This window comes from Leisingera sp. F5, assembly GCF_001593695.1.
On the sequence record NZ_LUKH01000002.1, the window covers coordinates 56,722 to 167,458 of the forward strand.

Below are 110,737 nucleotides of genomic sequence, written 5' to 3' on the forward strand. Positions count from 1 at the left end.
AAGGAAGATCGGGAAGTTCAAAAGCCATTTGGGCCCCCTGTGAAAAAAGATTGCGTTCCTGCGCAGATACATGCTGTGCGCGCGCTATCAGGTCAAGTGCCAAGGCCCCATTTCCGCGCAAGGCCTATGTGCAAAAAGATTACGCCTGCCCGGCCGGCGCTGTGCCGGCCTCAGCCTTTCTTGACTATGCATTTACCTTTGCCGCGCGGCGCGTTGTCAAAACCGGTGATAACGCCCCGGATCGACAGGGTGTTCTGCTTCATGTTGAGCACGGCAGAGTACAGTCCATCAACTTTGGTTCTGGCATTGCTGACTGGAATATCGCTCACGCGCCAGTCCAGATTATACGATGTTTCACTGCGCTTTTCGACAGTCGCCGGGATAGGTTCACCGACCAGATCGTGGATGTAACCGTCGTAAATCTTTGCCGTTTCAGACTGCTCATCCCACATGACGAGCACCCGCGGAGCTATCCAGCCGTTGCTTGTGAATACCTTTATCTCGCAGTCATATGTGATGGTGGCTTTTGCTCCCGCCGCTGCAGAGGACGCGGCTGCCAGCACAATGGATGCAGCCAGTAGATATCGTTTCATTCAGATGGGTCCTTTTTTTGCAGCGCAGTGATGCAAGGATGCCAGCTCCGATGCAACGGCAATCTGCAGTTGCGCGGCAATCAATAGATTGCCCGCCAAGCCAGTACAGGCGCCTAGTTCAAGCCGATGCGGTTCTGGGCCAGCAGTGACAAAGACGGCTCCCGGCGGCAGGTCCCCGAACCGCGCGGCGGTTGCACTGCGCTGCCTGTACGGATTGATTGAATGGTCATCTTCAGGTTTGCGGTGTTCAGCGCAGCCCTGAAGCGCGGCTTCGCCTGCCCGCTGTCCGTCAGCACCGCAAGCCCAGGCAACGACCAGCTAAGTGCATAAGTTGACTTGCTGCGTTGCGAAACCTTGGCGGCAACAGACACCCCAAACGCCGCATCGGTGACCAGTGCAGTGGTGAAATCATCAGAAAACCGTACGGTGATACGGCCAGGAATCCAGGATGCTCCAGAAATCGGTTTCAGGTTGCAGCGAAAGCTGGTTTCCGCCAGGGCCCCCGCCCCGGATAACGTTAAAACCAATGCTAGAATTCCGCATGCCGGCAGGCGCATCAGCCGCTCCCTGAAACATTTTACACAGCCCCTCCTTCCGCCACGGAAAGGCATTAAATTCAATCAGTTGCAGTCAATGCAAAAGGTTCTTCCAGGGGATCTAAATGTAAAAAACGGTGCCCCGGAAGGTCTCCAGGGCACCGTAAATGACGCGTGATGGCGTCACAAGCAAAAAGCGAGTGAAAATTTTAGTAAACACCCACTTTACTTTGCGGATGCGCCGCTGTGCTGAGCAGTTTGAACACATATTCGCCGACAGAGCGGAAGCAGACGATGTAAAAGCTGCCATCCTCGTTCAACCAGTAGGCGCCAGCCACCTGCGCCAGGCGCGAACGGCGGAACTGGCCGGGTTTGAATGCCGCTGCGTCAAAGTCCACAGGGCTTACCTTGCCCAGCACCTCGCGCGCGCCTTCGCCCGACACGCGGAAGAAGGCACGGGCGTCAGAGACATTCGCCGCCAACGCATGTTCGCCTTTCAGCGCCTCTGCCAATTCAGCAGTTTTGGAAACCGCATCCTCATAAGGCACCAGCAGCAGCAGCTCATCCGGCGACATCCAGGCAACGGCGCCGTTTTCGGCGACCGTTATACTGCCCTGGCCTGGAACCTCGGCGCCGGTTGCGGCTTTGACAGCCGCCTTCAGCACCGACGATGCCAGATCGCCGCGCAGGGTGATCATGCCCTGCAGGCCCGCGTCTTCAACCTTGGCCAGGCCGGAGAAGTGCGCGCCGTTCAGTACGGAAACAGCCTTAGACATTCTGCTTTTCCCCTTCCTTATCGTAGAAGACCGGATCAACGATCTTGGCCTTGTAGGTCTTGCCGTCAGTGCCCGGGAACTCGACCACTTCGCCCATCCGCTTGGGACCGTGTTTGATCAGGCCCATGGCGATACCGCGGCCCAGGGTCGCGGAATGATAGGTCGAGGTCACCCGGCCGATCATGTTGCGCTGGCCGTTGGCGTTGACGCCTTCACCCAATGCATAGGCACCATCCGGCAGCACTGAACCGTCCACCGTTTCCAGGCCAACCAGCTGCCAGCGGTCAGGATCCGCCATGTGGTTGCGCAGCTGGGCGCGCTTGCCCAGGTAGTCTTCCTTTTTCTTCGACAACGCCCAATGCAGACCCAGATCCTGCGGGATCACGGTGCCATCGGTTTCGTCGCCGATCATGATGAAGCCCTTCTCGGCCCGCAGGATGTGCAGGGTCTCGGTGCCGTAAGGCATGACGCCGAATTCCTTGCCTGCGTCCATCAGTGCATCCCAGAACGCCTGGCCTTCCGATGCCGCAACCGCGATCTCATAGGACAGCTCACCCGAGAAGGAGATCCGGTAAGCCCGTGCGTCAAAGCCGCCGATCTGCCCGTCGCGCCATTCCATGAACGGCAGTGCCTCTTTCGACAGATCCATGCCGCCGCCTGCCTGCGCGTTCAGCTTTTCCAGCACCTTGCGGGCGTTGGGGCCGACCACGGCAACCTGGGCGTACTGCTCGGTCACATTGGCGACATAGACTTTCCAGTCCCACCATTCGGTCTGCAGCCATTCTTCCATGTGGCCATGGATGCTTTCGGCACCGCCCGTGGTGGTGTGGCACAAGAAGGTGTCCTCGTCGATGCGGGCAACAACGCCGTCATCGATCAGGAAACCGTTTTCCGAGCACATCAGGCCATAGCGGCATTTGCCGACCTTCAGCGTGGACATCATGTTGGTATAGAGCATGTCCAGGAACTTGCCTGCATCCGGCCCTTTGACAATCAGCTTGCCGAGGGTCGAGGCGTCCAGCAGGCCAAGGTTCTCGCGGGTGTTTTTCACCTCGCGGTTCACCGCGGCATGACGGTCCTCGCCCGGCTGGGTGATGGCAAACGGGCGGCGCCACTGGCCAACCGGTTCCCAATCCGCACCGTTCTTGTCCATCCAGTCATAGATCGGCGTTTTGCGCACCGGCTGGAAGATTTCGGCCCGCGCCTCGCCCGCGATCGCACCGATGGAGATCGGGTGGTACGGCGGACGGAAGGTTGTGGTGCCAACCGACGGGATTTCCGAATTCAGGCTGTCGGCCAAAATGGCCAAGCCGTTGATGTTGGACAATTTGCCCTGGTCAGTCGCCATACCCAGCGTGGTGTAACGCTTGGTGTGCTCAACGCTCTCGTAACCTTCGCGGGCAGCCAGCTGCACGTCCGAAACTTTCACGTCGTTCTGATAGTCCAGCCAGGACTTCATCCGCAGCTTGATGTCCGCCTTAGCCGGCATCAGCCAGACCGCTTCCATCTGCGCTTCATCCTCAGAGACACCCTTGGCAGCCGCCACGGATTTCGCCGGGAAGCCAGCAGCCTCAGCCGCTTTCGAACCAGCCGCAGCCGCGTCTTCCAGCAGCGCGCCCAGGCCGAACTCGCCGTTTGCGGCACCAGCCGGAACCACAAAGCCGTTGCCGTCGTGGCCCAGCGGCGGACGCGAGGCATCGGGGCGGAAATTGGCGTTTTTCTCATCCCAGGTCAGCTTGCCGCCGCAGTGGGACCACAGGTGGACCACCGGCGACCAGCCGCCGGACATGGCAACTGCATCTGCTTCGACGTCTTCGCGGGCGCCGCCTTCACCGTTCTGAGCGCAGATGGAGACCTGGGTCACGCATTTGCCGTCCTTCACCTTGGCGATGGCACGGCCCAGCTCAACCCGGATGCCCTTTTCACGCACGGCTTCCATCAGTTCGCCGCCGCCGGTTTCGCGGGTATCAACCACGCGGACCACTTCGACGCCGGCGTCATGCAGCACCAGCGCGGTGCGATAGGCGTCGTCGTTGTTGGTGGCAACCACAACTTTCTGGCCCGGGTTCACGCCCCAGTTCACCACATAGTCGCGCATCGACCCTGCCAGCATCACGCCCGGCACGTCGTTGCCCGCAAAGGACAGCGGACGTTCGATGGCACCGGTTGCGGTGACGATCTGGCTGGCGCGGACCCGCCACAGACGGTGGCGCGGACCGCCCTGGCCCGGCGCGTGGTCAGTCAGGCGCTCATAACCCAGGGCATAGCCGTGGTCATAGACGCCCGAGCCCATGCAGCGGTCGCGCAGGGTGACGTTGTCCATCGCGCCCAGCTCGGCCAGGGTCTTGGCGATCCAGGCGTCGGGGGCTTCACCGTCGATGGTGCCGCCGTCAACCGGCGCGCGGCCGCCCCAATGGTTGTTCTGCTCCATCACCAGCACCTTGGCGCCGGTGGCCGCAGCCGCCTTGGCCGCCTGCAGGCCGGCTACGCCGCCGCCGATCACCAGCACATCCGCAAAGAAGTAGAAATGCTCGTAGGTGTCAGCGTCTTTCAGCTCTGCGTCGGGCGCCTTGCCCAGACCGGCAGACTTCCGGATGATCGGCTCATAGACGTGTTTCCACAGCGGACGCGGGTGGATGAACATCTTGTAATAGAAGCCGGCCGTCAGGAACCGCGACAGCTTGTTGTTGATCGACAGAACGTCGAACTCCAGGCTCGGCCAGTGGTTCTGCGAATTCGCCGACAGCCCCGAGAACAGCTCGGTGGTGGTGGCGCGCTGGTTCGGCTCGTAACGGTCGCCCACGCCCAGCTGCATCAGCGCATTGGGCTCTTCCGAACCGGATGCGACAACGCCGCGGGGGCGGTGGTATTTGAACGAGCGGCCCATCATCACCTGGCCGTTGGCCAGAAGGGCGGACGCCAGTGTATCGCCGGCAAAGCCCTTCATGGTTTTGCCGTTGAAGGTGAAGGCGATCTGTTTGGAGCGGTCGATCAGCCGGCCGTGCTTGGCAAGACGCGTGCTCATGTGCGCAGACCTTTCAAAAGAAAAGCGGATGTTTCAGTCAGGCGGCGGATCATTTCTGACCGTCCGAGAATTCGCGCCAGGACCAGCCGGGGCGTTTGGCAGTGATCTTGTCCATGATCTCCTGCGTCGGCACGGCAGTCTGGGCGGTGTAGGTGCCAAAGACCTCCAGCGTCATGGTGCAGCGGGCGGCATGGAACCACTTGCCGCAGCCGTTGGCATGGCGCCAGCGTTCAAAGTGAACGCCTTTGGGGTTTTCGCGCATGAACAGGTAGTCATGGAACTCATCATCCGAGGAGCCGGGACCAAAGCGCTTCAGATGCGCTTCGCCGCCCGCGGCCAGTTCGGTTTCTTCGGCTTTGACGCCGCAATAAGGGCATTCAAGGATCAGCATTGTGCGGACCTCTCCAACTGGGGGCCAAGGATTTTCAAAAATCCTTGGCAAAATTCTTCGAAGAATTTTGCGGCGGCGCGCGGCATCAGTGTGCCACACCCGCAGCGACACTCTCGTCGATGAACTTGCCTTCCTTGAAGCGCATCATCGAGAACTCCTCGGTCAGCGGCGAATGGCCGGTGGCCATCAGTTCTGCCATCGCCCAGCCGGATCCCGGGATCGACTTGAAGCCGCCGGTGCCCCAACCGCAGTTGACAAAGCAGTTCTGCACAGGCGTTTTCGAGATGATGGGCGAGCGGTCACCGGTCACATCCACAATGCCGCCCCACTGGCGCAGCATCTTCAGGCGCGACACCATCGGGAAGGTTTCGACCAGGGCCCGCACGGTTTCCTCGATATGGTGGAACGATCCGCGCTGGGTGTAGTTGTTGAACCCGTCAGTGCCGCCGCCGATCACCATCTCGCCCTTGTCGGACTGGGACATGTAGCCATGCACAGTGTTGGCCATCACAACCACGTCCATGCAGGGTTTGATCGGCTCGGAGACCATCGCCTGCAAGGCAACGGATTCCATCGGCAGACGGAAGCCCGCCCGCTCGGCCAGAACCGAAGCATTCCCCGCCACGATCATGCCGATCTTATCGCAGTCAATCGCGCCTTTGGTGGTGTCGACACCCACAGTGCGGCCGTTCTCGGTGCGCACGCCGGTGACTTCGCATTGCTGGATGATGTCCATGCCCATGTCGGAACAGGCACGCGCATAGCCCCAGGCCACCGCATCGTGACGGGCAGTGCCGCCGCGTTCCTGCCACAGACCGCCCAGAACCGGGTAGCGGGGGCCGTGCAGGTTGATGATCGGCACCAGTTCCTTGACCCGCTCAGGGCTGATCCATTCGGTCGGGACACCCTGCTGCAGGTTGGCATGCGCGGTGCGCTTGTAGCCGCGGATCTCATGCTCGGTCTGGGCCAGCATGATCACGCCGCGCGGGGAGAACATCACGTTGTAGTTCAGATCCTGCGACATTGTCTCATACAGGCTGCGCGCCTTTTCATAGATCGCAGCCGACGGATCCTGCAGGTAATTCGAGCGGATGATGGTGGTGTTCCGGCCCGTATTGCCGCCCCCCAGCCAGCCCTTCTCGATAATTGCGACATTGGTAATGCCGAAATTCTTGCCCAGATAGTAGGCAGTGGCAAGGCCATGACCGCCAGCGCCGACGATGACAACATCGTAGTGGCGCTTGGGGGCCGGCGAGCGCCAGGCGCGCTCCCATCCGGTGTGATAGCGCAGGGCTTCCCGCGCGACGGCAAAAGCTGAATAGCGTTTCATGAGCGAATCCGATGGTTCGTGTCTGTTAGCGGGTATGCCTGAAACGCATGGCTGACCAGTGCCGTTTATCGTCCTCTTTCTGCGTTATTGCGACATATGTAACGAACACATTACGACAGGCCGAGCCCGGCCGCGGCAGTTTGGCCCTTTTGTTCGCCGGTCCCCGGATATAGATGAAAACCAAACCACGGAGACGGCATGATTTTCTGGACAGTCACCGCCCTTATCGCGTTCTCGGCAGCTTTTCTGCTGGCAATGATCCTCATTCGCGCCCGCACTGCGGGTGAACCCGCCGCGGCCTACGATCTGCGCGTCTACCGCCAGCAACTGCGCGAGGTGGACAAGGATCTGGCCCGCGGCGTCATCAACGCCGGCGACGCCGACCGGATCCGCACCGAAATCTCCCGCCGCATCCTGGCCGCTGACACCCAGCTGCAACAGGCGCAGTCGGGCCGCTCGCAGCCCCGGACCCTGTCGCTTGCCTTTGGCATAGCCACAGCGCTGCTGATCACCGGCGGCACGCTGGGGATCTACTGGCAGCTGGGCGCGCCCGGGTATGGCGACCTGGGCCTGAAGGACCGTATCCAGCTGGCCGGTGAACGCGCCGAAAACCGCCCCTCGCAGGCGGAGGCCGAGGCCGAAGTGCCCGTCCTGCCAAAACCGCAGGTCGAGGAAGGCTATGCCGAACTGGTGGAGCAGCTGCGCAAGACGGCTGGTGAACGTGCGGACGACGCTCAGGGCCAGGCCCTGCTGGCCCAGCACGAGGCGAACCTCGGTAATTTCCAAGCCGCCTATGCGGCCAAAACCAGCTACATCCGGCTGGCAGAAGGTCAGGTCAACGCCCGCGACTTCACCGAACTGGCCGAGCTGAAGATCATGGCGGCCGGCGGCTATGTCTCGCCCGAGGCGCAGACCGACCTGCAAAAAGCCCGCGCAATTGACCCCAGCCACGGGCCAGCCCGCTATTACTGGGGCCTGATGCTGGGCCAGATCGGCCGCCCGGACCTCGCCTACCGCGAATGGGCCGCAACCCTGCGGGACGGCCCGGCGGATGCGCCTTGGGTCAAGGGCATCCAGGGCCAGATCGAAGAAATGGCCTTTCGCGCCGGTGTCGAATACCGGCCCATCTCGCCCGGCGGCGGCACCGCCCCCGCCCTGCCCGGCCCCAGCGCCGAAGACATGGCCGGCGCCAGCGAGCTTTCCGCTGAAGAGCAGCAGGAGATGATCCGCGGCATGGTTTCGCGCCTGTCGGACCGGCTGGCGACCGAAGGCGGCAGCGCCGAGGAATGGGCCCGCCTGATCGGCGCCCTGTCGGTTCTGGGCGAAACCGGCCGCGCCCGCACCATCTATGGCGAGGCGCGCGACGCTTTTGCTGCCGACCAGGAGGCCTTGGCCCTGCTGGAAACCATCGCCGCGCAGGCAGGGATAGCCCAATGATCCACGACGTCTTCGAAGATTTCGCCGCCGCCCTGCCGCCGATGAACGCGCTGATGGGGCTGGACCTCGGCACCAAGACCATCGGTGTCGCCGTCTCCGACCGCATCGGCGCCGTGGCCACACCGCTGGAAACTGTGAAGCGCAAGAAGTTCACGCTGGACGCCGCCCGCCTCTTGGAGATTATCCAGGCACGCGAGATCAACGGCATCCTCCTGGGCCTCCCCCGCAACATGGACGGAAGCGAAGGCCCGCGCTGCCAGTCCACCCGCGCTTTTGCCCGCAACCTGATGCAGCTCACCGATCTGCCGATCGGCTTCTGGGACGAGCGCCTCAGCACCGTAGCGGCAGAAAAAGCGCTTCTTGAAGCAGATACGACACGCAAACGCCGCGCAGAGGTTATCGACCACGTCGCGGCCTCCTATATCTTGCAAGGCGCATTGGACCGGATGCGGCATTTGAAGAACGGATGAATGATGACTGACGACGTATGGAAACGGGACGAGATTCAAAGCCCCTGCATCAAGATCTGCGTCGTCCATCCGGAATCACGGATCTGCACCGGCTGCTACCGCACAATTGACGAGATCCGCGACTGGTCGAAAATGACCAACGAGGACCGCGCGGGCATTATGAACGACCTGCCCGAGCGCGCCAGCAAATTGGTCAAGCGCCGCGGCGGACGTGGCGCAAGGTTAAAACGCAACTAACGCGGCGCGCGGAGAGGTAAGGCTCTGTAAATCATGCGGAATAAGCACTGACCCAATGTTTCGCGCGCGAAACATTGGGGTAGAAGAGCTGACCTATCCACAAAGGGCGAGCGCCTGCCCGTGGGGTGGCGCCTCAACGGTTTGGAACAAGCAGTTTATCTCTGCCAATCACATCCTAGGCCGCGATGTTTCGCAGACGTCACCAAAGCGCCAGCCCGCCGGGACGGGCAGGCGCTCGCCCGGCGCCTCCGGCTTGTTCCGGGAGGGGTTACGAAGCGCGGAAACGTTCAATAGGCTAACCCACGTGAGAAAAATCACCTTCTTCGAAGTCCCAAACTTCTTCTTGCTCGCCTGCTTTTAGCAACGCATACACCTTATGCACGTCGACATCTTCAGGAATGTCCAGAGCATAAAGATCAAACCCGAAATCGCCGTGTTCGTAACAACAACCAGCTGCGTTGAATGCGCTTAAGCACTGGCTCAGTGTTTCTTGAGAACAATCCTTCTCCGGTATTATCCGGTAAGTTGAGTGATTTGCGCGCACGATACGCTCATCAAAGAATAGTTGTCCGTCTATGTCCTTTACGGAAATAACATCATGAAAACTCAGCCCCTTCGCCAAGAAGGGAATATTTTCAATTCTGTACATCCCCTCAGAAACCGGGGAAACCCAAATGCTTTCTGCTGAATACTCGTGCCATTCGTCTTGCTCGAGCTCAATGATCACCTTTTTCAACGTTTACTCCCATGAGGTCTGAAATCCGGACGGTGCAAGGCAGGTTTTAGTTACCCCTCCGCCAGCCAGCCTTTGGTCCAATCCGCCAGCTCCGGGCGGAAATAGGCGATCATGCGGCCTTCTTCCGGTGCGGAGGCCCCCTCGCTCCAGGGCGCGACCCCGTGCAGGCACAGCCGGTGCATCAGATAGGACTCGCCGGGCTTGGCGTGCACCGTGATCCGCGGGCAGGTCTCGAACACTTCGGCACGCGCAGCCGTATAGGCGTCGGTCACATCCACATCCGCCCAGTCCGCGGGCGATACGCCCTCGAAGGCGGCGGCAAAGGCACGGCGCATGATCCTGTGGCTGCCCTCCCAGATCACCAAGGGCGAGGCGTCGGGACTGCTGTCATTCAGCGGGATCCCCAGCACCCAGGCATGGGGCTCCTCCACCTTGCGGCGGCGGTGCTCGCCATACATTTTCACCCCGTCCACATGCGCCGCATCGCGTTTAACGCGGTAGCGGAAGGCGGCCTCGCCCTCGCCCGGCCGGGGCCGCGGATAGCCGGGAAAGACCGAGGACACCTGTGCCCGGTGCAAATCCGGAGTGGGGCCTAGGTTCTGCGTGATGAATTCCACCGGCAGACCAGCCAGCGCCGGCCCATCGGGCAAGCGCCCATCCGCATCATTCGGCAGTGCATCAACGCCGATGAACCAGGTCCGCTCGCATTGAAACCACTCGGCGCAAGCCGGATCGTCCAACGCCCTGATACCGTGCTGCAAGGCATCTGCAGCCCATTCGGCCACCTGCGGGTCATGGCCAAAGCGCACCCAGCCTTTATCCTGAAACTGCTCGAATTGCACCTGCATGGTGTCCCTCTTAAAACCCGAAAGCCTTACGCAGCATATTCAATGCCACAAGCACCAAGAACGCTCCGAACACCCGTTTCAACGGTTTGGGGTCCATCGCATGGGCCAGTTTCACCCCCCATGGCGCAGTGATCAACGTCATTGCAATCACAATGAAGAATGCCACCAGGTTAACCGCCCCGATCGTGAACGGAGGCCGCGTGGCCGGGTCCAAATCCAACAGCAGGAACCCCGCCACCGACGGCACCGCGATGATCACGCCAAAGCCCGCAGCGGTCGCCACCGCCCGGTGAACAGCCACCCCGTGCAAAGTCATCAAAGGCACTCCGAAGCTGCCGCCGCCGATGCCCATCAGCACTGACAGAACCCCCACCGCAGGCGACAGCACCAGCCGCCGGACGCCCTTGGGCATGGCTTCGCCCAGCCGCCAGTCCGCACGCCCCAGCCCCAGGTAGCAGCCGATCACCAGCGCCAGTCCGCCAAACACGCCCTGCAGCACGGTGGAGCGCAGCGCCGAGGCTGCCAGCACGCCAACCACTGCCCCCAAAGCAATGCCAATCCCCCAGCCGCGCAGGATCTCCCAATCCACCGCACCCTTCTTGTTGTGGCTCAGGACGGAGCGCAAAGAGGTCACGATGATGGTCGCCAGTGAGGTCGCGAGGCACATCTGCATCAGCTGATCGCCGCCATATCCAAGCGTTTGAAAAGCATAGAAGAAGGCCGGTACCAGCACGATACCGCCGCCAACCCCCAGAAGCCCCGCCAACACCCCGGCAAATGCGCCGATCACCAGCAGCAGCCCCGCCATCTGCATCAGCAGCGCAGGCTCCGGCCACAATGCGGCGGTCACGGCAGGATCAGTCATGCAGGGCACCTCAGGCTGGGCTTCACCGGCAAAGGGTTAGCCGCAGCAAACCGCTTGCACAAGGCAATAGCCCGCGCGCCGCCGCGTCACGCCGCCGCGCGGTCCGCCATCTGCGCCAGCGCCTGCTCCACCAGTTCCGGCCCGGCCCCGGCACGGCAGGCACCCTCGGACAGCATCCGCCGCCACTGCCGCGCGCCTGGGCGGCCGGCAAACAGACCCAGCATATGCCGGGTGATCTGATTCAACTTGGCGCCATCGGAAAGCCGAGCCTCGATGTAGGGCAGCATCTGCCGCACCGCCTCAGCAGGATCGCTCACGGAACCCGTTCCGTAAATCTCCGGGTCAGCGCCGCAGAGAACCTCGGCCGGCTGGTGATAGGCCGCACGGCCCACCATCACCCCGTCCAGACCGCAATCCAGATGCAGTTTGGCTTCGGTCAGCGTGGCGATACCGCCGTTGATCGAGACATGCAGATCCGGAAAGGCAGCCTTCATCTGGTGCACTAACTCGTAATCGAGCGGAGGAATGTCCCGGTTCTCTTTCGGACTAAGCCCCTGCAGCCAGGCCTTCCGGGCATGGATTGTCACCCGCCGGCAGCCCGCCGCGCGGATCTTGTCCAGAAAGTCCGGCAGCACCTGTTGCGGCTCCTGCTCATCAACGCCGATACGGCATTTGACGGTGACCTCGGCCTTCACGGCTTCACGCATGGCTGCGACGCAGTCCGCTACCAGCTCCGGCGTCTGCATCAGAACTGCGCCAAAGGCGCCGGATTGCACGCGGTCACTGGGGCAGCCGCAGTTGAGGTTGATCTCGTCATAGCCTGCATCAGCTCCCAGCTTTGCAGCCTCTGCCAGCTCAACCGGGTCAGAACCGCCCAGTTGCAGCGCCACGGGGTGTTCCTCGGCATTGAAGTCCAGTAAATGCAGTGCCCCGCCCCGCACCAGTGCAGGCGCGGTCACCATTTCGGTGTACAGCAACGTCTCCCGGCTCAAGAGCCGGTGCAGATACCGGCAATCGGACGTCGTCCAGTCCATCATGGGTGCAACGGAGAGGCGTGCAGCACGCCGAACGTCGGAAAATCCTGATATTTCTCGGTTTTCTGGATTCGCCATTTTGCGCGTTTTCCCCGTTTCGGCCCGATTTAGCCCCGTTTTAGAGTGCAGTGCTACAGAATGCAGCACCGACGGCGCCGTGTAGCACTTTTCCCTGCCCGAGTTCCAGCACCCCAAATCACGTACTGCACCGATCGGTCACTACCCTACCCCGTCGGTTTCCCCCCATTCAGCCCGATCACCCCCGGTTTGGGATCTAAACCCAATCAAACCCGCTTCCATGAAGTCCTTCGACCATTTGTAGTAGATACCCTGCGATATACCTTCACGACGGCAAAGCTCTGCAATGCTGTCCTCGCCTCCTAGCCCATCCAGCACGATCCTGACCTTCTCTTCGGATGAATACTGTTTGCGCGTGGCGCGCTTAATGTCTTTGACGATCTTCTCGCCAGGGTTCTTCGTTGTCTTCCTCATCGTCCACTCCTTAGTGGTTACGATGAGCCAGAAACACTCTCTTATCAAATTGCCCTAAATGGTCGCATAAGCGCTGACGTCAAACACCATTCAGGAAGAAGCCCGGGCAATCATCGAGTCCATGCCTCGCACTGACGACCGGATCTTCCCCTACAACAGTGATGTTGTCAGCCGTCGGTTCACCGATGCCTGTAAACTGCTCGGGATCGAAGATCTGCATTTCCACGATCTTCGCCATGAGGGAATTTCCCGCTTGTTCGAAATGGGGCTGACCATCCCTCAGGTCGCTCAAATTTCAGGCCATCAATCGTGGCAATGCTTGAAGCACTACACGCAGATAAAGCAGCGTGGTGATAAGTATGAAGGCTGTAAATGGTGGGATGTCGTAACAGCCACCCCATGAATCGCAAAATGGAGCGTGTCACCCGCCGTCTGCAACAAGGCCTGGTGCGCTTGCACGAGTTGCTCTCCCTCGAGCATGTGCACGACTTCAGCCGACCAGAGTCGGCCCATTTTGCAGACCTCGATCCAGCGGCACCTTATGTCGGAGACCTCTGCCTGCTCGCCGAGGCCTTCCAGGATGTTCTGCTGCGGACGGCAGATCGTCCGGACCTCCCCCGCGCTGCCTGAGCGCACTCGCTGGCAGCGACCATGTGAAAGACATGGTCACCTCTCTTGCCGGTGACTTGACCCGCGCAGAGTGGGACAAGCCCGAACACATTCGCAGCATCAGCTTCGCGGTCAATGGGCTGACGGATGATGTCTGGCGCCCCCGGATCGGCGGAACACTCGGCATCATTTCTCCCTTCGTGACTGACGAGGCGCTTGTGACGCTCTCGCGTGGGATCGCCCCCGCCAAAGCCTGCCTTCTGAGCCGGGCTGAGGGACTGGCCTTCCTGCAACCCGAAACCCTCGCGCGGTTCGATCAGGTCGCTGTGCTCGACGAGATGGCCGAGACAGAGGACGGCGATGAAGGCGAGGAGGACGGCCCGATTACCGCTCGTGGCCTCCATGCCAAGGCCTTCATCACCGAGCGATATTCAAGCACCAAGATCACCATTGGATCGGGCAATGCGACGGCTCCTGCGCTGGTCAGTGGCAACAATGTCGAGGTCTTTGCCATACTGTCGGGCTAAGGGCCTCGTGGGCATCGACCAAGATCTGATCGAGCTCATGGGAGAGCAAATTCGCAAGATGTGGATTGGGAGCAGGATCAAAAAGTCATCGAGTATGTGAACTTGGCTTACCGCTGGAAACAATTCAAAGCCGCCAAGATCGCACTGGATGACAAACCGGCCGCCATCCGCGACGCAAATGTCCTCCTGGCCAAGATCGTGTGAGATATCAGCAGAATGGCCAGGATATGTCGCGCGGTCCCGGCACATTCATTTGGAGAGCAAACAGAAATGTTGCATCCTCGAACAAATGAGGCCCGGCTTCGCGATCAGGTGGGGACAGTTGCTACGTATGTGCTACACGCAAAATTCTGAACTGAAAAATAACGCAAATTCAATACACTACGCTCATTCGCACAAATCCATCATGGCCCCCGCAGAAAGGCGTGCGGCCTGGTGCAAGGGGGCGAAATCAGTCATGCCGCGCCATATAGGCCCTGCGCCGCCGTCTGCCAGGCCGATCCGCTTTGGTGAGGCCTGAGTGCCCTTCTCTACCCCGCCAAGGACGGGAGGTAGAGCACAATCCCCGGGAAGGCGACCAGCAGTGCAATCGTCACGGCGTCGGCAATGAAAAACGGCGTCACGCCCTTAAATACATCCTGCACGCTCAGGTCATCACGCACGCCCGCAACTACAAAGCAGTTCAAACCGATAGGAGGAGTAATGAGGCAGAACTCGGCCATTTTCACCACCAGAATGCCGAACCAGATCGCGCACATGGTGCCGCTCATGCCGAATGCACTGTCGGCGGCCGCCACGCTCTCGCCGCCGTTCAGCGCCATCACCGCCGGGTAGACCACCGGCAGGGTCAGCAGCAGCATCCCGATCGCATCCATGAACATGCCCAGCACCGCATAGGCCAGCAGGATGCAGATCAGGATCACCATCGGGCTCATTTCCAGCGCGGTGATCCAGTCGGAAAACGCTCCCGGCAAGTCTGCAAACCCCAGAAAACGCACATAGATCAGCACGCCCCAGATGATGGTGAAGATCATCACTGTCAGCTTGGCCGTTTCCAGAAGTGCTGATTTAAGCTCAGCCCATTTCATGCCTTTGAACACGGCCATGCAGAACACCACAAAGGCCCCCAGCGCGCCGCCTTCGGTGGGCGTGCCCCAGGCGTCGCCGCCAAAGGGGTTGTAAACAAAGCAGATGATGATCACGACCACAAAGATGATCGGCAAGGCACCGGGAAGCGCTGCAAAGCGCTGGCCCCATGTGAAGCCTCTGACAGGCGGGCCGACGGATTTGAAGATCACAGCGATGCCGACAATCAGCAGGCCATAAATCACGGCAGAAAAGGCGCCGGGGATGAAGCCTGCCAGCAACAGCTTGCCCACGTCTTGTTCGACGATGATGGCATAGATCACCAGGATTGCCGAGGGCGGGATCAGCGAAGCCAGTGTGCCGCCGGCGGCCACAACACCTGCGGCGAACTGCTTGTTGTAGCCGATCTTCAGCATCTCCGGAATGGCGATGCGGGCAAACACGGCAGAGGTCGCCACGCTCGCCCCCGACACCGCAGCAAACCCCGCGGTGGCAAAGACAGTGGAGACCGCCAGCCCGCCCGGCAGCCAGGCGATCCAGCGCTTGGCGGCCTCGAACAAGGCGCGCGTCAGCCCTGCGTAATAGGCCAGATAGCCGATCAGGATGAAGGTCGGGATCAGGCTCAGTGCTTGTGACGACACTTTGGAGTGCGGCACCTGGCCTGCGATTTTGACCGAGACGGTCAGCGCCTTGCCGAACCGCGCCGGGTCATAGCCGAACTTGGCCCAGAAGATCCAAACCAGGCCGATGAGGCCCGCCAGGCCGGCGGCGAAGGCCACCCGCATTCCAACGATGACCATCGCCAGCAGGCCACCCGTAACCCACAGGCCGATTTCAATCGGTTCCATTTGCCTTACCCCTGCCCGCTGCCATTTGCGTCATGGCCGGCCAGCTGATCGGCCTCTGCCGCTGCCTGTTCTGCCGCGCTTAGCACCAGCGGCACCGCCACTGGTGTCTCCAGCCCCAGCACAAGTGCGCGGCCATATCCCCAGATCTGCAGTATCAGCCGCAGCCCCAGAACCGCAAAGGCCACCGGCGCCAGCAGTTTCGCAGGCCAGATTGGAATGCCTATGTCGATGGAGCTGTCCCGGCTCCACCAAGGGGCGGCGAAATCGAACGAGCGCAGGAAATGCGACCAGCTGCCCCAGACCAAGGCCAGGATCAGCAGCAGGATCAGCAGCACCGAGATCAGCTCAAACAGCCACATGGCACGGCCCCTGAGGGCGCCAACAACGATGTCCATGCGGATGTGGCCGCCGTCACGCTGCACATAAGCGATGCCCATGAAGGCAATCAGCGGCATGATCTGCTCGATCCAGTCGACATAACCGGGCAGCGGCGCATTCATCGCATTGCGCCCCCCGACCGAGACCACCGCCAGGATCATCAATGAGAACACCGCGATGCCGCTCAAAAGCGCCAGCAGGCGCTCCGCTTTCAATAACCGCTGGTCCAGCCTGCTGATCAGGCTGCCATCCTCCAGAACTGCTGCGCTGCCTGCCATGCCCGCCCCCGTCTTTTCGTGTCATCAAAGGCAAAAGGGGCCGGACGTGATCTGCCCGGCCCCTTTTGTGTTGCGTCAGGCTCAGCTGCCTGAGCGGTGATCGCTGAGGGTCTTCTGCACCAGATCATACAGCTCTTGTGCGGGCAGGCCCTGGGCGGTCATGTCTTCGATCCATTGGGCGCGGATCGGGTCAGCAGCCACTTTGCGGAACTCGGCCAGCTGGTCGTCAGAGATAGTGACCTTCTCGACACCTTTCTCGGCCAGCACCCCGTCCCATTTCTCCAACAGCGCGCCGTAGTTGGCCAAATAGTGGCCGATCGCCTCTTCGATCGAGCCGTCGAGTGCGTCGCGCTCGGCATCGCTGAGAGCATCATAGGCGTCGGTGTTCACCACCACCGGGCAGTTCACGGTGCCCGGGTTCAGGTTCGCGGTCCACCAGTCGGCTCGGTTGATGGTGCCGAATGCCAGATGCGCATGCTGCGCAAAGGCGACGGTGTCGACAACGCCGGATTCCATTGCGTTATAGGCTTCGGTTGCGGTGACCGAGGTCGGCACCGCGCCAACGGCCGAAAACGCCTTGCCGATGCCGCCGGTGGCGCGCACCCGCATGTCCTTGAACTCTGCCAGCTCATCGCGCGGCTCACCGGTGCCGACAATGTTGTACTGCGGCATCGGCGAGGTCATCAGCAGCTTGGCATTCCAGCGTGCCAGATCCGCCTGCACCGCCGGGTGGGCATAAACCGCATTGGCCACGGCCACTTCTTCGTCCAGCGTGTTCACCCCCAGGAACGGCAGCTCCAGCACGGTGATCGAGGGGTTTTTGTCACGGTGGTAGCCGGCACAGAACTGCGCCATCTCAAACGCACCGATAGAGATCCCGTCAAGGTTCTCCTTGTTCTTCGAAAGCCCGCCATAGCTGATATTCAGGGTGAACTCGCCGCCGGTCTTTTCAGATACCAGTTCGGCCAGTTTTTCCACATGTTCGGTAAAGGCGCGGCGCTTGCCCCACAGGGACACGTTCCACTCGGTGGCCGCAGCCTCGCCTGCCAATGCAAAACCAGCAGTTGCCGCCACAGCGGCCGTCAGAAATCTGTTCATGATGTAACTCTCCCGAATTGCGCTCCTTTTTAACCCGGCACCGGGCCGGCGCGGTGCGCTTGCCCGTCAGGCTAGCGGCACACAGCTCCCCTGCCAAGCCCCCGGCGGGAAAGATGACGTGGCGACTCGCAGCGGGGTGAAACGGCAGTTTCCAGTATTGCCGGCACAATATGCCGCAGGTGCAAAGCCGCCGGCAGCTGCGGCAGTAAGCCGCTCCCAAGCCCATAACGGCGATTGAAGCAGCAAACGGCCGCTGGCGGAATTTACAGAAAAGCCTATTAAAACATGAGGTGGTATGCGCTGGCATGCGAATTGATTTACACCGAGGCCAGAAATTCTGAAATTCGTTTACAGATAAACTCTTTGATATCTGCGTTTTATTCACAAATTTTCAATCCGCGGTATTATCGATGCCCAGGAGGAAACGGTTTGACAGCCACGGCACAGCGTTGTCGTTTGTCTTGCCAATAAAATTTCTGGGAGGAAACCGAATGAACGCGCTGCACGCAGACGCTGTCTATCCGCCGTCCGACGAAACCGTTGCCCGCGCGCATGTGACTGCCGCGAAGTATCAGGAAATGTATGACGCCTCGCTGACCGACCCTGAAGGGTTCTGGGGCGAACAAGGCAAGCGCATCGACTGGATCAAGCCCTTCACCGAAGTGAAGGACGTGAACTACAGCTTCGGCAATGTCTCGATCAACTGGTACGGCGACGGCACCCTGAACGTCTCCGCCAACTGCATCGACCGCCATCTGAACACCCGCGGCGATCAGACCGCAATCATCTGGGAGCCGGACAGCCCGGAAGAAGACGCCCAGCACATCACCTACAAGGAGCTGCACCGCCGCACCTGCCGGATGGCGAACATCCTGGAATCGATGGGTGTGCGCAAGGGCGACCGGGTGGTGATCTACCTGCCGATGATCCCCGAAGCAGCCTATGCGATGCTGGCCTGCGCCCGCATCGGCGCCATTCATTCGATCGTATTTGCCGGCTTCTCCCCCGACGCGCTTGCGGCCCGGATCAACGGCTGCGACGCCAAGGTTGTGATCACCGCCGACGAGGCCCCGCGCGGCGGCCGCAAGACAGCGCTGAAATCCAACGCCGACGCCGCCCTCCTGCACACCAAGGACACGGTGAAATGCCTGGTGGTCAAACGCACCGGCGGCCAGACCACCTGGGTCGACGGGCGCGACTTTGACTACAACGAGATGGCGCTGGAAGCGGATGACAATTGCGCGCCCGCAGAGATGAACGCCGAGGATCCGCTGTTCATCCTCTACACCTCCGGCTCCACCGGCCAGCCCAAGGGTGTTGTGCATACCTCCGGCGGCTATCTGGCCTATGCCGCGATGACCCATGAAATCACATTCGATTACCACGATGGCGACATCTACTGGTGCACCGCGGATGTGGGCTGGGTCACTGGCCACAGCTATATCGTCTATGGCCCGCTGGCCAATGGCGCCACCACCCTGATGTTCGAAGGCGTGCCGACCTACCCCGATGCCAGCCGCTTCTGGCAGGTCTGCGAAAAGCACAAGGTGAACCAGTTCTACACCGCCCCCACCGCGCTGCGCGCGCTGATGGGCCAAGGCAACGAATGGGTTGAAAAATGCGATCTGAGCGATCTCAAGGTGCTGGGCACCGTGGGCGAGCCGATCAACCCCGAGGCCTGGAACTGGTACAACGAGGTTGTCGGCGGCGGCAAATGCCCGATCGTCGACACCTGGTGGCAGACTGAGACCGGCGGCCATTTGATGACCCCGCTGCCGGGCGCCCACGCGATGAAGCCGGGCGCGGCGATGAAACCCTTCTTCGGCATCCAGCCGGTGGTTCTGGACCCGGCAAGCGGAGTTGAGATCGACGGCAACGGCGTCGAAGGCGTGCTCTGCATCAAGGACAGCTGGCCGGGCCAGATGCGCACCGTCTGGGGCGACCATGAACGCTTCGAGAAAACCTATTTCTCCGACTACAAGGGCTACTACTTCACCGGCGACGGCTGCCGCCGTGACGAGGACGGCGATTACTGGATCACCGGCCGCGTCGATGACGTGATCAACGTCTCCGGCCACCGCATGGGCACGGCTGAGGTCGAAAGCGCCCTGGTGGCCCACGCCGCCGTGGCCGAGGCCGCTGTGGTGGGCTACCCGCATGAGATCAAGGGCCAAGGCATCTATTGCTATGTGACCCTGATGAACGACCGCGAGCCCTCGGACGAGCTGCTGAAGGAGCTGCGCACCTGGGTCCGCACCGAGATCGGCCCGATTGCCTCCCCGGACGTCATTCAATGGGCGCCGGGCCTGCCGAAAACCCGCTCCGGCAAGATCATGCGCCGAATCCTGCGCAAGATCGCCGAGAACGACTTTGGCAGCTTGGGCGACACTTCGACCCTGGCCGACCCGTCGGTGGTCGAGGACCTGATCGCAAACCGTGCAAACAAAGGGTGATTGACCGATGAATATGGCAGTATTGACCCGTCCCGCCGTTCTGATCCTGCTGGGCCCTCCGGGGGCCGGCAAGGGCACTCAAGCGCGGATGCTGGAAGAAAAATTCGGCTATGTGCAGCTCTCGACCGGCGACCTGCTGCGCGAGGCGGTTGCCGCGGGCACGCCCGCCGGCCTTGCGGCCAAGGCCGTGATGGAAGCAGGCCAGCTGGTCAGCGACGACATTGTGATCAACATCCTGCGCGACCGTCTGACCGAGCCCGATTGCACCAAAGGCGTGATCCTCGACGGCTTCCCCCGCACCACCGTGCAGGCCGCCGCATTGGACGAGCTGCTGGCGGAAACCCAGCAGAAGATCAACGCCGCGATCAGCCTTGAAGTGGACGACGCCGCGATGGTGACACGAATCTCGGGCCGCTACACCTGCGGCGGCTGCGGCGAGGGCTACCACGACAGCTTCAAGCAGCCTGCGCAAGCCGGCAAATGCGACAAATGCGGCAGCACAGAAATGAAACGCCGCGCCGACGACAACGCCGAGACCGTTGCCAGCCGACTGGAAGCCTATCACGCACAGACCGCGCCGCTGATCGGCTATTACGGCGGCAAGAACGTGCTGCAGACAACAAATGCCATGGGCGATATCGACGGCATCGCCCAGGATATGGCGGCCATCGTGACCACGGCCACCAGCCAATAACCAAGAAACGGGGCCTGCCCTGATCCGGCAGGACCCCGTCCCCTGACATTGGAATACCCGAAGGCACCGCCTTGGCGGACCAGAGGAGTCATGCCTGCACGCCGTGAACACGGCCGCAGGCAAACGGAGAGAGTCTGCCCGGCGCCGCGTGCGCACAGCAGCTCAGGAGGAAGAAGGAGGAGCCGCCATGGCGGACCAAACCACAAATGCGGCAAGAACCGCCGAGGCCGATAAAGGCTATTGGGCGGCGAACGTGCGCATCATTCTTGTCAGCCTGGTGATCTGGGCTGTTGTTTCATTCGGCTTCGGCATCCTGCTGCGCCCTGCCCTGTCGGGCATCAGCGTCGGCGGTGCCGATCTTGGCTTCTGGTTCGCCCAGCAAGGCTCGATCCTGGTGTTCCTGGGGCTGATCTTTTTCTACGCGTTCCGGATGAACAAACTGGACCGCGAATACGGCGTGGAGGAAGAATAAGATGGACCAGTTTACCATCAACCTGCTGTTTGTGGGCGCGTCCTTCGCGCTTTACATCGGCATCGCGATCTGGGCCCGCGCGGGCTCCACATCTGAATTCTATGCCGCCGGCCGGGGTGTTCACCCCGTCACCAACGGCATGGCCACCGCGGCTGACTGGATGTCGGCGGCCTCCTTCATCTCGATGGCGGGCCTCATTGCTTTCACCGGCTATGACAACTCCACCTTCCTGATGGGCTGGACCGGCGGCTATGTGCTGCTGGCGCTGCTCTTGGCGCCCTACCTGCGCAAGTTCGGCAAGTTCACCGTGTCCGAGTTCATCGGCGACCGGTTCTATTCGCCGACCGCGCGTATCGTGGCTGTGATCTGCCTGATCGTCGCCTCGACTACCTACGTGATCGGCCAGATGACCGGCGTGGGCGTGGCCTTTGGCCGCTTCCTGGAGGTCTCCAACACCACCGGCTTGCTGATCGGTGCCTGTGTTGTGTTCGCCTATGCGGTGTTCGGCGGCATGAAAGGTGTGACCTACACCCAGGTGGCGCAATACTGCGTGCTGATCATGGCCTATACCATCCCGGCGATCTTCATCTCGCTGCAGCTGACCGGCAACCCGGTCCCGGCGCTGGGCCTGTTCGGCGACCATGCTGCAAGCGGAGAGCCGCTGCTGGCCAAGCTGGACGCCATCGTCCGCGAACTGGGCTTTAATGAATACACCGCCCATCATTCCGACACCTTCAACATGGTGCTGTTTACCCTGTCGCTGATGATCGGTACCGCGGGCCTGCCCCACGTGATCATGCGCTTCTTCACCGTGCCCAAAGTGGCTGATGCCCGCTGGTCGGCCGGCTGGGCGCTGGTGTTCATCGCGCTGCTGTACCTGACTGCCCCGGCTGTTGGCGCCATGGCCCGCCTCAACATCACCGAAATGATGTGGCCCAATGGCGGCATCGAAGGCGGTGCCGTGACCGTGCAGCAGATCGAGAACGATCCGCAGTACGACTGGATGGCCACTTGGCAGAAAACCGGCCTCTTGGCTTGGGAAGACAAGAACGGCGACGGCGCGATCCAGTACTACAACGACAAGTCCGAAGCGCTGCAGGAAACCGCGGCTGCCAATGGCTGGGCCGGCAATGAGCTGACCAAGTTCAACCGTGACATCCTGGTTCTGGCCAACCCGGAAATCGCCAACCTGCCCAGCTGGGTGATCGGTCTGGTTGCTGCCGGCGGTCTTGCGGCTGCGCTGTCCACCGCCGCAGGCCTGCTGCTGGCGATCTCCTCGGCTGTGTCGCACGACCTGATCAAAGGCTCGATCAACCCGCAGATCTCGGAAAAGGGCGAGCTGCTGTCGGCCCGTATCGCCATGGGTGTGGCCATCGCGGTGGCAACCTACCTGGGTCTGAACCCGCCGGGCTTTGCCGCGCAGACCGTGGCGCTGGCCTTTGGCCTCGCAGCCGCCTCGATCTTCCCGGCGCTGATGATGGGCATCTTCACCAAGGTGAACAACAAGGGCGCCGTGGCCGGCATGCTGGCAGGTCTGGGTGTGACCCTGGTCTACATCTTCCTGCACAAGGGCTGGCTGTTCATCCCGGACACCAACTCCTTTACTGACGCAGACCCGCTGCTGGGCACCATCAAATCCACCTCCTTCGGTGCGGTTGGCGCGATGGTGAACTTCGCAGTCGCCTTCATCGTCTCAAAATCGACCGCGGCCATCCCCGCCGAGATCGAAGAGCTGGTGGAAAGCGTCCGCATCCCCCGCGGTGCCGGAGTTGCGCAGGACCACTGAACCTCCCCTGGGCGGGCTGCCCTCCTGTTGCGGCCCGCCTTTTTCCTCATGGTCCCGTCCGGTTTTTACTGGCGGGGCCATTTTTTCCCTGATTTCATGCAGGTATGCCCATGCCCTTATCAGACGCCGCCTTGCTCCGCTTTCTGACGTCGGTCCACCCCTATGACAGCCTGGAACCCACGCTGCTGCAGGATCTGGCCGCCAGGTTCCAGCAGATCGAGGCCGCCGCCGGTGATCCCGTCTATGCGCTGGACGAGGATCTGCAGGGGCTTTACCTGGTCCATACCGGTGAAGTTGAAGTGACGGATGAGAACGGCATCCCTGTCTCGATCCTTGGTCCCCGCAATTCATTCGGCGAGCGCGGCCTGACCCGCAGCGGCCGGGCGGTGACATCAGCCCAAGCCACCGCAGACACGCTGCTGCTGCTGCTGCCCAAGGCGGCGTTCCACGCCCTGATGGCCAGCCAGCCGCAAGTCGCAAAATTCTTCGACCGCCGCCGCCCCGGCAGCCGCGAGACCAGCAGCCTCGCCACGACGCGGGTCGAAACCATCATGGCCCGTGATCCCGTCACCTGCTCCAGCGGCCTCACCTGCCAAAGCGCGGCGCAGCTGATGCGTGACCGCCGTATTTCCTCCGTCTGCGTAACCGACGGGGATACGCTGCAAGGCATTCTCACGACCCGCGACCTGACCGGAAAAATTCTCGCTGCCGGCAAGCCCATCTCCACTCCGGTCAGCACCGTAATGACACCGGACCCGCTGACGCTCGCCCCTTCCGCTATCGGCTCCGACGTGCTGCACATGATGATGGAACACGGCATCGGCCACATCCCGGTGGTGGAGGCCGGAAAACTCGCGGGCATCGTCACCCAAACCGACCTCACCCGTTTTCAGGCCGTGAATTCCGGCGAGATGGTCTCTGCCATCGCCCGCGCCGGGTCGGCTGATGAGATGGCCAAGGTCACCGCCGAAATCCCCCGCCTGCTGGTGCAACTGGTGGCCGGCGGCAACCGGCATGAGGTGGTGACCCGGCTGATCACCGACATTGCCGACACTGTAACCCGCCGCCTGCTGGCCCTGGCCGAGGAAACGCTGGGTGCCCCGCCGGTGCCCTACCTGTGGCTGGCCTGCGGCTCGCAAGGCCGGCGCGAGCAGACCGGCGTGTCGGATCAGGACAATTGCCTGATCCTGTCTGGCGATCTGACGCCCGGCGATGAGGCCTATTTCGAAGCACTGGCCCGGTTTGTCTGCGACGGTCTCAACACCTGCGGCTATGTCTATTGCCCCGGTGACATGATGGCATCGAATGCGCGCTGGCGGCAGCCGCTGCACGTCTGGCGCAACTACTTCCGCAGCTGGATTGCCAAGCCCAGCCCCGAGGCGCAGATGCTGGCCTCGGTGATGTTCGATCTGCGCCCCATCGGCGGCGATGCCGCCCTGTTTGCGGATCTGCAGCAGGAGACCCTGAAGGCGGCCAGCGCCAATTCGATCTTCACCGCGCATATGATCGCCAATTCCCTGAAGCACACGCCGCCCCTGGGCCTGCTGCGCGGGCTGGCCGCCATCCGCTCGGGCGAGCACCGCAACACGCTGGACATGAAGCACAACGGCGTGGTGCCGGTGGTGGATCTGGGCCGGGTTTACGCGCTGCAAGGAGAGCTGGCGGCAGTCAATTCCCGCGCCCGGCTGGAGGCGGCTGAGGCGGCAGGCGTCCTCAGCCATACCGGCGCGCGGGACCTGCTGGACGCCTATGACCTGATTGCGCAAACCCGGCTGGAGCATCAAGCCGCACAGATCCGCGGCAGCCAGCCGCCGGACAACTATCTGGCGCCCTCGGATCTGTCGGATTTTGAGCGAAGTCATCTGCGTGACGCCTTTGTTGTGGTAAAGACGATGCAATCGGCGGTTGGGCACGGCAAGGGAATGCTGAGCTGACACCTGCGCGTGCTGCCGCCGGGGAAGCCTCCGGCGGGAGTATTTTGGAAAAGATGAAAACGGCCGGGCATATGCCGGAGGAGTTAGGATGTTTCTGGAACTGATTGCGGTGATTTTTGCGGGTATTGCCGCCGCGGGTGTGGTGATGCTGCTGGGAAAGTTCCTGGGCGGGCGGCTGCCGCGCTGGCTGGCGCCGGTGGCAGCGGGACTGGCGATGATCGCGGCCACCATCACCTCGGAATACGGCTGGTACCCGCGCACGGCCGCGGCCCTGCCTGACGGGCTGGTCGTGGCGGAAACGGTTGAGAACCAAAGCTTTTACCGGCCCTGGACCTATGCCGTGCCCTACGTCGACCGCTTTGCCGCGCTGGATACCGCAACGATGAAAACCCATGCGGATCATCCGCAGATCTATCTTGGCGAGTTGTATTTCTTTGGCCGCTGGGCGCCGGTCAGCAAGCTGCCGGTTTGGCTGGACTGCGGCGGCGGGCGGCGGGCGCTGGCGGCAGGCGACGCGGAGTTTTCCGGCGGTCTTCCTGAAAACCTGGACTGGGTTGGCGGCGGCAGCAGCGATCCGGTCCTGACAACCGCCTGCGGAGGGTAGAGATGCTGTCACGCCTCAGTCTGCGGTTTCGGATTTTCCTGTTCTTCTGCCTGCTGGCGCTTGGCGGCATTTTTGTCACCAGCGGCGCGTTGTGGCTTGGCTACAACCGGGCAGATCAGTCTCAGCTGACGGACGCCTTTGTCTTTTCCGGCCTGCTTAGCAGCTTTGCCATCCTCGGTCTCTGCGCTGCGGTCTGGCTGCTGTTTGACGAAAACGTCGCCAAACCGATTGAGCGGCTGGCCGCCGGCATGCGCGCCCGTGCCCATGCCGGCGTGTCAAAAGAACTGGATACCCACGGCGCCCGCTATCTGGGCGATCTGGCCGCCGCAGCCGAGGGGCTGGCCGGGCAGCTGGGCGCCTCGGCCCTGTCCGCAGCTGAGGCCATTGCCCGCGAGACCGAGCATCTGGAAGCCGAGAAAACCCGCCTCGCCGCCCTGCTGACCGACATTCCCATTGCCACCGTGATGGCCAGCCCCGCCCATCAGATCGTGCTTTATGACGGTCAGGCCGCGGCGGTGCTGGCGCAGGAGGCGCCGCCGCGGCTGAATGCGCCCTTGTCGGACTACCTGGACCTGACCGGGCTGGAGGCCGCTTATGGCCGGCTGATGCGCAGCGGCCTGGAGCTTCAGGCCGAAGTCAAAAGCGCCAGCGGCAGCCAGGTATTTGATTTGCGGCTGAAACCCTTGGGCGGCGCGCCGGGCTATATCATCCTGTTCGAGGGCAGCCATGCGGGCCTTGCCCCGGAGGATTCCCGGCCCTTGGTCTATGACTTTGCCTTGCTGGACACGGATCACGCGGAACTGGACAGCCGCAAGCTGGCCAATCTCAGCTATGCGGTGTTCGACACCGAGACCACCGGCCTGCTGCCGCATAAAGACGAGATCGTGCAGATCGGCGCGCTGCGGGTGGTACGGGGCCGCATCATCGACAGCGAGGCCTTTGAGACCCTGGTCGATCCGGGCCGGCCGATCCCGGCGGCCTCGACCAGGGTGCATGGCATCAGCGACGCCATGGTGCAGGGCGCGCCGGACATTGCCGAATCTGCCCGCGCCTTTCACAGCTTTGCCTCGGATGCTGTGATCGTGGCGCATAATGCGCCATTCGACATGGCCTTTCTGCACCGCCACGCCAAACGCACTGGCGTCAGTTGGGATCAGCCGGTTCTGGACACCGTGCTGCTGAGCGCGGTGCTGTTCGGCGCCTCGCAGAACCACACGCTGGACGCGCTGTGCGAACGGCTGGACGTCACCATCCCCGCCGCCTTGCGCCACAGCGCGATGGGCGACGCCCGCGCCACGGCCGAGGTGTTCTGCAAGATGCTGCCGATGCTGGAGGCGCGCGGGCTCGGAACCTTTGGCGCGGTGCTGGAAGAGACCCGCAAACACGGGCGCCTCATTGACGACATGAACTAGGTAGACAATCACGCCCATGCGTGGCAGGTCACTGCCCGGAACGGATAAAAGGCGCGCGACATGGCCGAAACCAGCTTTATCCCCGGGCCGGAGACCGCCCGGGACTACCGCGATGCGCTCGGCTGCTTTGGCACCGGGGTGACAGTTGTCACCACCATGACAGCGCGCGGCCCCTTGGCCATTACCGTCAACAGTTTTACTTCCGTGTCGCTGGATCCGCCGCTCTTGCTGTGGTGCCCCGCCAAGGCCTCGCTGCGCCATGATGCCTTTGTCATGGCGGAGACTTTTGCTATTCACGTTATGGCGGAGGATCAACTGGGCCTGGCCAAGCATTTCGCGGCCCGTGGCGAGGACTTCAGCACTGCGGCATGGCAGCCCAACGATCAGGGGGCGCCGGCACTGGACGGGGTGATTGCCCGGTTTGACTGCCGCCGTTTTGCCGCCCATCTGGCGGGGGATCACACCATCATCATTGGCGAAGTAGCCAGCGTCACCACCCGCCCCGGCAAGGGGCTGATCTTCAAGCGCGGCCAGTATGGCGGCTTTCTGGAGCAAAGCTGAACGGCCCAGTCTTTGGCCAGGCCGCCTAACCCCGGGCTTGACCCAAGGCCTGCACTGCAGCACTGGCGCTGCCCAGAACGGCAATCTCCTCTACCAAACCAGGGGAGCCTGCATCTTTCGCATCTTGCCCCGCCAGCAGGTGCGGCAGCACGGCTGATGCGGACAAATCCATCCCCGGTTCCATGCTGAGCGCCCGCTGCGGACAGATCGAAATGCACAAGCCGCATTGAAAACACAAGGATTCCACAAAGCTCAGCGCGCCGCCGTCTTCCGTCAGGCTCAAGGCATCCGACGGGCAGACCCAGACACAGCTGCTGCACTGATTGCACAGGTCTTCATCCAAGCTGACAGAACCGTATGGCGCCTGCTCCGGCAAGGCGACATGGTCCGCACTGGCCGGCAGAAGCGCCGCGGCGCTGGCCCGTGCGGTGTCCCTGCGGCTGCCGACCGCCAATATGTCCGGCGCGACAGAAGGAAACGGGAATACGCCTGTCTCCAGCCGCCGCGCCAAGGCCTCAGCCCCGTCAAACAGCAATATCCGGCCCAGCCCGCCCAGCACCTGCATCAATTCCACCTCCTGCTGCTGATGCAGCCTGCCGGCAGAGCTGGCGCAGGCCTGCACGTGAATGACATCAAAACCGCAGGCCAATGCGTGCAGCAGATCGGTGTGGGTGATCTGCTGGAGACAGCAGACCGAAACCGGGATCACGTCGCCCTGCCGGGGCGCCGCCACCTCCAGCCCCATCGGTTCTACCTCGTAAAGCAGCAGCATCTGCGCCCGCCCGGTCTCCTGCTTGCGCTGGTGCGCTGCCTGACAGACGTCCATCAGCGGCAGTTCGCAACTTCTGCTGGCGACATCCAGCAACGCAGGCCGTCCGTGCGCTGCGTACCGTGCATGGCACGCAGTGTCGTCTGGCTGAGGGCAAAGGCACAAGTATTGCGGCGGATATCCGGATTGCCTTTGCCGATCAGGGATATGAGCACGCATCTCTCCCATAAGGAAATGCTAACACAAAATTACACACCTCAAGGGTGTATTTTTTAATTGCCGCCGAATTGTTGAATTTTTAACAATATTTCGCGGAAATCACGCAGAAGATCCGCCGGTGTCCAGAACCGGCGGATCTCCGAGGACTAAGCCCTGCTTAGTTCAGCGCTGCATCGGTGATGGCATGGGTCCAAGCGCCTTCCGGGGCCTTGGTGATAACCGGATCCGAGCCGCCGCCCATCAGCGTTGACACTGTCCGCTCATAATCCGCCGGATCCAGCGCGCCGTTGCTGCCTGCAGTCAGTTTGGCAATTTCACCCATCATCCGCTTCTGGTGGGTCTCGGTCTGCGCGCCGGAGGCATCATTGTCGAGCACGATCTCTGCCGCCTCATCCGGGTGCTCCTCAGCGTATTTCCAGCCCTTCATCGAGGCGCGCACAAAGCGCTCCATCTTGCCGGTGAAGGCCTCATCGCTCAGGTTTTCTTCCAGCACATACAGACCGTCTTCCAGCGTCGCCACACCCTGGTCTTCGTATTTAAACGTGATCAGCTCGTCGGCACCAACACCGGCATCAATGACCTGCCAGTATTCATTATAGGTCATTGTCGAGATGCAGTCGGCCTGACGCTGCAGCAGCGGATCAACGTTGAAGCCCTGCTTCAGAACTTCCACACCGCTCTCGCTCTTGCCTTCGGTCGAGATACCCAGCTGGCTCATCCAGCTCATGAAGGGGAACTCATTGCCAAAGAACCACACGCCCAGGGTGCGGTTGGCCAGATCGGCAGGCTCTGCGATTCCAGTGTCCTTCCAGCAGGTCAGCATCATGCCGGAAGACTTGAACGGCTGGGCGATATTGACCAGCGGCAGGCCTTTTTCCCGTGCTGCCAGCGCCGCGGGCATCCATTCCACCGTCACATCTGCACCGCCGCCGGCAATCACCTGGGTCGGGGCAATATCCGGCCCGCCGGGCAGGATGGTGACATTCAGGTCTTCTTCCTCATAGAACCCCTTGTCAGCGGCGACGTAATAACCCGCGAACTGTGCCTGGGTCACCCATTTCAGCTGCAGCGTCACATCATCCGCCGCCTGCGCCGCCCCCGCAGCGCCCAGTGCCAGCGCTGCCGCCGTCATCAGATGTTTCATGTCTCGTTCTCCCTGTTGATTATGATGTGAAGCTTGCCCGGGTTTGACCATTCGTTCAAAGTTTTTTCTTTATAAGGCCGGCCGTTGACGGCACCCCGCGCAAGATTTCCGCAAAAACCGCCCCGCATCTGGCGGGACGGCCCAATCTTCAGCCCCGCTGCGACGGGTGCCAGAAGGTGAAGCTTTTTTCGATCAGCGCCACCAGCCCGTAAAAGGCCGATCCCGCCAGCGCCGCCACCACGATCTCCGCCCAGACCATATCCAGCGCCAGCTGGCCGACACTGGTGGAGATGCGGAAGCCCATGCCGACGGTGGGCGAGCCAAAGAACTCCGCCACAATCGCACCGATAAGCGCCAGGGTGGTGGAGATCTTGAGGCCGTTGAACACAAACGGCAGCGCCGCCGGCAGCCGCAGCTTGAAGAAGGCCTGCCAATAGGTTGCCGCATAGGTCTGCATCAAATCGCGCTGCATGGCGGAGGTCTCGCGCAGGCCCGCCACCGTATTCACCAGCATCGGAAAGAACACCATGACTACCACAACAGCAGCCTTGGAATGCCAGTCGAACCCGAACCACATCACCAGGATCGGTGCGGTGCCGACAATCGGCAGTGCTGCGATGAAATTCCCCACCGGCAGCAGACCCCGCCGCAGAAAATCGCTGCGGTCCACCAGGGTTGCGGTCAGAAACGCTGCGCCGCAGCCAATCAGGTAACCGCCAAGCGCGCCCTTCAGGATGGTCTGGGCAAAATCCGCCCACAGAATTGGGATGCTGGAAGCAAAGCGCACCGCGATTACGGAGGGAGCCGGCAGGATCACCAAAGACACCGCCAGCCCGCGCACCAGCAGCTCCCAGACCACCAGAACGGTGATGCCGAAGATTGCGGGCACCAACAGCTGCACTGCACGGGTTTTCGCGGCCGGACTGTTTGCCAGACGGCTGTTCAGCCACCACCCCAAACACCAGACCAGCACGGCTAGAACAACCATCACCATGACAGCCTCCCCTCGTTCTTCTGGCCTGAAATATCCCCGGTGAGCCGCGCAGCGGCGAGGGCAGAGCCCTCTGTCCATCGCTTGATCATGCGCTTACCCCCATGCGTTTCAGAACCAGCCGCTCGATCAGCCCGAGCAATGCCACCAGTAAAGCCGCCAGGATCGCCGCCGCAAACAGCGCCGACCAGATCTGCACGGTCTGCCCGTAATAGCTGCCGGCCAGCAGCCGCGCGCCAAGCCCCGCAACCGCGCCGGTCGGCAGCTCACCCACGATGGCCCCCACCAGCGAGGCGGCTATGCCGATCTTCAGCGAGGCAAACAGATACGGCATCGAGGACGGCAGCCGCAGCTTCCAAAACCCCTGGTTCGTATTGGCATTGTAAGTCTTCAGCAGATCCAGCTGCATCGCATCCGGCGCGCGCAGGCCCTTCACCATGCCGACAACAACCGGGAAAAAGCTGAGGTAGGCTGAGATAACCGCCTTCGGGATAATCCCCTGCACCCCGATGGAATACAGCACCACGATGATCATCGGTGCGAGCGCGATAATCGGAATGGTCTGGCTGACAATCGCCCAGGGCATTACTGACATATCCATGACACGGCTGTGCACGATGCCGACCGCCAGCAGGATGCCAAGGCCAGTGCCGATGGCAAAGCCCAGAAGCGTGGCGCTCAGCGTCACCTGCGCATGATAGATAAGGCTGCGTTTCGAGGTGATCTTCTTCTCCACCGTGGTCTGCCACAGCTCCACCGCCACCTGATGCGGGGCCGGCAAGCGCGGGCGCTCCTGCACCCAGGTTTCGCCAATAGCAAATGTGTTCTTCGCCACCAGCCCGATTTCACTCATGTACCGGCGCTCCTTGGCGGTAGCCGGTGCGACCACGGCCCCTGCCCGCTCTGCCTGATCAAGCACACCTTTGATATTCATCGGGACGCAAGCGGCGTACCAGAAGGTGATGATGGCAGCGAGCACGGTGAGGACAGCAAGAAGGCTTTTCATGACCCGCCCCCGCGCCGCGCCAATTTTCTGCACAGAAAATTGACCGGAAAATTCGAATTTTCCGATGCCGCGAATGATACGCCCGCCAATGTACAAGCGGTGTTCAGGGACTGCATGTCCGGTGTCGTCGTATTTTGCTGGTTGATATCAGTCATCGCCATGACCCGCCCGCAGCCCTTCGCGCACCCGATGCGCAATTTCGATGAACTCCGGACTGTCACGGATATCCAGAGGCCGTTCTTTCGGCAGGGTGCTATCAATCACATCATGGATACGGCCCGGCCGCGGCGACATCACCACGATCTTGGTCGACAGATACACCGCTTCAGGGATTGAGTGAGTGACAAAGCCAATGGTCTTGTTGGTCCGGGCCCACAGCTTCAGCAGCTGCTCGTTCAGATGGTCGCGCACGATCTCATCCAGCGCGCCGAAAGGTTCGTCCATCAGCAGGATATCGGCATCAAACGCCAGCGCCCGCGCGATGCTGGCCCGCTGCTGCATCCCGCCCGACAGCTGCCAGGGGAACTTGCCGCCAAACCCTGTCAATTCAACAAGTTCCAGGACCTGGCTGACGCGCTTTTCCTGCTCCGCCCTGGAGTATCCCATGATCTCCAGCGGCAGCTTGATGTTCTTGGCAATGCTTCGCCACGGGTACAGCCCCGCGGCCTGGAACACATAGCCGTAGGCGCGGTTGCGGCGCGCCTCATCCGGGGTCATGCCATTGACGGACAGGCTGCCGCCGGTGGGTGTTTCCAGAGCCGCGATACAGCGCAAAAACGTGGTCTTGCCGCAGCCGGAGGGACCGATGAAGGAGACAAAATCGCCCCTGTTGATCTCCAGACTGATGTCCTTCAGCGCGTGCACCGGGCCATCGTTGGTCTGAAACGTCAGATCCAGGTTCCGGGCCTCAATCACGGTTTCAGCAGAGCCTGGATCGGAAGCGGCGGCCTCGGGTCGGATTGCCTGGGTGGTCGTTTCCATATTCATATCTTCGCCTTGATTTCACACAGGAAAACGGGCCGCCGATACCGGCAGCCCGCTCCTGATTTTAAACACCTGTTGCCGGGATGCCGGTCCGCTCGACCGGGCGCGGCGCGGTCAGCTCTTTCCAGGTCGACAGCGCCTTGTTCACCGTTGTATTGGCCTCCCGTGAGACGAACTTGCCGTGACCCTCCTGGCACTTGATCTCGCCGTCATGCACCGCCACATGGCCCCGGGTCAGGGTAAAGCGCGGCAGCCCCTTCACCTCATGCCCCTCGAACACGTTGTAGTCGATCGAGGACTGCTGGCTGGCGGCAGAGATTGTCTTGGTCTTCTTCGGATCCCAGACCACCAGGTCGGCATCTGCACCAACCAGCACCGCACCCTTTTTCGGGTAGCAATTCAATATCTTAGCAATGTTTGTTGACGTTACCGCAACAAATTCATTCGGGGTGATCCGGCCCGTTTCAACGCCATGGGTCCACAGCATCGGCATCCGGTCCTCCAGGCCGCCGGTGCCGTTCGGGATCTTGGTGAAATCCCCCACGCCAGTGCGTTTCTGCTCAGTGGTAAAGGCGCAGTGGTCGGTCGCGACCACCGACAACGAACCAGACTGCAGACCGGCCCACAGGCTGTCCTGATGCTGTTTGTTGCGGAACGGCGGCGACATCACCCGGCGGGCGGCGTGATCCCAATCGGTGTTGAAGTACTCACTCTCATCCAGGGTCAGATGCTGGATCAGCGGCTCGCCCCAAACCCGCTTGCCCTGCATCCGGGCGCGGCGGATGGCCTCGTGGCTGTCCTCGCAGGAGGTATGCACAATATAAAGCGGCACGCCTGCCATATCGGCGATCATGATGGCGCGGTTGGTGGCCTCGCCCTCGACCTGCGGCGGGCGGGAGTAGGCGTGTGCTTCGGGGCCGGTATTGCCCTCAGCCAGCAGTTTGGCCGACAGCTCCGCCACCACATCGCCGTTTTCCGCGTGCACCATGGCGATGCCGCCCAGCTCCGCCAGCCGCTGGAACGAGGAATACAGCTCGTCATCATTCACCATCAGCGCGCCCTTATAGGCCATGAAGTGCTTGAAGGTGTTGATGCCGCGCTCCTGGATCACGGTCTTGATGTCGTCAAAGACCTGCTCACCCCACCATGTCACAGCCATGTGGAAGGAATAGTCGCAATTGGCGCGGGTCGACTTGTTGTCCCAGCGTTTCAGCGCGTCCAGCAGGCTCTCGCCCGGATTGGGCAGTGCAAAATCCACCACCATGGTGGTGCCGCCCGCGAGCCCGGCACGGGTGCCGCTCTCAAAATCATCCGAAGAATAGGTGCCCATAAAGGGCATCTCCAGATGGGTATGCGGATCGATCCCGCCCGGCATTACAAAACAGCCGGTGGCGTCCAGTTCCTCATCGCCTTTGAGGCTCTGGCCGATCTGGGTTATCATCCCGTTTTCGATCAGCACATCGGCCTTGTAGGTCAGATCGGCGGTCACGATGGTGCCGTTTCTGATGACTTTACTCATGACTATAACTCCCTGAATCGGGGCGTATTTTTACGCCTCCATATATTCTCGAAGAACAAGTTCCCTTGCTCATCTGGCCGGAAATATCCCGGGGGTCTGGGGGCTGGCCCCCAGCTACGAAACGATTTCCGCTGTCTCGACCACCGCATGGAACAGCACATTGCCGCCGGCTTCCGCCCATTCCTTGCTGATCTCCTCGGCCTCGTTGTGGCTCAGACCATCAACGCAGGGGCACATCACCATCGCGGTCGGCGCAACCCCGTTGATCCAGCAGGCATCGTGGCCCGCGCCGGAGATGATATCGAGATGCGAATACCCCAGCCGCTCTGCCGCACTGCGCACAGCAGTGACACAGCCCGCGTCAAAGGTAACGGGATCAAAGCCGCCCACCTTCTCGAACGCGATTTCAACGCCCATCGCCTCGGCAATCCGGGTGCCCTTTTCGCGCAGCTGATTTTCCATGTCGGTGATCACGTCCAGCTCGGGGCTGCGGAAATCAACGGTGAAAACCACCCTGCCCGGGATCACATTGCGCGAGTTTGGATAGACGTCGATATGGCCCGCTGCCCCGACAGCATGCGGCGCGTGGCCCCAGGCGATTTCATCCACGGTTTCCAGAATCCGCGCCATCGCCAGCCCGGCATTGCGGCGCATCGGCATCGGGGTGGAGCCGGTATGCGCGTCCTTGCCAGTCACCGTCACCTGGGTCCAGCTGAGGCCTTGGCCGTGGGTCACCACGCCGATGTCCTTGCCTTCGGCTTCCAGGATCGGTCCCTGTTCGATGTGCAGTTCAAAGAAGGCGTGCATTTTACGGGCGCCGGTTTCCTCTTCGCCGCGCCAGCCGATGCGTTTCAGCTCATCCCCGAATGTCTTGCCCTCGGCATCTTCGCGGCCGTATGCCCAGTCCTGCGTGTGAATGCCCGCAAACACGCCGGAGGACAGCATCGCCGGCGCATAGCGGGTGCCTTCCTCATTGGTGAAATTGGTGGCCACGATCGGATGCTTGGTCTTGATGTTCATGTCATTCAGTGAGCGGATCAGCTCCAGCCCGGCCAGCACCCCCAGCACCCCGTCATATTTGCCGCCCGTCGGCTGGGTGTCCAGATGCGAGCCCACATAGACCGGCAGGGCATCCGGATCGGTGCCCTCCCTGCGGGCAAACATATTGCCCATCTGATCCAGCCCCATGGTGCAGCCGGCATCCTCGCACCACTTCTGGAACAGAGCGCGGCCCTCGCCATCTTCGTCTGTCAGCGTCTGGCGGTTGTTGCCGCCTGCGACACCGGGACCGATCTGGGCCATTTCCATCAGGCTGTCCCACAAACGGTCGCCATTGATCTTCAGATTCTGTCCAAGCGACGTCATCTCAGCTTCCTTCCCTGTGCGCCCGTCTTTGCAGGCTTCAATCGGCTTTGCGCCGTTTAGGTGGCTTTGAGTGCTGGCCGGTTCAGAGCGCCGGTTCTCTCGATTCCGGGCAATGATTTGACCAACTGGTCAAACTCACGCTATCACGGGTTCACTATCAGTCAAGAAATTGCCGCACAGCCCTTGAAAAAATCAGCTCTTTTGCCGGAAACAGGTGAAATTCCGCGCTTCAGCTGGCAGAAGGCGGCAGAAACAGACAGGGACGGACATGCCTGCAGACCGCGCGCCAACCCGAATTCAAAAAAAGAATCGCGCCGCCATTCTGGAGGCCGCGCTGGATGTGTTTTCCAGCCACGGTTTCCGAGGCTCCACCGTGGACCAGATCGCCAAAGCGGCAGGACTCAGCAAGCCGAACCTGCTGTATTACTTCCCATCCAAGGAAGCGATTTTCAACGAACTGATGGCCGGGCTGCTGGACACCTGGCTGGACCCTCTGCGGGCATTGGACCCCGACGGCGAGCCGCTGGAGGAGATCCTCGCCTATGTGCAGCGCAAGCTGCAGATGAGCCGGGATTTTCCGCGTGAAAGCCGGCTTTACGCCAATGAGATCGTACAGGGGGCGCCGCGGCTGCATGATGTGATCGCCAGCGACCTGAACGGGCTGGTGGAGGAAAAGGCACAGCTTTTGCAAGGCTGGATGGATGCCGGCCGGATCAACCGCGCGCATCCCAAACATCTGTTGTTTTCGATCTGGTCGCTGACCCAGCATTACGCGGATTTCGATGCCCAAGTACGCACTTTGATGGGGGACGAAGATCCTTTCGATGCAGCGCCTCTATACCTGGAAACCTTGTACCGGCGGATGCTTACACCGCGAAGCTAACCCCAAGCTTGCCAAAGGCAGCAAAGCGCTCCCGCCCCCTGCAGTAACCATCAGCCTTGCTGATGCATACTGAACGGTGTTGGGCCCGGCACCGCGCCTTGCGCGGTGCCGGGCCCAACGGGAGGAGCGCCTCCGGCAGGAGGCCGACGACGGGCGGGAGGACACCCGGGGCCGGCCCAGACGGTGGATTATTCCGCAGCCGTGGCTGCCGGGTTGTTCGGATGTGTTGTCCAGTTGGCGTACTCGTCCGAGACCACCTCCCCGGTGCGCTCGTCAATCTGCCCCGCGGCCACTTCTTCCATGGTGATGCAGCCTTCAACCGGGCAGACATTCACACAAAGATTGCAGGCGACGCATTCGTCGTCCTTCACCGTGAACACCCGGTCCTCGCTCATCGCAATCGCTTGATGCGAGGTGTCCTCGCAGGCTGCAAAACAGCGGCCGCATTTGATGCAATCGTCCTGATTGATCTTGGCCTTGGCCACAAAGTTCAGGTCGAGATACTGCCAGTCGGTCACATTCGGAACCGCCATGCCGATGAAGTCCTGGGTCGAGGTGTAACCCTTCTCGTCCATCCAGGCGGACAGGCCCGAGATCATCTCCTTGACCACATTGAAGCCATAGGTCATCGCCGCAGTGCAAACCTGCACGTTGCCGGCCCCCATCGCCATGAACTCAGCTGCATCGCGCCAAGTGGTAACGCCGCCAATCGCCGAAATCGGCAGGTCGCGGGTTTGCGCATCACGGGCAATCTCTGCCACCATGTTCAGCGCAATCGGTTTCACCGCCGGGCCGCAATAGCCGCCATGGGTGCCCTTACCGCCAATGGTCGGCTCCGGCGCCATGCTGTCGAGATCGACCGAAGTGATCGAATTGATGGTGTTGATCAGGCTGACCGCATCGGCATTGCCCGCATTTGCCGCCCGCGCCGGCTGGCGGATGTCTGCGATATTCGGGGTCAGCTTTACGATGACAGGTTTAGAGTAGTATTTCTTGCACCACTCGGTGACCATCTGGATGTATTCCGGCACTTGCCCCACGGCAGAGCCCATGCCGCGTTCCGCCATGCCGTGCGGACAGCCGAAGTTCAGCTCGATCCCGTCGGCCCCTGTGGCCTCGACCAGCGGCAGGATGTCTTTCCAGGCCTGCTCCTCGCAGGGCACCATGATCGAGACGATGATGGCGCGGTCCGGATAGTCCTTCTTAACCCTGGTGATTTCCTCAAGGTTGGTCTGCAGGGGCCGGTCAGTGATCAGCTCGATGTTGTTGAGTCCCAGCAGGCGGCGGTCGGCGCCCCAGATGGCGCCATATCGCGGGCCGTTCACATTGACCACCGGCGGGCCTTCTGACCCAAGGGTCTTCCAGACCACGCCGCCCCAGCCGGCCTCGAATGCGCGGCGGACGTTGTATTCCTTGTCGGTCGGCGGCGCAGAGGCCAGCCAGAACGGGTTGGGGGATTTGATCCCCAGAAATTCTGTTGTCAGATCAGCCATTTGATCTCTCCTCTTCAGGCTAGCTCGGAACGGTCTCCCGGTCCTGACTGGCTCAGCCCATCAGGCTGGAGTGAATGTCCATTGCAGCGTCGCGGCCTTCGGCCACGGCAGTCACGGTGAGGTCCTCGCCGCCAGAAGCACAGTCGCCGCCGGCCCAGACCCCGGCCATCGAAGTGCGGCCCGTGTCACTAACCTTGATCTTGCGGCCCTCAAGCTCCAGCGCATCGGGCTGGCCCTCCAGCGTCTGGCCGATGGCCTTGAACACCTGATCCGCGGCCAGCCGCACGGTCTCGCCAGTGCCGGCGACCTTGCCGTCCGTGACTTGAGTATACTCCAATTCGATCTCAGCCGCTGCGCCATTGCCATGCACCGCCTTGGGCATCACATTGAACATCAGCTTGACGCCTTTTGAAGCCGCCAGATCCTGCTCGAACCGGCTGGCACCCATATCCTCGCGCCCGCGGCGATAGGCTATGGTGACGTTTTCGGCGCCCAGCAGTTTCGATTGCACAGCGGCGTCCACCGCAGTCATGCCGCCGCCGATCACCACCACATTGCGGCCCACGGGCAGCGCGGTCAGATCCTCCTCTTGGCGCAGCTCGGCAATGAATTCCACCGCGTCGCGGACGCCGTCCTTGTCCTCACCCGGTGCGCGCAGGGCGTTGACCCCGGCCAGGCCAATCGACAGGAACACCGCATCATAGCCGGACGTCAGCCCGTCCAGTGACAATTCCGCGCCCAGCTTCTTGCCGTAATCCATTGTAATGCCGCCGATTTGCAGCAGCCAATCAACCTCGCGCGCAGCAAAATCGTTGGTGGACTTATAGGCCGCGATGCCGAATTCGTTCAGGCCGCCCGCCTTGGACTTGGCATCGTAAAGAACAACGTCATGGCCCAGCATGGCCAGCCGGTGTGCCGCCGAGAGACCCGCAGGCCCTGCACCGACAACGGCAACCGTCTTGCCGGTCGCCTCGGCGCGGGTGAAGGGATGCCCCCCCATCTCCATCAGCGTGTCGGTGGCATAACGCTGCAGGCGGCCGATCTCGACCGGCTTGCCCTCAGCAGTTTCGCGCACACAGACCTCTTCACACAATGTCTCTGTCGGACAGACCCGGGCGCACATGCCGCCGAGGATGTTCTGCTCCAGAATGGTGCGGGCGGCACTTTCAGGGTGGCCTGCCTGGATCTCCCGGATGAACTGGGGAATGTCGATGGATGTAGGACATGCGGTCATGCAGGGCGCGTCATAGCAGAAATAGCAGCGATCTGCCGCTACGGCTGCCTCATGCGCGTCATAGGCTGGGTGCAGGTCCGAGAAATTCTCGGCGATCCCGGCGGCGTCCAATCGCGCAGCCTGAATGCCGGATGCCTGATGGCTGGTCGCCATTGGGTGTCTCCCTGATTATTACATTCTTCTTGCCTATTAGACTGCCACAGTCTGATTTTTTATCAACTGGTAAAATTTTTACTTGGCGAAAAAAAATGCCGCTCCTGCAGGAACGGCATTCAAAGATTTGATTTCAGGGCAAAAACGCGATGCCGGTCTAGGCAGTCATTTGCGCAAGATGGCCGGTTTTCACCCAGACATGTGCACCTTCAGCGCCAGCCGTGGCCTCGAAACGGCAGCCCGGCGGCAGCCGAAGCCAGTCCCAGCGCGTGAACGCTTCATCGTTTTCGTTAAAGCTGCCATGCACCACAAATACCTCCACGCCGCCAGGGGCTTCCAGGCTGATCGCCTGCCCCGGCGCCCAGATTTGCAAGGCCACCGTTTCAACACTGTCCTGGAACAGCTCTTGATGCGCTGCATTGCCGGAGATGCGGGTTTTCACTTCGGTTCGATCAGCTGGATCGAACTGGTGCAGCTTCACCAGGATGATCGCCCCCTCTGCCGCAGCAGGCGTGTGGCTGGTGGTGGGCGGGTTCCGGATGTAGGAGCCTTCGGGGAAGTCCCCGTGTTCGTCCTGGAACACGCCGTCCAGCACCAAAAACTCCTCGCCGCCATCATGCACATGCGGTGCAAAGGCAGACTCCGGTGCAAACCTGACGATGGTGGTGGCGCGGGCCACCTCCTCGCCAATGCGGTCCAGCATCTTGCGCTCCACCCCAGGCGCCGGGCTTGCCACCCAAGGTGTTTCATCAAAATGCACCGCTGCGCGTTTGGTGAAATCGGCGTTGATCCGCATGTCGCTCTCCCTTGGCTCCGCGCCTTGGAATGTGGCGTCCGGCACGGTCCATGGGAAGAGCGCTCACGAAACCGTGCGGCACCTCACGTCAAACGGGCAGTACCGCCGTGGCTTCGATTTCCACCTTGGCCTTATCCTCGACCAGAGCGGAAACAACCACCATGGTCATCGCCGGAAAGTGATAGCCCATCACCGCACGGTAGGCTTTTCCGACTTCTGCTTGATGGGCGAGATATTCGGCCTTGTCGGTCACAAACCAAGTGAGCCGGGCAATATCCTGCGCGGATCCGCCAGCGGCTTCGACCACCTCCAGAATATTTTGCAGCGCTTGGCTCATCTGACCAATAAAATCCTGCGCCTCAAACACCTGATCCGCGGTCCAGCCGATCTGGCCGCCGACAAACAGCAGCTTGCCTTCGGCCACCATGCCGTTGGCATAACCTTTGGCGGGCTTCCACCCTTCGGGATGCACGCTGATGGCTGGCATGACGGGGCTCCTTTGCTGATGCGGCCTGTCAGCGACCATACCGTTGCCGCAGCATTTATTTCAAGCTTAAAACTTATCACGCTGAGGTTCATCATCTGGAGGTCACTGGCCGCACGGGCGCACGCCCGCACAGCCAAGGTCCCATTTAGAGCAGCACGCCGTAATCTTCCTGTGCAAGCTGAGGGGCCGCCGCTGCATCCGCCTCATCAAGGCCGCCGACCAGGATGGTCACCGTCGTCTCGGAAGTGCCGCCCTGCCCATCGGAGATCGTAAGGTAAAGCTGTCTTCCAGCACCTCGCCCTCAGAGAGCGATTGGATACCGCCGGCAGCGGCCGGAACGTAAAACAGGGTATCAGTTTCCACATCATAGGACACCACAGCACCGTTTTCACTGGAACTGGAAGCAAGGACAAACGTCAGAGCATCTGCATCCGGATCGCTGTCATTGGCCAGCAGATCAAGCACTGCAATTTCAGCAACTTCATCTTTAAAACTATAAGGCAGTTCGACGAGGGAGCCATCGCCTTCGAACACACGGTATTTTACCGTGTCACCACTATGGTTATCCCCCCAGGTGATGATGAACCGTCCACCCTCAAGTGCCTCGATTTCGTAGTAGCTTTGTGTATCCTTGGTTTGCTGGTTGACCACGAATTCATCACCTTGCGGTTCGCCTTCTGAACTGAATACCCGCGTGTTACGATGTAGGTGAAGCTGTCCTCTAGGACCTCCCCCTCTTTCAGGCCTTGCAGCAGGTCATCGGCGTTGTAGGTGATGAGGCCGCCGTCGAATGCCACCCGAAGACCGCCGGCGCTCACGCCATCAACGCGAACGCGGGAGGCATCGGCAAGCAGTCTCCGTCGTTCTCCAGCAGTGTTTCCAGCGATACTGCAAGCGGACCTTCACCTTCTGCCGTGATCTGATCATCCTGAAGCTGCAATCCGGCTGGCGCATTCAAATCGAGGACAAGCCCGTCTTCTTCAAACAAAAGCGCCTCGACCCCAAGGAGCGTGTCAGTTCCCTGTTCCCCCTCGACGCCCGTGCGCGATGTGATGTAAGCTTTGCCGCGGCCGCCGTTGTAGCGGCTCAGATCAAGGTCATAATCCTGAAAGCTTCCACTCAGCACCACGGTGTCATAGCCGCGCCCGGCGTTGACGTAGTCATCGCCCGCGCCGCTGCTGATCCGGTCATCCCCGTCGCCGGTCTAGATGCGGTCATTGCCACCGCCGGTAGAAATCTCATTGCCGCCGTTCCCGGTTTTGGTGCTGTCGGCGCCGTCCTCGGTTTCAATTGCATTTTGCCCGTGTCCAGCCTTGATCTTGTTGTGCCGCCAAGTGACGTGATCGTGTTGTTGCCGTCTCCAAGCTGGATTGCATCCTTGCCGGCGCCAGTCTGAACCGTGTTGTTGCCGTGACCCGCTTTGACCGCATTGTCACCGCCGCCAGCGTCTATTTTGTTGTTGCCGGCCCCGGCATCAATTCTGTTATTCCATCCCCGGCAAGGATCTTGTTATGGTCTGCGCCCGCCAGAATAACATAATGCTCGTCGTCCGCCAGAATCCGGTCACCCCTGCTGGTGCCGGTAATGCTCTTTGTGCTGTTCATAATCCCACTCTGAAGCCACCCGGCTGTGACGCTATCCGGCCAGCCCTTTCGAGAGTGTTAAGGATAAATGATCAATTCTATACAACCAAGGACTGCAAGCCGGTAATTGAAATGGAAAATCGATCCAAAGAAGGGTCGCCCGTGCTCAGATACTTGTCTTCTTAAAGATCGCTTCGGGAATGTTACAGATAATCAGCATGATCAGCTGCCAAACAGGCCGCACGTACACAACATTCCGGCCTTTGGATGCGGCGGCGGTAATGGCATTTGCCACCTCTTCAGGCTGAGCGGTCAGTTTGGCCGGCAAGTCCATGCCTTCGGTCATTTGCGTGGCGACAAACCCGGGCAGCACGGTGACAACATGAACGCCCTTGCGGGCCAGCCTGTTTCGAAGCCCGGACAAAAAAGCGGTAAAGCCGGCCTTGGCCGCCCCATAGACATAATTGGATGCTCTGCCGCGCTCGCCTGCGACTGAACTGATCCCCACCAGCGTACCGGTGCCGCGCTGCTCAAAACGGTTGGCGAGAACCGCCAGAATGCTTGCCGGCCCCTCGAAATTGCTGCGCAGCACCTGGGCTGCTTGCAGGGGCGTCTGTTCGCTTTCCGCCTGATCGCCCATGTAACCGACAGCGCAAACGGCTATGCCCGGCAGCTCAGGCAGTGCATCAGCAAAACCCTCGTGATCTTCCAGCGCCAGCGCATCGAAATCATGCAGGCTCACCGGCACGCCATGGCGCAGCTCAAGATCCGTTTTTTCAGCCCCGAGCGTGTCTGCCCGGCGGGCGGCCAACTGCACAGGATGCCCTTGTGCGGCAAAAGCATGGGCCACGGCCAGGCCGATGTCCGAACGGGCGCCAAGGATCAGAACAGGGGGTTTGGTCATAGCGAAAGCCTTTGCGATTGTGCGGACTGAAAAGACGGGTGCAGCCCGGAAGATTGCCGCATTCCGGTGAAGCCCGCAGCCCTGGGGTCCGCCGTTCGCAAGGTATCCGCGTGCATCCGGCTGTCCTTGGCCAGGTAAAACCGGCCGCCATGGGCGATGGTGATCCGGTCCAGGTCCTCCATCAGCGCCAGGCTGCGGGGGTTGACAGGGAAATCCAGCGCCAGTGTGTAGCCTTCCATTGGAAAGGAGAACGGGCTGTCCTGCGGTCCCAGCCGCTTGAGCACCGCCAGGAAAGAGCCCTGCCCGGCGGCCGAGATCGCCTGCAGCAACCCGCGCAGGCCGCGCCGGGCGCTGTCGAGCGGAAGCACGCATTGAAACTGGGCAAAACCCTTGCGCCCGTAAATCCGGTTCCAGCCAAGCAATGCATCGAGCGGGAAAAAGTAGCGGTTCCAGTCGGCAATCAACATCCCGGCCTTACGGGCGCCTGCCCAGTAGTAGGCGGAATTGAAGGCACGGACACTGAAGCGGTTCAGAAAAAATGAAGGGAACACCGGCGGCACCTGCCGGGTCTTTGCACTGGCGATGGCATAGGGGGTGGCCGCCTGTTGCGCGCTCAGGTCCTGTAACTCCGCATGTTCGCCCAGCATAACCAGCGAGCGGCCCAGCGTGCTGCCTTCCGACAGGCAATCGATCCATGCCACCGAATAGGTTGCGCTGGCCGACCGCTCGAAGAGTTCGATCGCGGCATCCAGATTTGCAGCCGGCTGTGTCTGCTGCCGGATCCAGGCCGACGGCACCGCCCGCAGCCTGATCGCGGCCCTGACAATGATCCCGGTGAGCCCCATGCCGCCAGCAGTCCAGCCGAACAATTCGCTGTTCTCCTGCGCCGAACAACGGCGCAGCGTGCCGTCTGGCCCCATGACATCCACCCAGTCCAGGCAATTGCGGAAACTGCCCTCCTTATGGTGGTTCTTACCATGCACATCCGCCGCGATCGCTCCGCCAAGGGTCACAAACTTGGTGCCCGGCACCACTGCCGGAAACCAGCCGCACGGCAGGAAGGCCGAGATGATATCGCCCAGCAACACCCCGCTTTCAGCAACCAATTGCCCGGTTTCTGCGTCAAACGAGATCATCCGGTTGAAATGCCGCATGTGCAATGTCGCCGGCAGGCCGATAGCGCTGTCGCCATAAGCGCGGCCATTGCCGCGGGCGATGACCGAGGAGTTACCGGAGATCAGGGTTTGCAGCTCTGCCTCGTTGCGGGGGGCCAGAAGCTGTGCCCGGGCCACCGGGTAATTGCCCCAGCCTGACAGCATTATCATTCCGCCTCCCTCTCGCTTCTGGTGAACACAAAATGCCGGTCCAGCTGGTATTTCACCGTATAGCCGACCACCAGCCCGAGAATAGCCCCGGCCTCGCGCGCGGCATCCGTGCCCCAAGTAATCCAGAACAGCGTTTCCGTGATCCAGAACACTGCTGTGGTTGCGACCCCCATCAAGGCATACAGCGAAAATGTCCGCCCCTGATGCTTGAGGCCGCTATGCTGATCAAAAAAGATCCAACGCTTATCCAGCAGGTATTTCACAACCAGCCCAGCAAGGGTGCCCGCCACCATGGCGGCGGTGAAATGTGCAGCACCTTCCCCCAATTGCAGGACCGCACGCTGGGTGGCGAGGTTGACCGCCGTGGCAACAACCGCAAAGACGGTGTAGCGGACCAGAAGCTGCTGCAAGGTCATGGCATACTGCTCCAGACTGCAACCACCAGCAGCGTCACAGCGCCCGGCAGAAGCGCGGCCCGCCCCTGAAAGCGCGCACTTGCCGAGGTGAACGGGCTCTTCCAATCCCGCCCGAAGGAGGACCAGAAGCTTTCATACAGGATGTTGCTGCGCCGCAGCGTGCCATCCAAATCGGCGGCAAGCATACCGGGCTGGCCGGCCATAAGCGATGAATCTGTCGTCAAATGAAATCAACCGAAGGATGCTTTTACTTCCGGTTCGATTTGTATCAGCACCATCACTTTTTGGCTAGGAGTCAAACTGCCCGCTGCCTGGCCCGCCTTGCCCGCCGGAACGCGCAGGGAATTTCAAACTGCGCCGGAATAACCTATAAGAGCATAAAAAAACATTGAGGACGGGCATGACATTTCATTCGAATCCTTCCGCCAAGCCGACCGCACGTGCATCAGACAGCGCTGCGCTGCTGCGTGAGACAGCGCTGTTTGCGCTGGCGGCAGCTGTCATCATCCTGGCCTCCAGGCTGCTGGCAGCCGGCCTGCTCGACATTCGTCCCGATCCCATTCACTTGGACGGTTCCTACCAGCACCTCCCGGCGCAGCAGTTGCACGACGGGTTGCTGGATGCCCTGCTCACCCTGCACTCCCAGCCTCCGTTCTGGAATTTTCTGCTGGGGATCACCGCCAAGGCCTGCGGCGCGCAAAGCGAATGCATGATCCAGCTGATCTGGAACAGCCACCTGGTGCTGAGCGTGCTGACCGCCGCCTGCATGTTTGCGGCTCTGCGCCTGATGGCGCAATCGCGACGCCTGGCCTGGCTGCTGCCCCTGGCCTATATCCTGTCGCCCGCCGTGTTCTATTATGAGAACTTCATTCTCTATGCGCATTTCACCTCAGCGCTATTTGCCCTGTCCTGCCTGTGCGCCCTGCTGTTTCTGAGGACGCAAAGGACGCTCTATTTCCTGCAATTCTGCGCCTGCCTTGCGGTGCTGTCGCTGACCTGGACGCTGTTCCACCCGATCTACATCCTGCTGGTGGCCGGGCTGCTGCTGTTCAAGACCGCAGCGAACCCTGCCCGTTTGATCATCCTGGCCCTGGCGCTGGTTGTTACGCTGCTGCCGTCGGTGAAGAACAAGGCGGTGTTCGGCATCTTCAGCTCCGGCAGCTGGCTTGGCCTCAATGCGTCGCAAACCGCGCCTGAGCCGGTCGAAGGCTGCTCATTCAAAACATTTGCCGAAGTCCACGGGCTGATCGGCCAGCATACCGGCACAGCGCTGAATGATCCGCGGATGATCCCCTATTCCAAGACCTGCCTGAAGAAATCGATCGAGGTCATCGCGGCCAGCCCGGTGCAATATGCGGCCGGCGTCGCGGTGCGGGCTTCCACCAGCCTGTCGCTGTGGCCGAACGAATATTTTTACCCGCCACTGAACTGGGACCGTTTCCCAAAGCTCCCCGACACCAAGCGGGTGCTGACGGCGGACAATAAGATCATAATCGATCCCAGCCTGTCCCGCTTCCTGACCCTGGCGCTGAACCTGTTCGCGCTGATCGCGCTGGCGGAACTTGCCCGCCGGGATCACGACCGCGCGCGCCGGGCCTTCTTTCAGGTAATGCTGCTGTCGGCGGTGCTGTTCTTGGGCGTGGCCCATGCGGTGAACGGGCCGGAACAGGAGCGTATGAGATACACGCTGCACCCGTTGTTCTGGGGGCTTTATGCGGTGGTGTTCCAAGAGGCTGGCCGGCGTGTGCGACGGCTGGCCCGGCGCTCCCGGATGAACCCCTTGCCAGAGACTGGCAGCTCGCAATAGGCCCGAAGGCTCAGCATCAGCAGGCTGGTGCCGCAAGCGGGCAAACCCCTCCGGCACCAGCGGAAACTCACGCGGGACCGCGGCCCCGCAGGGCTTACATGCCCAGGGCTTCCTTATACATTTCCAGCACCGCTTCTTCTTCGTCGATGTCGTTCTGATCGCGCTTTCGCAGGGCTATGATCTTACGCATGACCTTGGTGTCATAGCCGCGTGCTTTGGCTTCAGCCATCACTTCTTTCTGCTGTTCGGCGATGGTCTTCTTTTCTTCGTCCAAACGCTCGAACCGTTCGATGAACTGGCGCAGTTCGCCAGCGGTCACACGGTAGTTTTCGCTTTTTTCGTCTTCGGTGATATCCATCTGCGGCTCCGTCGGCACATGCTGTCAATTGCTGTCGGAGCAAGGGGATAGCGCCCCGCCCGCTGCGCCGCAAGCAAGGAAAACCGCAGAGGCCCGCCAAGCGGCAAAAACCGGCGCCCGCCCCCTCGCAGCTTGCGCACAAAGCCGGGATCGGCTAGGCGCGGCGCAGCGCGAAAACCGCAGGAGCACGCAAATGTTCGAACTCATCGTCTGGGCCGGAGCCGCCTTGTCCATCGCCGGTCTGCTGGGCCTGGTCTGGTGCATTGTCCGCGTCGCGCGCGCGCGACGCCAAAAACTGGACGACGAAGCCCTGCGTGCAGTAGTGCAATCGGTGCTGCCCTACAATCTGGGCGCCCTGTTGCTGTCAGTTCTGGGGCTGATGCTGGTTATGACGGGCATTTTCCTGGGCTGAAGCCTGGGACGCCCTGCCTGACAGACCGGCTAGACCGGCATATTGTCAAACATCTCCTCCACCGCCTCTTCGCACAGTGCGGCCTCCAACCGGCGGAACCGGCCTGGCACCGCAGCACCCGTCTTGCGCATGTGATCCAGCAACCGGATGAACTCAGGCCGCATGGCAAGCCGGGCGGTTCCGGTCTCTCCAAGAATCCGGGTTTCCAGATTCTCGACGGTGTGCAGCAGATCTTCTTGTGTCATTGGCAGTCCTCCCTGGATCATGATGAGGTTATGCTGGTATTTCACAACAGCCGCGTGAAGGCCCGCAGAATTTAGGCACACGACCGCCTATTTGTGCAAATTTACCGGCCGGTTGATGATTTTGCAGGTGTCACCCGCGCCTGCCAAGCATACTGCAGCGCAACATTGCCCTGCCTTGACACGGGTCAACTGGCTGCGATGATTTCAACGGAGCCATCGGTCTGCGCACCGGCGTCCTTGAAACACATTCTCTAATCAATATATGATTATCCAATATCAAGGGAGAGCAACAGATGACCCCCGCCGTCAAGGCCTTCTTCGACGAAGCCACTAACACCGTTTCTTATGTGGTGCGTGAACCTGAGGGCTCCGCCTGTGCCATTATCGACTCTGTGCTGGACTACGACCAGGCGGCCGGGCGCACCGGCACGGCATCAGCGGATGCCATCATTGCCTGGATCAAGAAGGAAGGCCTGCGGACAGAGTGGATCCTGGAAAGCCATGTGCATGCCGACCATCTGTCTGCCGCGCCTTATCTGCAAGACCGGCTGGGCGGCAAAATCGGCATTGGTGCCCAGATTACCGTGATTCAGGACACCTTCGGCAGAATCTTTAATGAAGGCACCGAATTTCAGCGCGACGGCAGCCAGTTCGACCGCCTGTACCGTGAAGGCGATGTATTCATGATCGGCCAGATGCGCGGCGAAGTGCTGCACACGCCGGGCCACACGCCCGCCTGCCTGACCTATGTGATCGGGGACGCGGCCTTTGTCGGCGATACGCTGTTCATGCCTGATTTCGGCACCGCCCGCTGTGACTTTCCCGGCGGGTCTTCAACCGATTTATATAATTCGATCCAAAAAATCCTGGCGCTGCCTGACAACACCCGCATCTTTGTCGGCCATGATTACAAGGCACCGGGCCGCGATGATTACGCCTGGGAAACCACCGTAGGCGAACAGAAGGCGCTGAACGTGCATATAGGCGAAGGGCGCAGCATCGAGGAATTCACCCGAATGCGCGACGCCCGTGATGCGACCTTGGGCATGCCGCGTCTGATCCTGCCGTCGCTGCAGGTGAATATGCGCGCGGGCCAGATGCCGGAACCGGATGATCAGGGCGATGTCTTTCTGAAAATCCCGGTCAACAAGATCTGACCGGAACAGGCGGAAGATGATCATGGAAACGGATTGGATTTGGGGCCTGGGCGGCGGCCTGCTGATAGGGCTTGGCGGTGCGGTTTACCTGTTGGGCAACGGCCGGATCATGGGTGCCAGCGGTATCCTGGGCGGGCTGCTGGATGGCAGCGGCCGAAACACTGCGGTTGAGCGGACCGCTTTCATTGCCGGGGTGATTGCGATGCCGCTGCTGATTGGCCTGCTGGCGGGGGCTGCCCCGGAGACCCATGTCACCTCCAATGCCGCACTGCTGATCCTTGCCGGGCTGCTGGTGGGGCTGGGCACCCGCGTGGCCAACGGCTGCACCTCGGGTCATGGGGTCTGCGGCATCTCCCGGCTGTCCTTGCGGGGCATCACGGCAACTGGGATCTACATGCTGGCCGGTATTCTGACACTGGCGATCCTGCGCCAAATCCCGGGGATGATTTGATGCTGCGGATTTTTCTGGCGCTGGTTGCAGGCAGCCTGTTTGGCACAGGTCTGATGCTGTCAGGCATGACAGACACCGCCAAAGTACTGGGCTGGCTGGATATCTTTGGCAGTTGGGACCCAACCCTTGCCTTTGTGATGGGCGGCGCGCTGCTGCCAATGGCCTTGGCTTGGCGGCTGATAGAGGGGCGCAAGCCCGCGGCCGGCGGCAGCTTCCCTGCACCGCCGCAAACAGAGCTGGACCGGCGGCTGATCATGGGCTCTGTTCTGTTTGGCGCGGGCTGGGGCCTGGCGGGGCTTTGCCCTGGCCCCGCAATGGCCTCGCTCAGCTATAACGGCTGGCAGGGCGCGCTGTTCCTGGCGGCGATGGCCTGCGGCATGATGGCCGCGCCCTGGCTCAGCCGGCATCTGGACCGGCGCGCTGCAAACGCGTAAAGACTCAGGATATGGATGCACGCGTAATCACCCCCCGCTATTCGGTCTCGCCGCAGATCTCGGCTGAGGACCTGCCCGCCATTGCCGGCGCCGGCTTCAAGACAGTGATCTGCAACCGGCCCGACGCGGAAGTGCCGCCCAGCCATCAGGCAGAGGCGATCCGCGCAGCCGCCGAAGCCGCCGGGCTGCGGTTCGAGGTTCTGCCGCTCACCCATCAGACCATGACACCCGAGAACGCAGCCCGCCAGCGGGCGCTGTATGAAAGCTGCGAAGGCCCGGTATTGGCCTATTGCGCGTCCGGCACCCGCTGTTCGGTGGTCTGGGCGCTCAGCCAGGCCTGCGATATGTGCGCCGACGACATTCTGCAAAAAACCGCGGCTGCCGGCTATCAGCTGGACGGGTTGCGGCCAGCACTGGATTCGCTTGCTGACAATTAATCCTGTGAAAATACTGCCTGCGTGAAACAGTGCAGGCAGCAGCCAAGCCGTTGGCCAGCGCAGGAAACCCGTATCCCGCCAATTCTGATCATCCCTGGGCGCAGCACCGTACTTCAACGGCACTAGGAACCTGCCCTGGATAGTTGTGCAGGCTGCCTACGGTCTGAAACGGCTAAGAGGGTATGGCTGCTCGCGGCGCTTCGCGGCAAAGGTCCTAGGTTCCAGGGCGGATTGGTGGCCGCGCACAGCGCTGAGAACATAATAGATCAGTTGTTTCCTGGCAGTGCGCCGTCCAGCCCGGCCAATTGCGAGATTTCTGCCGCCGCATCCCCTGGTTCAAAATCCCCCAAGTCGACCGCAGGAAGATCAGGCAAGTCAGGCAACCCGCCGTCCAGCCCATCCATGCCCAATGCGCCATCGTCGCCGAGACCTGGCAAGTCCATTGCGCCCATTCCACCCATAGCGTCATCCAAGCCGCCCATGCCGCCGTCAAAACCGCCGTCACCCAGTGCGGGAAGCCCATCGCCGTCCATACCAAAACCGCCGCCGCCCAGTCCCGGTGCCGCTTCCAATGCAGGCAAGCCCGCGTCCTCCATCGGGTCCTGCAGGCCCTGCGCGGCAATTCCCATATCGAGTGCGGGAGGTCCGCCGCCCATCAGATCGGTGCCTGCCCCGTCGGAGAACCCCATTCCGTCTGCCCCGGTATCGCCTGCCAGCCTGGCCCCGGACTGATTCAGCCGGACCGCACGCGCCCCGTTCATTTGGCCCAGGCGTCCCTGCGCAATCGACTGACCGCCAATGGTCAGCAGGTCGGTTTCATACAGATAGGCGGAATCCAGCGGCAGCGAATCGCCGACCTTGAGGCCGGCAAAATCCCTCAAAGGCACCCGCATCTTGCACAAAACAGCCGACAGCTCCGCCCGGATTGCCCCCAGGTTGCGGCCCAGAGATGGACCTTGCGCACCGTTTCCCTGGCCGTCCTGCAGCTCTTCGGCAGTGGGTTCCGGAAGAATCAGCTTCATCACGCCCTGCATGGCGCCGCAGGCCAGGTCCAGGTTCAGCTCGATCACCCGGTAATCCTCAGCCTCCATGCCCAGCACCAGGCTGCGCACATTTTCAACCTGCGCGCCAAAGCGGTAACCGGTGAAGATTGTCTGGTCCGCGTGCCCGTCCAGCATCGCGAACACTTTGGCAAAGGTGCGCTCCAGAAACTCTGCCGTCATGGCTGCATCTGTCGGGGTATAGTGACGCTCGTCCGGTGCTTTGCCCATCACCGTGCCGATGGTCTGCTGCTGGATCAGCGCAGTCACCGTGGCCGCATCCATGCTGGCCGCACCCATTCTGCCATGCGGGCAGTCCAGCACCACCAGAAGATCCTTATCGGACAGCTGGTCAGCCAAATCTTCGGGAATGCGGTTGGATTGCCGGGCAGCCAGAACTGCCACCGGCAGACCGCACAGGTCCGCAGCCGCCCGCGCAACCGACCGGCGCAAAGCCTTCAGCGTCAGGGAGCTGGCAAGCGCCCCAACGCCTTCCTTTGTCGCTGCCAGCTTGCGTGCAAGCACACCCTGCTTGCCGCTGCCTGCCTCTGCTGCTTCTATTTCAGACATAGGCTGTTTAACCTGCCCCTTGCACGTCCCGTTTCCACGGTTTTACCCGAAAGGAGGTTAACAACTCCTGTACTTCAGGCCAGGTTACGCAGCCTTTTCGCCTGCCGCGGGTAAGGAAACCCGGAATGCGCCGCCGCCGTGCCCCGGCAGATAGGAAACATTGCCGCCCAGCCGTTGCATGACTTCCCGGCAGATTGCCAGGCCAAGCCCGGCCCCGCCTGCCCGCTCAGGGCTAACACGCGAGAATTTCTCGAAAATCATCTGTTGAAATTCTGCCGGCACGCCGCTGCCGTTGTCGGTGAAATCGATCTGCAGCCACCCGCTGGTTGCAGAGGCGGAAATAGACAGTTCCGGCTCCGCGGCATCGCAATACTTCTGGGCATTGGCGATCAGGTTGATAAAGACCTGCGCCAGCCGGTCGAGGTCGGAGGATATCCGGACCCCTTCCGTTGCGGGATTGCGGCGGACCTTGAGCGGACGGTCCGATCCCGCCAGTGCAGCGGCAACCGCGTGGTCCAGCACGTCCGGCAGGGCGCCCGCCGACATGTTAAGGCTCACTTGGCCGTTCTCCAGCACGCTGAGATCCAGAAGATCGTTGAGCAGCCGGGTCAGCCGCAGCGTTTCGTCATGGATGATCCCGGCGTAGTGGCGCTGATCCTGCGCACTCAGCTGCCCGTCATCGCGCAGAATTTCCGAAAACGCCCGGATCGAGGTCATCGGCGTGCGCAGCTCATGGCTGACCTGGCTAAGGAAGGCGTCCTTTTGCTCGGAGATTTGCGTAAGCTTCTCGTTTGTTTCCCGCAGCTTGCGGGCAGTCGCTGTCAGCTCTGCCGATTGCGTCTCCAAGCGGCTGGAATACTCCAGCATCTGGGCGGTTTCATCCGCAACTGCCAGCAGATCCGAAACCGAAACCGAGGAGCCGCCGGCGATCTGGCCAATCATCGCATGTGCTGCCGCCGCGCCGATGGAGGCGCTCAGCTCGCGCTCTAACCGTTCCAGAAAGGCCGGTGTCGGCTCCGGCAGCGGGCCGCGGCCGCCCTGCCGCAGCCGCTCGCGCTGAAAGAACGCTTGCGCTTCCCCAGCACCCAGAATCCGCTGCGACATGATCATCAGGTCTTCGCATTGCGCCACCGATCCGGTCCAGCCGCGCGGGCCGGCGGAATGATCAAAGACATTGACGAATTGCGCGCCCTGCAGCCGCTCCAGCGGGCTGGGGAAGCTCATCAGCGACACCAGGCAGAACACCAGGGCATTCAGACTCATAGACCACATCACCGCATGGACCGTCGGATCCATCCCTTCGATCCCGAACAGCGCCTCCGGGCGCAGCCAGCTGAGGCCAAACAGACCATCGCGCAGGATATGCTCGGGTAAGAGCCCGCCGCCCAATGCCGGCAGCAGCATGGTATAAAGCCAGATGGCAAACCCCACCGACAGCCCGGCAAGGGCGCCGCTGCGGGTGGCGCCGCGCCAGAACAGCCCGCCGACCAGCGCGGGCAGGATCTGTGCCACCCCGGCAAAGGAGATGAGGCCGATTGCGGCCAGCGCCGCGGCACCGCCGGACAGGTGGTAATAAAAATACCCTAGCGCCATGATCACTGCGATCGATACCCGGCGCGACAGCAGCACCACATCGCGCACATCGCCCGAAACCGACGCCCGGCGGTTCTGCAGCCGCAGCCAGACCGGCATCACGATGTGGTTCGACACCATCGTCGAAAGTGCCATGGCCGCCACAATCACCATTGACGTGGCCGAGGAAAACCCGCCTAGAAAAGACAGGACTGCCAATCCCTGCTGCCCCTGCTGCAGCGGCACTGTCAGCACAAACATGTCCGGGTTGGCGCCTGCGGGCAGCAGCTCCAGACCCACCGCAGCGATGGGCACCACAAACATCGAAATCAGCAGCAAATAGAGCGGAAACGCCCAGGAAGCGATCCGCAAATGCCGCTCATCCTCGTTCTCCACCACCATCACCTGGAACATCCGCGGCAGGCAGACAAAGGCCGCCGCGGCCAGAAAGGTGACGGTGGCCCAGCGGCTGCCATCGACGTTCCATTGACCGATCTGCGAGGCGTCTATCCTCTGCAGCGTCTCACCCACACCGCCGGCAACGCCCCAAACCACAAAAACCCCAACCGCCAGCAGTGCCGCCAGTTTGACGATGGCCTCCAGCGCCACCGCGGTCACAACCCCGTGGTGGCGTTCATTGGCGTTCAGATTGCGGGTGCCGAACAGAATGGCAAAAACCGCCAGTCCCGCCGCCACCCAGAACACCGTGTAGGTCTCATTATGGCTGCGCAGCGGGTCGGCCTCGGCGAATATGGCAAAGGACAGCGTGACGGATTGCAACTGCAGCGAAATATAGGGCGTGACGCCAATCACCGCGAGGATCGTCACGCCGGCCGCCAGCAGGTTCGACTTGCCGTAACGCGACGACAACAGGTCGGCGATAGACGTGATCCGCTGGCTGCGCCCGATCCGCACCAGTTTGCGCAGGCCCCACCACCATCCGATCATCACCAGCGAGGGGCCAAGGTAGATCGTCACGAACTCCAGACCTGACCGCGCCGCATAGCCAACTGCACCGTAAAAAGTCCAGGCGGTGCAATAGATTGACAGCGACAGCGTGTAGATCAGCGGCGAGCGCATCCAGGCGGCGCTTTTGCCGCGGGTTGCCATCCGGTCGGCCCAGAAGGCAATGAAGAACAGAAACGCCACATAGGCGAGACAGACAACCGCAAGCACATTCAGCGAGGCCATCAGCGGTCCTCCGCTCCGTCCGGAGACCCTGCCCCGTCCGGCCCGCCGCCGGTCCAATGATCGGCCCAACGCTGCACTGCGAGGCTGAAGGCAAAACAGGCGCCGATCAGCCCTGCCCAAACCGCAAACACATAGATGATGGCGGTCGACATGCTCACCCCGTCCCGCGCGGCGGGGTGGGTGGAGGCTTCGGGCCACAACAGCGGCAGCGCCAGCAGCAATGCGCCCAGAACCGGCAGCAGGCGGGCAATGTCCATCAGCCTGCGGCGGCGGTAGGTCTGGCGTTCCGCGCGGGTGCCCGTCTGCTCTTCTGCGCCGCCGTCCCGGATCATCCCAGCATTATCCCTGGCCGGCCTGGGCGTGCAGGTCGCGCACCGCCGTCAGCACTTCGGCATTGGAGAAGGGTTTGGTCATAAACCGTGTCACCCCGGCCTTTTCCGCCATTTCCCGGTCGCGCATCTGGCCCCGGGCCGTCAGCATCAGCACCGGCAGTGCGCCCATGCCACCCTCGGTGCGCAGCTCGCGCACGATCTCCAATCCGCTTTTGCCCGGCAGCATAAGGTCCAGAATCACCAGATCGGGATTGGCATCGCGGATCACCTCCACCGCAGTGGCGCCATCGGTATGCGCATCCACGCTCCAGCCGTCCCGCATCAGCAGAAACCGGATGGCCTCGGTGATATTCGGCTCGTCTTCGATCAGAACAACATGCCTGCCCATCAGCAGAATTTCCTCCCGGCGCTGCCCGCCGGCCGGGCCGGTCCGCAGACGCATTCATTTTTGTGCAGATTAGCCCCGCGGCTGTGCGGCTGTCAAAACTCTTCCTTCAGGATCGAGGGCTCGCGCCGTGCCGGACAGCCTTGGCGCGGACAGATCCGGCAACTGGCGCCCACCAGCTGCGGATCTTCGGCATCCTTGGCACCGGGCAGGATCAGCATAACCGCCCGGTACATGGGATCGGCGCCAAAATCCGGCATCTCCTGCGGCCAGGCCACCGCCATGCAGTCAAAGGCCGCCGCAGTGCGCCCCTGCTGCAGCACATTGCGCCGCACCGGGACATTCGGATGCACCAGCGCGGTGTACAGCGGCCATAGCGGACAGGACGCCCCGAACCGCGGCATCGCGAATCCGGTCACAGGCTTGCGGAACACTAGCGTGCCAGAGGCATCGCAGACCACCAGCCCGGCCTCTTGCCCCAGCACCTCCTCCGGAAGTGCTGCCAAACGGCGCAGCACGGCAGAAAGCCCGCATGCAAAGCGGCGTGCGATCGCCACCGGGGCAACCCCGTTTGCCTGGATTTCCTGCGCCAGCGCCTGCAGCGGCATGGCCCGGGCATCTGCCTGGTATTGCGTCAAGGCGGCCTGCGCCAGACTGCGGGCCGCCGGGCTTGTCAATGCAGGGGCAGTCCGGATCAGCTGCTCGGCACCAGCAGAGCCATCTTCAAGTGCAGGAAAGTGAAACCCGTTTTCCTGAAAGAAGACTTCGGCCTCTTCTTGCGGCATTCCGCGGCGGTCGTCGCTGGTGTCGCCCTCATCCAGAAAATTCACCAGTGCCCGGCTGCTCTCCGACAGGCGCAGGGAATCTTCGTTAAGGTTCTTGTGGAACCGGTCGCGCCACTCCGGCTCCAGCTCGCCGGTTTCCGCCAGGATCGACGCGGTGGAGCGGATCGCCGCCGCGGTCGACAGCACCTCATGCACCGAGGCCGCCAGATTGGGGTCATGGGTCAGCCGGTCCGACAGGGTTTCCACCGTGCGCTCCAGCGTGGCAATACGGCGATGACCGGTTGCCAGAACCTCGGCCCAGCCGGGAAACCGGCCCGCAAATTCATCAACCCGGTCCAGTTCAGCCACCGGCACGCCGCTGTCCGCCGCCGCCTCCCGCAGGGTAGAGATCAGCGCCGCCTCCGCACCCTCGCTCAGCATCGAAGGCTCCACCCCCAGAACTCCAGCGATATCAACCAGCAGCTTGCCGCCGATTCTGCGCCGGTTGTGTTCGATCAGGTTGAGGTAGGAAGCCGAAATCCCTGCCTCACGCGCCAGTTCTGCCTGGCGCATTCCAAGGATCAGCCGGCGTTCGCGGATCCGGCTGCCGGTCAGGGTATCGCGTGCCATTGTGCGAGGCCTCCCAAAACACTGTCATTTCAACAGCTTTCTGCGTTGCAATATAAGATAATTTACAGAACGCCAATGAATACTGTTCAGTTATTTACAGAATTTTCAAGCAATAAAAGGGATTTATTGCCTGACTTTACATAGCGCGCCCATACTGATTTTGCACGCAACGTGCTGGTGTCTCGCAGAAGTGAGGAGCTGCAAGGCACCATTCATATTAGGGAGGAATACATGTCTGAATTTGACGCATCGCGCCGCAGAGTCTTAAAGACCGGCGCAATCGCAGGCGCCGGTGTGGCGCTGCCAACAATCTTTACCGCCTCTTCCGCCGCGGCCTTTACCAATGAGCCGACCGGCGGCACCGTCACCCTGGGCTTCAATGTGCCCCAGACCGGCCCCTACGCTGATGAGGGCGCCGACGAACTGCGCGCCTATGAGCTGGCGGTCGAGCATCTGAACGGCGGCGGCGACGGCGGCATGATGAACACCTTCAGCTCCAAGGCGCTGCAAGGGAACGGCATCCTGGGCAAGAAGGTGGAATATGTCACCGGCGACACCCAAACCAAATCTGACGCCGCCCGCGCCTCTGCCAAATCGATGATTGAAAAAGACGGCGCAGTGATGATCACCGGCGGATCGTCCTCGGGCGTTGCCATCGCGGTGCAGGGCCTCTGCCAGGAGGCAGGTGTTATCTTCATGGCTGGCCTCACGCATTCGAACGACACCACCGGCAAAGACAAGAAGGCCAATGGTTTCCGCCACTTCTTCAATGGCTACATGTCGGGTGCGGCGCTGGCCCCAGTGCTGAAGAACCTCTATGGCACCGACCGCACCGCCTATCACCTGACCGCTGATTACACATGGGGCTGGACCCAGGAAGAATCGATTGCCGCCGCCACCGAGGCGCTGGGCTGGAACACGGTGAACAAGGTCCGCACGCCGCTGGCCGCGACCGACTTCTCCTCCTATATCGCGCCAGTTCTGAACTCTGGCGCCGACGTGCTGGTACTGAACCACTATGGCGGCAACATGGTGAACTCGCTGACCAACGCGGTGCAGTTCGGCCTGCGCGACAAAGTGGTGAACGGCAAGAACTTCGAGATCGTGGTGCCGCTCTATTCCCGCCTGATGGCCAAGGGCGCGGGCGCCAACGTGAAAGGCATCCATGGCTCGACCAACTGGCACTGGACGCTGCAGGATGAAGGCTCCAAGGCCTTTGTGAAATCCTTCGGCACCAAATACGGCTTCCCGCCGAGCCAGGCGGCGCATACCACTTACTGCCAGACACTGCTGTATGCGGATGCGGTGGAGCGTGCGGGCACCTTCAATCCCTGCGGCGTTGCGGAAGCGCTGGAAGGGTTTGAATTCGACGGGCTGGGCAACGGCAAGACCCTGTACCGCGCCGAAGATCACCAGTGTTTCAAGGACGTTTTGGTGGTGCGCGGCAAGGAGAACCCGACATCGGAGTTCGACCTTCTGGAAGTGGTCGAGGTCACTCCGCGTGCGCAGGTGGAATACGCACCGGACCACCCGATGTTTGCCGGCGGCCAGCTGGGCTCCTGCAACCCGGGCGCCTAAGCCTCGCGGTTCCGGCCGGGCGCATCGCGTGCCCGGCCCTTCGTTTTTCCGGCAGCATGACGCGCGGCGTTTGCACAGGCGTTTACACAGAGGCCAGTGGCCGCTGAACAGCCGGAAACCCTCTCTTCCACCCAGACTAACCCGGGGGCGGGACCCATGGACGCAATCCTATTGCAAATCTTGAACGGGCTCGACAAAGGCTCGGCCTATGCGCTGATCGCGCTGGGTTTGACACTCATTTTCGGCACGCTGGGCGTGGTGAACTTTGCCCATGGGGCGCTGTTCATGATCGGCGCCTTCTGCGCCGTCACCCTGCAGCGCATCCTGAACCTCAGCTTTGAAGTGGTCGATGAAACCCAGACAGATTTCCTGGGCAACCCGCTGAAAGTAAAGACGCCTTATGTGGAGGCCTGGTTCGGCCCCGAGTTCGGCGGCTCCATCATCGACTGGGCCGTGCCGCTGGCGATCCTCTTTGCGATCCCGATCATGATCGGCGTCGGCTACGTGATGGAGCGCGGCCTGATCAAGCATTTCTACAAGCGCCCCCATGCGGATCAGATCCTGGTGACCTTCGGCCTGGCCATCGTGCTGCAGGAAGTCATCAAGTATTTCTACGGCGCCAACCCGATCCAGACCCCGGCCCCGGACGCGCTGAACGGCGTGATGAACCTGGGCGCCGTTATCGGCATGGACATCATCTATCCGGTCTGGCGCGTGGTCTATTTCTTCTTTGCGGTGCTGATCATCGGCGGCATCTTCTCCTTCCTGCAGTTCACCACCTTCGGCATGGTGGTCCGCGCCGGTATGGCCGACCGCGAGACCGTGGGCCTTTTGGGCATCAACATCGACCGCCGCTTTACCATTATGTTCGGCATCGCTGCCGCCGTCGCGGGCCTGGCTGGCGTCATGTACACGCCGATCAACTCGCCCAACTACCACATGGGTATGGATTTCCTGGTCCTCAGCTTCGTGGTGGTGGTTGTCGGCGGTATGGGCTCATTGCCCGGCGCGGTGCTGGCCGGTTTCCTGCTGGGCGTGCTGGAAAGCTTTGCCTCGATGAACGAGATCAAGTCCCTGATCCCCGGCATCGACCAGATCATCATCTATGTGGTCGCAATCATCATTCTGCTGACCCGTCCGCGGGGCCTGATGGGCCGCAAAGGCGTGATGGAGGACTAAGACATGTTCGGACTGGATAAAAAAGACACCTCAATGCTGATCATCGTCGCCTGCCTGACGCTGTTCGCCCCCTTCATCCTCAACCCCTTTCCCACCGGCAGCGCCATGGCGCAGTTCAACGCAGGCTACCCGGACCTGATGCAGCGGTTCGTGATCTTCGGGATCTTCGCCATCGGTTTCAACATTCTGTTCGGCCTCACCGGCTATCTGTCGTTCGGCCATGCGGCTTTCCTCGGCGCCGGTTCCTACTCCGCTGTCTGGATGTTCAAGCTGGTGGGCATGAACGTGATCCCGGCGATCCTGCTGTCGGTTATCGTCGCAGGCCTGTTTGCGCTGCTGATCGGCTTTGTCTCCTTGCGCCGCTCAGGGATCTATTTTTCGATCCTGACGCTGGCCTTTGCGCAGATGTCGTTCAACCTCGCCTATTCGGTGCTGACCCCGATCACCAACGGCGAAACCGGCCTGCAGCTGACACTGGACGATCCCCGCATCCTGGGTGTCTCTGCCACTGCGGACGGCTCGATCCCCGTCACCAGCCTGTTCGGGCTTGAGATGCGCTCTACCTTCGAGATGGCCGTTGGCCCCTGGGCCTTCCAGTTCAACGCGGGCTACTACCTGTGCGCGCTGATCCTGCTGGCCGCCTTCTACCTGTCGATCCGCATCTTCCGCTCGCCTTTCGGCATGATGCTGCGGGCGGTGAAGTCGAACCAGCAGCGGATGAACTACACCGGCCTGAATACTCGGCCCTACACCCTGGCGGCCTTTGTGATCTCTGGCATGTATGCGGGGCTTGCAGGCGGGCTGATGGCCTCGATGGACCCGCTGGCAGGCGCTGAGCGGATGCAGTGGACGGCCTCGGGCGAGGTGGTGCTGATGACCATCCTGGGCGGCGCCGGCACGCTGATCGGTCCGGTGCTGGGCGCAGGCTTCATCAAATACTTCGAGAACATCTTCTCCAAGATCAACGACAACGTGCTGCACAGCTGGTTCAGCTTTATGCCGGACGGGATGGAGGACGCGGTGGTGTTCCTGATCCACCCTTTCATCGGCAAGGGCTGGCACCTGACCCTCGGCATCCTGTTCATGCTGGTGGTGATCTTCCTGCCCGGCGGGCTGGTCGAAGGCGGCCAGCGGATCAAGGGCTGGCTCAGCCGCCGCAAGGCCAAGGACAGCAATACGTCCGGCGAAACCAACCCCGCGGAATAAGGAGACAAGACAATGGGTATCCTTGAAGTCAAGAACGTGGGGAAACGGTTCGGCGGCCTGCAGGCGCTGTCCGAGGTGAACCTCAGCGTTAAGGAAAACTCGGTCCATGCGATCATCGGACCGAATGGCGCGGGCAAGTCCACCCTTCTGAACTGCCTGGTGGGCAAGCTGATCCCCGATACCGGATCAGTCATGTTCGACGGCCAGTCGGTGCTGGGCCGCGCCCCTTACGAGATCAACCAGATGGGCATCAGCCGCGTGTTCCAGACGCCCGAGATTTTCGGTGACCTGACGGTGCTGGAGAACATGATGATCCCCTGTTTTGCCAAGCGGGACGGCGCCTTTGAACTGAACGCCCTGTCCGCCGTGCTGAAACAGAAGGACATTCTGCAAAAGGCCGAGCACATGCTGGAAGAGATGAACATGGCGGACAAACGGCACATGCATGCCGCCGCCATGTCCCGCGGCGACAAGCGGCGGCTGGAGATCGGCATGTGCCTGAGCCAGGAACCCCGCCTGCTGCTGCTGGACGAACCTACTGCGGGCATGGCGCGGGCCGATACCAACAACACCATTGATCTGCTGAAACAGATCTCGGACGAGCGCGACATCACCATCGCCATCATCGAACACGACATGCATGTGGTGTTCAGCCTCGCCAACCGGATCACCGTGCTGGCGCAAGGCACGCCCTTGGTCGAGGACGATCCGCAAAACATCCGTGGCAACCCGAAAGTGCGCGAAGCGTACTTGGGCGAGTCGGCGTAAGGAGGAACCAACATGAATGTGAAACCCGATTTCTCCAAAAGCGCCAATGCCGCCACCACCGCGCCGGCCTTCCTGTCGGTCTGGGATGTGCACGCCTACTACGGCGAGAGCTATATCGTCCAAGGCATCAGCTTTAACGTCCACGAGGGCGAGATCCTGGCGCTGCTGGGCCGCAATGGCGCTGGCAAGACGTCCACCCTGCGCTCGATCGCGCGCACCGGGTCGCCGATGGTAACCAAGGGCGAGATATGGCTGGATCACAAGCCGCTGCACAAGATGGAATCCTATGAGGCCGCGGCTGTGGGCCTGGGTCTGGTGCCCGAAGACCGCCGCATCATCCCCGGCCTGACGGTCGAGGAAAATCTGCAACTGGCACAGATCGCCCCGCCTATCGGCTGGTCGCTGGAGCGTCTCTACGACCTGTTCCCGCGCTTGGGCGAGCGGCGCAAGCAGGAAGGCGTGACCCTGTCTGGCGGCGAACAGCAGATGCTGGCGATTGCCCGCGCACTCGCCCGCGACATCAAGGTGCTGCTGCTGGATGAACCCTACGAAGGCCTGGCCCCGGTGATCGTCGACGAGATCGAGAAGACGCTCATCCACATCAAGGAACAGGGCATGACCACCATCATCGTTGAGCAGAACGCGGTCCGCGCCCTGGAACTGGCGGACCGCGCGGTGATCCTCGATACCGGCGGCATCGTCTTTGACGGCACCGCCGCCGAGGTCCTGGAAAACGAAGAACTGCGCGCCGAATACTTGGCGATCTGAGGCGCACCCAAGAATTCATCCCCACCTTGCCGGCCACCCGCGTGCCGGCACTGGCTGACTGAGGCCGGCTCTTCCCAGAGCTGGCCTCTTTTTTGCGCCGCGCGGCGTAAACTGCACACAGGAAGCCGCTTACGCATTGCAATAAACCCAAGGTGTATGCCGCAGTTTTCTGCTTCCATCGGCCCCTGCGCCTATTCCGGATTCCTGCCTTGGCACAGATGTCACCGCCACCGGCCCGCGCCATTCCGGAGCGGCAACTGACAGGACACTGAAAGGACACCCGATGCACACCTCCCTGAAACTCCTCGCCCTTGCCCTTACGCTGCCCGCAATGGCGGCTTTTGCTTCTGACGGCGCACCAAGCGCCGAAACCCAGGCCAAGATCCGCGATCTGCTGACCGGTCAGGGCTATGAAGTGCGCAAGATTGAACGCGAAGACGGGCTGTATGAAGCCTACGCTCTGAAGGACGGCAAGAAGTACGAACTCTATTTGAATGATCAGATCGAAGTGGTGAAAACCGAAGAAGAAGATGACTGACAGTAGCCGAACCTTTTTTTTGCCGGGCGCACCTTTGTTGCGCCTGGCTGCAACAGGAGAGCTGACATGCAACGCACTTATGTCTGGGACCCCGTGGTCCGGCTGTTTCACTGGTTGCTGGCGGCGGGGTTTGCTGCCAACGCGCTGTTCACCGACCCGGAGGGTGATCTTCATCAATACATCGGCTACGCCGTTGCCGCCCTGATCGGTGTTCGGCTTATCTGGGGGCTGACTGGCAGCAGTTATGCGCGGTTTTCCAGCTTCCCGCTGGATGCGGGCGCCGCTGCCGGACAGTTGAGTGATATTGCAACGGGCCGGGTCCGGCATCATCCGGGCCACAGCCCGCTGGGCGCGCTGATGATTTATAACCTGTTGCTGACCCTGGCAGGGATTGGCCTGACTGGCTACCTGATGACTACAACGACGCACTGGGGCACCGAGTGGCCGGAGGAGCTGCACGAGGTGCTGGTGTCCTGGGCGGAGTTCTCCGTTGTGCTGCATGTGGCTGCGGTGCTGTTCGAAAGCCGCCGGACCAAAGTCAATCTGGCGCGCGCGATGGTCACTGGCTACAAAAGGCTGCCCGAAACCACTGCGGAACCCCCAAGATGAGCCAAACCCGGCAAGGCCCGGCCAAACCCTGGATCCTGATTGCCGTCATCGCCGTGCAGGCTCTTTGCGCGGCGGTGTTCCTGGGCGACATGTTCGCCGACCTCTCCGGCATGGAGGCGGGAGAGGCAGAGCATGGTGAAGGCCCGCACGCCTATGTCGAAGGCCTCGCCGCGGTTGCCCTGCTGGCCGCCATCGTGATCGAGACCCGAATCCTGATGTGGCTGCTGCGGCGCAAGGCGCATCTGGAGGACAGCCTAAGCAGCGCCCAGGCCGCGGTACAGGACGTCATCGACGCAGAATTTTCCAGCTGGGGCCTGACCCCTGCCGAACTGGATGTCGCCAACTTTCTGGTCAAGGGCCTCAGCACCGCCGAAATCGCCGCCATGCGCGGCAGCGCCGAAGGCACGGTCAAGGCACAGCTCAACGCGATCTACCGCAAGTCCGGCACCAGCAGCCGGGCAGAACTGATGAGCCTGCTGATCGACACGATGATGGGGCAGCGGCAGGCGGATCCGGAAGAAAACTCAGAAGCCCGCCCTGCCTAAGCCGCTGTCAAACCATCTTGCGCAACTCGGTCTTCAGCACCTTGCCGTAATTGTTCTTGGGCAGCGCCCCGATCCTCAGATAGGCCTTAGGGCGTTTGAACCGGGCGATCCGGCTGTTGCATAGATCATCCAGCTCTGTTTCCGGGGCGTCGCCCACCACAAAGGCCACCACCTCCTCGCCCCAGTCCGCATGGGGCCGGCCCACGACCGAGACCTCGCGCACCTGCGGATGCAACAGCAGCACCTCCTCCACCTCGCGCGGATAAACGTTGGAGCCGCCGGTAATGATCATGTCCTTGGAGCGGTCCTGCAGCGTCAGGTAGCCGTCCGCGTCCAGAACCCCCATGTCGCCGGTCATCAGCCAGCCATCTACCAGTGTCTTGGCGGTGGCTTCCGGATTGTTCCAGTAACCGGGCATCACCGCATCGCCGCGCACCATGATTTCGCCGTGATCGCCTGCAGGCAGGAACTTCCCCTCCGGCGTGCCGATCCGCACCTCAACCGCGCTTTGCGCCCTGCCGACGCTGGCCAGCCGCTCGCGCCAGCGCGGGTGGCTGCGGTCCTGCACATCGTGGCGCGGCAGCGCCGTGATCGCCATCGGGCATTCGCCCTGGCCGTAGACCTGCACGAATTTGGGGCCGAAATGCGCCTCCGCCTCAATGATGTCCGCAGCATACATCGGACCGCCCGCATAAACCACTGTGCGCAGCCCCTCACCACTGCGGCCCAGCCGCTTAGCTTGCGAGGTCATCCTTGTAACCATGGTAGGGGCGGCAAACATATGCACCCGCCCGAAATGCGCGGCCAGATCAAAGATCTCCGCTTCGTCAAAGCCGCCCGAGACCGGGCAGACATGCCGCGCACCAGCCAGCACATGCTGGATTGCATAAATGCCCGCGCCGTGGCTCATCGGCGCCGCATAAAGCGCGTGATCCTCAGCACTGACCTGGTCCACATCGGCGAAATAGGCGATTGCCATGGTCATCAGCATCCGGTGGGTGATCATCACCCCCTTCGGCCGACCGGTGGTGCCGGACGTGTAAAACAGCCAGGCCAGATCCCCAGGCGCACGGAAGACAGGCCCGGACACCGGCACGGCCTGCGTGGCTTCAGCATACTCCGCTCCGGCGATGTCCACACAGCGCACTTCCGCCGCGGTCCCGTCAACAGCCTCAGTCAGCCCGGGCGAAGTGAACACCAGATTGGCGCCGGAGTTCTGCAGAATGAACTCTGCTTCCTTACCGTGCAGCTTGGCATTGATCGGCACCGCCGCCGCCCCCGCATACCAAATGCCGTAAAGCGTGATCAGGTAATCCGGGCAGTTCTTCATGAAGATGCCGACCCGGTCCCCCGGCTGCACACCCTGAGCCTGCAGCCAGCCCGCCACAGATGCCGCGCGGGCGTGAAAGCCTGAATAGTCCGCAACCGGTTCCTGCCCCAGAAACAACGCAGGCCGGCCTGCCTCCGCCGCTGCCATGCGCTGCAACCACACTGCTATGTTCATCCGCCCGTCCCCTCCGGATTGCCGCTCTGCGTGCAACGCCGCACGCAAACTGCCCCTTCAATTCCGCAGAAAGGCCGGGGTACAAACACCATATGAGCGATCTTGCCTTTGACCATGCCCCTGTGGGCCTTGCCGTGCTGGAACGCCGCGTCATCACGCGGTGCAATCTGCAATTTGCCGCCACCTTCGGCGGTGCAGCCGCTGAATACACCGGCCGTCCAATTGCCGAGCTTTACCCCAGTCAGGAGGATTTCAACCGCATCGGCGCCCTGCTGCAGCAACCCGAAGCCAAAAGCGGCAGCTACAGCGACGAGCGCATCATGCGCCGCCGGGCAGGCGCCTTGTTCTGGTGCCGGGTACGCGGCCGTTCAGTGACGCCCGAGACGCCGTTTCAGACCGGCATCTGGTCCTTTGCAGATATATCCGAGGACCGCCCGGTGGTCTCGCTCACCCCGCGCGAGCGCGAAGTGGCGATCCTCACCTGCAAGGGGCTGTCGGCCAAGGAAATCGGCAAACAGCTGGATCTGTCCTACCGCACAGTGGAAAGCCACCGCGCCCATCTGCTGCAAAAATTCGGTGCCCGCAAGCTGCCGGAACTGGTGGCCAAACTTACGGGCATGCCGCTGTAAGACAAAAATCTGTCCGGCAATTGCAAATCCGGCAATCTGCCTCCATGTTACAGCCCGGATCGACGGTGCTTTCCTTGCGGTAATCCTTGCCCTATAAGCGCCCTAATTTCCGGCCCGCCTGCCCTGGCGGGCCTGTCGGAATTGGCTGAGGACAATATGACAAACAAATCTCACGAAGCTGACGTGGCATTCATCAAGGCGCTGGCGGAACTGCTGCGCGAAAACGACCTGACCGAGCTGCAGGTCAAACGCGATTATGGCGACGACGACAGCCTGAATGTGCGTGTCTCCCGCCAGACCGCCATGGCCGCGCCGGTGCAGGTTGCCGTGCCTGCCGCAGCAGCTGCTCCGATTGCAGCAGCTGCCCCTGCCGCCGCTGCAGCCCCCGCCGCCGCCAGCGACGATCCGGCCAGCCACCCCGGCGCAGTGCCCTCGCCGATGGTCGGCACCGTCTATCTGCAGGCCGAGCCCGGCTCGCCCGCCTTTATCTCCGTGGGCCAGCAGGTCAGCGAAGGCGACACCCTGCTGATCGTCGAAGCGATGAAGACTATGAACCACATTCCGGCGCCGAAATCGGGCACCGTGAAGCGCATTCTGGTTGAAGACGGCGCCGCCGTTGAATTCGGAACCCCCCTGGCCATCATCGAGTAAGGATCTGCAATGTTTGACAAGATCCTGATTGCCAACCGCGGCGAGATTGCCCTGCGCGTCATCCGTGCCTGCCGGGAAATGGGCATCAAATCGGTTGCGGTGCATTCCACTGCGGACGCCGATGCGATGCACGTGCGCATGGCCGATGAATCGGTCTGCATCGGCCCGCCGTCCGGCACCCAAAGCTACCTGTCGATCCCGGCCATCATCTCGGCCGCCGAGATCACCGGCGCCCAGGCGATTCACCCGGGCTATGGCTTCCTGTCGGAAAACGCCAACTTTGTGCAGATCATCGAAGACCACGGGCTGACTTTCATCGGCCCCTCGGCTGCGCATATCCGCATCATGGGCGACAAGATCACCGCCAAGGAAACCGCCCAGAACCTTGGCATTCCGGTAGTTCCGGGATCTGAGGGCGGCGTGCCTGACATTGCCGCGGCCAGGAAAGCCGCCGCAGACATGGGTTATCCGGTGATCATCAAGGCCACCGCCGGCGGCGGCGGCCGCGGCATGAAGGTGGCCCTGAACGAGAAAGAGCTGGCGAGCGCCTTCTCCACCGCCCGTTCGGAAGCCAAGGCTGCCTTTGGCAATGACGAAGTCTACATGGAGAAATACCTCCAGAAACCGCGTCACATCGAAGTGCAGGTCTTTGGCGACGGCAAAAGCACCGGCATTCACCTGGCTGAACGCGACTGCTCGCTGCAGCGTCGCCACCAGAAGGTGTTCGAGGAGGCCCCCGGCCCCTGCATCACCCCGGAAGAACGCGCCCGCATCGGCAAGATCTGCGCCGATGCCATCGGCAAGATGGGCTATTCCGGTGCCGGCACCGTCGAGTTCCTCTATGAGGACGGCGAGTTCTATTTCATCGAGATGAACACCCGCCTGCAGGTGGAGCACCCGGTGACTGAGGCGATCTTTGGCGTCGATCTGGTGCGTGAGCAGATCCGTGTGGCCGAAGGCTTGCCGATGTCGTTCACCCAGGACGATCTGGAGATCAACGGCCACGCCATCGAGGTCCGGATCAACGCCGAGAAGCTGCCGAATTTCTCGCCCTGCCCGGGCAAGATCACCCAGTACCACGCCCCTGGCGGATTGGGTGTGCGGATGGATTCGGCGCTCTATGACGGCTATTCGATCCCGCCTTACTACGACTCGCTGATCGGCAAGCTGATCGTGCATGGCCGTGACCGGACCGAGGCGCTGGCCCGGCTGAACCGCGCCCTGGGCGAGCTGATTATCGACGGTATCGACACCACCGTGCCGCTGTTCCATGCGCTGCTGCAGGAACAGGACATCCACACCGGCGATTACGGCATCCACTGGCTGGAACGCTGGCTGGAAGAAAACCAGCCCGGATAAATTCAGCGGGGCGCGCCATTGGCTGCGCCCCGTTTTACATTTGCCCGCATTTTCCAGTTATACTGCCCTTCACCATGAGCCTGACCGCGGATCTTTTGCTGCACGCCTATTCTGCCGGTGTTTTCCCGATGGCCGAACACCGCGACGACCCGGAAATATTCTGGGTCGATCCCAAGCGGCGTGGCATCCTGCCGCTGAACGGCTTCCGCATCTCCCGCTCACTGGCCAAACGGATCCGCAATGGCGGCTTTGAAATCACCGTGAACCGGGATTTCGGCGGTGTGGTGGACGGCTGCGCCGACCGGGCGGAAACCTGGATCAACGGGGAAATCCGCGACCGCTATCTGGATCTGCACCTGATGGGCAACGCGCATTCGCTTGAGGTCTGGCAGGACGGCGTTCTGGCCGGCGGCACCTATGGTGTCTCGCTGGGCGGCGCCTTTTTCGGCGAGAGTATGTTCTCGCGCCGCCGGGATGCCTCCAAAGTGGCGCTGGCCTATCTGACGGACAGGCTGCGGCAGGCGGGCTACAGGCTGTGCGATACCCAGTTCCTGACTGCGCATCTTGCGTCTCTTGGCGGGATTGAAGTCACCCGCGCGCGCTACCGGGCTTTACTGCACGAGGCCCTGAAGACGGATGCGGATTTTGCCCGGCCGGCTGTGCCCGGGCCTCAGCTGCTGCTGCAGCGCATGACCCAGACATCATAGCGGTTGTGGTCCAGCGCGTTGAGTGCCGGACTGGACGCCACCATCCAGCCCTGGAAATGCGTTGCGCCATCATCGGGGTCCCGCACGGTCAGATAGGCAAAGGCATCCCCGGTCGGGTTCTCTGACGGATAGCGGCAGTCCGACACGGTCACCAGCAGGCCGAACATTTCCGAACTGCCACCGATGGCCACTTCCGCATCCATGGTATGGCCGTTGACCTTGTCCAGCGCTCTCAGCACCGCAGCACTGCCCTGCGCCGCCGGCTGCTCCTGGCCCCAAGCCGGCATCGCCAGCGCACAAGCCACTGCCGCCGCCGCAAAGCGCATCAGGAATCGCCCTCGCCGCCGCCGGCGACAAATTTGACCAGCAGCGAAATCAGGCTGACCGCGCCCTGCGTGTCCTCGATCTCATCGCCCGCTTCAAAAGCAAAGGGCGAGCCGCCGGGCATGATCTCAACAAAGTTACCGCCCAGCAGCCCTTCGGAAGAGATCACCACGGCGCTGTCATCCGGGATTTCGATGCCTTCATTGACAGAGAACATGGTATCTGCGCGGAAGGTTTCCGGGTTCAGGCCGACACCGGTCACGGTTCCGATCTTGACCCCGGCCAGCCGGACGTCGGTTCCGACACTGACCCCTTCCAGCGACCGGAAAGAGGCGTTCAAGTCGTAGGTCGAGCCGCCGCGCGACAGACCGGCCGCCTGACCGGCATAGACGGCAAAAGCAACTGCAGCTGCCAGCACGACGCCGCCGGCAAAAACTTCGGTAGGATTGTGGGACATGAAATCAGCCTTCTGGCAGATGTTTTATTCGGGCACCCAGGCCTCATAGTCGCGGCGTTCCTTGGGTTCGCCGCCTGCGCGGATCGACCCGGCCGGCGCATAGGCCATCATGGTGCCGGTCAGGTTTTCCTGATGCGGCTTTTCCCAGGCTTTATGCTTCAAGGGCTTCTCGCTGGGCAGTTCGTCAAAGGTGCGGTGCAGCCAGCCGTGCCAATCGGGGCTGACGCGCGAAGCTTCAACTTCGCCATTGAACATCACCCAGCGCTTGCTGTCATCGGCATTGCGGTAGAACACATTGCCCTGATCATCCTCGCCCACCTTGATGCCCTTGCGGGCGGTGAAGATCCGGGTGTTCAGGGTGGCGCCGTTCCACCAGGTCACAGCGCTCAGAAGAGTGTTCAGGATTCCCATGGGTGCCTCCGGATTTATCCGTTTCTGATATGGCCCAATTTCCCGCCAAGGTCCAGTGGCTTGCGCCCTTAACGGAAGACCCCCGGCGGGAATTGGCAGTTTTGCTTCACGCGGATTTACGGACGCCTTGAAGGATCAGCCTTCCGCTGGCGCCAGTGCCGTCACTTCGATTTCGATGCGGAACTTGGGATCGATCAGATTGCACTCGACCATAGTCGCCGCGGGCGGGTTGGCGCCAAAGGCTTCGGCCAGAATAGGCCAGCAAGGCTCGAACTCCGCCGCATCAGGAAGGTAGTAGTTCACCCTCACTGCATCCGCAAAACTTACGCCTACCTTCTCCAGTGCCGCGCCAATGGTGTCCAGCGCGGATTTGCACTGTGCCGTCACATCATCGCCCTGGCCGACAGTGCCGGCCACGTGCACAAACCCACCGGCCACAACAGCGCGGCAATAGCCGATTTTGGCCTCAAATTCTCCGCCTGACGATATCCGCCTGATCATTGCCCAGTTCCTTCTTCTGGCTCAAAATATCCCGGGGCGCAGCGGCCTGCCGCTGCGGGGGCAGCGCCCCCGTCCAACTATCCTCAAAAACAAACGGCGCGGAAAGAACCGCGCCGTTTGTCTTAAACTCTGTGAATTCACCCGGCCGTTGCCGGCTCTTTCTCGGCATCCGCGTGGATCATCAGCGGCTGCGCGTCCGAGGTCACTGCCTCCTCATTGACAACCACCTTGGTCACACTGTCCATGCCTGGCAGATCGAACATGGTATCCAGCAGAATATCCTCCATGATCGACCGCAGCCCGCGCGCACCGGTCTTGCGTTCGATGGCCTTGCGGGCAATCGCGCTCAGGGCCTCCTCGGTGAAGTCCAGCTCGGTGTCTTCCAGCTCGAACAGGCGCTGATACTGCTTGACCAGGGCGTTCTTGGGCTGGGTCAGAATGATGACCAGCGCGTCCTCGTCCAGATCTTCCAGCGTTGCCAGCACCGGCAGACGGCCGACAAATTCCGGGATCAGGCCGAATTTCAGCAGATCTTCCGGCTCCAGCTCCTGGAACACCTCGCCGACGCCGCGGTCGTCATTGTCGCGCACATCGGCGCCAAAGCCCATGGCCGAGCCCTTGCCGCGGGCCGAGATGATCTTGTCCAGCCCGGCAAAAGCACCGCCGCAGATGAACAGAATATTGGTGGTGTCCACCTGCAGGAATTCCTGCTGCGGATGCTTGCGCCCGCCCTGCGGCGGCACACTTGCCACGGTGCCTTCCATCAGCTTCAGCAGCGCCTGCTGCACGCCCTCGCCCGATACGTCGCGGGTGATCGAGGGGTTTTCCGACTTGCGGGTGATCTTGTCGACCTCGTCGATATAGACGATGCCGCGCTGCGCGCGCTCGACATTGTATTCGGACGACTGCAGCAGCTTGAGGATGATGTTCTCGACATCCTCCCCCACATAACCGGCCTCAGTGAGCGTGGTCGCATCCGCCATGGTAAAGGGCACATCCAGGATCCGCGCCAGCGTCTGCGCCAGCAAGGTCTTGCCGCAGCCGGTGGGCCCGATCAGCAGGATGTTGGATTTCGCCAGTTCAATGTCCGACCCGGCCTTTTGCGCGTGGTTCAGACGTTTGTAGTGATTGTGCACCGCAACCGACAGCACCCGCTTGGCGGTGGCCTGGCCGATCACGTAATCATCCAGAACCTGGCAGATATCCTTGGGCGTCGGCACCCCGTCGGTGGCCTTCAGCCCGGAAGCCTTGGTTTCTTCACGGATGATATCCATGCACAGTTCGACGCATTCATCGCAAATGAACACGGTGGGGCCTGCGATCAGCTTGCGCACTTCATGCTGGCTCTTGCCGCAGAAGCTGCAGTAAAGAGTGTTTTTGCTGTCGCCGCCTGAATTCGTCGCCATGGTCTACCTTTCAGTCCGCCCGGTCCGCTGCTCCCGCACTGCGGGGCTACTCAACTTTCTGCCAGCTTAAGCGAGTGCTTAGGCCGCCACAATGTGAAAGTGCGCCCCAATTCAAACACGGGGCACACGGCTGTTCACAACGCCAGGCGTTACGCCTGCTCTTCGTCGCCTTTGGCGCGGTTTTCGACGATCTCATCGATCAGACCGAACTCTTTGGCTTCTTCCGGCGCCATGAAATTGTCCCGCTCCAGCGCATCGACGATCTTGTCGTATTCCTGGCCGGTGTGCTTGACGTAAATTTCGTTCAGGCGCTTCTTCAGCTTCAGGGTTTCCTCGGCGTGGATCATGATGTCCGTCGCCTGGCCCTGGAACCCGCCGGAAGGCTGGTGCACCATCACGCGGGAGTTCGGCAGGCTGAACCGCATGCCTTTTTCGCCGGCGGTCAGCAGCAGCGACCCCATCGAGGCCGCCTGGCCGATCACCAGGGTCGAAACCTTGGGCTTGATGTACTGCATGGTGTCATAGATCGACAGGCCCGAGGTCACCACGCCGCCGGGGCTGTTGATGTACATAGAGATTTCCTTGGAGGGGTTTTCCGCCTCAAGATGCAGCAGCTGCGCCACGATCAGCGAGCTCATCCCGTCATGCACCGGACCATTCAGAAAGATGATCCGCTCCTTCAGCAGGCGGGAAAAAATGTCATAGGCCCGCTCGCCCCGGCTGGTCTGCTCCACCACCATCGGGACCAGGGTATTCATGTATGTTTCTCTGGGATCAATCATTTCGACCTGCCTGCGTTGTTTATGTCCGGCACCATACCCGACAGTGTGTTACCTGAGTCTTAGTATCGCCACTTTTGAGCTGCAAGGGGCGGCAGCCATTTTACCTTGCCGCAAAGCTGCATCAGGTGTCGCAATCTGCTGGAACGCTGTCGCTATTCTCGGGCTGCGGCGCCCGTCAGCGCCTTAGGAAACAAACTCAAGTCCGAATTCCACCCGGGGCCAAATCCCGGGTGCCGTGCTGGGGTTCCGCCATGGCCGATGACAGTTTCGTTCAGAAAGGCGCTGCCGCCAATCTCGCCGTTCCTTTTGAAGGCGAGCCGCAGGACTTTTATTTCCTGCTTCTGCCCAAGGCGACAATGCTGCCGGTGGCCGCCGCCATCGAACCTTTGCGCATTGCCAATCAGGTGACCGGCACCCGGCTGTACCGCTGGTACATCATGACCGAAGACGGCCAGCCGCTGCATTGCTCCAACGGCATGGTGATCACCCCGGACACGCCGCTGCAGCCGTTGCCCTCGGATTCGCTGGGCTTTGTCTGCGCCGGGGTCGAGCCGCATAACGCAGCCAGCGACGTAACCCTGAACTGGCTGCGCCGCGAAAGCCGCTTTGGCCGCTCCATCGGCGGCATCTGCACCGGCGCCTTTGCCCTGGCCCAGTCCGGACTGATCAAAAACCACAAGTTCACCCTGCACTGGGAAAACCAGCCGGGATTCCTGGAAAGCTACCCCAACCTGGAGCCGTCACCGAATATCTTTGAAATCTCCGGCCCGCTGATGACCTGCGGCGGCGGCAATGCGGCAACCGACATGATGCTGCACCTGATCGAGGAGCGCCACGGCAAGCAGCTGGCGATCATCGTCGCCGACATGTGCCTGCATGTGCGCTCAGGCGGCCAGGCGGCGCCGCAGAAATCGAACTATGCGGTGGCCATCGGCAGCCGCAACCAGCGCCTGCTGAACGCGCTGCAGCTGATGCAGGAATCGATCGAGGAGCCGCTGTCGATCGGTGAACTTTGCGACCGGCTCGACATTTCCCGCCGCCAGCTGGAGCGTCTGTTCTCGCGCTACCTCAATCAAAGCCCGATGCATGTCTATTTCGACATGCGCCTCAGCCACGCCTTTGCGCTGATGAACGAAACCTCGATGAGCGTTACCGAGATCGCGCTGGCATCGGGCTTCAACTCGGCCACCCATTTCTCGCGCCAGTTCAAACGCAAGTTCGGCGCCAGCCCGCATTTTTTCCGCAAAGGCTGGAGCTGACTGCTGCAATTTGACCCGGCGGAAACCGTCTATGGGAAAGGCGGCGCACCGGCGCGCTGCAAAAGAAGCCGCCGAACTGAAGAAACCGAATGAAAGAGGGGCACCGCCAGGCGCCCCTTCTGTTTTCCGGCAAGCCGCCGGCTACTGCGAATAGGACTGCAGATAGGCGATCACAGCTTCGATGTCGCTGTCCTTTTTCAGGCCGGTAAAGGACATCTTTGTGCCCTTCATGTATTTTCTGGGCTTGGCCAGGAAGGCCGCCAGCTCAACCTCGTCCCAGACCAGCCCGTCCTCAGCTGCGGTTTTCATCGCCTTGGAATAGCGGAACCCTTCTGCATGACCGGCGGGGGCGCCGACGATACCGTTCAAAATAGGCCCGGTCTTGGATTTGGCGCTGTCCCCGACCTGATGACAGGCCTGGCATTTCTTGAAAGCCTTCTCACCTTTGGCCACCAGTTCCGGATCCGGAGCCTTGGCGGTTTCAACAGGCTCCGCCGCCGCCTCCTGAACCGATGAAGATTCGGCGCTTTCCTCATCCGGCGTCACATCCAGCACCAAGGCACGCATGGTGATCTCGACGCTGTCCTTGCAATCCTCCATGCAAGGTTCCGGGTTCCAGAAGTGTTTTTCCGCTTCCAGCCGGTCATCCAGGATGAAACCATCGGCATTCGGCAATTCGACCGCCTTGAAGGTCTCATCCGACAGCACGAACTCATCATCCACCAGATCATTGGAATAGAGGATATAGGCCACAATAGCGTAAACCTCATCCGCACTCAGCGACTGCGCGTCGCCAAACGGCATCGAGCGGTTCACATAATCCCAGGTGGTCGACAGATACGGCCAGTAGCTGCCCACCGTCTTCAGCGGATCGTCGTGGTCCAGCGTGCCCTGCCCGCCTGCCAGCTTGGGCCAGTTGCCGACGCCCTCGGCAAAATCGCCGTGGCAGACGGCGCATTTTTCGGCAAAGACCTCCTCGCCGGTGAACACATCGCCCGAGCCTGCAGGCAGGCCGGTGCCGTCAGGGGCCACGTCAAGATCCCAGGCAGCGATTTCTTCCGGCAAGGCGGGGCGGCCCAAGCCGAACCCTTCTGCATAAGCCGGAACAGCAAGCGCCGCAACAACGGCCGTTACCGTGATAAACTCAGGAAACCTCGACATTTTCCGCCTCCCCGTTTGCCTTGACCCACCAGGTCTGGATGGCGTTGTTGTGATAGATCGAATTCAGCCCCCGCACCTCGCGCAACTGCGCCTTGGTGGGCTGCACATAGCCGGAAGAATCGCGCGCCCGGCTTTGCAGCAGCATCTCGGAGCCGTCCCAGTTGGTATCCAGATAGAACCGCGTCAGCGCCTTGTCGGTGCCGGGCGCGGCCAGCCGCGCCTCCTGCCAATTCTTGCCGCCGTCCAGCGACACATCCACACCGGTAACCGCGCCGCGCCCAGACCACGCAAGACCGGTGATCACCAGCGACCCTTTGCCATGTTTGATCGGCGATTGCGGGCTGGGACTGGTAACGACGGATTTCGCATCCATCTCCCAGGTCCATTTGCGGCTGACGCCATTGGCCAGCGTGTCGGTGTATTTCGAGGTCTCCTCGCGGCTTTCCACCGGCTGGTCCATCACCTCGACCCGGCGCAGCCATTTGACCCACATGTTGCCTTCCCAGCCCGGCACCACCAGCCGCACAGGATAGCCATGCTCCTTGCGCAGCGCCTCGCCATTGGCCTTGAAGGCAACCAGCACGTCGTCCATCGCCTTTTCCAGCGGGATCGAACGGCCGTTCGAGGACGCATCCGCGCCTTCCACATAGACCCACTTGCCCTCTGGCTTAACCCCGGCTTCCTCCAGCAATGTCCGCAGGGACACGCCGGAATATTCCATGTTGTGGATCATACCATGGGTGAACTGGGCGCCGTTCAGCTGCGCGCCGGCCCATTCCATGCCGGAATTCGCCGCACATTCGCAGAAATAGACCCGGTTCTCGCGCGGGAACCGCTCCAGATCCGCGTAAGAGAACACCAGCGGCGTATCGACCAGCCCGTTGATCATCAGCCGGTAGTCTTCCTTGCGCAACTCGATGGCGCCGGAATGGTGCCGCTCAAACGCGCAGCCCTGCGGCGTGATTGTCCCGTCCAGCGCATGGATCGGGGTGAAGTTGATCGAGCTGATGGTATCCGCCGTCAGCCATTCCACATTGCGGCGCACCACATCGCTCTCAAACTGGACCGGCAGGCCATAGGGCGTGGCATCCACCCCCTCGCCCAGACCGCTGGCCCAGTCTTGCACTTCGGTAATCAGCGGATCGGGCGCGGCGGCCTTGGCAGCACCTGCCGCAACCGCCCCGGCCCCGGCAGCCGCCGCCCCGGTCAGGAACTGGCGGCGCGAGGGCACCAGGCCTTTGGCATCATCACTCATCTGTCTTTGCCTCCTCACATAGATAAATTCACGTTCGTGAATTCAACTGCGCAAAATTTTTTGTCTTAACCCGCCGGGGCGGGCTTTATCTGCCCCGGCCGGGGCGGGCGCTGATTAAGCGCCAGCCACCTGCACGGAAGTGTTCGGGTTCAGGGTCACAGTGCCGAGCTTGCGGATATGATCCTCGACCACATCCCAGACCATCGGCCCTTCGGTGCCCTCATTCACGCTGGCCCAGCCGGCTACCATATAAGATTTCGCTGGATCAATCGCCTCGCCAGTCTTCAGCAGGGTCATATCGCTGATCCGCTCGCCCTGCGGCTTGGTAATGTCGATGCGGTAGCCCATGCCGCCAATCCGCACCATGTCGCCGCCCTGCTGGTAATAGGGATCCGGGTTGAAGATGTTGTCGGCCACATCTTCAAGAATGACCTTGATGAATTCACCTGTCATCTCCGACCGGTAAGCCGCACCATAAGACATCGAGGTCACGTTCCAGATATCCTCACGCGTGATGTCGTCGCCCGGCACCAGCGACGGCCCCCAGCGCACACCGGGCGACATGGCGATATCCGCTTCCCGCTCGCTCAGCAGCGCATCGCAGATCAGGTCATCCCAGGTGCCGTTAAAGTTACCGCGCCGGTACAAGAGCGTATCAGTCTGGCCGATCACCTCCTCCAGCTGCGCCTTGTAGGGTGCGCGTTCCGCGTCGATCAGCTGGGCCACCGCCGGGTCCGGCGCGATCACGTCCGAGAACACCGGGATCAGCTTGTGCCGCAGCCCCATCAGCTGGCCGTCACGCACATCCAGATCCACGCGGGAGACGAATTTACCGTTCGAACCGGAGGCAATGATATGGGTCTTGCCGACCAGCACCGGCTCGGGCAGCGCGTCATGGGTATGGCCCGACAGGATCACGTCAATGCCCTGCACCTTGCCCGCCATCTTCTTGTCCACGTCAAAGCCATTGTGGCTCAACACCACCACCAGGTCGGCGCCCGCCGCGAGGACCTCATCCACCATGGCCTGCATGTTCTCGTCGCGGATGCCGAACGAATACTCCGGGAACATCCAGCCCGGGTTGGCAATTGGCATATAGGGGAAGGCCTGGCCGATCACCGCCACTTTGGCGCCGCCGCGTTCAAAGAACTTGTAGGGCTTGAACAGCTCGGCCGGCTCGTCCCATTCGGCGTCAAAAATATTCTGGCCAAGAGCGGCAAACGGCAGCCCCTCGACAATCTCATTCACCCGCTCAGACCCAAGCGTGAATTCCCAGTGAAAGGTCATCGCATCCGGCTTCAGCGCGTTCATCACGTTGACCATGTCCTGGCCGGCCGTGTGATGGCAGGTGTAGGAGCCGTGCCAGGTATCGCCGCCATCAAACAACAGCGCATCGGGGCGGTCAGCTCGGATCGCATTGATGATGGTTGCCATCCGGTCCAAGCCCCCGACGCGGCCGTATCCTTTGGCCAGCGAGGCAAAATCATCATAGGTCAGCGCATAGGCTGAGGGGCTGCCATCTGCGATGCCATAGGCCTTGCGGAAATCGGCGCCGGTGATATGCGGCACATGGCCCTTGTTCGTGCCCACGCCGAGATTGACCGACGGCTCGCGGAAATGGATCGGCTTCAATTGCCCATGAATATCGGTCACATGGATCAGGCTGATGTTGCCAAAACTGTCGAACTGCAACAGCTGGTCCTGCGTCAGCGACTGCTGCGCAGCCAGCCGCGCCCAATTGCCAAAGCCTGACGCCCCCACCATGGCCGATGCCGCCATGGAAACCTGCATAAAATCACGGCGCGAGATCATAAGTACCGGTATCCTGTGTGCCCACGCGATATATTCACGTGAATGAATATTTCAAAAGAGAGACGCCCCGCACCTGACAGCAGGCGCGGGGCGCAAAGATCAGTTGCGGACAGAAGGGCCTTCGACCGACAGCCCGTTACCGCGCGAGGCGACATACAGCTCCAGTGCCACAAAATCCGACGAACCCGGTTTATAGGTCTCGGCGCGGGTGTCGCGGATGCAGCCCTTGAACCGCGCATGGGCGGTGTTCAGCTTGGTGTTCTTCAACCGGTACACCGGGAAGCCGTTGATCTGGCCCTGGCTCAGATGGTCGGCGCGGATCATGTTGCCATAATTGTCTTCATGGCAATTGGCGCAAGACAGCTCCAGCTGACCGGTGCGGGTGTAATACATCTCCTTGCCCTGCTCCCAGGTAGACTGGGCGGGACCGTCGATGGCCACATTCACCGGCATACCGCGGGACTGGACGGAAATCAGCGCTTCCATCGCGGCCATCTTGCCGCCGGAGTATTTCCACTTCTCGGCGCCCATCTGGTTTTCGCGGCAGTCGTTGATCTGCATGTTCAGAGTGCGGACCTCGCCGGCGGCCTCGTTCCACTTGGGATACACCGCGCGCACGCCGGCCATGCTGTCCTCCGCATCATCGTGGCAGGACGCGCAGGACTTGCCTTCGGACCCCTCGGCAGTGTTCCAAGTGTCGATCGCCTGATCGACAAAGATCATCGCCGGGTTCTCAAAGTCGTCCATCTGCAGCGCCTGGGTTTCATCCTTGCGGAAGTGCCAGCCCGACATCACCTCATCGATCACATCCGCGATATGCGCAGGTGCCGCGGTCTTGGTGACCATCTCGATCTCTTCGTTGACCACCAGCGTGTCATCGTCGGGGCCTGCGCTCGCGGCCATCGGCAGCGCCAGCACGGCGGCAATTGCTGTGATTGCCTTCTTGTTCATTCCCTGTCCTCCCTTGGGTGCCTGCCCTGCCCGGTTCACACCGGACAGGACGCGTGCCTGAAGATCCGGAACGGATCAGCCGATGGCGATATTCTTCTTGGTGTCATAGACGGCGCCGTCGTCGTCATACCAGGTGAAGACAAACTCACCCGCTTCCGGCACGGTCGCGTCGAACTCGAAATACGGGTTGGTCGAGATCGCAGGCTCCATTGCCACGTCCAGCACCATCGCGCCGTTGAATTCGCAGGTGAAGCGGTTGATGATCGAGCGCGGGATCAGATTGCCTTCCTTGTCCTTGCGCTGGCCGCTTTCCATCTTGTGGCTGATCAGGGTCTTGATGGTGACCGCTTCGCCGGCTGCTGCAGTTTTCGGGACCTTGACGCGGGGTTTAACACCGGATGCCATGTCTTTAATTCTCCTTAAGAAGTCCGTTCAGGGTGCGGGCGGCCTCAGCCGCCGCAGCCGCCGATGGTCACTTTGACGGTGGCGCTGGCCTTGGCGAAAGATCCATCCGCCAGCTTGGCAATGGCAACCACGTCCTGGGTGCCCGCCAGACGGATCCGGGTCGAGGCCGACTGCGCCGCAGCACCAGGACCAAAGTTGAACGTCGCCACGCCCGGGGTCGGGTTGCCGGTGGCCAGCACCATGATCGCGGTGGCGCCTTCGGCGGCCACAGACACCGGAACGGTGTTGCCGTTTTCAGCGATTTCCGGCGCGGTCAGGGTTACGCCGCCCTCGGCGATATCCGCACCGCCAGTAAAGGCCGCAATCCGGTCATCCGCCGCCGCACTCACGCGGAACGGCAGCACGGTTACCATGGCAGCGCCCAGGCCCATCGCCAGGGTCTCACGGCGTGAGAACTCCATCATATCTCTCCTTTGAATTCTCTAAACGCTGCGGGGCACGCAGGGCCCCGCCCGCGCCTTACTCTTCTTTCAGCGTCGCAAGGAATGCGACCACATCCTCAATTTCCTGCGCTGTCAGGATCGGCGGCAGCGGCTCGGTCCCGGCATCGCCGGTATAGGCATCGCCCGGCCGGATGAAACCATCGACCTTGTAAAAGGCCGGCATCATCGTACCCTCAAACGTCATCTTGGCGTTGGCCACCAGGCCGCGCAGCTCTTCCGCGGTCCAGCGGTCGCCGGCGCCATCCAGCGACGGGCCGATCTCGCCATGAAAAGGCACATCTGCCAGCGCAGTCAGCTGGTGGCAGGACACGCAGTTGCCCTTGGACTTGGTGCCAACAACCAGCGCGCCATTGGCAGCATCGCCCGCAACGCCGGTCAGCGGCGCGGCCACTTCGCCATCCTCGCCATACTGCACCGCTTTCGGCGCAACCTCCCCGGCCCAAACCGCACTCCCGGCCAGGCTCAGCGCCAGTGTCAGAGATGTAAGTTTCATGTGTCCTCCCATTGGCTGCCGCTTTTTCCGGGCGGCTTGCTTAGCTGCTGCATACCGTAGGGCACCGCCGGCCCAATACGCAACAACAAATTCATTATTGTGAATTTTTGCGATTTATGCGCCAGACCCCTAGTCCGCGGACCCATTGTTGCGCTCGCGAATCCGGCGCGCGTGGTAGCGCTGGAAATCTTCTCCGTTATCAAGCGCATAACGCTTTTCGTTGACCCATGTAAACATGTCCAGCGTGGTTCCGCCGCCAAATGCGCCCGGCATCATTGCAACCGCTGCTTCGGTGGCTGTGACGTTTTCGCTCACCTCTTCCGGCAGGAACAGAATCGTCGGCGTGAACAAGACACCCCATTTGCGCGCCATGTCCTTTTCCGCCAGCGCCTCACCGTCGAAATCGGTGACCTCGACATCGCCGTATAAATTCAGCTGCACGACAAAGAAATTCTCTTCGATGTACTGGCTGATCTCAGGCCGGGGAAAGACCTCCTCATGCATCTTAGTGCAATAAATGCAGCCGCGCTGTTCAAAGATCAGCGCCAGCCGCTTGCCCTCGCCGTTGGCCTCTTCCAGATCTTCGCGCAGGTCCTTGAAGGTGTCCCGCATCCAGGCCGTTTTGTGCAGCCCGTCATCGCCCAGTTCCGCCGCAGACAGCGGCGCGGCCAGCATCGCCGCCATTAACACTTTCGCAATATTTCTCAGCATGTTGAGCTCCACATTTCACCTAACCAATTGCGCTGAAACCCGGCATCCAGCGGATCATCGCCTCAGCAATCAGCCGCACCCCGCCGGTGGCGATCAGCACCGCAAACAGCACCAGCATTGCGCCCATGCCCTTCTCCACCCAGGCAAAGGCAGCCCGGTGCCGCGCCACCCATCCCAGAAACGGCCTGGCAAACAAGGCCGCCACCACAAAGGGCGCCGTCATGCCCAGCCCGTAAACCAGCAACAAAACCCCGCCGCGCCAGATATCCCCCAGTCCCGAGGCGATCATCAGGATCGACGCCAGCGCCGGCCCCACGCAGGGCGTCCAGCCAAAGCCGAACGCCAGCCCCATCAGATAGGCGCCCAGTACCGAGGACGGCTCCGCAGAACTCTCCATCCGCGCTTCACGGTACAGCAGCGGGATTTTCACCACCCCCAGAAAATGCAACCCGAACAGCAACAGCAACGCCGCCGCGCCATATGAAAGCACCTCCAGATACTGCCCGAACAGCTGCCCCAGCGCGGTCGCCCCCATGCCCATCAGCATGAACACCGTTGTGACCCCGGCGGCAAAACAGACAGCCGACACCAGCAGCCGCCGCTGCGCACCTGCAGCAATCGCCCCGTCCCCGCGCAGCTCTGCCATCGACAGCCCGCCCATGTAGGACAGGTAAAACGGCACCATCGGCAGAATGCAGGGGGTGAAAAAGCTCAGCAAACCTGCGATCAAGGCGCCGAACAGGGATATTTCCAGCATCAAGTCCCCCAGTCGCCCCACAACAACGTTATCCGGGCCCGGCTTGTGTCATTCACATATTCGAATTATGTTGTTTCAATAACAACCGTCAACAGATGGAATGACACGAATGCGCCACCTTCGGCAACTGGCAGCCGCCGCAGCGGCGGTCTGGTTTTCCCTTCCCGCCTGGGCGGCTGAACTGGTGATGGTTGAACAGGCAGGCTGCGAATGGTGCGCCCGCTGGAACGAAGACATCGCCCCGATCTACCCCAAAACGGCCGAGGGCAAATTCGCTCCTCTGCGCCGGGTGGATCTGCGCGCCCTGCCCGATGATCTGCAGGTTGCCCGCCGGGTCATGTTCACCCCGACCTTCCTGATTGTCGAGGACGGCCTGGAACAGGCCCGGCTTGAAGGCTATCCGGGTGAAGATTTCTTTTGGCCCTTGCTTGCAGATTTGTTAAGCGCTCATACGGGATATGTTGATAATACGCACACTCAGGGCGGCAGCTGACCGCCCCGGCAGGGGTCAAGCAGAGGAGTGCGGCGCCAGCGCGCCGCTCAGGAGACGACAGATGGCATTACCGCAGTTTTCCGCCGACATGGAACCGGAAGAAATGGACAGGATGGTGGACAACGCCACCAAGGCCTCCAACTTCCTCAAGGCGATCAGCCATGAAGGCCGGCTGATGATCCTGTGCCATCTGGTCTCGGGTGAAAAATCAGTGACCGAACTGGAAGAGCTGCTGTCGGCCCGCCAGGCTGCCGTGTCCCAGCAATTGTCCCGTCTGCGCCTGGAGGGCCTGGTCATTCCCCGCCGGGAAGGCAAGGCAATCTTCTACCGCCTCGCTGACGACAAACCCCGCCGCATGCTGGAAACGGTCTATGACCTGTTCTGCAAGGACAGCGGTTGAGGCCCGATTGAAATCCCCGCATGTTTGACTTCCTGACAGAACACCAGCTGGCCGCCTGCATCGGGCTGCTGGGCGGTGTGCTGCTGGGTCTTGCCGCGCGTCTGGGCCGGTTCTGTACTCTGGGCGCGATCGAAGACCTGCTGTACGGCGGCTCCTCCCTGCGGATGCGGATGTGGGGCGTGGCCATCGGCGTGGCGGTCACTTCCAGCTTTACGCTGATCGGGCTGGGGCTGGTGGATGCCGGGCAATCCTTTTACTTGTCGATCCGCTGGATGCCCGCTGCCTCGATCCTTGGCGGGCTGATGTTCGGCTATGGCATGGCGCTCAGCGGCAACTGCGGATACGGCGCCATCGCCCGGCTGGGGGGAGGCGATCTGCGCAGCTTTGTGATTGTGCTGGTGATGGGCGTCTCCACCTATGCCGTGCTGGCTGGCCCCCTCGCCCCGTTGCGCAACCTGTTCTTCGAACAACAGGAGGTCACCTCCGAAATCCCGCCGGGACTGGCCCATTACGCCGCCGCCTGGAGCGGCCTGCCTGTTGCTGCGATTGGTGTCACCGCGGGCGTGCTGATCCTCTTGGCCACGCTCGCCAACGCGGAACTGCGCGCCGACGGACAAGCGCTGTTCTGGTCTGCCGTGGCCGGACTGGCCATCACCTCCGGCTGGGCTGGCACGACCCTGATCAACGCCGAAGGGTTCGAAGCGCTGCCAGTTGTCTCGCACTCCTTCTCGGCCCCTTTGGGCGAGACGATCCTTTGGACCATGACCGGATCTTTACGCCCTCTGTCCTTTGCCGTTGGTTCCATCGCCGGAGTCTGGACCGGCGCCTTCATCGGGTCGCTCCTTAAGGGGCACTTCCGCTGGGAAGCCTGTGAGGACCCGCGCGAGCTGCGCCGCCAGATCATCGGCGCCGCCATCATGGGCGCAGGCGCCGTGGTCGCCATGGGCTGCACCGTCGGCCAGGGTCTCAGCGCGTTTTCGCTGCTGGCGGTCTCGGCACCCGTCACCATGCTGGCAATCTTTGCAGGTGCCGCAATTGGCCTGCGCCAGCTGATCGAAGGCTTCCGCCCGGCAGAATAACCCGCTGTCCCCGCGGGGACAGGCCGCAATACCCGCAGTTGCCCAAGGGAAAACAGCCGCATTTCTTCTGGCCGAAAGTATCCCGGGGGTACGGCGGCAGGCCCCCGTACGTCCGCAGCAGCTTTCAAAGCCCGGCGCACGTGACAATATGGTAAAGTCTCATTAACCACTATTCACCTGTTACAAGCCTGCCCATGATGACCCGGGTCCGCTGCATTGCGGCAAAAACTGCTGAGACTTTGGAGACCGCGATGGACCGCAAGCAGATCATTGACGCCGCGCAGACCGGCAACAAGGGTGAAGCCTTTGAAGCCTTTGACGATATTCCCGCCAACCCGAACCTGACCCGCACTATCGGCGATGTAATCGCGGCCCGCTATGACCGCCGGGAGATGCTGAAAGGCCTGCTGGGGGTCTCCGCCACCACTGCCTTGTTCGGCGCCACCGCTCTCACCGCACCGCGCAAGGCCGCAGCGGTCGGCACAGCAGCGGAAAGCCGCTATGCCTTTGACGAACTGGCCTGGGGCAACGACGAAACCCACCACGTGGCCGAAGGGTATGACGCGGACATCCTGTTGCGCTGGGGCGATCCGATCACTGCCGATGCGCCGGGCTTCGACGTGATGAACCAATCGGCCGGGGCCCAGCTGCAGCAGTTCGGCTACAACAACGACTATGTGGGCTTTACCCCGCTGAACGCCGAGGGCACCCGTGGCCTTTTGTGCGTGAACCACGAATACACCAACGAGGAGGTGATGTTCCCCGCCCTGGGCCGCCAGGACAAGGCAGATTTTGCCGGCATGACACGCGAACTGGTGGACATCGAGATGGCAGCCCATGGCGGCTCGGTTGTGGAAATCACCCGCGGCGCAGATGGCAAATGGGCGGTGGTCCGGGACGGCAGGATGAACCGCCGCATCTCGCCGCTGAACAGCGTGACGACCATTGACGGCCCTGCTGCGGGTCACCCCCGGATGCAAACCAGTGCAGATCCCAGCGGCACGCAGGCCATCGGCACATTGAACAACTGCGCCGGCGGCATGACCCCCTGGGGCACCTGGCTGATGGCCGAGGAAAACTTTCACGGCTATTTCTGGACGGACAGGCTGGACGCAGACGGCAAGCCGGACCTGTCGGATCAGCCTGAGGCTGCTCAGATGAAACGCTACGGTGTGCCGGGCCGCTGGTATGCCTGGGGCAAATTCCACGATCGCTTCAACATCGACAAAGACCCCAATGAGGCCAACCGTTTCGGCTGGGTTGTTGAGGTTGATCCGCGCAATCCGGAGGCCAAGCCGGTCAAACACACTGCACTGGGCCGCTTCCGGCACGAAGGCGCGGAGACGGCGACCTCCAAGGAGGGCCATTTGGTGGTCTACATGGGGGATGATGCGCGGTTCGACTACCAATACAAATATGTCTCCAAGGGCGTGGTGTCGGACGACCCTGCGGCCAATTCAAACCTGCTGCGCGACGGCACGCTTTACGCAGCCCGTTTTGACGCAGACGGCAGTGTTCACTGGCTGCCGCTGGTGCATGGCGAGGGCCCGCTGACGGCTGAGAACGGCTTTGCCAGCCAGGCTGACGTTCTGATCGATGCGCGCCTGGCGGCGGATGCGCTGGGCGCCACGCCGATGGACCGCCCCGAGGATGCAGCCCCCCGCGGCGACGGAACTGCCTATATCATGCTCACGAACAACACCCGCCGCAAAGCTGGCCGGACCGATGCGGCCAACCCGCGGGCAGAGTCGCGGTTCGGCCATATCATCGAAATCAAGGAAGACGGCGGCGACCATGCAGCGGCCCGCGGCAGCTGGTCGATCCTGGTGAAATGCGGGGATCCGAAAATTGCCGAAGTGGGCGCTGCATGGAATCCGGAAACTTCGGAAAACGGCTGGTTCGGGTCACCCGACAATTGCGCTTTTGACGCAGATGGCCGCCTCTGGGTCGCCACCGACCAGGGACGGAAGTGGGACAAGACCGGCAAGTCGGACGGGCTGTACGGGGTTGAGACCGAAGAAAGGCTGCGCGGCCATTCCAAGCTGTTCTTCCGCTGTCCGGCAGGCGGCGAACTGTGCGGCCCCTATTTTACGCCGGATGGCGAGACATTGTTTCTGGCTGTGCAGCACCCGGGCACCGATGGCACCAAGGCGCTGGAGGGGTTTGAGCGCGCGTCGACGTTTGAGGATCCCGCCACACGCTGGCCGGATTTCGACCCGGAAATGCCGCCCCGCCCCGCGGTGGTAGTGGTAACCAGACAGGGCGGCGGCAAAATCGCCGCCTGAGATGAAGGTCAACTGGAGGTCCGTGATGCATTTGAAACGCCTGGCCGCTGCCCTGATCCTTGCAGCCTCTGCCGCTGCAGCCGGAAATATCGCGCCACGCGACGGCTGGGCCGTGCATGAGACGTCCAAACCCTATGAACAGCTGATCCAGGACGTCAAAGCCGCGGCCAAGGCCGAGGGACTGGGGGTGGTGACCCAGGCAGGCCCCACCAAGGCCGCCGCCGCCCGCGGCATTACCATACCCGGAAACCGGGTGATCGGTCTGTTCAACAACGATTTCGCGGTCAAAATCCTGGCGCTCTCCACCGCCGCAATGATCGAAGCGCCGGTACGCTTGTATGTCACCGGGGAAGAGAACGGCAGTGCAACGCTCGCCTACAAACTGCCCTCGCATGTCTTTGCGCCCTACACGGATGAAGGCGGCGACGCGCTGAAAGCTCTGGCAGAGCAGCTTGACCGCCGTTTTGCACTGATTGCTGAAAGAGCACGGAAATAGCCGCACTTCTTTCTGGTCTTAAATACTCCCGCCGGAGGCCTGGCGCATGAAATGCGCCAATTTCCGCCGCAACACGCCTCACACTGACGTGAGAGGGCTTGCGCGCGGCCGCATCCTCAGCAATCTGATGGCAAATCAACGGATTGGACCGACAAGATGACAGAGATCCTGCGCACAGCTGACGTTCTGGCCCGGCGCCTGTATCAGGCAGGCTGCCGTCACGCCTTTGGCATGCCCGGCGGCGAGGTGCTGACGCTGGTGGATGCACTGACACGCGCGGGCATCGCATTTCACCTGGCCAAGCATGAAAACTGCGCAGGTTTCATCGGCGAAGGGGTGCACCATTCTGACGGCGCGCCGGTCATTCTGGTTGCCACCCTCGGCCCCGGCGCGCTGAACGGCATCAATGTGGTCGCCAACGCCCATCAGGACCGGGTGCCGATGCTGGTGCTGACCGGCTGTGTCGACGCAGCAGAGGAGCAAAGCTATACCCATCAGGTGCTTGACCACCGCGCGGTGTTCACCCCGATCACCAAGGCGACCTTCCGGCTGGATGCAGAGGCTGCCGATCTGATCGCAGACAAGGCGGTCGCCATCGCAACAGAACCGCGCAACGGACCTGTGCATATCGACGTGCCGATTTCAATCGCAGATGCGCCGGCAAAGGACCGCGGCCTCCGCCGTGCGCCTGCAAGTGCCAGTGTGCCAAGCGGCGAAGCATTGGCGCAGGCGCGTGACTGGCTGGCCGCGACAGAGCGCCCGCTGGCGGTGATTGGTCTTGATGCGCTGCAGGAGACTGCAGGCGCCGCCATCCGTTCCCTGGTCGAGAAACACCAGATCCCTTTTGTCACCAGCTACAAGGCCAAGGGGATCCTTTCCGAGGACCATCCGCTGTGCCTTGGCGGCGCGGGCCTGTCGCCGCTGGCAGACAAACACCTGCTGCCGCTGCTGCGGGAGGCTGATCTGATCCTCTCCATCGGCTATGACCCGATTGAAATGCGCCCCGGCTGGCGCAATGTCTGGGATGTGAAAAGCCAGAACGTGATCGACATCGCACCTGAAGCCAACACCCATTACATGCACCAGGCCGGACTGAACTTCCTGACCGCCATCGCGCCAACGCTGGCGGCTCTCTCCAAAGACACGGCCACACGCGAAACCTGGGCCAATGGCCGCCCCGCCGCCGTGAAAGCCGCGCTGGCCGAAGCTTTCCCCCATGATGACAACTGGGGTCCGGCAGGCGTGATTGCCGAATGCCGCGCAACCTTGCCGCCGGAGACTCTTGCCACTGCCGACAGCGGCGCACACCGGATCCTGCTGAGCCAGATGTGGGACTGCTCCGAGCCACGCGGGCTGATCCAGTCCTCAGGCCTTTGCACCATGGGCTGTGCGGTGCCATTGGCGATCGGGCGCAAGCTAGCACAGCCAGAGCGCCCCGTTGTCAGCTTTTCCGGCGATGCGGGTTTCCTGATGGTGGCGGGTGAACTCTCGACCGCGGCGGAACTGGGCGTGGCGCCAATCTTTGTGGTCTTCGCAGACGCCAGCCTTGCCCTGATCGAGTTGAAACAACGCCAGCGGCAGCTCACCAATGGCGGGGTGGATTTTGCAGAGCACGACTTTGCCGCGATGGGCCGGGCGTTTGGCGGCAACGGGATGACGGTCACTAACCGTTCGGAATTGCGCGCCGCCCTGCTGGACGCGATGAAAGCAGACACATTCACCGTCATCTCGGCCTTGATCGAGCGCGGAGGCTATGATGGCCGGATCTGACCCTCTTCCCCATGGCGCGCTCAAAGGTGTCAAGGTGCTGGACCTCTCCCGCATCCTGGCAGGCCCCACCTGCACCCAGCTTTTGGGCGACCTTGGCGCCACGGTGATCAAGGTTGAAAACCCAAAGACCGGCGGCGATGACACCCGCCAGTGGGGGCCGCCCTATGTGACCGATGCAGACGGCAACCAATCCGATCTCTCCGCCTATTTCATGGCCGCCAATCGCAACAAACGCTCGGTTGCCATTGATATCGCTACAGAAGACGGCCAGCAGGCCATCCGCCGCCTGGCGGCAGAGGCCGACATTCTGATCGAGAATTTCAAGCCCGGCGGCCTCGCAAAATACGGGCTTGATTATGCCAGCCTCAAGGATGATCTGCCCGGCCTGATCTATTGCTCGATCTCGGGCTACGGCCAGACCGGCCCCAACAGCCACAAGCCCGGCTATGACATCATGGCACAGGGGTTCGGCGGCATCATGTCGCTGACCGGCGAACCTGACGGCCAGCCGATGAAGGCCGGCGTCGGCATCGCCGATGTGATGTGCGGCATGTATGCCTGTATCGGCATCCTCAGCGCCCTGCACCACCGCGAGAAAACCGGCGAAGGCCAGCAGATCGACCTGGCACTGGTCGATGCTCAGATCGCCTGGCTGATCAACGAAGGTGTCGCCTATCTGAACACCGGCCAGATCCCCGAACGCCGCGGCAATGAGCATCCCAGCATCATGCCCTACGGTGTTTATGAGACATCGGACGCCCATGTGATCCTTGCGGTTGGCAACGACAGCCAGTTCCAGCGTTTCATGGCGTTTCTTAAGCTGGAAGGCCTGGCCGAGGACCCGCGCTTTGCCACCAATCCGGCCCGGCTGCAGCACCGTGACGCGCTGAATGCGATCCTGATCCCGTCGGTGCAGCGGTTCACCACGGAGGAGGTTCTGGGCGCGATGGAGGCCCGCAAGGTTCCCGCCGGCCCGGTGCAGAATCTGGAGACGCTGTTTGCCACCGATCAGGTCGCGGCCCGCGATATGGCCATCGGCATGGACACCGCTGCCGGCCCTGTCAAATTGCTGGGCAACCCGCTGAATTTCTCCCGCACGCCCGTAACATACCGCCATGCGCCGCCCCGCTGCGGCGAGGCGACAGAGGAGATTCTGAGGGCAAGCGCCCCCTTTGGAGCCCCGTGACCCCGCAGATCCGCGGCGGCTTTCCGCCAAGTGTTACAATTTCCGGCAAATCACCGCCAAAACGGCAGTGATTTCGCTGCCCGTCAACCCTTCCGCTTGCAAAAATTTCCCCGGAAATCTTACACACCCGGCGAATTTGACTGTCAGGCGCACACAGGCCATCACCAAACCGCGAGCGGGGTTCGCCCGGACCAATCCGATGAACTACTCTTTCATCAGGACACGGAACCCGCGCTTATTTTGAGAAAGATTGGACTCCCATGATGCATGATATTTTCGGCCAAGACAGCAGCCTGACCGATGCAGCCGCGCTGCAGGATTGGAATGGCGTGCAGATGGGGGTTCTGGCCCACGCCGCTGTCACCGCAGATCATCTTGGCGCGGTGCTGAAATCGGCGCCTGAGTTTGCCTTGGCCCATGCGATCAAGGGGTTGTCCCTGCTGATGCTGGGCCGCAGGGAACTGCTGCCGACCGCGCAGGAGGCTTTGCGCGACGCCAAGGCGCAGTACGAGGGCGCTTTGCCGCGCGAGCGCAAATATGTGGATGCCTTGGAAAACTGGCTGGCCGGCCGCCCCAGCCAGGCGATCCGCCGGATGGAAGAGGTGCTGGATGTGTTCCCGCAGGACACACTGGCGATGAAGCTCAGCCATGGCATCCGCTTCATCCTTGGCGACCCCGAGGGTATGCGCTCATCTGTTGAACGGGTGATGCCCGCTTACGCGCCGGATCACGCGGGCCGCGGTTATCTGTTGGGCTGCCACTCCTTTGCGCTGGAGGAAACCGGCGAATTTGAACGCGCGGCCAATTCAGGCCGCCAGGCGCTGTGGATGGCGCCGGACGATGCCTGGGGGTTGCATGCGGTGGCGCATGTGCATGATATGACCGGCAACGCCAAATCGGGGCTGGACTGGCTGCATGGCCGCGAAGAAGCCTGGGCCCATTGCAACAACTTCCGCTACCACGTCTGGTGGCACAAGGCGCTGATGCATCTGGACCTGGGCCAGATGGACGACGCACTGGCGCTTTACGACACCGAGGTGCGCAAGGACAAAACCGACGATTACCGCGACATCTCCAACGCCACCTCTTTGCTGGTGCGGCTGGAGCTGGAAGGCGTCGATGCCGGCAACCGCTGGGAAGAGCTGTCAGAGCTGTGCGCCAACCGCACCGAGGACGGCAGCCTGATCTTTGCCGATCTGCATTATCTTCTGGCCCTCACCGGCCATCGCAAAGAGGACGCCCACAAGCTGGTTCAGCGCATTCACACCGACGCCAAACAGGGCGGATCCGAGGCCTGCGAGCGCATGGCCGACCCGGGCTGTGCTGCCGCTGACGGGCTGGAGGCCTTTGGCGACGGCAATTACAAATCCGCTTTCAACCATTTGTCCGCGGCCCGCGGCAGCATGCAGCTGGCCGGCGGCAGCCACGCGCAACGCGATGTTTTCGAACGCATTACCATTGATGCCGGCCTGCGCGCAGGACAGCTTGACGCGGTCGAGGCAATCCTGGATGACCGCCGTGCTAAACGCGGCGGCGCCGAAGACAATTATGCGCTTGCCCGCCGCACCCTGATCGCCGAAGGCCGGAACTCGTCCGGTGCTGCAAGCGTTCCAGCTGAATAAGACCTTCAAGGACCAAAAACACAGATGTCCAGCGTTGCGCCCTTCCCCGGGCCTCAGAAAGACCCTGCTGCCAACCGTGCAGCCCCTCCGCCGCAAGCGGTCCAGCCGCGTGTGCGCGATCCGCGGCTCGACTTCTACCGCGGCATTGCGATGTTCATCATCCTGGCGGCCCATATCCCGGGCAACCGCTGGACCGGCTGGATCCCGGCCCGTTTCGGGTTCTCGGACGCAACCGAGATTTTTGTGTTCTGCTCCGGCATGGCCTCGGCCATTGCCTTTGGCGGCTCTTTTGCACGCCAGGGCTGGTGGCTGGGCACGGCCCGCGTTGCCTTTCGCTGCTGGCAAGTGTTCTGGGCCCATATCGGCCTGTTCTTCTTCATCGCCATGTCGCTGGCGGCGATTGATGTCTATGGCGGATTTGAAAAGAGCTATATCAACTCGCTGAATCTGGGCCATTTTTTCAAGGACCCGGCGCCGCAGCTGGTGGGGCTGTTCACCCTGACCTATGTGCCCAACTACTTTGACATCCTGCCGATGTATCTGGTGGTGCTGATGCTGATGCCGCTGATGATGGGGTTGGAAAAGATCGGTCTTTGGGCCGTGGCCGCCGTATCCGTGCTGATCTGGCTGACCGCCAACCCCTATATGATCGGTCTGGGTCCGGACGGCGTCTCGCTGCCCGCAGAACCCTGGTCGGAACGGGAATGGTTCTTCAACCCCTTCGGCTGGCAGCTGCTGTTCTTCACCGGCTTTGCCTTCATGAAGGGCTGGCTGCCGAAGCCGCCGGTCTCCAAAGTGCTGATCGTGCTGGCCGCTGCCTTCCTGATCCTGTCGGCGCCTTATGGCTCGTGGAAAGTCTTTACCTGGGTCAAAGCCGCCAGCCCGGACCTGGCCGATCTGATCAAGCCGGGCCGCGATGCCATCGGCGAGTGGCGCGAAAAAACCGACTTCGGCCTGCTGCGCTACACTCACTTTCTGGCGCTAGCTTATCTCGGCTGGGTCGCCGCAGGGGAAGGCGGCAAGCGGCTGATCGCCTCCGGCACTTCAGCGGCGGCGCGTATCTGGACGGTTTTGCTGAAGATCATCACCAAGGTCGGCCAGCAATCGCTTGCGGTGTTTGTATTCTCAATGGCGCTGGCGCGGTTCATCGGCTTTGCGCTTGACCAGACCGACCGCGCGGTTATGACCACGGCATTCGCCAATCTGTTTGGCTTTTTCCTAATCATTGGTTGCGCTTATGGCGCTGCCTGGTTCAAGTCCCAGCCATGGAGAGCCAAGAAATGAGCTCTTTCTCCCGCCGTACCTTTCTGGCCGCCGCGCTTGGCAGCACTGCATTGGCGGCAGTGCCGTCCGTGGCAAGCGAGGCCACGCCCTTTACCCGCGATGTGGTGGTGGCCAAGGCCCGCGCGCTGGCCGCGAAACCCTATGCCGAACGCCCGATGGTGCCGCAGGACTGGCTGGACCAGTCTTATGACGATTACAAATCGCGCTGGTTCCGCACCAAGGATGCGCTGTGGTCCAAGACCGACCGCAGCTATAACGTCGATTTCTTCCTGCCCGGTCTCTATTTCCCGCGCGCCATTCAGATCAACACAGTGGCGGATGGCATGGCCGAGCGTATCGGCTTTGACCTGTCGCTGTTCGACAAGAACGACAAGGCGCCGGATCTGACGACCGAGGGCGACCTGGGCTATTCCGGCCTGCGCCTGCGCACCGATCTGGATCACCCGGACAAAAAAACCGAGTTCTGCGTGTTCCAGGGCGCCAGCTATTTCCGCGCCATCGGCACCGGCAACGCCTATGGGCTGTCGGCCCGCGGACTGGCGCTGAAAACCGCCGACCCCGAGGGCGAGGAATTCCCCGAGTTCATCGAATTCTGGCTGGAGGCGCCTGCCCCCGGCCAGCGCTCGATGGTGGTGCATGCGCTGATGGATTCGCCCTCCGTGACCGGCGCCTACCGGTTCACCATCACCCCCGGCAGCAGCGCGGTGATGGATGTGGAGGCGACGCTGTTCGCCCGCGAAGAGCTGAGCCATGCAGGTCTTGCGCCGCTGACTTCGATGTTCCTGTTCGACGCCACCAACCGCAACCGTTTCGACGACTTCCGCCCGGCGGTGCATGACAGCGACGGGCTGCTGGTTCTGAACGGCAATGGCGAAACCCTGTGGCGGCCGCTGGCCAATCCCACGCGGCTGCAGGTTTCATCCTTCGTGGATGAAAACCCGCAGGGCTTCGGCCTGATGCAGCGCCCGCGCAAACTGTCCGAATTCAACGACCTGGAAGCCTTTTATCACAACCGCCCCTGCCTGTGGGTCGAACCCAAGGAAGACTGGGGCAAAGGCGCCGTCACCCTAGTGGAAATCCCCGCCGACAAGGAAATTTACGACAATATCGTTGCCTATTGGCGGCCGCGTGAACCCTATGCTGCCGGGTCCGAAGTGAATCTGAATTACCGTCTCACCTGGGGCGAAGAGCCGGTGCTGTCGATGCCGCGGGTGATCGACACGGCAGAGGGCGCGCGGATCTTTGGCGGGCCGGGCCGGATCATAACCATTGATTTCGATGCCCATCCGCTGTTTGACGGCGGGCCGGACACTCTTGACGTCCACATCCACTCTCCCCATGTGGCGACCAGCGAAGGCGTGCTGCAGCGCAACCCGGAAACCGGCGGTCTGCGGCTGGCCTTCTACTTCGACCCCGGCGAGCGGGATCACGTTGAACTTCGCGCCCAGCTCAGGAAGGACGGCAATGCCGCTTCCGAGGTCTGGCTTTACAGGTGGACCGCATGAACACATGTGATCTGATGCCCCCGGAACAGCCCCTGGCAATGCCGGAACAGGACTTCAGCAAGGACTTCCGCGATACCGAGGCCCCCGGTGGTGCCGCCCCGCGGCAGGTGGCGCTGTGGCGGCTGCTGGCGTTTTCGCCGGCGATGCTGGCGACCGGTGTCCTCACCTGGGTGATGCGGGGCTGGTTCACCGCCGACGGGTTTTCGCTGCTGGAGCTGATCCTGCTGGCACTGATCGCCTTCAACTTCTTCTGGATCGCCTTCACGGTTTCCACCGTTCTGCTCGGCCTCTACGGGCTGTCGCGCCGGGAAAAGACCGTCACCCGCGGCCCGGCCCGTCCGATGAAGGTGGCGCTGCTGATGCCGGTCTACAACGAGGTGCCCTGGTATGTGCTGGGCAACGCCCAGACCATGCTGCAGGAACTGCACGGCCGCGGCGGCCAGCATGAATACGCAATGTTCATCCTCTCGGACACCCGCGACGACGCGATTGCCGGACAGGAACGCGCCAGTGTCGAGGCGCTGCGGACGATGCTGCCGCAGGGCACCGAGCTTTATTACCGCCGCCGCGCCGACAACGAGGGCCGCAAAGTCGGCAATATCTCCGACTGGGTGCGCCGCTGGGGGGCTGATTACGAGGCGATGCTGGTGCTGGATGCCGACAGCCTGATGACCGGCCGTGCCATTGCCCGGCTGGCCGATGCGCTGTCGCGCGATCCAAGCGCCGGCCTGATCCAGAGCTACCCGCAGCTGATAGGCGCGCAATCGGTCTTTGGCCGCATGCAGCAGTTTGCCAATGGCGTCTATGGCTTGGCGCTAGCCGAGGGGCTGGCCCGCTGGGCCGGGCACGAGGGCAACTACTGGGGCCACAACGCCATCATCCGCACCCGCGCCTTTGCCGCCTGCGCAGGGCTTCCCCTGCTGCGTTCGCGCTTTGGCGGCGGCGATAAACTGATCATGAGCCATGATTTCGTCGAGGCAGGCCTGCTGCGCCGGGCCGGCTGGTCGGTGCGCTTCCTGCCCCGCATCCGCGGCTCCTACGAGGAAACCCCGGCCACCCTGATCGACCACATCCTGCGCGACCGCCGCTGGTGCCAGGGCAACCTGCAGCACCTGAACCTGCTGCATGCCAAGGGCTTCCGCGCGATCTCGCGCTTCCACCTCTTTGCCGGTGCAATCGGCTATCTGATGGCACCGGTGTGGTTTGCGCTGCTGGTGCTCTGGGCCATCATCGGCCGCAGCGAGGAAGCCTCGGTCATCAGCTACTTCAGCGAAGCCAATCCCTTCCGCCCCAGCTGGCCGGACATGTCCGAGCCCAAGCATGTGCTGGTGATTATCCTGATCTACGCCATGCTGCTGGCGCCCAAGATGCTGGCGGCAGTGGCGCTGCCGCTGACCGGCAGCCGGTTTTCCGAATACGGCGGGCGTGCGCATTTCGCGCTGTCCTTTGTGTCCGAAGTGTTTCTGGCCATCCTTTATGCGCCAATCCTGATGGTGCAGCAGATGATTGCGGTGTTCCGCACTGCCCTCGGGCTGCAGCGCGGCTGGGAGCCGCAGGCGCGCGACGGCGGCAGCTACTCCTTGCGCACACTGGCGGCCTGCCACGCGCTGGAATCCGTCAGCGGCGTTGCGCTCTGGGCCGGGATCCTGTCGGGCACGGTGTCGCTGTGGCTGGCTCCGATTGCGCTGTCGCTGGTGCTGGCGGTGCCGCTGTCGGCGCTGTCCGGTGTAAAGACGGTGAACCGCATCCGCAACTGGATGGCCACACGGGAGGAGTTCAGCGAACCCCAGATCACCCGCGCCGCCCGCATCGCGCGGGCTGATCTGAAAGCCCTGCTGGACAACAGCACCGCCCGCAGCACCCCGGCGGAGTAACCTGGCAGAGTAAACTGGCAAGCCGGCCGGGCATCCCGCGCCCGCAGGATGCCCGGCTGCGCCGGGACACCCTTGGCGGTCTTGGGCAGGGCGCCGCGCTGACGCGCGGCGCGGCTGCGCCAAGTGTCCGCTGCAATCCTCAAATGCCAGCCTTGCGGCGGCATGTAACAGCAGCGCGTCCGCAGGGCGCGCTGCCTGGCCCAACACTTTGATGGAAATCTCTGATTTCGGTCAAAGGGGCGGGAGCGCCCCGCCTTTTGCAGGCACACCCGTAACGTCAGCGCACGGCCGGTTCATCCTCGAACCAATCGGCCATCAGGCCCGCCCAAGTCCTGGGTACAGTATGGCCGCCGTCAAACAGCACCAGTTCGATCTCTGCACCCGCGCCGCAATTCCAGCGGCGGTGCAGCAACCCGCTCTCGCTCCAGGCCTTTGCCGGCGCGTGCGACGCGCAGCCGTTGGCCTCGCGCCAAACCTCCAGACCGGCAAAGACATCGCCCTGCTCCCAGCGCCCGCCGCCAAGAATACGCCCCTCCAGCGGCACCACTTCATCGCGCCAGCCGTGGGTTTGCAACAAACGTACCGGCCCTTCGCAGGTCTCAGGCTGAGGCCGCCAGAACGCACCGGAGACCGGTGCATAAGCCGCAAACGCCGCCGGGTCGCTGCACGCCAGATAATGCACCATAAAGGCACCCGCTGAGAACCCCGCGAGAACAGTCTGCGCAGAGGATGTGCCGAACCGGTCCGCGGCATCCGTCAGCACCGACGCAAAAAACGCACCCTCGTCGCGGCCCTCATCGAAGGGGCCAAAGCCCCAGGATTGCGGCCCGCTGCCGTCACGGCTGCGCCCCTCCGGGGCAATCACCGCATAGCCGCGTCCGGTCAGACCGCCGATCAGCGCCTTGTTGCGCAGCACCTGCGCGCCACTGCCGCCGTAACCGTGCAGGAACATCACCACCGGCGGCGGCGTGTTCGCATCAGCGGGCAGCGCGATGTGATACGCCCCATCCGCAACCTCGCAAGCGCCGGCCTCCGGCCCGCAGCCCGCAACAGCCGCGCCGCTCCACACCGCAGACAGCAGCGCTGCTGCGGCAGTTGATTTCCATGGTTTCATCATCACTCCCATCGGGCCACCGGCAAGTTGGCGGCAATCCAGCCAGGTCCTGCGCCGGACCCCAGCATGCCCTCGGGCACGTCGATCACGTTGCTGAAGCCCGCTTGGGCCAGGGCCAGCGTCAGCCGGGCCGACCGCACCCCGCGGGCGCAGATCAGCGCCACAGGCACCGCCGGGTCCGGCCCCGCCGCGGTTTGCAAGGCTGCGATAAAATCATCGCGCCGCATGTCAATCTGATGACTGCCGACCGGCACCCCGGAGGCGCGCCATTCCTGCGGCGTACGGATATCAATCAGGGTAATCTCACCGGCCTGCGCCTGGGCAAAGGCCTCGGCCACGGTCAGACGCGGGTGGTCATGGTCCGGGGGCTGCCTGCGCTGCCACCAGATGCCGGCGCCGGCCGCCGCTGCAACACCGCCCAGCAGCGCCAGACGGCGGGACACCCCATGCTTGCCTATGTTATTCTGCACCGCCATCCGGCCGCGTCCCCTTTCGTCCAGGCGGCCCGGAACCGGGCCCTCGCCCCATGATTTAGCAGGCCGGGCCGCCGCAATCACCAGAAACAGGCCAATACCGCCGGTCAAGTTCTTGTTATTGGACGGACACTGCCCAATTATGGCCCGAACGAGCGTAAGATTCCCGCCGCTGGCTGCGTCATTATTACCGCAACCGGCCCGGCGGGGGTGGTTCTAGGCAAGAAAATTGCTTAGCACTGGTCCAAAAACGACGCGCCAACCCGACAGGAGACCTGCACGTGTCCCTATTCCTGATTGCGGCCCTGCCCTTTCTCGGAGCCGTCTTCCCAGCGCTGTTGATCCGCGCGGGACGCAATGCGGCCGCCTCAGCCGCCGGTCTGACGACTTTGCTCGCCTTCATCGGGCTTATGCTGCATATCCCGGCAGTGTTCCGGGGTGAAACAGTTCATGCCTCCGTGGACTGGCTGCCTGCGCTGGGCCTGAATGCCAATTTCTTTCTCGACGGGCTTGGGTTCCTGTTTGCGGCAATGATCCTGGGCATTGGCCTCTTGATCATCCTTTACGCCCGGTACTACCTGTCGCGCGAAGACCCGATGGGCCAGTTCTACAGCTACCTTCTGCTGTTTCAGGGCGCGATGGTTGGCATCGTTCTGTCAGACAACATCCTGCTTTTGCTGGTATTCTGGGAGCTGACCTCGCTCAGCTCGTTCCTGCTGATCGGCTACTGGAAGCACCTGCCCGAAGGCCGCCAGGGCGCGCGGATGGCGCTGACGGTGACCGGCTCCGGCGGGCTGGCGATGATTGCCGGCATGCTGATCCTGGGCCATATCGCGGGCTCCTATGACCTCAGCGTGATCCTGCAGAACAAGGAGGCGATTCAATCCTCGCCGCTGTATCTGCCCGCTCTGATCCTGATCCTGCTGGGCGCCTTCACCAAGTCGGCGCAGTTCCCGTTCCATTTCTGGCTGCCGCATGCGATGGCCGCGCCCACGCCTGTCTCGGCCTATCTGCATTCGGCCACTATGGTAAAGGCAGGGCTGTTCCTGATGGCCCGCATGTGGCCGGTCCTCGCCGGCACGCCGGAGTGGTTCTATATCGTTGCCACCACCGGTCTTGTGACCATGCTGCTGGGCGCAGTGATTGCGCTGTTCAAGGACGACCTCAAGGCGCTTTTGGCGTTCTCCACCGTCAGTCACCTGGGCCTGATCACCATGCTCTTGGGCTTTGGCACCAAGATCGCCGCGGTCGCTGCCGTCTTCCACATCATCAACCACGCCACCTTCAAGGCCGCGCTGTTCATGACCGCGGGCATCGTCGATCATGAGGCCGGCACCCGCGACATCAAACGCCTTGGCGGCTTGCGCCACCTGATGCCGGTCACCTTCACCATCGGCACGGTCGCCGCGCTGTCGATGGCCGGCATCCCGCCGTTGAATGGCTTCCTGTCCAAGGAAATGATGCTGGAGGAAGCCGCCCACACCGTCTGGAACGGCTCGCATCTGGTGATCCCTGCGCTGGCCTCCGTGGCGGCGCTGTTCTCTGCGGCTTACTCCTTCCGCTTCATTGCCCATGTCTTCTTTGGCCCCAAGCGCGACGACTACCCCGGCCATCCGCATGATCCCAACTCCGGCATGTGGATGGGGCCTGCCTTCCTGGTGCTTCTGGTGGTGCTGATCGGCTTTGCCTCGGCCAAGATCGCAGGACCGATGGTCGCCACTGCCGCAGGTGCCGTGATCGGCGGCGAAAAGCTGCCCTATTACTCGCTTAAACTGTGGCACGGGCTGACCCCGGCGCTGTATATGTCGCTGTTTGCCGTGCTGGGCGGCGCGGTGCTGCTGGCACTGCACAGGCCGCTGGAGCGGATCTGGAACGCCCTGCCCCGCCCCGAAGCCAAGGTCATTTTCGAGGCCCTGATCAACGCCTTCACCCGCCTTGGCCAAGGCGTGACCGAAGGGCTGCACAATGGCAACCTGACCCGCTATGCGGCAGTCATGGTCACCTTTACCGTTGCCATCGCCTATTACGCCTATCAAGGCGGCACCATGGGCGCCGCGACGCGCGAACTGCAGGAACCGGGCCTTTTGCCAGTGCTCGGCTGGTTTGCCCTTGTGGTGGCGACGCTGTTCATCGTTGCCAAGCACCGCAACCGCCTGCTGTCGCTGGTGCTGATCGGCGTTGTGGGGCTGGTTGTCTCGATGTCGTTCAACTATCTGTCGGCGCCCGATCTGGCACTGACCCAGATCTCGGTCGAAGTGGTGACGATCATCCTGATGCTCTTGGCGCTGAACTTCATGCCCAAGGAAACCCCGGTTGAAACCCCCGCCCTCACCCGCATCCGCGATGGTGCCATTTCGGTGGTGGCGGGCCTGGGTGCCGGCGGGCTGATCTATGCGCTGCTGATGCGCGACTTTGCCTTTCCGACCATTTCCGATTTCCACCTCGCCAACTCCTATAAGGGCGGCGGCGGCACCAATGTGGTGAACGTGATCCTGGTTGATTTCCGCGGCTATGACACATTCGGCGAGATCATCGTGCTGGGCATCGCCGCCATGGTGATCTTTGCCCTGACCGAGGCAGTGCTGAACAGCCGTGTGCGCGCCCATCTTCTGAACCGCAAGCCCGACCTGCCGCAAGCCGGCGACGCGCATCCGCTGATGATGGTGGTGGCGACCCGGGTGATGATGCCGCTGGCGCTGATGGTGGCGGCCTATATCTTCTTTCGCGGCCACAACCTGCCCGGCGGCGGCTTTATCGCCGGGCTGATCGCGGCCATTGCGATCATCATGCAGTACATGGCCTCGGGCTTTGCCTGGGCGACCGAGCGGCAGCGCTACCCCTATCACGCCATCATCGGCTCGGGCGTGCTGATCGCCGCGGCCACCGGCATGGGCGCCTGGTTCAATGGGATGCCGTTCCTGACCAGCGACTTCGGCTATCTGCACTGGCCGCCGCTGGAGGAGTTCGAATGGGCCACCGCCGCCCTGTTCGACCTTGGCGTCTTTCTGGCGGTGGTCGGCGCGGTGCTGCTGGCGCTGGAAAGCCTGTCGCGCTTTGCCTGGCAGCCGGGGATGAGCACCGAGCACGCAATGGATATCAACCCGGCGCGCGATGAAGCGGCCAAGACCGGGACAGAGGGATAGATATGGAACTTCTCGTCGCCTCGGCCGTCGGCATTCTGACCGCGGCCGGCATCTACCTGATCCTGCGCCGCCGCAGCTTCCCGGTGATCCTGGGGCTGTCGCTGATCACCTATGCGGTCAACGTCTTCCTGTTCGCCACCGGTCGGCTGGCAACCGCCGCGCCGCCGATCCTCAACAAGTATGAGGAGGTCGCCTATACCGACCCGCTGCCGCAGGCGCTGGTGCTGACCGCCATCGTGATCTCCTTCGGCATGACCGCCGTGGTGGTGATGATCGCCCTGGGGGCCTATCTGTCCTCGCGCGATGACAGCACTGCAATGCCGGTTGAGGCAGACGGCGCAGAGGAGGACGCATGATGGAGCACCTTCTGATCGCGCCGGTGGTGCTGCCCGCGCTTGTGGCGCCCTTCATCATCATGGCAGTGCGCCACCATCTGGACCTGCAGCGGATCTTTTCGCTGGCCAGCGTGGTGCTGCTGGCCGCCGTGTCGCTGACACTGGCCGCACAGGCGCTGGACGGCACCGTCAAGGTCTATGAGCTGGGCGACTGGCCTGCGCCCTTTGGCATTGTGCTGGTTCTGGACCACCTGTCGGCGATGATGATCGTGCTGACCTCGCTGCTGGCGCTGCCGGTGCTGCTCTATGCCATCGGCTCCGGCTGGGATACCCGCGGCGCCAACTTCCACGCGCTGTTCCAGTTCCAGCTGATGGGCATCATGGGCGCTTTCCTCACTGGCGACGCATTCAACCTGTTTGTGTTCTTCGAGGTGCTGCTGATCGCCTCTTACGGGCTGATGATCCACTCCGGCGGCACCCGCCGGTTTCAGGCGGGCGTGCAGTATGTGGTGTTCAACCTGCTGGGCTCCACCCTGTTCCTGTTTGCGCTTGGCACGCTCTATTCCGTCACCGGCACCCTGAATATGGCCGACCTCGCGGTTAAGGTCGCCCAGATCCCGGCTGAGGACACAGCGCTGCTGCGCGTCGGTGCCGTGATGCTCTTGCTGGTGTTTGCCATCAAGGCCTCGCTGCTGCCACTGCATTTCTGGCTGCCTTCGGCCTATGCCAACGCGCCGATGCCAGTGGCGGCGCTGTTTGCCATCATGACCAAGGTCGGCGCCTATTCGATCCTGCGCATCTACACGCTGATCTTCGGCCCCGATGTGGAAGCCACCGCCGGCCTGACTGAGGCCTGGCTCTTGCCCGCCGCCCTGATGACCCTTGGCGCCGGCGCCATTGGTGTCCTTGGGTCCAAAAAACTGGGGCGGCTGGCAGCCTTTGGCGCCATCGCCTCGATGGGCACGCTGCTGATCGCCATTTCGCTGTTCACCCAGACCGCGGCCGCTGCAGCCCTCTACTATCTGGTCCATTCCACCCTCGCCGCAGCCCTGCTGTTCCTGGTGGCCGATCTGGTGATGGAGCGTCAGGGCCAATGGATCCTGCCGCAGCTGCCGATGCCGCAGACCGGGCTGATCTCGGCGCTGTTCTTTGCCGCCGCCATCGCGCTGGCAGGTATGCCGCCGCTGTCGGGTTTCCTGGGTAAGCTTTTGGTGCTGGACGCCACCCGGGGCGTTGATCTGGCGCCCTGGATCTGGGCGGTGATCCTGTCCGGCTCGCTGATCACCATCATCGGCATGGCCCGCGCCGGTTCCCTGCTGTTCTGGAAAGGCCACGGCCTGCCGCCGGAAGACACAGACACCAGCGCAGAGCCACCCGTGGACACCCTGGCCGCCCGACCGGCGCAGCTGCCCTTTGTCGCCTGTTTCGGCCTGCTGGGCGGACTGATCGCGCTCACCGTATTCGCAGGCCCTGCCACCCGCTATGCCGAAGCAACCGCAGCGCAGCTTTACACGCCAACAGCCTATATCAACACCGTGCTGGGGAGGACGGCAGAATGAAACTGGTACGGCGGCTGTTCCCGCACCCCCTTCTTACACTTCTGCTGACACTCACCTGGCTGTTGCTGGTCAATGGCTGGTCGCTGAACTCGCTGGTCTTTGGCCTTATGCTGGGGGTGCTGATCCCGTTTGTAACCCAGCCCTATTGGCCCAACCGGCCCAAGCTGCGCCGCCCGCTGAAGATCGCGGAATACATTCTGGTGGTGGTGCTGGACATCGTGCAGGCAAACATCATTGTCGCCCGCATCGTGCTGTTCAAACCCAATGCCAACCGCCGCCCCAACTGGATCACCATCCCGCTGGATCTGAAAACACCCGAGGCAATCACCGCCCTCGCGGGCACCATCACCATGACCCCGGGCACCCTGTCGGCGGATGTCTCGGACGAGGGCCACGCCCTCCTGGTCCATTGCCTCGATGCCCCGAACCCGGACGCGGTGCGGGATGAGATCAAACAGCGCTACGAGCGCCGGCTGATGGAGATTTTCGAATGATCGAAAGTGCTGCCACCTTTGCCTTTGCCTGCTTTGCTTTAGCGATGCTGATGAACCTGTGGAAGGTCGTCACCGCCCCCGATGTCGCTGACCGCATCCTGGCGCTGGATACCATGTTCATCAACGCCATCGCCCTGATGGTGCTGTACGGCATGGCGCTGGGAAGCGAGATCTTCTTTGAGGCTGCAATGATCATCGCCATGCTTGGCTTTGTCTCTACCGTGGCCTATGCGCGCTTTATCCTGCGCGGCAATATCATCGAGTGAGGGCGCCTGATGGAAACTCTGTTTGAATTCCTTGTTGCCGCCTTTCTGGTGATTGCCGGGATCTTCGGTTTTGTCGGCTCCTTCGGATTGCTGAAACTCAACGACCCGATGTCGCGCCTGCATGCGCCGACCAAGGCCACCACCCTGGGCGTCGGCGGCGTGCTGCTGGCCTCAATGCTGCACGCGGCGGCGTTCGAGAAGTATTTCTCGGTGCATGAGCTGATGATCACCCTGTTCCTGTTCCTCACCGCGCCGATCACCGCGAATTTCATTGCCAAGGTGCATATTCACCGGCAGGAAACCCGCGACACCATGCCAGAGGCCGGCGGCGACGATCATTGGGCCACCCATGACACGCGTGAGGACGAGGAACGCCGCCACCCGCCCCACACCCCGCCCGCCGAAGACTGAACGCACACCACTCAGGAAGGCCTGACCCGTGATGGACACCTCCCGCTTGCCGCTGACCCGCGATCTGGTGCTGGTGGGCGGCGGCCACACCCACGCGCTGGTGCTGCGCAAATGGGGCATGCGGCCCCTGCCCGGCGCCCGTCTGACGGTGATCAACCCCGGCCCCACCGCGCCCTACTCGGGCATGCTGCCCGGTTTCGTCGCGGGTCATTACGGGCGTGATGAGCTGGACATCGATCTGGTCCGTCTGGCCCGATTTGCCGGCGCCCGCGTGGTGCTGGGCACGGCGGACCATATCGACACCGCGGCCCAGCTGGTGCATGTGCCGGGCCGCCCGCCCATCGCCTATGACGTCGCCTCTGTTGATGTCGGCATCACCTCCGCCATGCCCGACCTGCCGGGTTTTGCAAGCCACGGCATCCCGGCCAAACCGCTGGGCCGCTTCGCCGCCCGGTGGGATGCATTCCGCGATGGCGGCACCCCCGCCCATGTCGCGGTGATCGGCGGCGGCGTCGCGGGGGTGGAGCTGATCCTGGCGATGGCCTTTGCCCTCAGATCCCGCGGCCGACTGGCCCAGGCAACCCTGATCGACAGCGACGAAGCATTGCGGGCGACCGGCGAAAAGGCGCGCCAGAAACTCCGCCGCGCTCTGGTTGAACAGGGCGTGCGGCTGGAGGAGAACACCCAAATCGAACGGATTGAGACCGACCATATCCTTCTGCAGGACGGGCGGGAGATCCTCTCGGATTTCACCACCGGTGCCGCCGGCGCCCGCCCCTATGGCTGGCTTGCGGACAGCGGCCTTGACCTGCAGGACGGTTTCATCAACGTCAGCGAAACTCTGCAAAGTTCTGATCCGCAGGTCTTTGCCACCGGCGACTGCGCCCATATGGATTTCGCCCCGCGCCCCAAGGCCGGCGTCTATGCTGTGCGCCAGGCACCGGTGCTCTACCACAACATGCGCGCCCTGCTGACCGGCGATCCCCTGCGCAAATACCGCCCGCAAAAAGACTATCTGAAACTGATCTCCATGGGCGCCAAGGAGGCGCTCGGCGAGCGCTTCGGCACCACCCTCGCAGGCCCCTTGATGTGGAGCTGGAAGGACCGCATCGACCAGGCCTTTATGGAGAAGTTCCGCGACTTTCCTGCGATGGACCCGCCGGACCTGCCCGCCGAACATACATTGGGCATGGAGGAAGCGCTGGGTGACCAACCCATGTGCGGCGGCTGCGGTGCCAAGGTCGGGCGCGATGCCCTGCTGTCTTCTCTCACAGGCCTCGGCAACACGGACCGCAAGGACATCACGCCGCTGCCCGGCGATGACGCGGCACTGCTGACCACCGGCGGCGCAAGCCAGGTGATCAGCACCGACCATCTGCGCAGTTTTTGCAATGACCCGGTAATGATGGCCCGCATCGCCGCCGTGCATGCGCTTGGCGATATCTGGGCGATGGGCGCCGCGCCGCAGGCCGCCACCGCCAACCTGATCCTGCCGCGCATGTCGCCCGCGCTGCAGGCCCGCACCCTGCAGGAAATCATGGGTGCCGCCTCGGACGTGCTGCAACAGGCCGGCGCCGCCATCATCGGCGGCCATACCTCTCTGGGCGATGAGCTGACCATCGGCTTCACCGTCACCGGCCTCTGCCCCCGCCCGGCAATTACCCTCGCAGGCGCCAGACCGGGCGACGCGCTGATTCTGACCAAACCCATTGGCTCCGGCGTGCTGATGGCCGCGGAAATGGCAGGCCAGGCCAAGGGGGAATGGGTGGCCGCCGCGCTGACGCAAATGAGCCAGCCGCAAGCCACCGCTGCCCGTATTCTGCAGGATGCGCATGCGATGACCGATGTGACCGGCTTTGGCCTGCTCGGCCACCTGCTGGGCATCAGCGAAGCATCCGGCACAGGAGCAGAACTGAACACCAGCAAGATCCCCCTGATGGCGGGCGCGGCGGAACTCGCCGGCCACGGCATCCGTTCCTCGTTGTTTCCCGCCAACCAGGCTGCCGTGCCTGAGCTCAAAACCTCGGGCTGGCAGGACCTGCTGTTCGACCCTCAAACCGCGGGGGGCCTGCTGGCAGCGGTTGCCGCAGATCAGGCTGATGATTTGCTGGAGAAGCTGTGCGCTGCCGGATACCCGGCTGCGCGTGCCGGCAAGGTAACATCAAGCCCCGGCGCCATCACCCTCAGCGCCTAGCAGCAGCCGTCGAACAGGGGCCAGCCCCTCTTGGCCCTGCGGGCCAATTCACCCCGAGGTACTTCCGACCAGAAAGAAGCCCAAGGCGCTCTGCTTCTTTTTGGTTCTCAATACCCCCGCCGGAGGCCCGCTGCGCGCCAGCGCAGCGCTGCGCCCAACGGGAGCGGGGCATCGCAGATGCGCCTGCGACGGGCGGGAGTGCCCCCTGTCAGAGACTGGACATGACCGCCGCAACCCGCGCGGCTGCGGCATCCAGGCCCGCCTCGTCCAGCGCATCAGCTTCCACCCTGGCTGCCACTTCCGCGCCGATGGCGGTGCGGGACTTGCGGTAGGCGGGGTCATAATGCTCGGCCATCAGCGCCTTGGTCAGCCCGGCTTTGTCGCCCGCGGCAATGCTGGCGAACCAGCCATCCACAACTGCGCCTGAGCGATACGCGCGCAAGGGGGCCAGCTTTTCACGCAGCCTGTCCGCGTCTGACAGGATGTCGTCATAGGCCGCCACCAAATAGCGGCAGCGGGCCGCAGCCGGCACCTGCAGTTCTATCCGCGGTGCCTGCTTCATTGCCTCCCAGACCGAAGGCGGAATGATCCGCTGGCCAACCTTGCTCGATTCCGCCTCCACCAGCACCGGGCGGCTGGGGTCCAGCCGCATCAAGGCGCCCGCAACTGCGGATTCAAACCCCTTCTGCGACGGCTGCGGCGTCGGCATATCGCCCAGAAGCGAGCCGCGGTGATTGGCCAGCCCTTCCAGGTCCAGCACCTGCACGCCCAGAAGCCCCGCGCGCTTCAGCACCTCGGTCTTGGCAGAGCCGGTATAGCCGTCCAGTGCCACCATCCGGTGCGGCAATGCCCTCTGATACAACGCTGCATTCACCAGACGGCGATAGCTCTGATAGCCGCCTTCCACCACCTCGGCGCGCCAGCCGATCTGCTGCAGCATCCAGGTGAAGGACCCCGACCGCTGGCCGCCGCGCCAGCAATAGACCAGCGGCTTCCAGCCGCCCTCGTGGTGGCTCAGGTTCTGCTCGATGTGGCTGGCGGCATTGCGGAACACCAGTGCCGCCCCCAGCTTGCGCGCCTTGAACGGGCTGTCCTGCACATAGATGGTGCCGACCTTGGCGCGTTCCTCATTGTCCAGAACCGGCAGGCTGATCGCGCCGGGCACATGGTCTTCGGCATATTCCGCCGGGCTGCGCACGTCGATCACAGTGTCGAACCCGTGGGCATAGAACTCTTGCAGGGAGGTGAATTTCAGTGCCATGGCCCATGCCTACCCCGCGCCTTCGGCAAGGAAAAGCCGCAAATGCCGCAGCTGCTGCAATAAAACTTGCGCGCACGGCGCACAGGGCAGTATGGCAGTCAAGGTGAACAGACCCGCGGGCAGAAGGCCTGCACCAGCAAACCGGCCCCAACAGGCAGGCAAGGACCCGAAAGGCCATGAACAGCGACCCTTTGGATATTCACACCCTGCCCGGCCACCTGATCCGGCGGCTGCATCAGATTTCCGTCGCTCAGTTCATGGAACGGATGGCTGAGGAAGGCGCGGACCTTACCCCGGTGCAGTTTTCCGCCATGGCCGCGATCCACCGCCACCCTGGCATTGACCAGGCCTCGGTCGCGGGGCTCATCGCCTATGACCGGGCCACCTTGGGCAAGGTGGTGGACCGGCTCGTGGAGAAGGGGCTGGTGGAACGCCGGGTCTCCTGCGCTGACCGCCGCGCCCGCGAGGTCAGCCTGACCCGCGAGGGCGAGGCGCTGCTGGAGCGGATCCTGCCGGTTGTGCGGGCCGCACAGCCAGGCATCCTGACCGGCCTGACGAAGGCAGAACGGGACATCTTTACCGCCCTGCTGCAAAAGGCAACGCTGGCGGCCAATGACCTGAGCCGCGCGCCGCAGCGCGATCTGCCCTCCTGCCAGGCCGCCGAGTAAATTCAGATCAGCCGGCCGCGCGGGATATCCCCGTCCTCAAACGGCTCAATCAGCTCCGGCCCGCTGGCCCGGTTGGAGTTCACTGCCGGATCCACCCGGTGGAAATCCAGCATGCCCGCCGCACCCGGTAGCATCAGCCGCGCCGTGGACGTCCTCGCCCAGCCATCTGCCCCGGTCCTGCGGTTCCAGAACCAATGGCACCCGGTGATGAAGGGACAACAGCGTCTCATTTGCCGCTGTGGCGACAATGGCGCAGGTCTTAATCGGGTCGTCCGTTCCCCAGCTCTGCCAGATTGCCGCAAAGGCCAAGGGGGGCCGCGTTACTGCGGTGAATGTACCAGGGCAGCCGGGCGCCCTCCCCCGCCTTGGTCCATTCATAGAACCCCGCCGCCTGGATCAGACAGCGCCGCTCGCGGCAGGCCGCGGCAAATGCGGGCTTTTGCGCAAGGGTTTCCGCCCGGGCATTGATCAGCAGCGGCCCCGCACTTTCGCTTTTGTACCAATCCGGCAGAAAACCCCAGCGCGTAGAGACCAACTGCCTCCCGCTATCGCCTGCCTGTACCACATGGACCGCATTGGTCGGGCAGACGTTGTAATCCGGCACCTTGGGCAAATCATTCGCGGGCCGCGCCGCAAACAGCTGCGCCATTGCATCATTGGGCAGGGTTATGGCAAATCGTCCGCACATGCTGATTTTCCAACCCAGGACTGCCCCCGCGCAAAGAGCCTGCGCGCACCCCGGAAGCAGCCGCCCTGACACAAAGAGACGGATAGGCCACATGACTCTTCAAAACGACCTTCAGGCAGCGTTCGGCTTTCTCAATCAGGGTAAGTTCAAACAAGCGCTGAAACAGTCCAAAGCCGGGATGAAACGGCACAAGACCCATCCGGATTTTCCCAACATCGCGGGCATCTCTCTGTCCGGACTTGGCAAACACCGTGATGCGGTGCCTCATTTCAAGAAAGCGCTGGCCCTGGCGCCCGGCTTTCATGAGGCCCGCAAGAATCTGGCGCAGACGCTTTTGTTCCTGCAGCAGGGCGAGACCGCGATGAAACTGCTGGACCGGGTGCTGAAGGACCAGCCCGGCGATCAGGCAGCACTCTATCTGCAGGCGCAGGCGCATCTGGTGATGAACGCGCCCGAGGCCGCGATTGAGGCCGCAACAGCGGCGCTGGCCCGCGATCCGCGTCAGCCGCGGATGCTGCGGCTGCGCGCCACCGCCTGGAAAAACCTGGGCGACGAAAAGGCCGCGCTGGAAGACTATCAGGCCACCCTGCGCCTGAACCCCAATGACGTGGATGCGCTGACCAATATCAGCCTGCCGCTGGCCCGGCTGATGCGGCAAGACGAGGCCACAGAAGCCGCGCAGAAAGCGGTTGCCCTGGCGCCCGAAAACCTGGAGGCACGGCGGCGGCTGGCCAGCCAGCTGATCTCCAACGGAGAATCCGATGCCGCCCGCGCGCACTGCCTGGCGATTTTGGATCTGGACCCCAAAGACAGCCAGGTGCTGGAAATGCTGGCCCGGCTCAACAGCCGTGAACAGAACGCAGAGCTGCTGCCGCTGGCGCAAAAGGCGTTGAAAGCGGCCCCGCCGCGCTCGCAGGACCGTGCCAACGTCAGCTTTGCCCTGGCGCGGATATCCGATCAAGGCGGCGACAAGGGCGCCTTTGCGGCCCACAACGACGAGGCCAACGCCTGTATGGCGGCGCAGAACCCCTATGATTACGAGGACAGCGAACGCCAGTTCAGCCGCCTCATGGCCGCCTTCCCGGAGGCGATCACCCCGGCGGAGACTGAAGCTGACAGCCCGCGCCCGATCTATGTGGTGGGGATGCCGCGCTCCGGCACCACCCTCACCGAAACCGTGATCGGCCTGCACCCAAAAGTGTTCCCGCTGGGCGAACGCGGCGTGCCGGCCTTCCTGCTGCATCCCTATCTGGACAAGGAGCAGGAGTTCACGCCGGATGCCGCCCGCACATTCGTAGCCGAGGACATCAGCCGCCTGCCGGACATGCCCGAGGGCACCGCCGCCTATGTCGACAAGATGCCCGACAATTACCGCCTGCTGGGCCATCTGCTGACCGCCTACCCGGATGCACGGTTTGTTCATCTTTGCCGCGACCCGCGCGATGTCGCGCTATCGATCTGGCGCGGCTATTTCTCCGGCAGCTCGCTCACCTATGCCTATGATTTGAAGGCGATGGCGCACCGGTTCAACCTCTATGGCCGGCTGATGCAGCACTGGCGGCGGGTGATGCCGGGCCGGATCTATGACCTGCGCTACGAAAGCTTCGTTGCCGATATCGAGGGCGAAAGCCGCAAGCTGGCCGCGTTCTGCGGGCTGGACTGGGTCGAGGACATGGCCCGCCCGGAACGGCACGAGGGCCAGGTTCTGACGCTGTCGAACACCCAAGTCAGGCAGACGGCGCACACCCGTTCGATCGGCAAGTGGGAGAAATACGCCGACGTTCTGGCGCCGTTCATCGACGGGTTGGATCCGGAAATCTGGCCGGAAATCAAAGGGTAACAGGGGTTACTTAGTGTATGACTTGCGCGCAATTTCGATCCGCGCGTCCATCATCGACATCTCTTTCAGGATCTCCTGCCGGCGGCTGCGGTCGCCGGCCTCGCGCAGTTCTTCGCGCAGGCGCTGCAGCTCGCGCGACAGGCTCACGAATTCCGGCACCCCGCCGCTTTCGCGCACCAGCCGGTTCAGCAGCGCGTTTTCCGGGTCGTCGCACCCCGGCAGCGGCCTGCCGGCGCCTGCCAGATTGTCAAAGGCGCCGTCCTTCTCGGCGGCTTCGATCCGGGCGTTGATGAGGTCGATCAGCGGGTGGTCCATGGCAGATATTTTGCCACGTCCGCACGGCAAGTAAAACCCTTTGCAGCTTGCGCCCGCCTGGCCGGCAGGCCAGGCAGCGCTTGCCCACTCCACGGGGGCAAGCGCTCGCCCCCTCCCGCATGGGGCGGGGCTGCCTTATTCCGCCGCCTGCGGCGCCGGGTTTGCTGTTTTCCAGGCCTCCAGTGCT

117 protein-coding genes and 2 pseudogenes (2 of these 119 running past the window's edge) are annotated in these 110,737 nt (G+C 62.2%); 55 read left to right on the top strand and 64 right to left on the bottom strand.

Translation table 11 applies throughout. The annotated features are described in order from the left end of the window. From A2I95_RS01550 to A2I95_RS01580, 7 genes are all read right to left on the bottom strand, one after another. A protein-coding gene (locus A2I95_RS01550) for a superoxide dismutase (RefSeq protein ID WP_291727109.1) crosses the window boundary here: on the bottom strand, positions 1-28 show its 5' portion. It extends 572 nt beyond the left edge of the window; only the first 28 of its 600 coding nucleotides appear in the window; it begins with the start codon at positions 26-28; the stop codon falls past the left edge of the window. 142 nt (positions 29-170) lie between these two features. Continuing rightward, complete coding sequence (locus tag A2I95_RS01555; protein WP_291727111.1) at positions 171-593, bottom strand: hypothetical protein; 423 nt, start codon at positions 591-593, stop codon at positions 171-173. Positions 594-706: 113 nt separating this feature from the next. Next, positions 707-1,150, bottom strand: coding sequence for a hypothetical protein (locus tag A2I95_RS01560; RefSeq protein ID WP_291727113.1), 444 nt, complete (start codon positions 1,148-1,150; stop codon positions 707-709). A gap of 188 nt (positions 1,151-1,338) precedes the next feature. Beyond that, positions 1,339-1,905 (bottom strand): sarcosine oxidase subunit gamma, encoded by a 567-nt coding sequence (locus A2I95_RS01565; RefSeq protein WP_291727115.1) that lies wholly within the window; start codon positions 1,903-1,905, stop codon positions 1,339-1,341. After that, the gene (locus tag A2I95_RS01570; protein ID WP_291727117.1) at positions 1,898-4,930 is read right to left on the bottom strand and encodes a sarcosine oxidase subunit alpha family protein; all 3,033 of its coding nucleotides are present in this window, start codon (positions 4,928-4,930) and stop codon (positions 1,898-1,900) included. Before A2I95_RS01570 ends, A2I95_RS01565 begins: the two co-directional genes overlap by 8 nt. 49 nt (positions 4,931-4,979) lie before the next feature. Beyond that, complete coding sequence (locus tag A2I95_RS01575) at positions 4,980-5,321, bottom strand: sarcosine oxidase subunit delta (RefSeq protein WP_259991778.1); 342 nt, start codon at positions 5,319-5,321, stop codon at positions 4,980-4,982. Positions 5,322-5,406: 85 nt separating this feature from the next. Then, a complete protein-coding gene (locus tag A2I95_RS01580) occupies positions 5,407-6,651 on the bottom strand; it encodes a sarcosine oxidase subunit beta family protein (RefSeq protein ID WP_291727120.1) in 1,245 nt (414 codons plus the stop codon). A gap of 198 nt (positions 6,652-6,849) precedes the next feature. Here A2I95_RS01580 and ccmI point away from each other — a divergent pair, with 198 nt between their 5' ends. From ccmI to A2I95_RS01595, 3 genes are read left to right on the top strand one after another with little or no spacing between them, the layout of a single operon-like run. After that, positions 6,850-8,088, top strand: a complete 1,239-nt coding sequence (gene ccmI, locus A2I95_RS01585) for a c-type cytochrome biogenesis protein CcmI (RefSeq protein ID WP_291727122.1) — start codon at positions 6,850-6,852, stop codon at positions 8,086-8,088. Beyond that, positions 8,085-8,558, top strand: coding sequence for a Holliday junction resolvase RuvX (gene ruvX, locus A2I95_RS01590; RefSeq protein ID WP_291727124.1), 474 nt, complete (start codon positions 8,085-8,087; stop codon positions 8,556-8,558). The genes ccmI and ruvX overlap by 4 nt, the downstream gene beginning before the upstream one ends. A 3-nt stretch (positions 8,559-8,561) precedes the next feature. Then, the gene (locus A2I95_RS01595; protein ID WP_291727465.1) at positions 8,562-8,795 is read left to right on the top strand and encodes a DUF1289 domain-containing protein; all 234 of its coding nucleotides are present in this window, start codon (positions 8,562-8,564) and stop codon (positions 8,793-8,795) included. A gap of 295 nt (positions 8,796-9,090) precedes the next feature. Here the strand turns inward: A2I95_RS01595 and A2I95_RS01600 are convergent, their stop codons facing one another. From A2I95_RS01600 to A2I95_RS01625, 6 genes and pseudogenes are all read right to left on the bottom strand, one after another. Continuing rightward, positions 9,091-9,522, bottom strand: a complete 432-nt coding sequence (locus tag A2I95_RS01600) for a DUF4265 domain-containing protein (RefSeq protein ID WP_291727467.1) — start codon at positions 9,520-9,522, stop codon at positions 9,091-9,093. A gap of 59 nt (positions 9,523-9,581) precedes the next feature. Then, on the bottom strand, positions 9,582-10,379 hold the full coding sequence (locus tag A2I95_RS01605) for a hypothetical protein (RefSeq protein WP_291727126.1): 798 nt from the start codon (positions 10,377-10,379) through the stop codon (positions 9,582-9,584). A gap of 10 nt (positions 10,380-10,389) precedes the next feature. Further along, complete coding sequence (locus A2I95_RS01610; RefSeq protein WP_291727128.1) at positions 10,390-11,244, bottom strand: sulfite exporter TauE/SafE family protein; 855 nt, start codon at positions 11,242-11,244, stop codon at positions 10,390-10,392. 86 nt (positions 11,245-11,330) lie between these two features. Further along, a complete protein-coding gene (gene dusA / locus A2I95_RS01615; RefSeq protein ID WP_291727130.1) occupies positions 11,331-12,356 on the bottom strand; it encodes a tRNA dihydrouridine(20/20a) synthase DusA in 1,026 nt (341 codons plus the stop codon). A 210-nt stretch (positions 12,357-12,566) separates the two neighbouring features. Then, positions 12,567-12,770 (bottom strand): annotated as a pseudogene (locus tag A2I95_RS01620) (transposase); the annotation flags it as partial. Positions 12,771-12,849: 79 nt separating this feature from the next. Further along, positions 12,850-13,008 carry a hypothetical protein gene (locus tag A2I95_RS01625; RefSeq protein ID WP_291727483.1) on the bottom strand — a complete coding sequence of 53 codons (159 nt, stop codon included), beginning with the start codon at positions 13,006-13,008 and terminating at the stop codon, positions 12,850-12,852. On the opposite strand from A2I95_RS01625, the gene A2I95_RS01630 reads away from it, so the two are divergent. From A2I95_RS01630 to A2I95_RS01645, 4 genes are read left to right on the top strand one after another with little or no spacing between them, the layout of a single operon-like run. Further along, positions 12,967-13,173: a tyrosine-type recombinase/integrase gene (locus tag A2I95_RS01630; RefSeq protein WP_291727469.1), complete on the top strand. Its 207-nt coding sequence runs from the start codon at positions 12,967-12,969 to the stop codon at positions 13,171-13,173. The two genes, A2I95_RS01625 and A2I95_RS01630, sit on opposite strands and share 42 nt — an antisense overlap. Before the next feature lie 8 nt (positions 13,174-13,181). Continuing rightward, positions 13,182-13,400, top strand: a complete 219-nt coding sequence (locus A2I95_RS01635) for a hypothetical protein (protein WP_291727132.1) — start codon at positions 13,182-13,184, stop codon at positions 13,398-13,400. Positions 13,401-13,423: 23 nt separating this feature from the next. Beyond that, positions 13,424-13,906: a phospholipase D family protein gene (locus A2I95_RS01640; protein WP_291727134.1), complete on the top strand. Its 483-nt coding sequence runs from the start codon at positions 13,424-13,426 to the stop codon at positions 13,904-13,906. 60 nt (positions 13,907-13,966) lie between these two features. Further along, complete coding sequence (locus A2I95_RS01645) at positions 13,967-14,110, top strand: hypothetical protein (RefSeq protein WP_291727136.1); 144 nt, start codon at positions 13,967-13,969, stop codon at positions 14,108-14,110. Between the two features lie 326 nt (positions 14,111-14,436). On the opposite strand, the gene A2I95_RS01650 is transcribed toward A2I95_RS01645, so the two are convergent. The 3 genes from A2I95_RS01650 to A2I95_RS01660 all read right to left on the bottom strand — a co-directional run bounded on the left by A2I95_RS01650 (position 14,437) and on the right by A2I95_RS01660 (position 17,594). Further along, on the bottom strand, positions 14,437-15,840 hold the full coding sequence (locus A2I95_RS01650) for a TRAP transporter large permease (RefSeq protein WP_291727138.1): 1,404 nt from the start codon (positions 15,838-15,840) through the stop codon (positions 14,437-14,439). Positions 15,841-15,845: 5 nt separating this feature from the next. Further along, entirely contained in the window at positions 15,846-16,496 is a 651-nt protein-coding gene (locus tag A2I95_RS01655) for a TRAP transporter small permease subunit (protein WP_291727140.1), read from the bottom strand. Positions 16,497-16,577: 81 nt separating this feature from the next. After that, the gene (locus A2I95_RS01660) at positions 16,578-17,594 is read right to left on the bottom strand and encodes a C4-dicarboxylate TRAP transporter substrate-binding protein (RefSeq protein ID WP_291727142.1); all 1,017 of its coding nucleotides are present in this window, start codon (positions 17,592-17,594) and stop codon (positions 16,578-16,580) included. A 491-nt stretch (positions 17,595-18,085) separates the two neighbouring features. On the opposite strand from A2I95_RS01660, the gene acs reads away from it, so the two are divergent. The 8 genes from acs (at position 18,086) to A2I95_RS01700 (ending at position 27,510) form a co-directional block, all read left to right on the top strand. Continuing rightward, positions 18,086-20,047: an acetate--CoA ligase gene (gene acs, locus A2I95_RS01665; RefSeq protein ID WP_291727144.1), complete on the top strand. Its 1,962-nt coding sequence runs from the start codon at positions 18,086-18,088 to the stop codon at positions 20,045-20,047. Between the two features lie 7 nt (positions 20,048-20,054). Continuing rightward, entirely contained in the window at positions 20,055-20,741 is a 687-nt protein-coding gene (locus tag A2I95_RS01670) for an adenylate kinase (RefSeq protein WP_291727146.1), read from the top strand. A 187-nt stretch (positions 20,742-20,928) separates the two neighbouring features. Beyond that, a complete protein-coding gene (locus A2I95_RS01675; protein WP_291727148.1) occupies positions 20,929-21,213 on the top strand; it encodes a DUF4212 domain-containing protein in 285 nt (94 codons plus the stop codon). A 1-nt stretch (position 21,214) separates the two neighbouring features. Further along, positions 21,215-22,999 (top strand): sodium:solute symporter family protein, encoded by a 1,785-nt coding sequence (locus A2I95_RS01680; protein ID WP_291727150.1) that lies wholly within the window; start codon positions 21,215-21,217, stop codon positions 22,997-22,999. A gap of 110 nt (positions 23,000-23,109) precedes the next feature. After that, the gene (locus tag A2I95_RS01685) at positions 23,110-24,933 is read left to right on the top strand and encodes a DUF294 nucleotidyltransferase-like domain-containing protein (protein WP_291727151.1); all 1,824 of its coding nucleotides are present in this window, start codon (positions 23,110-23,112) and stop codon (positions 24,931-24,933) included. Positions 24,934-25,021: 88 nt separating this feature from the next. Continuing rightward, the gene (locus A2I95_RS01690; RefSeq protein ID WP_291727153.1) at positions 25,022-25,537 is read left to right on the top strand and encodes a hypothetical protein; all 516 of its coding nucleotides are present in this window, start codon (positions 25,022-25,024) and stop codon (positions 25,535-25,537) included. 2 nt (positions 25,538-25,539) lie between these two features. Continuing rightward, positions 25,540-26,949, top strand: coding sequence for a 3'-5' exonuclease (locus tag A2I95_RS01695; RefSeq protein WP_291727155.1), 1,410 nt, complete (start codon positions 25,540-25,542; stop codon positions 26,947-26,949). 60 nt (positions 26,950-27,009) lie between these two features. Beyond that, entirely contained in the window at positions 27,010-27,510 is a 501-nt protein-coding gene (locus tag A2I95_RS01700) for a flavin reductase family protein (protein WP_291727157.1), read from the top strand. A gap of 25 nt (positions 27,511-27,535) precedes the next feature. Here A2I95_RS01700 and A2I95_RS01705 read toward each other — a convergent pair whose 3' ends face one another. The 8 genes from A2I95_RS01705 to A2I95_RS01740 form a co-directional block, all read right to left on the bottom strand. Further along, positions 27,536-28,336 carry an ATP-binding protein gene (locus tag A2I95_RS01705; RefSeq protein ID WP_291727159.1) on the bottom strand — a complete coding sequence of 267 codons (801 nt, stop codon included), beginning with the start codon at positions 28,334-28,336 and terminating at the stop codon, positions 27,536-27,538. Continuing rightward, positions 28,336-28,494 (bottom strand): hypothetical protein, encoded by a 159-nt coding sequence (locus A2I95_RS01710; protein WP_291727161.1) that lies wholly within the window; start codon positions 28,492-28,494, stop codon positions 28,336-28,338. Before A2I95_RS01710 ends, A2I95_RS01705 begins: the two co-directional genes overlap by 1 nt. 161 nt (positions 28,495-28,655) lie before the next feature. Next, positions 28,656-29,642, bottom strand: coding sequence for an ABC transporter substrate-binding protein (locus tag A2I95_RS01715; RefSeq protein WP_291727162.1), 987 nt, complete (start codon positions 29,640-29,642; stop codon positions 28,656-28,658). A gap of 148 nt (positions 29,643-29,790) precedes the next feature. Beyond that, entirely contained in the window at positions 29,791-30,636 is an 846-nt protein-coding gene (locus A2I95_RS01720; RefSeq protein WP_291727164.1) for an ABC transporter permease, read from the bottom strand. Positions 30,637-30,721: 85 nt separating this feature from the next. Continuing rightward, on the bottom strand, positions 30,722-31,639 hold the full coding sequence (locus tag A2I95_RS01725; protein ID WP_291727166.1) for an ABC transporter permease: 918 nt from the start codon (positions 31,637-31,639) through the stop codon (positions 30,722-30,724). A 147-nt stretch (positions 31,640-31,786) separates the two neighbouring features. Then, positions 31,787-32,626, bottom strand: coding sequence for an ABC transporter ATP-binding protein (locus A2I95_RS01730; protein ID WP_291727168.1), 840 nt, complete (start codon positions 32,624-32,626; stop codon positions 31,787-31,789). A 61-nt stretch (positions 32,627-32,687) separates the two neighbouring features. Next, positions 32,688-34,142 (bottom strand): dihydropyrimidinase, encoded by a 1,455-nt coding sequence (gene hydA, locus A2I95_RS01735; protein WP_291727170.1) that lies wholly within the window; start codon positions 34,140-34,142, stop codon positions 32,688-32,690. Between the two features lie 114 nt (positions 34,143-34,256). After that, a complete protein-coding gene (locus tag A2I95_RS01740; RefSeq protein ID WP_291727172.1) occupies positions 34,257-35,507 on the bottom strand; it encodes a Zn-dependent hydrolase in 1,251 nt (416 codons plus the stop codon). A gap of 268 nt (positions 35,508-35,775) precedes the next feature. Between A2I95_RS01740 and A2I95_RS01745 the strand changes: the two genes are divergently transcribed. After that, positions 35,776-36,390 (top strand): TetR family transcriptional regulator C-terminal domain-containing protein, encoded by a 615-nt coding sequence (locus A2I95_RS01745; RefSeq protein WP_291727174.1) that lies wholly within the window; start codon positions 35,776-35,778, stop codon positions 36,388-36,390. A gap of 188 nt (positions 36,391-36,578) precedes the next feature. On the opposite strand, the gene preA is transcribed toward A2I95_RS01745, so the two are convergent. The 11 genes from preA to A2I95_RS01800 all read right to left on the bottom strand — a co-directional run bounded on the left by preA (position 36,579) and on the right by A2I95_RS01800 (position 45,005). Next, on the bottom strand, positions 36,579-37,883 hold the full coding sequence (gene preA, locus A2I95_RS01750) for an NAD-dependent dihydropyrimidine dehydrogenase subunit PreA (protein WP_291727175.1): 1,305 nt from the start codon (positions 37,881-37,883) through the stop codon (positions 36,579-36,581). Positions 37,884-37,935: 52 nt separating this feature from the next. Further along, positions 37,936-39,270 carry an NAD(P)-dependent oxidoreductase gene (locus tag A2I95_RS01755; RefSeq protein ID WP_291727177.1) on the bottom strand — a complete coding sequence of 445 codons (1,335 nt, stop codon included), beginning with the start codon at positions 39,268-39,270 and terminating at the stop codon, positions 37,936-37,938. 157 nt (positions 39,271-39,427) lie between these two features. After that, positions 39,428-40,066 carry a cupin domain-containing protein gene (locus A2I95_RS01760; protein WP_291727179.1) on the bottom strand — a complete coding sequence of 213 codons (639 nt, stop codon included), beginning with the start codon at positions 40,064-40,066 and terminating at the stop codon, positions 39,428-39,430. Between the two features lie 88 nt (positions 40,067-40,154). Next, positions 40,155-40,553, bottom strand: a complete 399-nt coding sequence (locus A2I95_RS01765; RefSeq protein WP_291727181.1) for a RidA family protein — start codon at positions 40,551-40,553, stop codon at positions 40,155-40,157. Between the two features lie 228 nt (positions 40,554-40,781). Then, positions 40,782-41,204, bottom strand: a complete 423-nt coding sequence (locus A2I95_RS01770; protein ID WP_291727183.1) for an Ig-like domain-containing protein — start codon at positions 41,202-41,204, stop codon at positions 40,782-40,784. A gap of 468 nt (positions 41,205-41,672) precedes the next feature. After that, the gene (locus A2I95_RS42490; protein ID WP_367150628.1) at positions 41,673-42,032 is read right to left on the bottom strand and encodes a hypothetical protein; all 360 of its coding nucleotides are present in this window, start codon (positions 42,030-42,032) and stop codon (positions 41,673-41,675) included. Then, positions 42,002-42,157: a hypothetical protein gene (locus tag A2I95_RS01780; RefSeq protein WP_291727187.1), complete on the bottom strand. Its 156-nt coding sequence runs from the start codon at positions 42,155-42,157 to the stop codon at positions 42,002-42,004. Before A2I95_RS01780 ends, A2I95_RS42490 begins: the two co-directional genes overlap by 31 nt. A gap of 145 nt (positions 42,158-42,302) precedes the next feature. Then, positions 42,303-43,040, bottom strand: coding sequence for an SDR family oxidoreductase (locus A2I95_RS01785; RefSeq protein ID WP_291727189.1), 738 nt, complete (start codon positions 43,038-43,040; stop codon positions 42,303-42,305). Continuing rightward, entirely contained in the window at positions 43,037-44,365 is a 1,329-nt protein-coding gene (locus A2I95_RS01790; protein WP_291727191.1) for an FAD-binding oxidoreductase, read from the bottom strand. Before A2I95_RS01790 ends, A2I95_RS01785 begins: the two co-directional genes overlap by 4 nt. Beyond that, a complete protein-coding gene (locus tag A2I95_RS01795) occupies positions 44,362-44,781 on the bottom strand; it encodes a GtrA family protein (protein WP_291727193.1) in 420 nt (139 codons plus the stop codon). Before A2I95_RS01795 ends, A2I95_RS01790 begins: the two co-directional genes overlap by 4 nt. After that, a complete protein-coding gene (locus A2I95_RS01800; RefSeq protein ID WP_291727195.1) occupies positions 44,778-45,005 on the bottom strand; it encodes a hypothetical protein in 228 nt (75 codons plus the stop codon). The genes A2I95_RS01795 and A2I95_RS01800 overlap by 4 nt, the downstream gene beginning before the upstream one ends. A gap of 176 nt (positions 45,006-45,181) precedes the next feature. Between A2I95_RS01800 and A2I95_RS01805 the strand changes: the two genes are divergently transcribed. Beyond that, complete coding sequence (locus A2I95_RS01805; RefSeq protein ID WP_291727197.1) at positions 45,182-46,588, top strand: hypothetical protein; 1,407 nt, start codon at positions 45,182-45,184, stop codon at positions 46,586-46,588. A 94-nt stretch (positions 46,589-46,682) separates the two neighbouring features. On the opposite strand, the gene A2I95_RS01810 is transcribed toward A2I95_RS01805, so the two are convergent. Next, positions 46,683-46,946: a DUF2312 domain-containing protein gene (locus tag A2I95_RS01810; RefSeq protein WP_024089791.1), complete on the bottom strand. Its 264-nt coding sequence runs from the start codon at positions 46,944-46,946 to the stop codon at positions 46,683-46,685. Between the two features lie 193 nt (positions 46,947-47,139). Here A2I95_RS01810 and A2I95_RS01815 point away from each other — a divergent pair, with 193 nt between their 5' ends. Then, complete coding sequence (locus A2I95_RS01815) at positions 47,140-47,358, top strand: hypothetical protein (RefSeq protein WP_024089790.1); 219 nt, start codon at positions 47,140-47,142, stop codon at positions 47,356-47,358. A gap of 29 nt (positions 47,359-47,387) precedes the next feature. Here A2I95_RS01815 and A2I95_RS01820 read toward each other — a convergent pair whose 3' ends face one another. Next, entirely contained in the window at positions 47,388-47,603 is a 216-nt protein-coding gene (locus A2I95_RS01820; protein WP_027259243.1) for a hypothetical protein, read from the bottom strand. Positions 47,604-47,896: 293 nt separating this feature from the next. Between A2I95_RS01820 and A2I95_RS01825 the strand changes: the two genes are divergently transcribed. The 4 genes from A2I95_RS01825 to A2I95_RS01840 are packed head-to-tail and all read left to right on the top strand — an operon-like array spanning position 47,897 to position 50,082. After that, entirely contained in the window at positions 47,897-48,760 is an 864-nt protein-coding gene (locus A2I95_RS01825; RefSeq protein WP_291727204.1) for an MBL fold metallo-hydrolase, read from the top strand. A gap of 22 nt (positions 48,761-48,782) precedes the next feature. Then, positions 48,783-49,211: a YeeE/YedE family protein gene (locus tag A2I95_RS01830; RefSeq protein WP_291727206.1), complete on the top strand. Its 429-nt coding sequence runs from the start codon at positions 48,783-48,785 to the stop codon at positions 49,209-49,211. Further along, complete coding sequence (locus A2I95_RS01835; RefSeq protein ID WP_291727207.1) at positions 49,211-49,645, top strand: DUF6691 family protein; 435 nt, start codon at positions 49,211-49,213, stop codon at positions 49,643-49,645. The genes A2I95_RS01830 and A2I95_RS01835 overlap by 1 nt, the downstream gene beginning before the upstream one ends. An 11-nt stretch (positions 49,646-49,656) precedes the next feature. Continuing rightward, positions 49,657-50,082 carry a TIGR01244 family sulfur transferase gene (locus A2I95_RS01840; RefSeq protein ID WP_291727209.1) on the top strand — a complete coding sequence of 142 codons (426 nt, stop codon included), beginning with the start codon at positions 49,657-49,659 and terminating at the stop codon, positions 50,080-50,082. Between the two features lie 266 nt (positions 50,083-50,348). Here the strand turns inward: A2I95_RS01840 and A2I95_RS01845 are convergent, their stop codons facing one another. From A2I95_RS01845 to A2I95_RS01865, 5 genes are all read right to left on the bottom strand, one after another. Continuing rightward, positions 50,349-51,692: a FliM/FliN family flagellar motor C-terminal domain-containing protein gene (locus tag A2I95_RS01845; protein ID WP_291727211.1), complete on the bottom strand. Its 1,344-nt coding sequence runs from the start codon at positions 51,690-51,692 to the stop codon at positions 50,349-50,351. 84 nt (positions 51,693-51,776) lie between these two features. Next, positions 51,777-54,455, bottom strand: a complete 2,679-nt coding sequence (locus A2I95_RS01850; RefSeq protein WP_291727213.1) for an ATP-binding protein — start codon at positions 54,453-54,455, stop codon at positions 51,777-51,779. Next, positions 54,455-54,787 (bottom strand): hypothetical protein, encoded by a 333-nt coding sequence (locus A2I95_RS01855; RefSeq protein ID WP_291727215.1) that lies wholly within the window; start codon positions 54,785-54,787, stop codon positions 54,455-54,457. The genes A2I95_RS01850 and A2I95_RS01855 overlap by 1 nt, the downstream gene beginning before the upstream one ends. Positions 54,788-54,794: 7 nt before the next feature. Next, positions 54,795-55,175 carry a response regulator gene (locus tag A2I95_RS01860; protein ID WP_291727217.1) on the bottom strand — a complete coding sequence of 127 codons (381 nt, stop codon included), beginning with the start codon at positions 55,173-55,175 and terminating at the stop codon, positions 54,795-54,797. Between the two features lie 92 nt (positions 55,176-55,267). Beyond that, positions 55,268-56,566, bottom strand: a complete 1,299-nt coding sequence (locus A2I95_RS01865) for a helix-turn-helix domain-containing protein (protein WP_291727219.1) — start codon at positions 56,564-56,566, stop codon at positions 55,268-55,270. Positions 56,567-56,797: 231 nt separating this feature from the next. Here A2I95_RS01865 and A2I95_RS01870 point away from each other — a divergent pair, with 231 nt between their 5' ends. The 8 genes from A2I95_RS01870 to A2I95_RS01905 all read left to right on the top strand — a co-directional run bounded on the left by A2I95_RS01870 (position 56,798) and on the right by A2I95_RS01905 (position 63,757). Continuing rightward, positions 56,798-58,144 (top strand): ABC transporter substrate-binding protein, encoded by a 1,347-nt coding sequence (locus A2I95_RS01870; protein ID WP_291727221.1) that lies wholly within the window; start codon positions 56,798-56,800, stop codon positions 58,142-58,144. A 156-nt stretch (positions 58,145-58,300) separates the two neighbouring features. Further along, positions 58,301-59,323, top strand: a complete 1,023-nt coding sequence (locus A2I95_RS01875) for a branched-chain amino acid ABC transporter permease (protein ID WP_291727223.1) — start codon at positions 58,301-58,303, stop codon at positions 59,321-59,323. Positions 59,324-59,326: 3 nt separating this feature from the next. Further along, positions 59,327-60,529: a branched-chain amino acid ABC transporter permease gene (locus A2I95_RS01880; protein WP_291727225.1), complete on the top strand. Its 1,203-nt coding sequence runs from the start codon at positions 59,327-59,329 to the stop codon at positions 60,527-60,529. Between the two features lie 12 nt (positions 60,530-60,541). After that, positions 60,542-61,297, top strand: a complete 756-nt coding sequence (locus A2I95_RS01885; protein ID WP_291727227.1) for an ABC transporter ATP-binding protein — start codon at positions 60,542-60,544, stop codon at positions 61,295-61,297. A gap of 12 nt (positions 61,298-61,309) precedes the next feature. Continuing rightward, a complete protein-coding gene (locus A2I95_RS01890; protein ID WP_291727229.1) occupies positions 61,310-62,065 on the top strand; it encodes an ABC transporter ATP-binding protein in 756 nt (251 codons plus the stop codon). 283 nt (positions 62,066-62,348) lie between these two features. Beyond that, positions 62,349-62,603, top strand: coding sequence for a PepSY domain-containing protein (locus A2I95_RS01895; RefSeq protein ID WP_291727231.1), 255 nt, complete (start codon positions 62,349-62,351; stop codon positions 62,601-62,603). A 66-nt stretch (positions 62,604-62,669) separates the two neighbouring features. Further along, a complete protein-coding gene (locus A2I95_RS01900) occupies positions 62,670-63,212 on the top strand; it encodes a cytochrome b/b6 domain-containing protein (RefSeq protein ID WP_291727233.1) in 543 nt (180 codons plus the stop codon). Continuing rightward, complete coding sequence (locus tag A2I95_RS01905; RefSeq protein ID WP_291727235.1) at positions 63,209-63,757, top strand: helix-turn-helix transcriptional regulator; 549 nt, start codon at positions 63,209-63,211, stop codon at positions 63,755-63,757. Before A2I95_RS01900 ends, A2I95_RS01905 begins: the two co-directional genes overlap by 4 nt. A 7-nt stretch (positions 63,758-63,764) precedes the next feature. On the opposite strand, the gene A2I95_RS01910 is transcribed toward A2I95_RS01905, so the two are convergent. Next, positions 63,765-65,261 carry a class I adenylate-forming enzyme family protein gene (locus A2I95_RS01910; RefSeq protein WP_291727237.1) on the bottom strand — a complete coding sequence of 499 codons (1,497 nt, stop codon included), beginning with the start codon at positions 65,259-65,261 and terminating at the stop codon, positions 63,765-63,767. Between the two features lie 92 nt (positions 65,262-65,353). Between A2I95_RS01910 and A2I95_RS01915 the strand changes: the two genes are divergently transcribed. The 4 genes from A2I95_RS01915 to aat all read left to right on the top strand — a co-directional run bounded on the left by A2I95_RS01915 (position 65,354) and on the right by aat (position 68,607). Next, positions 65,354-65,890 (top strand): PAS and helix-turn-helix domain-containing protein, encoded by a 537-nt coding sequence (locus A2I95_RS01915; RefSeq protein ID WP_291727240.1) that lies wholly within the window; start codon positions 65,354-65,356, stop codon positions 65,888-65,890. A 156-nt stretch (positions 65,891-66,046) separates the two neighbouring features. After that, on the top strand, positions 66,047-66,541 hold the full coding sequence (gene accB / locus A2I95_RS01920) for an acetyl-CoA carboxylase biotin carboxyl carrier protein (RefSeq protein WP_291727242.1): 495 nt from the start codon (positions 66,047-66,049) through the stop codon (positions 66,539-66,541). 9 nt (positions 66,542-66,550) lie between these two features. Next, positions 66,551-67,900: an acetyl-CoA carboxylase biotin carboxylase subunit gene (gene accC / locus A2I95_RS01925; RefSeq protein WP_291727244.1), complete on the top strand. Its 1,350-nt coding sequence runs from the start codon at positions 66,551-66,553 to the stop codon at positions 67,898-67,900. 74 nt (positions 67,901-67,974) lie between these two features. Beyond that, positions 67,975-68,607 carry a leucyl/phenylalanyl-tRNA--protein transferase gene (gene aat / locus A2I95_RS01930; RefSeq protein ID WP_291727246.1) on the top strand — a complete coding sequence of 211 codons (633 nt, stop codon included), beginning with the start codon at positions 67,975-67,977 and terminating at the stop codon, positions 68,605-68,607. Here the strand turns inward: aat and A2I95_RS01935 are convergent. The 6 genes from A2I95_RS01935 to A2I95_RS01960 form a co-directional block, all read right to left on the bottom strand. Next, positions 68,571-68,933: a DUF2155 domain-containing protein gene (locus tag A2I95_RS01935; RefSeq protein WP_027259266.1), complete on the bottom strand. Its 363-nt coding sequence runs from the start codon at positions 68,931-68,933 to the stop codon at positions 68,571-68,573. The two genes, aat and A2I95_RS01935, sit on opposite strands and share 37 nt — an antisense overlap. Beyond that, a complete protein-coding gene (gene mlaD, locus A2I95_RS01940) occupies positions 68,933-69,388 on the bottom strand; it encodes an outer membrane lipid asymmetry maintenance protein MlaD (protein WP_027259267.1) in 456 nt (151 codons plus the stop codon). Before mlaD ends, A2I95_RS01935 begins: the two co-directional genes overlap by 1 nt. Positions 69,389-69,412: 24 nt before the next feature. Beyond that, positions 69,413-69,799 (bottom strand): NADH:ubiquinone oxidoreductase subunit NDUFA12, encoded by a 387-nt coding sequence (locus A2I95_RS01945; RefSeq protein ID WP_291727249.1) that lies wholly within the window; start codon positions 69,797-69,799, stop codon positions 69,413-69,415. Positions 69,800-69,934: 135 nt separating this feature from the next. Next, on the bottom strand, positions 69,935-70,300 hold the full coding sequence (locus A2I95_RS01950; protein WP_291727251.1) for a RidA family protein: 366 nt from the start codon (positions 70,298-70,300) through the stop codon (positions 69,935-69,937). Positions 70,301-70,437: 137 nt separating this feature from the next. Continuing rightward, the gene (gene clpX, locus A2I95_RS01955; RefSeq protein ID WP_291727253.1) at positions 70,438-71,706 is read right to left on the bottom strand and encodes an ATP-dependent Clp protease ATP-binding subunit ClpX; all 1,269 of its coding nucleotides are present in this window, start codon (positions 71,704-71,706) and stop codon (positions 70,438-70,440) included. Positions 71,707-71,855: 149 nt separating this feature from the next. Next, the gene (locus A2I95_RS01960) at positions 71,856-72,488 is read right to left on the bottom strand and encodes an ATP-dependent Clp protease proteolytic subunit (protein ID WP_129370624.1); all 633 of its coding nucleotides are present in this window, start codon (positions 72,486-72,488) and stop codon (positions 71,856-71,858) included. Positions 72,489-72,739: 251 nt separating this feature from the next. Here A2I95_RS01960 and A2I95_RS01965 point away from each other — a divergent pair, with 251 nt between their 5' ends. Next, on the top strand, positions 72,740-73,747 hold the full coding sequence (locus A2I95_RS01965; protein WP_291727257.1) for a GlxA family transcriptional regulator: 1,008 nt from the start codon (positions 72,740-72,742) through the stop codon (positions 73,745-73,747). Between the two features lie 141 nt (positions 73,748-73,888). On the opposite strand, the gene A2I95_RS01970 is transcribed toward A2I95_RS01965, so the two are convergent. The 9 genes from A2I95_RS01970 to A2I95_RS02010 form a co-directional block, all read right to left on the bottom strand. After that, positions 73,889-74,908: a c-type cytochrome gene (locus A2I95_RS01970; RefSeq protein WP_291727260.1), complete on the bottom strand. Its 1,020-nt coding sequence runs from the start codon at positions 74,906-74,908 to the stop codon at positions 73,889-73,891. Further along, the gene (soxC, locus tag A2I95_RS01975) at positions 74,892-76,163 is read right to left on the bottom strand and encodes a sulfite dehydrogenase (RefSeq protein WP_291727262.1); all 1,272 of its coding nucleotides are present in this window, start codon (positions 76,161-76,163) and stop codon (positions 74,892-74,894) included. Before soxC ends, A2I95_RS01970 begins: the two co-directional genes overlap by 17 nt. 114 nt (positions 76,164-76,277) lie before the next feature. Continuing rightward, a complete protein-coding gene (gene soxB, locus A2I95_RS01980) occupies positions 76,278-77,975 on the bottom strand; it encodes a thiosulfohydrolase SoxB (RefSeq protein ID WP_291727264.1) in 1,698 nt (565 codons plus the stop codon). 99 nt (positions 77,976-78,074) lie between these two features. Continuing rightward, positions 78,075-78,926: a sulfur oxidation c-type cytochrome SoxA gene (gene soxA / locus A2I95_RS01985; RefSeq protein ID WP_291727266.1), complete on the bottom strand. Its 852-nt coding sequence runs from the start codon at positions 78,924-78,926 to the stop codon at positions 78,075-78,077. A 75-nt stretch (positions 78,927-79,001) separates the two neighbouring features. After that, entirely contained in the window at positions 79,002-79,331 is a 330-nt protein-coding gene (gene soxZ, locus A2I95_RS01990; protein WP_291727268.1) for a thiosulfate oxidation carrier complex protein SoxZ, read from the bottom strand. A gap of 44 nt (positions 79,332-79,375) precedes the next feature. Then, a complete protein-coding gene (gene soxY, locus A2I95_RS01995) occupies positions 79,376-79,792 on the bottom strand; it encodes a thiosulfate oxidation carrier protein SoxY (protein WP_291727471.1) in 417 nt (138 codons plus the stop codon). A 58-nt stretch (positions 79,793-79,850) separates the two neighbouring features. After that, positions 79,851-80,327, bottom strand: a complete 477-nt coding sequence (gene soxX, locus A2I95_RS02000) for a sulfur oxidation c-type cytochrome SoxX (RefSeq protein WP_291727270.1) — start codon at positions 80,325-80,327, stop codon at positions 79,851-79,853. Positions 80,328-80,456: 129 nt separating this feature from the next. Beyond that, positions 80,457-81,038: a thioredoxin family protein gene (locus A2I95_RS02005; RefSeq protein ID WP_291727271.1), complete on the bottom strand. Its 582-nt coding sequence runs from the start codon at positions 81,036-81,038 to the stop codon at positions 80,457-80,459. 19 nt (positions 81,039-81,057) lie between these two features. After that, on the bottom strand, positions 81,058-81,795 hold the full coding sequence (locus A2I95_RS02010) for a cytochrome c biogenesis protein CcdA (protein WP_291727273.1): 738 nt from the start codon (positions 81,793-81,795) through the stop codon (positions 81,058-81,060). A gap of 109 nt (positions 81,796-81,904) precedes the next feature. Here A2I95_RS02010 and A2I95_RS02015 point away from each other — a divergent pair, with 109 nt between their 5' ends. From A2I95_RS02015 to mdoH, 11 genes are all read left to right on the top strand, one after another. Further along, positions 81,905-82,288, top strand: a complete 384-nt coding sequence (locus A2I95_RS02015; RefSeq protein ID WP_291727275.1) for a hypothetical protein — start codon at positions 81,905-81,907, stop codon at positions 82,286-82,288. Positions 82,289-82,349: 61 nt separating this feature from the next. After that, entirely contained in the window at positions 82,350-82,688 is a 339-nt protein-coding gene (locus tag A2I95_RS02020; protein WP_027259282.1) for a helix-turn-helix transcriptional regulator, read from the top strand. Between the two features lie 20 nt (positions 82,689-82,708). Further along, the gene (locus A2I95_RS02025; RefSeq protein ID WP_291727278.1) at positions 82,709-83,767 is read left to right on the top strand and encodes a YeeE/YedE family protein; all 1,059 of its coding nucleotides are present in this window, start codon (positions 82,709-82,711) and stop codon (positions 83,765-83,767) included. Positions 83,768-84,018: 251 nt separating this feature from the next. Then, a complete protein-coding gene (locus tag A2I95_RS02030) occupies positions 84,019-86,052 on the top strand; it encodes a PhoX family phosphatase (RefSeq protein ID WP_291727280.1) in 2,034 nt (677 codons plus the stop codon). A 25-nt stretch (positions 86,053-86,077) separates the two neighbouring features. Next, positions 86,078-86,548 (top strand): DUF302 domain-containing protein, encoded by a 471-nt coding sequence (locus tag A2I95_RS02035; protein ID WP_291727282.1) that lies wholly within the window; start codon positions 86,078-86,080, stop codon positions 86,546-86,548. A 156-nt stretch (positions 86,549-86,704) separates the two neighbouring features. Then, positions 86,705-88,318 (top strand): thiamine pyrophosphate-binding protein, encoded by a 1,614-nt coding sequence (locus A2I95_RS02040; protein WP_291727284.1) that lies wholly within the window; start codon positions 86,705-86,707, stop codon positions 88,316-88,318. Next, complete coding sequence (locus A2I95_RS02045; RefSeq protein ID WP_291727472.1) at positions 88,305-89,504, top strand: CaiB/BaiF CoA-transferase family protein; 1,200 nt, start codon at positions 88,305-88,307, stop codon at positions 89,502-89,504. The genes A2I95_RS02040 and A2I95_RS02045 overlap by 14 nt, the downstream gene beginning before the upstream one ends. A gap of 260 nt (positions 89,505-89,764) precedes the next feature. Next, positions 89,765-91,126, top strand: a complete 1,362-nt coding sequence (locus A2I95_RS02050) for a tetratricopeptide repeat protein (RefSeq protein WP_291727286.1) — start codon at positions 89,765-89,767, stop codon at positions 91,124-91,126. Positions 91,127-91,150: 24 nt separating this feature from the next. After that, positions 91,151-92,410 carry an OpgC family protein gene (locus tag A2I95_RS02055; protein ID WP_291727288.1) on the top strand — a complete coding sequence of 420 codons (1,260 nt, stop codon included), beginning with the start codon at positions 91,151-91,153 and terminating at the stop codon, positions 92,408-92,410. Further along, positions 92,407-93,915: a glucan biosynthesis protein gene (locus tag A2I95_RS02060; RefSeq protein ID WP_291727290.1), complete on the top strand. Its 1,509-nt coding sequence runs from the start codon at positions 92,407-92,409 to the stop codon at positions 93,913-93,915. The genes A2I95_RS02055 and A2I95_RS02060 overlap by 4 nt, the downstream gene beginning before the upstream one ends. Continuing rightward, the gene (gene mdoH, locus A2I95_RS02065; protein ID WP_291727292.1) at positions 93,912-95,789 is read left to right on the top strand and encodes a glucans biosynthesis glucosyltransferase MdoH; all 1,878 of its coding nucleotides are present in this window, start codon (positions 93,912-93,914) and stop codon (positions 95,787-95,789) included. Before A2I95_RS02060 ends, mdoH begins: the two co-directional genes overlap by 4 nt. A 277-nt stretch (positions 95,790-96,066) precedes the next feature. On the opposite strand, the gene A2I95_RS02070 is transcribed toward mdoH, so the two are convergent. Together A2I95_RS02070 and A2I95_RS02075 are read right to left on the bottom strand one after the other, a co-directional pair. Beyond that, positions 96,067-96,906 carry a PHB depolymerase family esterase gene (locus tag A2I95_RS02070; protein ID WP_367150596.1) on the bottom strand — a complete coding sequence of 280 codons (840 nt, stop codon included), beginning with the start codon at positions 96,904-96,906 and terminating at the stop codon, positions 96,067-96,069. After that, complete coding sequence (locus A2I95_RS02075) at positions 96,906-97,379, bottom strand: rhodanese-like domain-containing protein (protein WP_291727294.1); 474 nt, start codon at positions 97,377-97,379, stop codon at positions 96,906-96,908. Before A2I95_RS02075 ends, A2I95_RS02070 begins: the two co-directional genes overlap by 1 nt. 278 nt (positions 97,380-97,657) lie before the next feature. Between A2I95_RS02075 and A2I95_RS02080 the strand changes: the two genes are divergently transcribed. Genes A2I95_RS02080 through selD form a run of 7 tightly spaced genes read left to right on the top strand, consistent with a single transcriptional unit; the run spans position 97,658 to position 105,778 of the window. Next, positions 97,658-100,519, top strand: coding sequence for a monovalent cation/H+ antiporter subunit A (locus A2I95_RS02080; protein WP_291727296.1), 2,862 nt, complete (start codon positions 97,658-97,660; stop codon positions 100,517-100,519). Between the two features lie 2 nt (positions 100,520-100,521). Beyond that, a complete protein-coding gene (locus tag A2I95_RS02085; protein WP_291727298.1) occupies positions 100,522-100,875 on the top strand; it encodes a Na+/H+ antiporter subunit C in 354 nt (117 codons plus the stop codon). Then, positions 100,875-102,413 (top strand): monovalent cation/H+ antiporter subunit D, encoded by a 1,539-nt coding sequence (locus A2I95_RS02090; protein WP_291727476.1) that lies wholly within the window; start codon positions 100,875-100,877, stop codon positions 102,411-102,413. Before A2I95_RS02085 ends, A2I95_RS02090 begins: the two co-directional genes overlap by 1 nt. Then, positions 102,410-102,907 (top strand): Na+/H+ antiporter subunit E, encoded by a 498-nt coding sequence (locus A2I95_RS02095; protein WP_291727300.1) that lies wholly within the window; start codon positions 102,410-102,412, stop codon positions 102,905-102,907. Before A2I95_RS02090 ends, A2I95_RS02095 begins: the two co-directional genes overlap by 4 nt. Then, complete coding sequence (locus A2I95_RS02100) at positions 102,904-103,173, top strand: K+/H+ antiporter subunit F (RefSeq protein ID WP_027259298.1); 270 nt, start codon at positions 102,904-102,906, stop codon at positions 103,171-103,173. Before A2I95_RS02095 ends, A2I95_RS02100 begins: the two co-directional genes overlap by 4 nt. Positions 103,174-103,182: 9 nt before the next feature. Further along, a complete protein-coding gene (locus tag A2I95_RS02105; protein WP_291727302.1) occupies positions 103,183-103,584 on the top strand; it encodes a Na+/H+ antiporter subunit G in 402 nt (133 codons plus the stop codon). Positions 103,585-103,615: 31 nt separating this feature from the next. Then, a complete protein-coding gene (gene selD, locus A2I95_RS02110) occupies positions 103,616-105,778 on the top strand; it encodes a selenide, water dikinase SelD (RefSeq protein ID WP_291727478.1) in 2,163 nt (720 codons plus the stop codon). 208 nt (positions 105,779-105,986) lie between these two features. Here the strand turns inward: selD and mnmH are convergent, their stop codons facing one another. Continuing rightward, a complete protein-coding gene (mnmH, locus tag A2I95_RS02115) occupies positions 105,987-107,039 on the bottom strand; it encodes a tRNA 2-selenouridine(34) synthase MnmH (protein ID WP_291727304.1) in 1,053 nt (350 codons plus the stop codon). Between the two features lie 176 nt (positions 107,040-107,215). Between mnmH and A2I95_RS02120 the strand changes: the two genes are divergently transcribed. Beyond that, positions 107,216-107,707: a MarR family winged helix-turn-helix transcriptional regulator gene (locus A2I95_RS02120; protein ID WP_291727306.1), complete on the top strand. Its 492-nt coding sequence runs from the start codon at positions 107,216-107,218 to the stop codon at positions 107,705-107,707. 2 nt (positions 107,708-107,709) lie between these two features. Here A2I95_RS02120 and A2I95_RS02125 read toward each other — a convergent pair. Next, positions 107,710-108,395: pseudogene (locus A2I95_RS02125) on the bottom strand (SOS response-associated peptidase). Positions 108,396-108,486: 91 nt separating this feature from the next. Between A2I95_RS02125 and A2I95_RS02130 the strand changes: the two are divergent. Continuing rightward, positions 108,487-110,235 carry a tetratricopeptide repeat-containing sulfotransferase family protein gene (locus tag A2I95_RS02130; RefSeq protein ID WP_291727308.1) on the top strand — a complete coding sequence of 583 codons (1,749 nt, stop codon included), beginning with the start codon at positions 108,487-108,489 and terminating at the stop codon, positions 110,233-110,235. Positions 110,236-110,241: 6 nt separating this feature from the next. Here the strand turns inward: A2I95_RS02130 and A2I95_RS02135 are convergent, their stop codons facing one another. Both A2I95_RS02135 and A2I95_RS02140 read right to left on the bottom strand, forming a co-directional pair. Beyond that, positions 110,242-110,550 (bottom strand): DUF1992 domain-containing protein, encoded by a 309-nt coding sequence (locus A2I95_RS02135; RefSeq protein ID WP_291727310.1) that lies wholly within the window; start codon positions 110,548-110,550, stop codon positions 110,242-110,244. 135 nt (positions 110,551-110,685) lie between these two features. Beyond that, positions 110,686-110,737 carry the 3' end of a glutathione S-transferase family protein gene (locus A2I95_RS02140; RefSeq protein WP_291727312.1) on the bottom strand. Its footprint extends 557 nt past the window's final position, so only the last 52 of its 609 coding nucleotides appear in the window; the start codon falls outside the window, past its right edge — the gene reads right to left on this strand; the stop codon is at positions 110,686-110,688.

Excerpts from the sequence above, each read along its gene's own strand:
- A2I95_RS01850 (WP_291727213.1), bottom strand. The coding sequence starts at position 54,455 with ATGGCCTCGCTGAATGTGCTTGCGGTTGTCTGTCTCGCCTATGTGGCG.
- A2I95_RS01755 (WP_291727177.1), bottom strand. The coding sequence starts at position 39,270 with ATGGCGACCAGCCATCAGGCATCCGGCATTCAGGCTGCGCGATTGGAC.
- A2I95_RS02095 (WP_291727300.1), top strand. The coding sequence starts at position 102,410 with ATGAAACTGGTACGGCGGCTGTTCCCGCACCCCCTTCTTACACTTCTG.
- A2I95_RS01570 (WP_291727117.1), bottom strand. The coding sequence starts at position 4,930 with ATGAGCACGCGTCTTGCCAAGCACGGCCGGCTGATCGACCGCTCCAAA.
- A2I95_RS01565 (WP_291727115.1), bottom strand. The coding sequence starts at position 1,905 with ATGTCTAAGGCTGTTTCCGTACTGAACGGCGCGCACTTCTCCGGCCTG.
- preA (WP_291727175.1), bottom strand. The coding sequence starts at position 37,883 with ATGGCTGATCTGACAACAGAATTTCTGGGGATCAAATCCCCCAACCCG.
- mlaD (WP_027259267.1), bottom strand. The coding sequence starts at position 69,388 with ATGTCCCACAATCCTACCGAAGTTTTTGCCGGCGGCGTCGTGCTGGCA.
- A2I95_RS01575 (WP_259991778.1), bottom strand. The coding sequence starts at position 5,321 with ATGCTGATCCTTGAATGCCCTTATTGCGGCGTCAAAGCCGAAGAAACC.
- A2I95_RS01670 (WP_291727146.1), top strand. The coding sequence starts at position 20,055 with ATGAATATGGCAGTATTGACCCGTCCCGCCGTTCTGATCCTGCTGGGC.
- A2I95_RS01595 (WP_291727465.1), top strand. The coding sequence starts at position 8,562 with ATGACTGACGACGTATGGAAACGGGACGAGATTCAAAGCCCCTGCATC.
- A2I95_RS01805 (WP_291727197.1), top strand. The coding sequence starts at position 45,182 with ATGACATTTCATTCGAATCCTTCCGCCAAGCCGACCGCACGTGCATCA.
- A2I95_RS01555 (WP_291727111.1), bottom strand. The coding sequence starts at position 593 with ATGAAACGATATCTACTGGCTGCATCCATTGTGCTGGCAGCCGCGTCC.
- soxZ (WP_291727268.1), bottom strand. The coding sequence starts at position 79,331 with ATGGCATCCGGTGTTAAACCCCGCGTCAAGGTCCCGAAAACTGCAGCA.
- A2I95_RS01685 (WP_291727151.1), top strand. The coding sequence starts at position 23,110 with ATGCCCTTATCAGACGCCGCCTTGCTCCGCTTTCTGACGTCGGTCCAC.
- A2I95_RS02070 (WP_367150596.1), bottom strand. The coding sequence starts at position 96,906 with ATGATGAAACCATGGAAATCAACTGCCGCAGCAGCGCTGCTGTCTGCG.
- A2I95_RS02025 (WP_291727278.1), top strand. The coding sequence starts at position 82,709 with ATGTTTGACTTCCTGACAGAACACCAGCTGGCCGCCTGCATCGGGCTG.
- mnmH (WP_291727304.1), bottom strand. The coding sequence starts at position 107,039 with ATGGCACTGAAATTCACCTCCCTGCAAGAGTTCTATGCCCACGGGTTC.
- mdoH (WP_291727292.1), top strand. The coding sequence starts at position 93,912 with ATGAACACATGTGATCTGATGCCCCCGGAACAGCCCCTGGCAATGCCG.
- A2I95_RS01965 (WP_291727257.1), top strand. The coding sequence starts at position 72,740 with ATGGCCGATGACAGTTTCGTTCAGAAAGGCGCTGCCGCCAATCTCGCC.
- A2I95_RS01725 (WP_291727166.1), bottom strand. The coding sequence starts at position 31,639 with ATGAAAAGCCTTCTTGCTGTCCTCACCGTGCTCGCTGCCATCATCACC.
- A2I95_RS01695 (WP_291727155.1), top strand. The coding sequence starts at position 25,540 with ATGCTGTCACGCCTCAGTCTGCGGTTTCGGATTTTCCTGTTCTTCTGC.
- A2I95_RS01845 (WP_291727211.1), bottom strand. The coding sequence starts at position 51,692 with ATGTCTGAAATAGAAGCAGCAGAGGCAGGCAGCGGCAAGCAGGGTGTG.
- A2I95_RS01890 (WP_291727229.1), top strand. The coding sequence starts at position 61,310 with ATGAATGTGAAACCCGATTTCTCCAAAAGCGCCAATGCCGCCACCACC.
- A2I95_RS02100 (WP_027259298.1), top strand. The coding sequence starts at position 102,904 with ATGATCGAAAGTGCTGCCACCTTTGCCTTTGCCTGCTTTGCTTTAGCG.
- A2I95_RS01785 (WP_291727189.1), bottom strand. The coding sequence starts at position 43,040 with ATGACCAAACCCCCTGTTCTGATCCTTGGCGCCCGTTCGGACATCGGC.
- A2I95_RS02105 (WP_291727302.1), top strand. The coding sequence starts at position 103,183 with ATGGAAACTCTGTTTGAATTCCTTGTTGCCGCCTTTCTGGTGATTGCC.
- A2I95_RS01970 (WP_291727260.1), bottom strand. The coding sequence starts at position 74,908 with ATGTCGAGGTTTCCTGAGTTTATCACGGTAACGGCCGTTGTTGCGGCG.
- A2I95_RS01880 (WP_291727225.1), top strand. The coding sequence starts at position 59,327 with ATGTTCGGACTGGATAAAAAAGACACCTCAATGCTGATCATCGTCGCC.
- accB (WP_291727242.1), top strand. The coding sequence starts at position 66,047 with ATGACAAACAAATCTCACGAAGCTGACGTGGCATTCATCAAGGCGCTG.
- selD (WP_291727478.1), top strand. The coding sequence starts at position 103,616 with ATGGACACCTCCCGCTTGCCGCTGACCCGCGATCTGGTGCTGGTGGGC.
- A2I95_RS02075 (WP_291727294.1), bottom strand. The coding sequence starts at position 97,379 with ATGGCGGTGCAGAATAACATAGGCAAGCATGGGGTGTCCCGCCGTCTG.
- soxA (WP_291727266.1), bottom strand. The coding sequence starts at position 78,926 with ATGAACAAGAAGGCAATCACAGCAATTGCCGCCGTGCTGGCGCTGCCG.
- A2I95_RS02090 (WP_291727476.1), top strand. The coding sequence starts at position 100,875 with ATGGAGCACCTTCTGATCGCGCCGGTGGTGCTGCCCGCGCTTGTGGCG.
- A2I95_RS02035 (WP_291727282.1), top strand. The coding sequence starts at position 86,078 with ATGCATTTGAAACGCCTGGCCGCTGCCCTGATCCTTGCAGCCTCTGCC.
- A2I95_RS01560 (WP_291727113.1), bottom strand. The coding sequence starts at position 1,150 with ATGCGCCTGCCGGCATGCGGAATTCTAGCATTGGTTTTAACGTTATCC.
- A2I95_RS01605 (WP_291727126.1), bottom strand. The coding sequence starts at position 10,379 with ATGCAGGTGCAATTCGAGCAGTTTCAGGATAAAGGCTGGGTGCGCTTT.
- soxC (WP_291727262.1), bottom strand. The coding sequence starts at position 76,163 with ATGAGTGATGATGCCAAAGGCCTGGTGCCCTCGCGCCGCCAGTTCCTG.
- A2I95_RS01875 (WP_291727223.1), top strand. The coding sequence starts at position 58,301 with ATGGACGCAATCCTATTGCAAATCTTGAACGGGCTCGACAAAGGCTCG.
- A2I95_RS02045 (WP_291727472.1), top strand. The coding sequence starts at position 88,305 with ATGGCCGGATCTGACCCTCTTCCCCATGGCGCGCTCAAAGGTGTCAAG.
- A2I95_RS01830 (WP_291727206.1), top strand. The coding sequence starts at position 48,783 with ATGGAAACGGATTGGATTTGGGGCCTGGGCGGCGGCCTGCTGATAGGG.
- A2I95_RS01915 (WP_291727240.1), top strand. The coding sequence starts at position 65,354 with ATGAGCGATCTTGCCTTTGACCATGCCCCTGTGGGCCTTGCCGTGCTG.
- A2I95_RS01650 (WP_291727138.1), bottom strand. The coding sequence starts at position 15,840 with ATGGAACCGATTGAAATCGGCCTGTGGGTTACGGGTGGCCTGCTGGCG.
- A2I95_RS02005 (WP_291727271.1), bottom strand. The coding sequence starts at position 81,038 with ATGCTGAGAAATATTGCGAAAGTGTTAATGGCGGCGATGCTGGCCGCG.
- A2I95_RS01660 (WP_291727142.1), bottom strand. The coding sequence starts at position 17,594 with ATGAACAGATTTCTGACGGCCGCTGTGGCGGCAACTGCTGGTTTTGCA.
- dusA (WP_291727130.1), bottom strand. The coding sequence starts at position 12,356 with ATGGCGAATCCAGAAAACCGAGAAATATCAGGATTTTCCGACGTTCGG.
- A2I95_RS01935 (WP_027259266.1), bottom strand. The coding sequence starts at position 68,933 with ATGCGCTTTGCGGCGGCGGCAGTGGCTTGTGCGCTGGCGATGCCGGCT.
- aat (WP_291727246.1), top strand. The coding sequence starts at position 67,975 with ATGAGCCTGACCGCGGATCTTTTGCTGCACGCCTATTCTGCCGGTGTT.
- A2I95_RS02135 (WP_291727310.1), bottom strand. The coding sequence starts at position 110,550 with ATGGACCACCCGCTGATCGACCTCATCAACGCCCGGATCGAAGCCGCC.
- A2I95_RS01820 (WP_027259243.1), bottom strand. The coding sequence starts at position 47,603 with ATGACACAAGAAGATCTGCTGCACACCGTCGAGAATCTGGAAACCCGG.
- A2I95_RS02030 (WP_291727280.1), top strand. The coding sequence starts at position 84,019 with ATGGACCGCAAGCAGATCATTGACGCCGCGCAGACCGGCAACAAGGGT.
- A2I95_RS02050 (WP_291727286.1), top strand. The coding sequence starts at position 89,765 with ATGATGCATGATATTTTCGGCCAAGACAGCAGCCTGACCGATGCAGCC.
- A2I95_RS01675 (WP_291727148.1), top strand. The coding sequence starts at position 20,929 with ATGGCGGACCAAACCACAAATGCGGCAAGAACCGCCGAGGCCGATAAA.
- A2I95_RS01745 (WP_291727174.1), top strand. The coding sequence starts at position 35,776 with ATGCCTGCAGACCGCGCGCCAACCCGAATTCAAAAAAAGAATCGCGCC.
- acs (WP_291727144.1), top strand. The coding sequence starts at position 18,086 with ATGAACGCGCTGCACGCAGACGCTGTCTATCCGCCGTCCGACGAAACC.
- A2I95_RS01895 (WP_291727231.1), top strand. The coding sequence starts at position 62,349 with ATGCACACCTCCCTGAAACTCCTCGCCCTTGCCCTTACGCTGCCCGCA.
- A2I95_RS01715 (WP_291727162.1), bottom strand. The coding sequence starts at position 29,642 with ATGAAACATCTGATGACGGCGGCAGCGCTGGCACTGGGCGCTGCGGGG.
- A2I95_RS01610 (WP_291727128.1), bottom strand. The coding sequence starts at position 11,244 with ATGACTGATCCTGCCGTGACCGCCGCATTGTGGCCGGAGCCTGCGCTG.
- A2I95_RS01720 (WP_291727164.1), bottom strand. The coding sequence starts at position 30,636 with ATGGTGATGGTTGTTCTAGCCGTGCTGGTCTGGTGTTTGGGGTGGTGG.
- A2I95_RS01910 (WP_291727237.1), bottom strand. The coding sequence starts at position 65,261 with ATGAACATAGCAGTGTGGTTGCAGCGCATGGCAGCGGCGGAGGCAGGC.
- A2I95_RS01680 (WP_291727150.1), top strand. The coding sequence starts at position 21,215 with ATGGACCAGTTTACCATCAACCTGCTGTTTGTGGGCGCGTCCTTCGCG.
- A2I95_RS01655 (WP_291727140.1), bottom strand. The coding sequence starts at position 16,496 with ATGGCAGGCAGCGCAGCAGTTCTGGAGGATGGCAGCCTGATCAGCAGG.
- A2I95_RS02010 (WP_291727273.1), bottom strand. The coding sequence starts at position 81,795 with ATGCTGGAAATATCCCTGTTCGGCGCCTTGATCGCAGGTTTGCTGAGC.
- A2I95_RS01700 (WP_291727157.1), top strand. The coding sequence starts at position 27,010 with ATGGCCGAAACCAGCTTTATCCCCGGGCCGGAGACCGCCCGGGACTAC.
- A2I95_RS02130 (WP_291727308.1), top strand. The coding sequence starts at position 108,487 with ATGACTCTTCAAAACGACCTTCAGGCAGCGTTCGGCTTTCTCAATCAG.
- ruvX (WP_291727124.1), top strand. The coding sequence starts at position 8,085 with ATGATCCACGACGTCTTCGAAGATTTCGCCGCCGCCCTGCCGCCGATG.
- A2I95_RS01795 (WP_291727193.1), bottom strand. The coding sequence starts at position 44,781 with ATGACCTTGCAGCAGCTTCTGGTCCGCTACACCGTCTTTGCGGTTGTT.
- A2I95_RS02055 (WP_291727288.1), top strand. The coding sequence starts at position 91,151 with ATGTCCAGCGTTGCGCCCTTCCCCGGGCCTCAGAAAGACCCTGCTGCC.
- accC (WP_291727244.1), top strand. The coding sequence starts at position 66,551 with ATGTTTGACAAGATCCTGATTGCCAACCGCGGCGAGATTGCCCTGCGC.
- A2I95_RS01855 (WP_291727215.1), bottom strand. The coding sequence starts at position 54,787 with ATGATCCGGGACGGCGGCGCAGAAGAGCAGACGGGCACCCGCGCGGAA.
- soxY (WP_291727471.1), bottom strand. The coding sequence starts at position 79,792 with ATGGAGTTCTCACGCCGTGAGACCCTGGCGATGGGCCTGGGCGCTGCC.
- A2I95_RS01905 (WP_291727235.1), top strand. The coding sequence starts at position 63,209 with ATGAGCCAAACCCGGCAAGGCCCGGCCAAACCCTGGATCCTGATTGCC.
- A2I95_RS01740 (WP_291727172.1), bottom strand. The coding sequence starts at position 35,507 with ATGACGTCGCTTGGACAGAATCTGAAGATCAATGGCGACCGTTTGTGG.
- A2I95_RS01860 (WP_291727217.1), bottom strand. The coding sequence starts at position 55,175 with ATGGGCAGGCATGTTGTTCTGATCGAAGACGAGCCGAATATCACCGAG.
- A2I95_RS01780 (WP_291727187.1), bottom strand. The coding sequence starts at position 42,157 with ATGAACAGCACAAAGAGCATTACCGGCACCAGCAGGGGTGACCGGATT.
- A2I95_RS01885 (WP_291727227.1), top strand. The coding sequence starts at position 60,542 with ATGGGTATCCTTGAAGTCAAGAACGTGGGGAAACGGTTCGGCGGCCTG.
- A2I95_RS01960 (WP_129370624.1), bottom strand. The coding sequence starts at position 72,488 with ATGATTGATCCCAGAGAAACATACATGAATACCCTGGTCCCGATGGTG.
- ccmI (WP_291727122.1), top strand. The coding sequence starts at position 6,850 with ATGATTTTCTGGACAGTCACCGCCCTTATCGCGTTCTCGGCAGCTTTT.
- A2I95_RS01810 (WP_024089791.1), bottom strand. The coding sequence starts at position 46,946 with ATGGATATCACCGAAGACGAAAAAAGCGAAAACTACCGTGTGACCGCT.
- A2I95_RS01625 (WP_291727483.1), bottom strand. The coding sequence starts at position 13,008 with ATGGCGAAGATCGTGGAAATGCAGATCTTCGATCCCGAGCAGTTTACA.
- A2I95_RS01870 (WP_291727221.1), top strand. The coding sequence starts at position 56,798 with ATGTCTGAATTTGACGCATCGCGCCGCAGAGTCTTAAAGACCGGCGCA.
- A2I95_RS01580 (WP_291727120.1), bottom strand. The coding sequence starts at position 6,651 with ATGAAACGCTATTCAGCTTTTGCCGTCGCGCGGGAAGCCCTGCGCTAT.
- A2I95_RS01815 (WP_024089790.1), top strand. The coding sequence starts at position 47,140 with ATGTTCGAACTCATCGTCTGGGCCGGAGCCGCCTTGTCCATCGCCGGT.
- A2I95_RS01790 (WP_291727191.1), bottom strand. The coding sequence starts at position 44,365 with ATGATAATGCTGTCAGGCTGGGGCAATTACCCGGTGGCCCGGGCACAG.
- A2I95_RS01635 (WP_291727132.1), top strand. The coding sequence starts at position 13,182 with ATGGAGCGTGTCACCCGCCGTCTGCAACAAGGCCTGGTGCGCTTGCAC.
- A2I95_RS01835 (WP_291727207.1), top strand. The coding sequence starts at position 49,211 with ATGCTGCGGATTTTTCTGGCGCTGGTTGCAGGCAGCCTGTTTGGCACA.
- A2I95_RS01760 (WP_291727179.1), bottom strand. The coding sequence starts at position 40,066 with ATGCGGATCAACGCCGATTTCACCAAACGCGCAGCGGTGCATTTTGAT.
- A2I95_RS02060 (WP_291727290.1), top strand. The coding sequence starts at position 92,407 with ATGAGCTCTTTCTCCCGCCGTACCTTTCTGGCCGCCGCGCTTGGCAGC.
- clpX (WP_291727253.1), bottom strand. The coding sequence starts at position 71,706 with ATGGCGACGAATTCAGGCGGCGACAGCAAAAACACTCTTTACTGCAGC.
- A2I95_RS01945 (WP_291727249.1), bottom strand. The coding sequence starts at position 69,799 with ATGGGAATCCTGAACACTCTTCTGAGCGCTGTGACCTGGTGGAACGGC.
- A2I95_RS01730 (WP_291727168.1), bottom strand. The coding sequence starts at position 32,626 with ATGAATATGGAAACGACCACCCAGGCAATCCGACCCGAGGCCGCCGCT.
- A2I95_RS02085 (WP_291727298.1), top strand. The coding sequence starts at position 100,522 with ATGGAACTTCTCGTCGCCTCGGCCGTCGGCATTCTGACCGCGGCCGGC.
- A2I95_RS02015 (WP_291727275.1), top strand. The coding sequence starts at position 81,905 with ATGCGCCACCTTCGGCAACTGGCAGCCGCCGCAGCGGCGGTCTGGTTT.
- A2I95_RS02020 (WP_027259282.1), top strand. The coding sequence starts at position 82,350 with ATGGCATTACCGCAGTTTTCCGCCGACATGGAACCGGAAGAAATGGAC.
- A2I95_RS01840 (WP_291727209.1), top strand. The coding sequence starts at position 49,657 with ATGGATGCACGCGTAATCACCCCCCGCTATTCGGTCTCGCCGCAGATC.
- A2I95_RS01825 (WP_291727204.1), top strand. The coding sequence starts at position 47,897 with ATGACCCCCGCCGTCAAGGCCTTCTTCGACGAAGCCACTAACACCGTT.
- A2I95_RS02120 (WP_291727306.1), top strand. The coding sequence starts at position 107,216 with ATGAACAGCGACCCTTTGGATATTCACACCCTGCCCGGCCACCTGATC.
- soxB (WP_291727264.1), bottom strand. The coding sequence starts at position 77,975 with ATGATCTCGCGCCGTGATTTTATGCAGGTTTCCATGGCGGCATCGGCC.
- A2I95_RS01865 (WP_291727219.1), bottom strand. The coding sequence starts at position 56,566 with ATGGCACGCGATACCCTGACCGGCAGCCGGATCCGCGAACGCCGGCTG.
- A2I95_RS01690 (WP_291727153.1), top strand. The coding sequence starts at position 25,022 with ATGTTTCTGGAACTGATTGCGGTGATTTTTGCGGGTATTGCCGCCGCG.
- A2I95_RS01950 (WP_291727251.1), bottom strand. The coding sequence starts at position 70,300 with ATGATCAGGCGGATATCGTCAGGCGGAGAATTTGAGGCCAAAATCGGC.
- A2I95_RS01765 (WP_291727181.1), bottom strand. The coding sequence starts at position 40,553 with ATGCCAGCCATCAGCGTGCATCCCGAAGGGTGGAAGCCCGCCAAAGGT.
- hydA (WP_291727170.1), bottom strand. The coding sequence starts at position 34,142 with ATGAGTAAAGTCATCAGAAACGGCACCATCGTGACCGCCGATCTGACC.
- soxX (WP_291727270.1), bottom strand. The coding sequence starts at position 80,327 with ATGAAACTTACATCTCTGACACTGGCGCTGAGCCTGGCCGGGAGTGCG.
- A2I95_RS01900 (WP_291727233.1), top strand. The coding sequence starts at position 62,670 with ATGCAACGCACTTATGTCTGGGACCCCGTGGTCCGGCTGTTTCACTGG.
- A2I95_RS02040 (WP_291727284.1), top strand. The coding sequence starts at position 86,705 with ATGACAGAGATCCTGCGCACAGCTGACGTTCTGGCCCGGCGCCTGTAT.
- A2I95_RS01705 (WP_291727159.1), bottom strand. The coding sequence starts at position 28,336 with ATGGACGTCTGTCAGGCAGCGCACCAGCGCAAGCAGGAGACCGGGCGG.